This is a genomic window from Helicobacter mesocricetorum (genome assembly GCF_900198605.1).
Taxonomy (GTDB): domain Bacteria; phylum Campylobacterota; class Campylobacteria; order Campylobacterales; family Helicobacteraceae; genus Helicobacter_D; species Helicobacter_D mesocricetorum.
This window is the reverse complement of sequence record NZ_FZPJ01000009.1, coordinates 1-99,555: the sequence shown is the minus strand read 5'-3', so window position 1 is coordinate 99,555 and position 99,555 is coordinate 1. Positions and strand designations below refer to the sequence as shown.

Below are 99,555 nucleotides of genomic sequence, written 5' to 3'. Positions count from 1 at the left end.
TAGGTTTTATTATTCTTTAGTTAGTCTTTTTATTCTTTATTCTCTTTACTTCTTTTACTCCCTTAAGTTTAAAACCTTACAAGCAATTAGGACAGCTTTGTTTATTATCTATTAGAGTTATTATATAGCAATGATTAATTCTATATCAAAGCTTAAGTTTCCTACTCTTGTTTGTAAGGTTTTAAGGTTAAGGGGGTTGGTTGGTTGCATTAAGGATAAGAATCTCTAAAATAATACTATTAAGGAACACTCTTAGGAGCGATATTTTTCTATCTCTTTTACAATTTCATTTTCTACTTCTAAAAGCTCTTCATAACTCTTTTTATTCTTTTCTAGTAGCTCATCAAAATGAAATCCCAACATCACAATACGATAAAGTTTAGGTTTATATTTACGCCAATTATAAAGAGTGCTTACATCAACATCTAAATATCCTGCCATATCTCTTTTAGTTTTCTTAAGCACATTACTCCTTAAAAATCTAAAATGTGCTTATTCTACAAATTTTTAGTCGTATAAAAAACAATTTAATATTTCAATTATTTATATAATAAAAATAGAATATTTCAATATTTTAAAAGATATTTTTGATACAATTTAAGTAAATTTTATTTTTAGTGGAGACACAATAATGAAATATACAATACTTTATAGCGGTGCAATTTTAATCGCTATCACTTTCTCTCAAGGTTGCAGTTCTAAAGAGGAAAGATTACTACAGATGGAACAAAATAAAGAAGAAAGGCTATTAAAAATGAAACAAGAACACGAATTACGAATGGAAAAACTTCGAATGAAAAACAACCAATCTTCAGGAGAGAAAGTATTGGATGGTCTATTGGATACTATTCCCAATATTCTTAAATAAAATCTACAAACTTATCACCAAACCTTAATAAAAGATTGGTGATGTAATATTTGTAGATTCTATTTGAAATATTTAGTAGATTCCCAAATATCCTATATCTTTACTAAAATTTGTAAAATAACCAAATTAGTTTTTAATAAGCACTTACATACCCACTTTTTCCCCCACTTTTCTCTACAAGATAAATTTCGCTTAAAACCATACTTTTATCAATTGCCTTTACCATATCATAAATGGTTAATAATCCAATATTTACTCCCATTAATGCTTCCATTTCTACGCCTGTTTGCCCACTAGTTTTAGCACTCACCTCTACTATAAAGGTATTTTCATTACTATTCTCTTGAATATTGCATTTTACCGAAGTCAAATAAAGAGGATGACACATAGGAATAAGCTCACTAGTTCTCTTAACACCCATAATAGCAGCAATTATAGCAGTTTGTAAAACAGGACCTTTTTTCACTTTATTTTCAATCACTGCCTTAAATGCCTCTGCAGACATTGTGATTTTGCCTCTTGCTACCGCCTCTCTAAGTGTAATATCTTTATGAGAGACATCAACCATATTAGGATTGCCGTTTTTGTCCAAATGTGTTAATTGCATATTTTCCCCATTAGCCAATAAATTATACCTTGATATTATAACGCAACTCTTTATATATCGCTGCTTAGATACACAGCCCATAGAAAAATCTTAGCTAAATAAAAAATCTTTAAAATAGAGATTGCTATAATTTAAAAAGTTATTATTTTCTTAAAAAGTTCTTAAAATGAATCCTTATATTAGTAATTATCGCAATAGTCAAAAAATCCAAGAATCTTTTCACGCTATCAAGCTTTTAGGCAAAAAACTAAATAAGTCTATTAAAATTATGGAAGTTTGTGGTGGGCATACCCATACCATTATGAAATACGCCCTCCCCCAACTCCTCCCCAATAACATTGAATTTGTGCATGGTCCAGGCTGTCCAGTTTGCATTATGTCAAAAGGCAGGATTGATTGTGCTTATAAAATTGCCTCTTGCAAAGATGTGATTTTAGTAACTTTGGGAGATATGATAAAGGTTCCAGGTAGCTTTGGAAGCTTACAAGAAGCTAGAGCTAAAGGGCTTGATATTGTTTTTGTTTATTCTCCTTTAGAAGTGCTTAAAATTGCACAAAACAATCCTAATAAGAAAATCGTTTATTTTGCTATCGGTTTTGAAACTACCACACCAATGACAGCAGCATTATTACAAAGTGTAATAAAACAAGGATTGAAAAATGTTTTTTTTCATATCAATCATGTCTTAGTCCCTCCTCCACTAGAAACTATTTTGAGTGCTAAAGATTCCCAAATTGATGCACTTTTAGCTCCATCTCATGTAAGTGTTATTACGGGTTCAAAAATCTATGAACCTCTTGTGCAAAAATACCAAATACCCATCGTTGTATGTGGATTTGAACCCGTAGATGTCGGGGAAAGCCTCATTTCTATTTTAAACCAAATCATTACCAAAACCGCTAAAACAGAAACACAATACGCAAGAAGTGTAACTTATGAGGGAAATCTAAAAGCTCAAGAGCTTGTCTCGCAGTATTTTACCTTAGAAGATAATTTTCATTGGCGTGGGCTTGGGGAAATACCGCATTCCTCCTTGAAATTAAAAGAAGAATTCCGCTCTTATGATGCCAATATTATTTTTCAAGACTACTTAGGAGGTATCCCAAAGGATGAGCATAAAGGCTGTATTTGCGGGGAAATCTTAAAAGGTGTTAAAAAACCTTATGATTGTAAGCTTTTTGGAAAAGCCTGTAATCCTCAAAACCCTTTAGGAAGCTGTATGGTAAGTAGCGAGGGAGCCTGTGCGGCGTATTTTAAATATGAAGGTTTAAAGCTCTAAATCAGATATTTTAATAATCTTTTAGACTTTATCTAAAATAAATGTGCTAGAATTCGGAGTCTATTTTATTTTAAGGTAACATTTTGAAATTCTCTATGCTTTATAGCAAAATTCACCGCGCTTGTGTCAGTGATGCTAATTTAAATTATAATGGTTCAATCACTATTGATATTGAACTTATGAAAGCAGCAGAACTTTATGAGGGACAAAAGGTTGATATTGTAAATATCAACAATGGGGAGCGATTTGCTACTTATATCATTAAAGGAAAAAGTGGCGATGTTTGCCTTAATGGTGCAGCTGCTAGAAAAGTGCAAATCGGGGATAAGATTATCATAATGGCTTATGCGCAATTTTCTAAAAAAGAATTAAAAAAGTATCAACCCAAAGTTGTCCTTGTCGATGAAAAAAATAAAATTATCCAAATCAAAAAGGAGTTAAGATAATGTTTGACCCACAAGAATTAGCTAAAACATTAGGAAACTTACAAGAAAAACTCAATGACGCACAAGAAAAAAATAAAAATCTCACTTTTAACGCTAAAAGCGGTGGTGGATTGATTAATGTAACAGCTAATGGAGATGGGGAAATTATTGATATTACTATTGATGATTCTTTATTAGAAGATAAAGAATCTTTACAAATTCTCCTAATGAGTGCCATCAATGATGTTTTTCAAAGTGTGGAAACTAACCGAAAAAGTATGGCTATGGGTATGCTTGGAAATCTAGGGAATTTTCCTTTTAAGGGATTATAATGAAATCTTTAATTTATCCTCTTGCATCGCTTTGCCTTATGTGTTCGCAACTTTTTGCTTATGATTTTCAAGCCTGTCAAGATAAATCAAAACTCTCTTTAGAAAAAATCGGGAATGATTATGCTGTCGCAATCGAATCGCTTGATAATAAAAAGGCTAAGCTATTCCTCTACTCACCTAAAACCTCCCCCAAAGGCTATAATATTTTAAAACACGATCCTTTTGTAGGAATGTATCTTTTAGAATCTAAAAATAACCTCACACCTATTAGCTTACGCGATATTACTTCCAAAGAATTAGGAGAAGAAATTGCTAGTATCACTCCTCAAGCCAATGTAAGTGGAAAAATCCAAACACTTATGCAAAGTCCTATTGACTTTGCTACCCTCAACACTCCAACCTTTAGCAATAGCTTAATTAGCACAATTTGCGATCATATCTATGGCATAGGAATTGGGGAAAACAAATTTATAGAAAAAAAATATTTAGAAAGATTTTTAAAAAACGATTCTATTTATTATGGAGATATTGGGATACGAGTATTCCAAAACAACAATGACAGAGTAGAAGTGGATGTTATTGATCCCTTTTTTAAAGATAATCCTTTTAAATATGGGGATATTATTATGATGATAAATGGACAAGCTATTCCTAATGTTAGTGATTTTCATCGTGTAGTATTTGATTTAGAGCAAGATTCTATAATACCTGTAAGGATTGAACGCAATCAGGCTGTTATCAATGTAGAAGCCAAAGTTGATAAAAGACGCGGAGGATTACTTCTGCCAGAAGATTTTTTAGGACGCATTGGGATTGAAATTTCTGATAATTTCACAATTACCTCTATTGCACCAACTGCCTCTAATGGATTTGAGCAATTAAAGGTCGGAGATAAGATTTTAACCGTCAATAAAAAGAATGTCCCACAAGGCTATAATGCCATTATTAAGCTATTGGGAGAATTTCCCGACCAACAACAAAAATGGCTAGTTGTGCGCAATGACTTTTACTTCTTTGTAGAAGTCAATAAAAAAGATAATGATTCCACCAATGAAATTGAAGAAATTAGAGAATATTTTTAAGAGTTTTGAATCTTATATTCTAAAAAATCCTCCAAAAGTTCCTAGTTTTCACCCTTATTATGAAAAAGCTCTGTGGGAAATGCTCCAAAGTGGGGGTAAGAGATTTCGCCCTAAACTCCTTTTAAGCGTCGTATATACCTATTGCCCCAAACAGATTGAAAACGCCTTCGCCCCTGCTCTTGGCTTAGAAGTATTACACACTTATTCACTGATTCACGATGACTTACCTGCTATGGATAATGCAAGCTTAAGAAGAGGCACACCCACATTACATACCAAATATGACGAAGTTGGAGCTATTTTAGCAGGGGATGGATTAAACACTTATAGTTTTTATCTAATTGCAACCTCCAAACTCAAAGCAAAAGTTAAAATAAAACTCATTCAATCATTAAGTTATAATGGAGGTATTTTTGGGATGGTATTAGGACAGGCTTTAGATTGCTATTTTGAAAACCAAACACTCTCTTTAGAAAAGCTCAAAACCATACATCTTAATAAAACAGCAAAACTTATCGCAGCTGCTTTAGAAATGGGTGGTATTATCTCCCAATGTGATAAAAAAACTTTAAAAAACCTTTACAAGCTAGGCTTAAATCTAGGATTGTTTTTTCAAATACGGGATGATATTATTGATATTACCCAAAGCACCAAAGAAGCTGGAAAAACCACACAACAAGATTCCCATAAAAATAGCTATGTCAATCTATTGGGGTTAGAAAAATCTAAACAAGAAGCCCTAAAACTCCAAACGCAGATTCAAGAACAATTAAACTCCTTAACACCCAAAATAAAAGAAACTCTACAATTACTACTAAAAGACTATTTTAAGGTATAAAATGAAAAGAATCCTAATTACTAATGACGATGGTTTTGACTCTGTGGGTCTTCAGGCATTAAAAGAAGCTTTAAGCCCCTTAGGACAAATTACAATAGTTGCTCCAGCCACAGAAAAATCTGCTTGTGGGCATGGAATGACTCTTACTAAACCTTTACGTTTTATCAAAATTGATGATGACTTTTATAAACTTGATGATGGGGGTCCAACAGATTGTATCTATCTCGCACTTCACGCACTTTATGATGAAAATTATAAACCCGATTTGATTGTGAGTGGAATTAATCTTGGCTCTAATATGGGAGAAGATGTAAGTTATTCTGGGACAGCTAGTGGAGCTATGGAGGGCGTATTACACGATATTCCTTCCATTGCTATTTCACAAGTTTTACAAAATGAAAATATCTTTGACTTTGATTTTACTCTTGCTAAAGAGACTATTACCTCCCTTGCTAAAAAAATACTCCATCAAGGTTTTCCTCTGCAAACTAGAGAATTTCTTAATGTGAATATCCCCCCCATTCCAAAAGAACTCTGCAAGGGAATAAAAATCACAGAACTTGGGATTCGTATGTATGGCAATGATGCCCATTTACACCGCAATCCTCGTGGAGAAGAATATTATTGGCTAGGATTACACCCTCTATCGTGGAGAGAAAGAGAAAGCAAAAATTCAGACTTTAGTGCCATTAAAGAAGGTTTTGTCTCCATTACTCCTATCACACTTGACTTTACAGCTAGAAACCGCTTAGAAAGCCTACAAAATTGGATACAGCAATGATAGAAAAACGTTTTAGCAGGACATTATTGCTCTTTAAAGAAGAAGGATTTGCCAAACTCCAAAATGCAAAGATTCTAATTCTTGGCGTAGGCGGTGTTGGTAGCTTTGCACTAGATTGTTTATACCGCACAGGCATAGGGAATCTGTGTATTATAGATTATGATTACTTTGATGAAACAAACCAAAATAGGCAAATTGGTGCTTTTGAAGGTGTTGGAGAAAAAAAAGTCAAAGTTTTAAGCAAAAAATATCCGGGTATTGAAGCCATAGATACTCAAATCTCCTATGACTTTATCCAAAATTTTAATTTTAATGCCTTTGATATTGTTATTGATGCTATTGATGATATTCCCTCTAAAGTCCTCCTTGCCCTCAAAATTGCACCCCAAAAAAACTCTCACCCTATTTTGTTGTCCTCCACAGGAAGTGCGAAAAAGCTTGATCCATCTAAAATCCAATGCGCAAGTATCTGGAAAAGTTATGGAGATAAATTTGCTAGGAAATTCCGAGAAAATTTAAAAAAAGAGAAATTTCGTGGAGACTTTAAAGTTATCTTTAGCCCTGAAGAACCAAAATGCAAAGAATTAGGTAGCTTTAGTGGCGTAACAGCAAGCTTTGGTTTAAGACTAGCTAGTGAGAGTATTGCAATAATCTTAAAAAGGAAAATACAATGAGAATCTATACAAAGCCCTATGAAGAAGACGATAATGAAGAATTTGAAGAAGAATATGAGGATTATGATTCCAAATACGAAGATAATGATAAATTTCTTTATGATGAGGATGATTATGATAGCGGAGAGAGTGATTATGAAGGAGAAGATTAATCAATGCAGCCTATAAAAGTTGCACTTATACAGCAAGCATTTCAAGGAAGTAAAGCCGCAACTATGCAAAGAAGCGCAAAAATGATAAAGGAAGCAGCACAAAAAAGTGCGCAGCTTGTAGTGCTACAAGAATTACACACCACAGAATATTTTTGCCAAAGTGAAAATACAGATTTTTTTGATTATGCCCTAAGCTTCAAAGAAGATTGCGAATATTTTAGTCAAATTGCTAAAAACAACAAAATAGTTCTAGTTACCTCTCTCTTTGAAGCACGAGCAAGTGGTCTTTATCATAATACAGCCGTTGTTTTTGAAAAAAATGGAGAAATTGCGGGTAAATATCGCAAGATGCATATTCCTGATGATCCGGGCTTTTATGAGAAATTCTATTTTACACAAGGAGATTTGGGCTTCACACCCATAACAACAAGTCTAGGTAAGCTTGGAATCCTCATTTGTTGGGATCAATGGTATCCAGAAGCTGCAAGAATTATGGCTTTAAAAGGTGCTGAAATTTTAATCTATCCTACAGCCATTGGCTGGTTTGATGAAGATAATCAAGAAGAAAAGGAGAGGCAAAGGGAAGCTTGGATTGCCATACAAAGGGGACATTCTATCGCTAATGCACTTCCTGTTGTGGCAACCAATCGCGTGGGTTTTGAAAAAGATAAGAGTGGAGTTTTAAATGGGATTCGCTTTTGGGGTTCTAGCTTTGCCTTTGGAGCGCAAGGGGAGCTTTTGGCATTAGGAAGCACAACAGAAGAAGAGATTTTATATTTTCAATGGGATAAAAATCAAAGCGAAAAAATTCGTAGAATCTGGCCATTTTTGCGTGATAGGCGCATTGATTCTTATCAAAGCCTTTTGAAATGTTTTGATGATTAGCGACAAAGAAAAGTGGGATTATCGCCACGCCAATAATCCAGCCCCAACTAACCCGCTTGAACTTTTAGTGCAGAATATTATCTTTGCCAAAAAGGGTAAAGCCTTAGATATTGCCTGTGGAATGGGAAGAAATAGCCTTTTTATGCGTGATAATGGTTTTGTTGTTGATAGCGTTGATATTTCTCCCTTTGCAATCTCACATTTGCAAAACCTGCCTAATATCAACCCTATATGTGCTAACTTAGATACCTTCATAATCCCAAAAGAAAACTATGATTTAATTTGCAATAGCTTCTTTTTAGAGCGGAGATTATTTCCTTTTATCATAGAAGGATTAAAAAAGGGAGGAATTTTAATCTTTGAAACTTTTGTAAAAAACGATGATGAATCTTGCAATGCTCCTATTTCTAACCCTTCACATTTGTTACGAAAAAACGAACTTTTAAAAGCATTCTTGGATTTAGAAATACTTTTCTATGAAGAAAAACTTACCCAAGTATCTAATAATTACTCTCCCGCCTTTGCCATCACCGCAAGACTTGTAGCCCGTGCTTAAAAAATACTTTCATTTTTATTCCAAACAAAGAAGTAAAAAAATATTACATATTGCCATTCCCTCTGGCTTAAATTCCCTCTTAGATATTATCAATATCTCCATAGATCTTTTTTTAATTGGTGTTTTTGGAGCAAATGCTATTGTAGCTGTTGGAGTAAGCCTAAATTATATTATGCTTACCTTTGCCTTTACAACGATTGTTTTTGTGGGCAATAGCGCATTAGCTTCACGATTTTTAGGAGCTAATGATAAAGAGGCTGCTAATGAAGTCGTTGTAAGCCTGACTTTTGCTGCTTTTTGCCTCTCTATTCCTTTAACCACCATAGCTTTTTTATGTTTTAATCCTTTTTTTGAATGGATTAATATCTCCAAAGAAGCACAAGAAATTGCATACTCTTACCTATCCATAGCACTTTTTAGTATTCCGCCTTTATTGATAAAGCAAGTAAGCATTTCCGCTTTTTCAGCTGCAGGAGCAACCAATATTCCTTTTATCATCAAAGTTTTCATTACACTCCTTAATCCCCTTATTAAATATTCCTTTATCTTTGGATTTTTATTAATCCCAGCCCTTGGAGTAAAAGGTGCAGCAATAGCAACTTTAATCATTAATATTTTAGAAACTTTAGCCTTACTTTTTTGTCTCATATTTTATAAAAAAAGCCCATTATCCCTTAGAGGAAAAATCAATTTGGATTATATTAAAAGGGCTTTAATAATTGGAATCCCATCAGGTTGCGAAAGACTTTTTACACTTTTTGCCATTATTCTAATGACAAAATTTGTAGCTCTTTATGGAACTTATGATTTAGCAGGCTATCAGATTGCAACAAGAATAGAAGGATTTGCATTTATGCCAGGATTTGGCTTTATGATAGCCTCTATGGTGCTTATGGGACAAAGTCTTGGAGCTAAAAAACCTTTAGAAGCAAAATACAGCACTTTAAATGCTCTCTTCTTAGGAGGGATTTTTATGGGGACTATTGGGGTTATTATGAGTATTTTTGCACCTTTACTTTCAAGTTTTTTTACCAAAGACTTAAAGACCATTGAAGCAAGTGTCCGCTACCTCATACCTATAGGAATCTCACAAATAGCCTTTGCCTATATCTGTATTTTAGATGGAGCCTTACGAGGTGCTGGAATCACTAAAATTACCTTAATAGTTAATGGCTTAATGATTTGGGTAATCCGCGTGATACCTTGTTATTTTATGGCTAAACTTCAATATCCTATCATTTATATTTATATTTGTATTTGTTGTGAGACTTTTTTACGCGCTTTTATCTATTGGAAAATCTTCCAAAGTGGGATTTGGAAGCACCATAAAGTCTAATTTATCAATGCCCTAATTCTATTAATCAAGCCCTAAAATTAAAATCCCTCCTTAAAAAGTTTAGATTTTTATTCTTCAATAAATATCAATCCTATAACTATTAATAATGCCCTCAAGAATAATTAAAATCCAAGAAAATCTCTATTCTATAAGTTTATGTTACTTGAATTGTTAAGTTGCAGTTACCAAATAAGCTAATGAAGAATGTTTATATTTATGTGGCCGGGAGAGAGGGATTCGAACCCCCGGAGGTGTTACCCTCAACGGTTTTCAAGACCGCCGCTTTCGACCACTCAGCCATCTCCCGTAAAATTAATGAAGAATATAATATGGAGGCGACACCCAGATTCGAACTGGGGAATCAAGGCTTTGCAGGCCCATGCCTTACCGCTTGGCTATGTCGCCATTTAAGTGGTGCCCGGAGCCGGACTTGAACCGGCACGAACGCAATGTTCGAGGGATTTTAAGTCCCTTGTGTCTACCATTTCACCACCCGGGCGAAGTATTGTTTTAATATCTTTAAATGGAGCGGGAGACGGGGATCGAACCCGCGGCCCCAACCTTGGCAAGGTTATGCTCTACCACTGAGCTACTCCCGCAAAATTAAGCTAGGAATTATAACAATGCTTTTTTTAAAAATCAAGGGATTAATAATAATTTTGTAAAAAAATGATAGAATCCCCCTCACTTTATAAATGCCAAAAAGAGGAACAAAAACCCATAAAGGAGCAATATGCAAACTGACAAAATTATTCTTCTTGTATTTTATTTAATGCTTTCAACACTTAATAGCTATGCCACACAAAGCAAATCACAACAAGAAACTACCTATACAACTTATTTGCTCAATAAGCATAAACTCTTTGTTGCAAGATCTATGGAAGGTATCCTCTTTGCAGGCATACAAGGAGAAAATTCCCAAAATTGTTTGCTAGATGGAGAAATGCCCCTTAAAAATGGTAATTTAAAATGTGGAATCCATACCTTTAAAGTCCGCAATGGAAAACTAGAAGAAAAGCACCATTTACCCATTCAATCAAGCTTTACACTAAAGGCACAAGAAGTTACTTACGAATACCCCAATCATCAAAGCAATAAAATTTCAACGCTTTTTCAATGCTCAACAAATACTGAAATCCAAAATCTTTTAAAGCTAATGTATCAAAAAAATTTTTCTTGTGAAAATGGGCAAAAAATATTTTATGAAGAAGCAAAAATCTCTATGCAAAAATACATTAAAAATACCAACACTTACCATCAAGAAATTCAAAAATCTTTAAAACATTCCCCATTAGAAAATATTGTTGCAGATACACTTGTTTATTTTGATGATAAAATATTGGTTTTTGAGAGGAATAGTTATTTATACACTGGAGGATCACACGGAATGCCAACCAAACAAGGCATTATACTCTCAAGAAGCAAAGGATTAATCAATGTCTATAAAAATATAGATTTCAATAATCACGCATTAAAAACACTGCTTTGGGAAAAATACGAAGAATACCTCAAACAACTCCCTAAAGAAACTCCTCCACCTACAGAAACTTATGTAGATTTTGAAAACTTTAAAATTTCTGATGCGATATTATTGGATTATGATGGAATACTCTTCCTCTACCAACCTTATGAGATTATGCCTTATTCTTATGGTATTATAAGCTTAAAAATTCCTTTAATAGAACTACAAGAGTTTGAAGATTTTAAAAACTCTGCTTTTCGACATCTACTAACTACAAATATTAAAGGACAAAAATGAAATTACTAACCTTAACATTGAGCATTTTACTTCTTTTTATCGCTTGTGATGATACTAAAATTTCCAATATAAGCCCCACTGATAAAATCAAAGCTACCAATCCCGAAAAGCTTACCCTAGAAGATACGCAAAAAGGGAAGCTTACTATCCAACACATCATAAAAAATAGTGGCAATTTTAAAAATATTGACCCCAAAGAAGAAGAGATTCTAAAAAATTTAATCGTTACTTCAGAGACAAAAAATATTAAAATTTTATTCTTTTTCACAACTTGGTGTGAGCCTTGTGAGGGAATAATACCTCACCTAGAAAACCTACGGCAACAATTTAATGAAGCCATTACCATTTATGGAATCTCTGTTGATGATTTTGTAGAAAATTCTGATAACTTTAAACAAGTCTTAGAAGCGTTTGCACAACAAAATAATATTCAATTCCCTATGATTGTAGATTCCAATAGGTTTAAATTTCTTGAAATGCTTAATGGAATTGAAGGTGTGCCTCTATTAGCCCTCTATGACGAAAATGGCTCTTACATTATCCATTACCTAGGAGCAGCCCCTGAAGAAATGATCGAATTTGATATTTTACAAAGATTAGAAAAAAGGTAAAGGAATGTTTGGAATATTCAAAAAAACTTTAGAAAAAACCACACAAAATATCAAAGAACTCCTACCAAAAGCACAAAAAAAGCTACAAAAGGAAGAATTAGAAGAAATTCTCATTGCAGCAGATATTGATTATGATTTATTAGAAATGATACTCTCTCCTTTAGGAGAAGAAATCAGCAAAAATGAGCTTGAAGTAGCCCTGCTTAGACTTTTTAGGGGAGAGAGTTATTATGATAAAGTGCGGATTAAACCCATTGACGAAAAACCTTGCGTAGAGCTTATTATAGGTGTTAATGGAGCTGGTAAAACAACCACTATTGCTAAACTTGCTAATATCTATAAAAAACAAGGCAGGAGTGTAATTTTAGGTGCTGGAGATACCTTTAGGGCTGCAGCTATTGAACAATTAAGTCTATGGGCAAATAAACTCAATATCCCCATTATTGCCTCAAAAATTGGACACGACCCTTCTGCAGTTGCCTATGATACCATCACTTCAGCCATAGCTAGAAATATAGATAATGTGATTCTTGATACCGCAGGACGATTACACAACCAAACAAATCTACAAAATGAATTACAAAAAATACTCCGAATCTGCCATAAAGCCAAAGCTGATGCCCCCCATAGAAAAATACTCATCCTAGATGGCACACAAGGCACTTCAAGCCTACAACAAGCCAAAGTTTTTAGCCAAAGCTTAGGAGGCATTGATGGGGTTATTGTTACCAAGCTTGATGGAAGTAGCAAAGGAGGAGCAATCTTTAGCATTATCCACACTTTACGCACACCAATCCTTTATATCGGCACCGGCGAAAACCTTGAAGACATTATTGTCTTTGATGAAAATCAATATATTCAAACGATTTTGGATTCTATTTTTAGAGATTAATATGAAATTCAATATAAAAAATCCCCCCCCCCCCGCTATATTATGTAAATGCTGTGCAAATCAAGCGTTATTGTTTGATGTTTGCGATTTTAATAAAAGTCCAATAAAAATAAATTTGTGCGGAATTCCTATTTATTATTACCGCTGTTCCTTCTGCGGCTTTATCTTTACTTGTGCTTTTGATAAGTGGAGCAATAAGGAATTTTCACATTTTATTTATAACCAAGATTATATCTACTTTGACCCAGATTATCTTAAGATTCGCCCACAATCTAATGCATCTTTATTGCGGGATAGCTTGAAAATGAAACAGGATTTAGATGTTTTAGATTATGGTTGTGGCAATGGCAAAATGCTTGAAATTCTCTCTCAAGACGGATATAAAATAGATGGTTATGATGCTTTTAATGATAAATTCAAAATCAAAACTTCGAAAAAATACGATGTGATTGTTGCTTTTGAAGTAGTGGAGCATATTAGTGATGTTTTTGGGACATTCCAAGAAATTTTTGGGATGCTGAAAAAAGAAGGAGTATTTTTATTCTCTACTTTATTGCAACCGCAAAATATCTTAGATATAGGCACACATTGGTGGTATATTGCCCCAAGAAATGGGCATGTTTCTATTTTTACACAACAAAGTTTAAGGAATCTTTGTCAAAGGATACATTGTGATTATGAAGTTTTTTCATTTAACGAAAACTTGCATTTAATGTTTGACAAAAACCATCTGCCCCATTATTTTTTAGGCATTCAATGATTTTGTAAATTTTCTAATAATGCGTTATGATTCTACAAAAAGTAGGAAAATATGGCAAAGAAAAAAATACAAATCTTTGAATGTCAGCATTGTGGGTTACAAAGTCCAAAATGGCTAGGAAAATGTTCAAATTGTGGTTCTTGGGAGAGCTTTTTAGAACTCAAAGAGGAGCATATCCAAAGCCTACAAACATTCAATAATACTTCTAAAGCTATCCCTATTACACAAATACAAGATGAAACATTCACGCGTTTTAGCTCCAAAGAAAATGAACTTGATATTGTTCTTGGAGGTGGAATTGTTATAGGTGGAATGTATCTTGTAGGCGGAAGTCCCGGCGTTGGTAAATCCACTTTGTTATTAAAAATTTCTAGCAATTTAGCCAATGATGGGAAAAATGTCTTATATGTAAGCGGAGAGGAAAGCGCATCCCAAATTCGTATGCGCGCAGAGCGGTTAAACGCTATGAATCCTAATCTTTATTTACTCAATGAAATTAAGTTAGAATCTATACTTGCAACCCTCCAAAACAAAGAGAGGCATTATACTATGCTAGTTATTGATAGTATCCAAACCCTTTATAGTGAAAAAATTACTTCCTCTCCAGGTAGCGTCTCACAAGTGCGTGAAGTTACCTTTGAGCTTATGCGTTTAGCCAAAAACTATGGAATTTGCGTTTTTATTATAGGACATATCACCAAAGAAGGTTCTATTGCAGGTCCTAGAATCTTAGAACATATGGTTGATTGCGTATTGTATTTTGAAGGGGATTCTAATAGAGAGCTTAGAATCTTAAGGGGATTTAAAAATCGTTTTGGGAATACCAGTGAGGTTGGTATTTTTGAAATGAAAAGCAATGGTTTAGTAAGCGCTAAAGAAGCTTCAAAATTTTTCTTCTCCGAAAAAACTTCGAGTCCCGGCAGTGCCTTAAGCGTTGTCTTAGAGGGAAGCAGAGCCTTAGTTTTGGAAGTGCAAGCCTTAGTAAGTGATTGTGCGTATGGTGCGCCCAAACGTTCTTCTACAGGTTTTGAAACTAATCGTCTAAATATGATTTTAGCTCTCCTAGAACGGAAACTAGAAATTCCTCTTAATCGCTATGATGTTTTTATTAATATCACTGGTGGAATTAAGATTGTAGAAACCGCTGCTGATTTAGCCATTGTTGCTGCTATCCTTTCAAGCTTTCGTAATAGGGCACTCTCTTCACAAAGTGTTTTTATCGGTGAAGTAAGCCTAGTAGGAGATATAAGGGAAGTTCCAAATATCGAACAAAGACTAAAAGAATCCCTCTCTCTTGGGATAAATAAAGCTATCTTACCCAAAAAACCCACCCAACACCTCGATATTAAATGTTTTGAAGTGCAAGAAGTTACAAAAATCTTAGACTGGATGGAATAAGACTATTACTTACAAATCTTTGAAATAACCCAATTCTCATTCGATTTTATGCAAGTAGCAAATGCCACTGCTAAATACATTGATTATTCTATAACCTCCTTAAACCAATCACAAACAAGAAAGTTACAACCCCACAAAGACAAATTAAAATAATCCAATTTTCAAAAAGGTTTTTTAAGATAATATAAACATCCTAAAAACCCAATTATTCCTCCAGCATATCCTATAAATTCTAAAGAAATTTTCTCAACGATAACCCCTCCAATAAATGCACCCCCTCCAATACCAATATTATAAATACCAGAGAGCATAGACATTGCCACAGAGGTAGCACTAGGCACAAAAGCTATAAGCTTAGATTGCAAGGCTAAGTTAAAGATACTCAAAGCAAATCCCCAAATTATGCACAATATTATCATTAGCACATTATTAAAAGCACACAATTCTAATAAAAACAAGCTTAGTGTAATGCCAAAAATTCCACAATAAGTAAAACCCTTTGAATACTTATCATAATATTTTGAAAACAAGAAACTCGCTACAAACCCAACGCTTCCAAACAAAACTAACAGCCAAGTTATCTCATCTTTACTAAAATCTGCTATTTGCGCCCAAAAGGGTTCAATATAACTATAAACACTAAAATGTGCGGTAGGTAAAAGAATAGCCAAGATATAAATTGATAATAAATAAGGAGTCTTAAATAATTTAGGGAGAGTTCTAATAGAAACTCCACCAGAGCTTGGGACATTTGGAAATATCCTCCAAATAATAACCAAAACTACAAAAGCTACTATCCCAATACATAAAAAGGTAATTCTCCAACCCATATACAAACCAATCACCCTACCTAAGGGTAATCCCATAACAAAAGCAGTAACAGAACCAGCGACAACAAGACTTAAGGCTAAAGATTGCTTATTTTTTGGAGCCACACGAACTGCCATAGGTGTAGCAATAGACCAAAAAAGTGCGTGAGAACAAGCAACACCCATACGAGAAATAAACAAAAGAATATAACTTTCTGCTAAACTTGAAAGAATATGGCTTACTACAAATAAACTCATAGTGCCTAATAAAAGTTTTTTTAATTCCATTTTAGAAAAAAGTAGCATAAGTGGCAAAGACATCAAAGCAACCCCAAAAGCATAACCACTAATTAAAATCCCTATTTGGGATTGACTAACACCAAAATCCTTTGCAATAGCACTTAATAAACCAATAGGAATGAATTCTGAAGTATTAAAAATAAAAGCCGCAAAAGCAATAGCAATCACACCCAACCATACAAAATTTTGCCTCTCCATCTCTGTCCTTTAGAGCCTGCATTATATCTAAGAAAAATTCATAAAGTTTTTAATATAATAATAAAAATTTATCAAATCAAGGTTTGCTATGCAAAGTAAAAAATCTCGTGTTTTTTCTGGGATTCAGCCCACAGGCAATATTCATCTAGGTAATTATTTGGGAGCTATTAAGAATTGGGTAGATAGTCAAGATGATTATGAAAACATCTTTTGCGTTGTGAATTCACACGCTATTACAATCCCCCAAGACCCAAAAACTCTTAAAGAAAAAACTTTTGAGCTTAGCGCAATGCTTCTTGCTTGTGGGATAGAACCCAAAAAATCTACACTCTTTATCCAATCACAAGTGCAAGAACATACCTCTCTAGCTTGGCTTTTAACTTGCATCACTCCTATGGGGGATTTAAATCGTATGACACAATTTAAAGACAAAAGTCAAAAAAACCCCAAAAGTATTTTATCGGGACTCTTTAACTATCCTAATCTTATGAGTGCGGATATTTTACTTTACCAAAGTGATTTTGTCCCAGTAGGAGAAGATCAAAAACAACATATTGAATTAGCGCGTGATACAGCATTGCGATTTAATCGTGATTTTGGAGAAACTTTTGTGATACCTAAACCACTTATTATGCAAGAAGGAGCAAGGATTATGGGACTAGATGATCCTAGCAAAAAAATGAGTAAAAGTTCTGGTGATAAACCCAATCATTTAATCGCCCTCATTGATACCCCTGAAGAGATTATAAAAAAATTCAAAAAAGCAGCTACAGATTCAGACAACCTCATTACCTTTGATAAAAACCGCTTAGGGATTTATAACCTATTAACTATTTATCAATGCTTTACACAAAAATCACAAGAATCCATAGAGGAAGAATTTAGAGGGCAAGGGTATGGGAAGCTTAAAGATAAAATTGCTGAAGTTGTTATTGAAAGCTTAAGACCAATTAGGGAATCTTATTATCATCTCATCACCCAAAAAGATTATTTAGAAAAAATCTTAGAAGATGGTGCAAATACCGCAAAAGAAATTGCCCAAAAAACTTATCAAACCGCTAAAGAAAGAATGGGGTTAATCTAAGCTCATAGCTTTTGCTCTCCTTTGGATAAACCTCAAGCACTCTCCTAATACAATCACGCTAAAGCCCACCAATAAGATTTACTCCATAATTCTAAAGACAAAGGATTAACCCCAAAAGCCTCTCCCCCAAATTCAACGATAAGAATCTGTAGAATAAAAGTTAAAAGGAATACACTAAGCATTAAGGAATTATTCATAAAATTTACTAAAATGCTTTGATAGCTTAACTCTCTTGCATTAAAAGCACTAAAGAGTTGGAATACAACAAAAAGAGTAAAAAGTGCGCTAGATTTTTCTTCTTCATTAGCTCCTAAAAAGTTTGTAAAATATTGCATAAGGCAAACAAAACTAATAAATACTCCACTAACAATGATTAACACCAACATATCTTTTGTTAAAATATTAGCATTCCGTTTTATGGGTTTTTGCCGCATAAGGTTTTTAGAGATTGGCTCTAGAGCTAAAATAATGGCAGGAGGTCCATCCATAATCAAATTTACCCATAAAAGTTCTAAAGCCGTAAATGGGCTTGAAAACCCCATAATAACAACCCCTAAGACAATAATCACCGATGAGAGATTAACAATAAGCTGGAATTGTATAAACCTCTGAAAATTCTGATAAATCCCCCTACCCCACTCTATTGCTTTCACAATTGTAGTAAAGCTATCATCTAAAAGCACAATATCGCTTGCTTCTTTGGAAACTTCTGTCCCACTAATACCCATAGCAATCCCTACATCTGCATTCTTAAGGGCTGGAGCATCATTAATCCCATCGCCTGTAAGTGCTACAACATTCCCGACAGATTTAAGGATATTTACAATTTGCATTTTAATGCTTGGAGTAGAACGTGCAATAATTTTAATCTTTGGCAAACTCTGCAATAACTGCTCTTTTGTCATTAATTCTATATCCTTTGCTTCAAGTGCCATAGAATCTCCTTCTAATAATCCTAATGTTTTACCAACAGCTTTAGCGGTTTCAAGACTATCTCCTGTAAGCATCTTAACTTCAATTCCAGCCTTTTTACAATCACAAATAGCCTCAAAAACATCTAAACGCAAAGGATCTATAATTGCAACAAACCCACAAAACTCCATTTTGCTTTCTATGCTTTCCCTTGTATGATTATCATTCTTTATAGGAGATAAAACCCTATAAGCAAAAGCTATTACACGATAGGCTTGTTGTTGGTAATAAAGTATTTGTTTTTGTATTTTTTGTAAGTCTTGACATTGCATCAAATCACATTGTGTGAGAATTTTTTCTGGACTACCCTTACTAAATGCTATCTTATCATTCCCCACTTCAATAATTGTTGTCATATTTTTAGTCTCCGAAGAGAATGGATAAGTTTGTATTATCTTGGTTTTTGCACGCATTTGCTTATAATCCACCCCCAACTTATAACCATAAACCAAGAGAGCGCATTCTGTGGGATTGCCTATAAATTTATACTTTCCATCCTCTAAAGTAACCTCTGCGGTAGAGTTTAATACTGCATTGTTGAGTAAAAATATCATAGAATCTTTAAAATGACTATTAGGGATTTCATCAAGGGTTTTACCATCTTTAAAAATTCTATCCCTAATAAAACTCTGTTCCACACACATTTGATTTTGCGTAAGTGTTCCTGTTTTGTCCGAACAAATAATATTAACACAGCCAATACTCTCACAAGCTACCAGCTTTTTAACTAAAGCATTTTGTTTGGACATTTTAATAATATTGAGTGCCAAAGAAATTGCTACAATAGCTGGTAATCCCTCTGGAACACAAGCCACAATCAAGACAATGCTTGAAACAAAAATATCAGCAATCCTTTCAAACCCAACCCCTCCTTGTAAGAAAAAAAATCCTATTTGGATAAAAAATGCTAAAACTGCCGCTAAAACCCCAAAAATGGTGATTTTCTTACCCAAACTCTTAAGCTTTTCTTGCAAAGGTGTGTTAATGCTAGAGATAGTATTTAATGCTAAGGCTATTTTTCCAAACTCTGTTTGATTGCCAACAGCTATACACAATGCCTTTACATTCCCTTGCACAATAAAGCAACCCTTATAAAGCGTCCCCTCATTAAAAGATTCTTTCAATGCGGATTTAGTGGCAGATTTAGCGACTGGGAAGCTCTCCCCTGTAAGACTTGATTCATCACAAAATAAATCTTGACATCGCAAAATCCTGCAATCACTTGGAATTTTATCCCCACTTTCTAAAAAAATAATATCTCCTACAACAATATTCTCCTCTCCAATGAATTGCATTTTTCCATCGCGTATAACCCTCACCTTATTGTCTTTTGAGAATTTATTAAGGCTTTCAAAGGCTTTGTTGCTCCTATTTTCCATAGCTAAGGTAATAAATGCCGACAAAAAAATAGCGATAAAAATTCCTATAGTCTCTAAAAAATTTCCTTCTTGATGAAACAAGAATTCATAGATATTAACCGCTAATGCCAAAAATGCTGCAAAAAGCAATAGCACCATAATAGGTTCTTTGAAAATTTCAAGAAGCTGTTTGAATAATGGGGTTTTTTGAGATTTATCTAAAGAATTTTTACCAAATTTTCTTTCATTTTCTAAAACCTGTTGATGGGTTAATCCAAAACTTATATTAGTATCATATTTTTGTAAAAGAATAGAAAGGTAATCTCGTGATTGCATTAAGCTCCTTTACTATATATGAGCCAAATGCAAAGAGGGAATCATATATAGCGATTTCGTTATATATGAGTCTCATAATTTAAGGTAAAACCAGATAACTATTAATAGATACTAATACTACCAGTATGTTGGCTTACCACAAGAAAGTTTCTTGCTTACTACTCCCTCACAATGAGGCGGGATTATAACACAAACTACTTAAGTGCCTATTAAGAGTGTAAAGAATCTATATAAAACTTCACAGAATTCATACCCTCTTTTTTAGCCCATTCTAAGGCTTTAGAAACAAAAACCCAATGAATGTGATTAAAAAATTTATCTAAATATCCCGGACGTGCGTTTCTATAATCTACATAATAAGCGTGTTCCCAAACATCAACCACCAAAATAGGAATTAATCCTTGAGTTACAGGAGTTTGTGCATTACTTGTTTGAACAATTTCTAATTTCTTAGAATTTGGATTATAAACAACCCAACACCATCCAGAACCAAAAAGTGTTGTAGCAGATTGCAAAAATGCTTCTTTAAATTTATCAAAACTCCCAAAAGATTCATTAATAGCCACTTTTAATTCATCACTTTGTTGGGTTTGATTAGGAGAAATACAGTCCCAATAAAAATCGTGATTATAAATTTGTGCAGCATTATTAAAAATCCCACCTTGTGCCTTTGTTACAATATCAAAAAGCCCTGCGGATTCAAACTCTGTTCCCTTAACAAGATTATTCAAGTTATTAATATAAGTTTGATGATGCTTCCCATAATGGAATTCACAAGTTTCTTTACTAATAAAATTTTCAATTTCACCAAAAGGCAATGTGCGTAATTTAAACATATCTTTCCTTGTTTATATAGAATTTAAGGTATAAACCTTAAAACAAATTTTACAAAATAAAAAACAAAAAAAACTTTAAATGCCCTTTAGATAGAAATATCTAAATGTTTAATAATCCCATCTTCTCCCACTTCTATACTATCTTCTTCTTTTTCTTCATATTCTTTTTTAGCTTGTTTTTTTTCTTCGTCCTCTTCTCTTGCTTGACCTTTTGCATCTTCATCACTTTTTAGAGTTTCTTCGGTAGGACGAACTTCTTCAATCTCATTTTGCTTCTCTTCCATAATCTGAAGATTAACCATTGCCTGAAAATCTCCCTTTACTTGAGCATTAGCATATTGTGTAGAACCAACTTGTGCATTTTGATTAATATAAGTAACATTACCTATAGGATTTACAGCCATCTTTACTCCTTTATAAGGCTAAGCGTTTGCTCTTTTGCATACACTACCCTTGCGCCTTCTAGGATTTTTACAAATTTCCTTTTTGTATAATCAACTTCATAACTCCCGCCATAACTTTTAAGCAATCCCACTAAAATCTGTGCTGCTTTGTAAATTATTATATCAGGAATCTTGTTTCTTCCACAATGAATAATACAATGTGAGCTTGGAATATTCCTAATATGCAACCATAAATCTTCTGCCCTAGCTTCTTTTAAAAGCGCAATATTCTCTCTCTCATTTTTGCCAATAGATACCTTAAAGCCCTCGATAAAAAAGCTTTCAAAAGCTTTATCGTTTTTTTTCTTCTTGCTGTCTTTTTGAAAATTAGAATCCAAAATTTCTAAATCATTTATATTTGTTACATTTTGAACCATCTCTAAGAGATTTTGGTAAAAATCTATTTTTTCTTGCAAATGGTTTTCTTGAAGATAAATATTTTTTGCTTTTTTATGCAGTTTTTTGGAGTTTTCAAAAAATATTTGGGCAGCTTGAGAGAGTGAATGCGCCTTAGGTGGCAATACTATAAGTTTCCCTTCTAATACAATCTCTTTACCTTTAAAATCCAAAAGATGGTAAAGATTATGAATAATTGTTTTTCCAAGCCCTAATTCTTCTTTGGCTTTTTGCTCTAATAATTCTTGATTCTCTAAAGTTTGAAGAATCCCTTGAAGATGTAGAATTTTTTGCTGGATATGGTGGCTAACTTTCAAAATTTTTTGCCCTAAAACCTCTTGCTTTTTACAAAAAAAGAGATTTTTAAAATCCATCAATAAATCTTCTTCTACATTTTCTTCTCTCTTTGTAATAACTTTTTTAGATGGGGGTTGTGGCAATGGCAATAACTTCTTATTAATGCGAACTTCACGAAAAGATTGTGAGGGGGTAATATGACGCAAAGCATCTAAAACCACTTGTTCTTTGTTTAATAAAATAAGATTTGTATTCCTGCCTGTAAATTCTGCTTGTAAAATAACCTCTAAAGCCTTATAACTCTTCTTTGTCTCTAAAAAGAGCTGTAATATCCTATTCTCCCCATCAACTTGTGCCTTTATAATAAAAGCATTTGCGCAATACTTCTCTAAACTCTTATCAAAAGGTGCATTATAACTCTTAGGAGAGAGTAATAAATCCTCAGTAACAAAAATACTACTTTTCCCCCGACTTAAATCAAAATAAAAGGTATTCGCTCCAATTTGCAATTTAAAAAGATTGTCCCCTATGCGTTTAATGAGACGAAGTTTAAGCGGGGAATTATGATTTAAAAAGAAAGCAAATCTCTTTAATAGATTCAAATTCATTCTAAGTCTTTAAGGCATTGTGTTGCAAAATCTATGGCTTCTTTGGTAATGTTTTTTCCGCTTATCATTCTTGCAATTTCTTCAATCCTACCTACCTTGTCTAATTCTATAATTTTCGATGTTTCTGCTTGTTTTTGCACCAAAAAATGTTTAGTTGCCAAACTTGGCATATGGGGCTGATGAGAGATTGCAAAGATTTGAAAATTGCTAGAGAGCTTTTTTAATATCTCACCCACCCCTTGAGATTCTTCTCCACTTAAATTCGCATCAATTTCATCTAAAATAATAATGGCTTGATTTTTAATTTCTGTATTTTGGATAAGCAACAAAGCAAGCCTTAAACGATTAGCTTCCCCGGAGCTTAGGTTATTTAATGCAGTATTAGGCAAAAAAACCATTGAAAGAAAAATATCCCCCAAAGACTCTTGCAAGGAGTTTTGATAAAGAAGTTCTATTTTTACTTGGGGCATCTTTAGGGTTATCAAAATAGCATTTAAATCCTTTGTAAAATCCCCTAAATATTGCTTTCTAGAACATAAAAGCACTTCTGTATGTTTTAATAATGCTTCTTTGGCTACTCTTAGAGATGTTCTAGCCTCTTTTAAATTCTCCTCTATATTTTCATATTTTTTTAATTCTTCTTTTTTATTTTCTAAATATTCTAATGCTTCTTTAACTCCTCCATACCTATGCTTTAAAGAGCTTAATTCTTCCAAGCGGCTTAAGATTGTTTCAATATTGCTCTCTTGCAATTCTGTTAAATATTCATTTTCCCTCTCACAGATTAATTCAAGCTCATTAAAAGATTCTAAAATAGAGCTATTAGTTTCGCCAATAAGATCTAAGAAATTTGAAATTTTATGGCTATGACTTAAAATTTCTAAAACCTCCTGAAGGCTTTGTGCGATTTTTTCTTTTTTGGAAATTGCTTTTTTAAGCTCTAAAAGCTCTTCATATTCCCCCTCTTTAGGAGCTAGAGACTCTAACTTTTGAATCTCAAAGCGCACAAACTCTTTAAGCTCATAAACCTGCAAAGATTCCCGCTCTATTGTTTCTAAAATTTTTTTACTTTTTTGATATTCTATAAGACTTTGGTGATAGCTATCAAGCTTTTGTTGATGAATACCACTTTTAAGCTGACAATAACTATCCAAAACAAATATTAAATTTTCTTGATTTAAATCTTCACCTCTCTTTGTCGCTAAATGCTTTAAAAAAGGAGAAAATAACTCTTGAATCTTTTTTTTAGGAATTTTTTGAGCATTAAGAAAATAACTAACTTTTTCTTTTTTTACAATGCTTAAAACAACCTCTCCCTCATCAATAAAATCTTCAAATGCTTCAGGTATCCCCTCTAGCTCTAAGTAAGCTTCCAATTTACAAGCATTACACTCCCTTAACCCAAAAAGTGCCAAGATGGATTCCATTAACACCGATTTACCAGCTCCACTTGCACCGCTAAAAACATTAAAATAAGGGCTAGGTTCAAAAGACGCTTCTTTAAAGGTTGGGGAGTTAAAAATTGAAATTTTATGGATTAATAATTTTTGCATTATTCCCCCCAATGAAATTTTTGACGAAGAATTTTAAAATAATTCCAATGGGGATTATGGATAAGCTTTACCCCATTTTTTAAAGCCCTAATATGGAGGCATTGATGAGGCTTCAAAAGTTTATTTTCTTGTCCATCAATAACAACATTACATTCTTGATTACTTCCCACTTCTATATCCACTTCAAATTCTCCGGGTAAAACCAAAGGTCTTTGTGTCAAAGAGTGTGCGCAAATAGGAGTAAGCAATAAATTATAAGAGAAAGGATAAACCACCGCACCACCAGCACTAATATTATAAGCAGTAGAACCCGTAGGGGTAGCGATAATTAAACCATCTCCACAATAGGAATTAAAATATTCTTGATCAATAGAAGCCTTTAAATGTATCATAGAGCCATTATTAAGATGCCTTAAAATAATATCATTTAAGGCAAAAAAGCACTCTCCATCAATACTCCCCTCTAGCATCGTATGATTAGCAATACTATAATTTCCACTCTTTAAAAGAGGAAAAAATGTTTCTACTTCCTCTTTTTGCAAATCTGTTAAAAACCCTAAATTCCCCATATTAATACCCAAAATTGGCTTTTGATAGATAAAAGAGCGTCTAGCAACAGAAATTAAAGTGCCATCTCCTCCAATAGAAAGCAGGGCATCACTCCTACGACAAACATCTTCAAACTCCAAACCTTGCATTCCTATCATTTTTGCGCTAAGGGATTCTAAGATTATCTCAAACCCCAAAGAAGTAGCCAATTCCTGAAATTCAAAAAAATATTCTTTTAGAGAATGCGTAAAAGGGCGCAAGAAAACGCCAATAGTATGAATGGATTTCATTATTCCACAAAATAAGCTTTAATGCTATAACCCCTTTGATTAGGTCTTTGAATGCTAGGACCTTCAAAGGCTGTGGCATTAGGTATTTTTGCATAAATTTCCCTAATTGCCTCTCTTGCTCTAAAACTAGCTAAACCCTCTTGTTTTAATTCAGGGGATAATCCACGATAAGGATTAGTATCCACAATACCTTGCACTTCAAAAGCCACTACTTGCTTATCTTTTTCTAATTCTTGGGATACTTTTGTCGCGATAGAAAGTAAGCATCCTTGTGGAATCTTCCACTTGCCCACATCCATAGAAAAACACTCTGCAATAATTTGATTTTTAGGCTTAATAGCATAGCGAATATCCGTTAGAGTATTTCCTCTCTCAAAGGATACATTAATGCTGCCATTCATAGAGTTAGTAAGATTGATTAATTCTTGCTCTTTTTGCATAAGAGCAAATTGTAATCGTTTAATCTCTTCGTCTTTTGTGCCTTCAATAACTTTAACATAAAGCTGCTCCCCTCCTCCTTTTTCTTCTTTAAAGAAATTTTGTATTTTTACAATAGTCTCTTGTCCAAAGGGCTGATTTGACAAATAAAAACCAATAGCAAGTATTAAAGCAATAAGGAAGATTAAAATCCATAAAAACTTCCCAAAATTACTCTTTGGCTCTTCTTCAAACTTTACTTCCATTTCATTATCTGTCATCATACTCTCCTTAATAAGCTACTCTTCTAAAATTGCTCTTGATATTTTCATAGGCTTCCTTGATAATCCTAAACTTTTCTGCATAACCCTCGACAATTTTACCATCTTGTCCATAAACATTATCAGGATGATAAATCTTTGCTAATTCGATATAACGATTCTTGATAATCTCAAAAGTATCATTATAACTACAACCTAGAATTTTATAACTTTTTTTAAGTATTTTCTCCTCTTGTGTTAAATATTCTTCAAAACATTCAAAAGTATTATGAGATTTAAAAGTCTCATAATCAAAATCAAGCACGATATTATGGATAATTTTAACGGATAATATGGTAATAAGTTTCTCCCAAAAATAAGGACTGCTTGAATCTAAAAAAATCTCCTTTTTTGTATAGCTAATTAAAAAATCTTGAAAAAATGAAGTCAAATAACGTCTTGCTAAACGATTAGAGCGATTTAGTTTCAAACAAACTTGAGAATTACTCACATTGCTTTGAAGAATCTGTAAAGAAACAATAATATACTCTAACATCGCCCTATTTTCTACCATTTTAATGCGTATGGGTAGATAACTACTATCTAAGATAGTCTCAAACTTCTCACTTTGCTTCTTGCATTCATCTTGCATAGCAACATGATATGCCCAATTCAAAAAATAATTTTTCTTATAACGTTCTCCATCATCTAAGATTAAAACAGAGCTTGATAAACGATAAGCCTTTGAAAAATGCTTATAAGCAAAATCTACCGCCCGTTTTAAAAATTGTGATTCTTTTTCTATGCTAACTTGAATGTATGGCTCTAAGAGCTCTACTTTCATACCATTATCCTTTAATCCGTCTTTGCATTTTCAAAGCAACTTAAGTTCCATTTTGAAAACTCTGAAATTTTGCCTAAATTTTTTGAAATTGTATGTATTTCTTCTTTAATTTTAAATTTCTCGCTTTCAATATTGGCTATTTTGTCTTCAACAACCTCTTGAAGATTAGCATTAAATTGCGAATAAGTTTTTTTCAAAAGATTCATAGGACCAAAAAGCCTTGCTTGGAATTGTTCAAAACAAAAAGCCGAGTTTAAAACCTCACGAATATTTTCTAAGGTTGGGACAAAAAGTGCAAACTCCATAGGGTTTTCTTGAAATTTTTGCAAAGCATTTTTGATTTTCAAATCCAAAGTATTTAGCACTAAAAAAATGCAATTATTATAATTAACGCTCATAAAATGACTAAGAAAGAATAACTCACTTTGCAAATAAGAAGTTACTTTTAAATCATTGCTAAAAAAGTCTGCTAAAATTTTTTCGTAATGGTTTTGTGAAAACTCTTCCAAATCCTTTAAAGCTTGGTTATTTGGGGCATACTTATAAATTTCTTGTTTTTTTATCTCCTTATTTATCCATATTTGTATTTCTGCCTTAAGCGCATTAGAAAACTCTGTAATAAAGCCTAAAATCATTCCATAGAAATTTCGAATTTGCACACTTAGAGCTTTAAAATCCTTCACTAGCTGGGTGTCAATATTTTGCAAAGAAATTTGTAGTTGTTCTAGGGGTAATATAAAAGCTTCTTTGCTATGTTTATGTATCTTTTGAGTAAATATGCCTTTTTGTTTTATCTCATAAGAGAAATGTGTCTTTTCTAAACTGGTATAAATTTTTTGTGCCAAAGAATCAAGGAGTAAATCTAAACTCCTATAAATATCATTAAATTTCTTTTGCGCCTCTTCTTGATGTTTAGCACATTGTAAAGAAGTATTTTCATAATGATTGTTTAGAATTTTTTGCAACTTTCCATAACAAAGATAAATTTTATGATATTGCAAATGCAACCTTATATGCATTTCTTTAAGCTTCCTTAAAACACCATATTCCTTTGTAATATTGGCTTGTGGCTTAATAATTTCGTTAAAAAAATCAAAAATTAAAGGCATATTAGACTCCTCCATTAAGCTCTCATTTTCTTTTAAAGAAGAAATTTCTTTTTCAATACCTTCCTTTTTTTTCTTATAATAATCTTCAAAAAGATCCAAAGATTCTTGAGTTTTTGGGGAATTGGTAATATGATGACTAATTTTTAAAAAAAAGCTCTCTAAAATTTTCTTTTCAGTGTTCAATCTCGCCTTTAAAGCTTCTTTAGCCGACACAGGAATGATTTTAGCAAAAATCCCTTCAAAAGCATTTTGTGCATAAGCTACGCTTATTTGTATCTCTTCTTCATTTTTCAATCTGTCTTTTTGGTTAAGCACGCAAAGACTTTTTTGTGCATAATGCTTTATCGTCTCTTTTAACAAAAGTTTTTCACTATTTTTTCCTGCATTGTCAATTAAAGTTAGCCAAATAATCCCATCAACATTTTCTAATATCCTCTGCGTTACTAAAGTGTCTTCAGAATTTTGAGAGTTGAAACCCGGAGTATCTAAAAAATTCATACCCTTAAGGAATAAAAGAGGAGCATAAAGGCAAAAATAATCCACATCTTCAGAATTTTGCCTACCTAGAGATTGAAAGAATTCAACATCGTGCAAAAACCTCCTACCATCTTTATATAAAACCTCTAAGATATACTCATCTCCATAGCAGATTTTACAGACTTTAGAAGTAATAGGGGTAACACCTGTTGGCAAAATACTTTGTCCTAAAAGCGCATTTAAAAAAGTGCTTTTGCCACTTGAAAATTGTCCTATAACAGCAATTTGCAAAGGCTCTTTAGGCTGATTTTGCAATTGCTGGATAAACTCTAAAGAATAATCATTAGGATTTAAGTTTTCACAAATCTCAAAAATAAATTTTTGCAAAGGAGTCTTTTTGGCATTTGCCTCTAAAATCTCTTGGCATTGTTGCATATAAACTTCAAGCATAGCCTTTACTCCTTGTTGCATAGATTTGCAACGCCCTAAAAATCTCTAAAGATTCATCAAGAAGTTCCTCTAGGGTATTAAACTCTTTGTGCTTTAATGCCTTCTGTTCTTGGGTAAATTTATTTTCACTTAAAGATTTATTCAAAATTTCATCTTTTGTAGCTATATCTTTACTCATTGCATCAAAAACATCTTTTAAAGTATTATCAAACCTTAAAATAAGTTCGTCTTGAAGACTATAACTTTGCGTTAAAATATCTTCAATAAAGCTTTCAAATCCTACTTTAAATACTGAATGCAACATCTCTAAAAGCAAACTTGGTTGATTCTTATTATATTGGGGGAGTTGGGTGATAATAGGGTTTAAAATTTGCTTTTTTGTCTTTATTAACACACTTTCATTCCAATGAAACTTTATGAGTTGTTGTTCATCTTTTAAAATCTGCATTTTATTTTGAATCTGAAGAATTTTTTTAGCCAAATTTTGCTGGTATTGGCGCAAAATATCCACTAAAAAATCCTTTAATCCTTGGTTTAAAATATTCTCTAGTCTCTCATTGCTTGGAATCTTGTTTTTTTGATAATCATACATTATATCATCAAAGAGTCTTTGGATAAGGATATTTTGCGCTTCCTCTAATTTTTGCGTAAGGAATATTTTTAAGCTCTTTAAATATTCTTGCATTTGCCCTTTGGATTCTTGCAAATTTTGCTCTTTTAGCCTATAAGATTCTAAAGCCTTTCGTTTCTCCTCTTTTGCTTCTAAAAGAACTTTTTGCATTTTATCTTCTGTTGCAAATAGCAATTCTTTTTGCAACGACAAGTAGGTTTTATATTGTTTAACAATCTTTATAAATCCTTGCGTAAGCGCATAAATAATATCCTTAGATTGAAAACTATCTTGCCCTAAAAGAGTTTGATTAAGATAATCTTTAAAAGCTTGAAAATTAGAGGATTCTAAACTATACCCTAATTCACTAGCTTTCTTAGGATCTATTTGGGATAACAAAGCAGGATAGCTAGAGAGATAAATAAAGTCTAAACGTTCCATAAACAAATCAAATCCTTCTTTATCTATAACCTCTAAAAGCTGCTTTTTAACGCTCTCTTGAGTATATTCCAAAGCTGCATATAATTCTTTCTGCTCCAACAAATCAGCGTGCGTTAAAACAATCAAAAGTCTGGAGATATTGGTAGTTTCTAAAGTTTGCAAAATAAAATCCATATCCAATTGTGTAGCACTTTGTGAAGCATTCATAGCGTGAATTAGCAAATCACATTTTTTAATGTAATTCTTAGTAATCTCCTCCCTTTGGACAATAGGATCATCAAGACCAGGAGTATCCACAATTTCTACATTATTTTTTAAAATCTCTAAAGGCGTAAAGAGGGTAATAGTTTTTACTAAATTACATAATTTATCTTTATGGTTAGCGGAGGTAAAAACAGGCAATTCTTCTAAAGAAATCCGCATATTCTTAGAATCTTGTAATATATGTTCTTGTAGGCTTTGTGTAAATTTAGGGATAGCTTTTAACGCATTTAAAATCTCTAAATCAAAAGTTTGTTGGAGAAGTTCCCATTCTCTTTTATTCCAAAAAGTAACTTCTGCATAAGATGTTGCACCATATTTTAAAATCGTTAAACTTGCAGTCTCTGGGATCGTTGAACTCCCTAAAATCTCCTTACCCAATAAAGCATTTAAAAGCGTGCTTTTACCAGAGCTTAAAACTCCACTTACCCCGATAGAAAAATGTCTATTCTTTGCTCTTTGGAGTAAAACTTCAAATTCTTTTTCCATAGTGCTATCACTAGCTACTATCTTTTTAGCTTGATTTTGTAGAATCTCTAAGCTTTCATCAAAGAAATTTTGAAACTCCATAGAAGATTTTACTTTAGGCTCTTTAGCATTGCTTTTATTGTCTAAGATAGCTTGAAGAAAACCTTGCATTTTTAAAAAATGTTTATTTTCAATCAATCCTTTTTGGTTTAGAATATTAAATTTCGCCAAAATAGTTTCTACAAATTCTTTAGAAACACTTTCTTGCTGTAATTGCAAACACAACCCAAACTGCACTTGTAAAATCAATTTATAGCTTATAGTTTCTTTTAAGTATCGTTTATAAATTTGTAATAAAACAGGAACTTCCCAAAAAATAGCAAAATTCTTGGCATCCAAGCTTAAAAGAATGGCTACTCTATCGCTACTACTTTCAAGATTAGAATCAATAATATATAGATTCTTCAAAGGATATACTTCTTTGAAAAACTCCTCTAACTCCTCCATAACACCTCACTTCAAATAGTATTCCACTTAAAAACCAATTCTCCAACCAAGACCATAAATATAACAAAATATCCCTTAGTTCCACGCATTAGCAATAGATATATCTTTAATACAAATTACCAATCAATCTTCAAGCAACATTAATGATCACTTGTATTCATTTTGGATACTTTCTGTTATTTTAATGTTTTATATCTTATCCCTTCCTTTTTATGCTATAAGAATCTTAAGCCACCCACAACCATTAAAAAGAAGATTTTTTAGGAAAACTATATTTTATTGCTTCCTTAATGGCATTGATATAGCTTTTAGTATATGCCTTATTACAATAAGCAATATCAAAAGCAGTCCCGTGATCAACTGATGTGCGAATAAAGGGCAAATTCAATGTGAGATTAATACTATCTTTAAAATAAAGCATTTTAAGCGGAATTAATCCTTGATCGTGATACATAGCTACATAATAATTCCAATGCTTATCAATAAATGCGGTATCTGGCACTAAAGGACCTATGAATCTTTCTTCGCCTATTAGAGCATTCGCTTTTTTAATAGCTTGTCCAATAACCTCCTCTTCATCCCCCAATACACCAAAATCTCCGGCGTGAGGGTTTAACCCCAAAACCCCACAAGGTGGCTTATGGATAAAAGGAGCCAACTGCAATAAAAAATTCAACAAAGATTCAAAAGTTATTTTCCCTGAAACTTCTTTTAAAGGAATATGATCACTAAAAAGAGCCATATATAGCTTCTTACACCCCAAAACCATAATCACTTCTTGCTTGAAAATATCTCTAAGGGCTTCGGTATGTCCTGCATAGGGGATATTAGCTAACTGCCAAGCTTTTTTGTGAATAGGCAAGGTTGTAATAGCTTGCACTTTCTTTTCCCTTACTAATTCTAAAGCCTTTAAAAAACTTGCATAAGAATATTCTCCACTCTCCTTAGTAACACACGCAGGTTGAATATGGGGTATAGGAGAGCAAGGAGTGATACAGCAGAGTTTCTTAGGAATTTTTAGCTTTAAAACCTCTGCGGCTTGTCCTAAGAGTTTCTTATCGACACAATAAATAGGTTTGCAAATTTTTGAAATTTTCTTATGACTTTTTAATAAAATCTCTAAACCCACCCCATTAATATCTCCAACACTAATAGCAATTTTTATCAATAACAACTACCTTTTGTGTTTAAATAGTATAAAACTTTCGTGTTAGGAGATGGGATAAGAATCTTAAAATCTAACTGCTCATCAATATTTAAAGGATTTTTATAAACCTGCAAATGCCTATGGATTGGTTTAACCTCATATCTTAGGCTTTGCAGTTTTTTAACACCCTTAGGGATAAAATTCACTGAAATAACACAACCCCTAAATTTAATGATTCCTTTATTAACAAGACTTCCTTCTATAAAATAAGTATCATCATAGTGCATCTTGTGATTAAATTTAAGAGTAATTTCAGTCTTTCTAATAATATCCTCCATTAAGACTTGATAAATCAACGGAGATAAAAATAACAAAATCAAACCAGCCAAAAATACTACAAAAGCTACCACAGGATAAGAACGCAATGCAATAAACAACAATAATAAAAGCAAAAGCACCAAAAATCCACTGGTTAATAGCAAATAATCCGGTAGAGAAAAATAATCAAAAAAATCAATAAAAGAAGCAATAATGGCTTTGAGCGAAGCAATATCCATAAACTCATTGACTCCTTGATTGCTTCTCTTTTATTCCGCTTAAGCCAAAACGTCTTATAAGCTCTTGTCTAATTAAATCTGGATTCACATCACAATACGCAAGTCCTACTAACGAATGATAAAGCAAATCTGCCGCCTCATAAACAATGTCTTCTTTGTTTTTATCTTTTATAGAAAATCCAAACTCCGCTGCTTCTTCAAGGATTTTTTTTGCGATGGTATTTTCACCCTTTTGATAAAGAGAAGCGGTATAAGAAGTCTTAGAATCCGCATCTTTTCTTTCTAAAAGTATATGATAAAGCCTATCGACAACTCCATAAATAAGATGCGTATTCAGGGTTTCACAAACAGAAGAAGAACCCTTTAAAGGCTTAAAAAAGCAAGTTTTATTGCCCGTATGACAAGCCACACCTACTTGTTCCACTTCTAATAAAACACTATCTTTATCACAATCTAAAAAAATTTGATGAATCTTTTGTATATGTCCGCTTTGTTCGCCTTTCTTCCAAATTCTCTCTTTAGAGCGGGAGTAAAAATGCGCATAACCTGTGCTTAAACTAAGCTCTAATGCTTCTTTGTTCATAAAAGCCAACATTAAAACTTCTTTGCTTGCATAATCTTGTATAATCGCTGGAATTAAGCCATTGAGTTTATCCCAAGCAATTGTTTCTAAATCTTTCACTGCTACTGCCCTATGGAGGTTGCTCTTTGTGTATCTTTAGAATCCAGCCAAATATTAGGAGTAGCACCACCGGGAGTTAAGAAAATCTTTGCATCCTTATTAACTTGCAAGGCTTCATTGAATTTACCTTGCACTTCAATTTGTCGTAATTGCAAAAGAGAGCCATTTAAGCTTTGGCTAATAAGCCTATTTGCCCTTGCTTGTGCATCGGCTTCTATGATTGTAGCATCTGCAACCCCCTTAGCTAAAGCAGCCTTTTTCTCTGCCTCTTGTTTTGCTCTCTCCACTTCATATCTTGCCCTCTCTGCCTCTTGTCTTGCTACTTGCACGCGTTCAATTTGCTCTTTAATGGCAATAGGAAGGACTATTTCTGTTAATTGGATAGAGACTAACTCTACGGGACGATTCTTTAAGCCCTCAATGTTTTCTCTAAATTTTTGGTCAATAAGGGCAGCAATTTCATTACGTTTTGTGGGTAATTCTTCAGCTGGAAAACTCCCTACAACATTACGCACTATCTCACGGATAACAGGGGTAATGATTCTCTCTTCCCAATTCTGCCCCCAAGTTGCTATTGTTTGAGGCACACTTAGAGGATCTAAGCGATATTGGACTGCTAATTCCACTGAAACAGATAAGCCCCGTGAATCCAAAACATTAATAGCTTGATTTTTCAAACTTCCTTCATCTCTACCTCTAAAAATAGAAGCTTCGGCACTTATAAATTCAGCAATTCTAACTTTAGTATTAACAGGAATAATCCTCTGAATTCCCGGGATAAAAAAATGAATACCCGGTTGTAATGGGGTAGGACTAAACTCCCCTGTAGTAATTTTTACCCCTACTTCACCACTATTAATAATCGCAAAAGGTTTAAGTAAGAACAATAAAACAATCAAAATAATTAGCACATAAATTGCTGCCATTTTCTTACCACTTGGCATATTAAAAGATGGCATTTTGGAGTAGTTTTGAAAATTACGATTGCCTCCACCATTATTACCATTCCCTCCATTTTCTTGCTGGGATTTATAATTTTTATTTTTCTGTCTTAAATGCTCATTTAAATCAATTGGCATAAATAACCTCTCTTAATCAACATAAGTTAGCCAATGGCTATATTTTGAATTGCGTCCATAAACAATATCAAAAAAAGATTCTTGAAGGATTTTTGTTATTCTCCCTCTCCCACCATTTCCGATAATGCGACTATCTAATCGCGAAATGGGAGTAATCTCAGCAGCAGTTCCAGTAAAAAATGCCTCATCGGCAATATAAACCTCATCGCGTGTAATATTGCGCTCAATTACCTTAAATCCTAAATCTCTTGCAAGAGTAATAACAGAATTTTGGGTAATAGATTCCAAAGAAGAATCATGAGGAGGGGTAATAATTTCCCCATCTCTTATAATAAAAAAGCATTCCCCACTTCCTTCAGCCACCATTCCACAATCATCTAAAAGCAAAGCTTCCTCATAACCACATTCAATAGCTTCAAACTTTGCCATTTGAGAATTAAGATAATTCCCCACAGCTTTTGCTTTACCAAAATGAGATCTAGCAGAATTTCTTGTATAAGAAGAAGTTTTAATGGCAATACCATTTTGCAAACCTTCATCACCCAAATAAGCTCCCCATTCCCAAGCAGCAATAGCAACTTTAACAGGAGCTTGTTTGTGATAAACACCCATTACACCATAACCTAGATAAATCAAAGGTCTAATATAAGCATTACTTGTAAAATGATTATCCCTTAAAAGTTCAATTTGGGCTTTCTCTAGCACTTCTTGCGTAAAGGGGGTTTGGATTGCAACAATTTTTGCTGAATTTAAAAGTCTTTTAGTATGCTCTTTGAGACGAAAAATTGCCATTCCCTTATCAGTCTTATAAGCTCTAGTTCCTTCAAACACGCCATTGCCATAATGCAAAGTATGAGTTAAGATATGCACTTTTGCTTCAGACCAAGGAACAATCTCTCCATCCATCCAGATTGATTTTGCTTCCTTCATTAATGATTCTCCAGTTTAAGAAATACAAGAAAGTATAGCCAATACTGCCTTAAAACTTCATTTTTAAAGATTGCTTTTAAAAATAAAATCTTGTGGGGGTAAATCCTCAAATTCATACCCCAAAAGAGCAATTTTATACGCATGTAACATTATGCGTCTAAAAGGCTTCCCTCCATAAAAAGTATCCCCAAGAATAGGATGCTTAATGTGGGCTAAATGCACTCTTATTTGATGTGTCCTACCCGTTGTTATTCTAATGCTTATTTTTGTTTTCTTATTCTCAATTTCTAAAGGAGTAACTTTACTATAAGCCCTCAATCCACCTTTTGCAACTATCACTTTAGCAAACCTGCCCTTTTGCACAATCAAAGGAAGTTCAATCTCACATTCTTCTTCAATCACCCCCTCTACAATAGCAATATATTCTTTGAAAACCTGCTGTTGCTTAAAAGCTTCTTTTGCTTTAAAATAAAAACTCGAATCTCTTTTTATCAAAAGCAAAACTCCACTTGTCTCCCTATCAAGACGATGCAATAAACTCCACCCTGAATATCTTCTTACAATTTCTTCTGAAGTCAAAAATGCAGGCTTACAAAGCGCAAGGATATTCTCATCTTCAAAAAGTATCTTAGTGGGTAAAACCTTTTGAATTTGGAATTTTACTTGTGGATTAAGCAAAGAACGTGCAATCCCCAATCGCTTCCCTTGAATACTTACCAATCCTCTATCAATAAGCTCTTTGGCTTCATTATTAGAAATACCCTCTTGTAACGCTAACAGCTTATAGGCTTTTTGAGCGTTGGCTACAATTTTAGACGAAGTTTGCCTAATCTTCTTATGAGTTTTCATTAACACCTCGCAATGCTTGAATGATTTTAGCGATTTTTATTTTCTTAACAATACAAGAAGGATATAAACAATCTACTTGTAAAAGCACATCTCCTAATTGTGAAATATCGCATAAAACATAATTTTGGATACAATTAAATAAGGCTCTTTGGTGAAAAATATAAGGACCGCTAATAAGTTTTATTTTAAAAAAAGCTGGTTCTACAGGATTATGCCCTCCAATGCCTTTTAAAAAACTTCCCCCTAAAATAACTAATTCTGCTAAAGCATAAAGATTATTTAAAACACCCATTTTATCTATTAAAACAAAGGGAGAATGCAAAGACTTTTCTATTCCTACTTCTGAAGCTAAAACCAAATTGGGAAGATTATGAGATTTTAAAATAGCATCTAATGCTTGTTGAATGCCCTTAATCCTCTCTAAATGTCGAGGCACAAAAAGGATTCTAGGGCAACTTTTAAGGTTTTTAGGCAATACCTTTAAAAGAGCCTCTAAAATCAAAACTTCCTCTAATACAGAATCTTTTTGATGCGTACTTGCAATAACCCATATTTTTTGATTTGGGGCTGAATATTGTTGAGTAACTTGTGGCTTAATATAAAGCTTTAAATTACCATATACCTCAACATCTTTAGCACCCAATGCTTCAAAATTTCTCTTATCTTCTTTTTTTTGACAAAAAACTTTATCAATATAATAAAAAAATCGCTTATAAAAAAAAATTCCTTTTTGGTATTTTTTAAAAGAAGAAATTCTTGCATTAATTAAAAAAGTTTTTGCACCCTTTTTTTTAGCGCAAAAAACAGGCATAAACCAAAATTCTGCTTCAAAAAGCACAAGCATTTTAAGAGAAAGATTCCACATCCAAAAAGGGATAAAACTCTCAAAAGGCAAATAATGCACAATGCACTTAGAATAGCTCTCTTTTGCTAAGGCAAATCCTGTTTGTGTTGTAGTGGTTAATAAAATCTTTTCATTATCTTTTAGAGTTTTCTCTAAAGATTCTACAAGAGGTTGCAATGCCTTTATCTCTCCAAAAGAACAAGCGTGAATCCAATAAATATCTGCAGTTTCTTTCAAAAACTCTGGAATAAAAAAACGTCTCTTAAGGGAATGTTTATACTTGGGTTTAAAAGATAATAAAAAAAGAATAGGTAAAGCACAAAAATGTGCTAAAGACACTAAAATATAGTAACAGAAAATAAAAAGATACATTAAACACTAAGCATTTTCTTCTTGGTTATAAAGAATTCTCCCACAATGGGGACAAGTAATAATATCATCGGAGCGAATAACATCGGAATAAACTTTGTCATTAATACGCATAAAACAACCCCCACAAGCTTGTCTGGAAATAGGAACAACACTCGTATTTTTTGCCCATCTTCTAATCTTTTCATAAAAAGAAATAATTTTTTGATCCATTTTGATAACAAGTTTTTCTTTCTGGGAAAAAACCTCCTTTTGCTCTGCTTTTACCTTCTCTACCTCTCCTTGCACCTTAGATTCAATAGCTTGTTGCTCTGCCTTATTGCTTTCAATCTTTTCTTTTAAAACATTAATGGCATCTTTTTTGCTCTCTAAAAGTGTATTTAATCGAGCAATCTCCTCATTGGCAAAAGTTATTTGCTCTTTGGCTAATTCTTCTTCTAAATTTAACGCTTTATGTTCTTTTTCTGTTTTAATAAGCTTAAGTTTTTTTGCAATCTCTTCAAGCTTAGAAGAAAGTTCATGTAAATGATTTTCATTTTTTCCAATGGAGAGGGAAATATCTTTAGCAGCAGCTTGTAAAGCTTCAATTTCGCTATTAATTTGCTCTTCCTGCCCCAAAAGAATATCTAACTCTTTCTTAGCTTCTTGGATTCTTGGCTCAAAAGAATCAATTTCTTTATCAAGATTAGCAATCTTTATCAATTGACTTAAATGTTTATTCATAGCAACTCCAAAATTAAATTTAGACAAAATTAAAGGGATTTTTTGAATTGGTTATTATAGCTTCATAGCCCTTTTTTGTCAAAATTGGGAATAAAATCTCACCAAAATAGGACTCTAATTCATAATGTCCGCAATCTATTAAATGTATCCCTCTCTCTAAGGCTATCATTGCATCGTGATATTTAATATCCCCTGTAATAAAACAATCTATCCCCTTTAAAGAATGGATAAAACTAGCCCCACTTCCTGTTACTAAAGCAATTTTTTGGCAATTTTTATTACAAGATTGCGTAACCTTTAAATGCTTAATTTGCATTTTATCTTTAATACTTTGGCATAATGCCCAAAAATCGCCTTCCCATTCAAAAGACATAATAAATCCCTCTTGAAAATATTCTTTAATCCCCAATATATTCTCAACAATATATTTCCCAAAATGCGTCTTATCAAAGTTTGTATGCATAGCAAGAAGCTGTATATTTTTCTTGAGGGCTAATTTGATTAAAGAAGTAGGATAAGTATCATCGGTAAATTGTTTTAAAGGAGAAAAAATCAAAGGATGATGCGTAATGAGCAAAGAATCTTCTTCTAAAGATTCTAAAACTTCTCTATCAGCTTCTAAGGATAAATAAATCTTGTTAAACCCTTGTTGAACACCTCCAACAATTAAACCAGAATTATCCCAACTCTCCTGATAACTAAAAGGGGTAATACTCTCCAAAAACTCAAGAAGTTCTTGGGTTTTAAATTTGACTTTTTTTTGCATTTTCTAAATGTTCTACTCTTTCTTGTTCTTGCTCTTTATAAAGCATCGCACAAGCTTTAGCTAAATCTCTAATCTTTAAAATATAATTTTGACGCTCTGTAACAGAAATAGCCTTTCTAGCATCAAGAATATTAAATAAATGACTAGCAAACATCGCACAATCATAAGCAGGTAAAGGTAATTTAGCCTCTAAAGCCCTTTTGCCCTCTTCTTGCATTTTAGTAAAAAACTCAAAAAGCATTGTGGTATCTGCTACTTCAAAATGGTATTTTGAAAACTCATATTCTGCTTGTAAATGCACATCTGCATAAGTATAAGATTCATTCCAAGCTATCTCAAAAACATTTTTAACACCTTGCAGATACATAGCAAGTCGCTCACTTCCATAGGTAATCTCTACTGCTACGGGTTCGCAAGGTATCCCTCCTACTTGCTGAAAATAAGTAAATTGCGTAATTTCCATTCCATCAAGCCAAATCTCCCAACCTAATCCCCACGCTCCTAAAGTTGGAGATTCCCAATTATCTTCTACAAAACGAACATCATGGTTTTTTAAATCTAATCCCAAATACTCTAAGCTCCTTAAATAAAGCTCTTGAATGTTTGAAGGATTAGGCTTCATTAATACTTGAAATTGATAATAACTTCCCAAGCGATTAGGATTCTCTCCATATCTTCCATCCGTTGGTCTCCTAGAGGGTGCAACATAAGCCACATTCCAAGGCTTAGAATCTAAACTTCGCAATAAAGTTGCAGGGTGAAAAGTCCCTGCTCCTGCTGGAATATCATAGGGTTGCAAGATTAAGCAACCCTGTTCTTTCCAAAATTGTTGCAGCTTCAATAAAATATCTGAAAAATAGATCATTCTCCATTCCCTTCCAACCACTCTAAAATACTCTCTCTAACATTCTCTTTAGGCATACCTTGTGTATGCACTTCTTTTTTATCAAAAAGCCCTAAAATATTAGGAGATATTGCAAGGGAATATTTACTCGCAATTACCTCTAAAGATTGTTTACCCCCTAAACTCTCTATTCCTAAAGCCTTAGATAAAGTCTTAGCAAATTTTGTCCATTCTGCAGTAGAACAGAGTATGCAAATAGCTTCATTATCGCTTTTTATGATGGCTTCATAAGCTTTTATTCCACAGGCTGTATGGGGATCTATAATAAAACCCGCATTAACATATTCCCTAATTTTTTCCAAGCAATAAGAATCTTCGCAATAAGTTGCTTCAAAATAAGTCTGTAATATCTCTAATTCTTCTTGATTTAAGGCATATTTTTTATGCTTTTGTAAATCTTCCATAAGCTCTTTGGTTCTATCTTTCCCAAAGAGAAAGAAAAGAACGCGTTCTATATTAGAGCTTGTTAAAATATCCATAGCAGGGGAATAAGTTTTTTGCAAAATTCGGTGTGAAATATCATAAACTCCGCTCTTTATAAAATCTGTTAGAATATTATTAGCATTAGAAGCAATCCAAATTTTCTCTATTGGGAATCCCATATTTTTAGCATAAAAAGCCCCTAAGGCATTGCCAAAATTTCCACTTGGAATAATAATATGAGTTTTCTTTTTATGCAAAGCAAAGCTTTGTAAGCTAGCATAAATATGATAAAGAATCTGGAAGGCAATACGTCCAAAATTAACAGAGTTTGCAGCACTTAAGGCTAAGTTATTTTGAGTTAATCTTTGAAGAAACTGCCCATCCTTTAAAAGTTCTTTAAGGAGATTTTGCGCATCATCAAAGTCCCCTTTTATTTCTATTACTTTGATGTTTTTTGCCGCTATGGTTGTCATTTGAAGTCGTTGAATCTCGCTTGTGCCACCCTCTGGATAAAGACAAACTACTTTGATTTTGTCCTTATTAGCAAAACTCTCTAAAGTTGCGGGTCCCGTATCTCCACTTGTGGCGACTAGAATAAGATACTCCTTAGAAGAATCTTTCAAAAAAGCACTAAATATTTCCCCAAAGGGTTGTAATGCCATATCTTTAAAAGCCCTTGTTGGACCGCAATAAAGTTTTTGGATACTTAAATTCTTATTGATTTTATAAAGCGGGGCGGGTGTATTTTTATCATCAAACTTTTTATAAAGTGCTAAGGCATTGTGCAAAAGATTTTTATCTATATCTAAACCTAAACTTTCAAAGATTTTTTTCGCTAAATCCTCATAACTCATCCCTACAAAAGATTGCATCTCATTGTCTGAAAACTTTGGTAAATCCTCTAAAGTCCAAAGCCCTCCATAAGGAGCATTGGGATTTAATACAGAATCTTTAAAACTAACAGAATAATCACCTCCTCTAGTCCCAACAAAATTTCGTAACTGCACACAAATCCTTTTCAAAAAAGTCGTGTATTGTATCTTAGATTCCCATAAATTACCCTAAAAAAGCCATAGAGATTCTATAAGTTGGCTTCCCCAACCTTTTTGGGTGCTCTTTTTAAGTTCTCCTTGCGTATCATACATAATTTTTGCATCAGCGATAAATTGTGATTGAATAGTATTGTTTCTAGCAATGTCCGTAGGACGCACAACTCCACTTAAACGAATTATCTGTTTTTCCCCATTAATTAGCACTTCTCTGCTTCCTTCAATAAAATAATTCCCATTTTGCATAACCTTAATAATCCTTGCAGCAATAGTAGTGGTAAAGGTTTCTTGTCTATTTTGAGTGCCTGTTCCTGCAAAAGTTGAAGTATTATTTCCAAAATTTATCCCAAAGCCTGTGGCATTGTTAATGCTATTAACAAGGTTTCCTATGCTAGAACTTGAACCAGCATAGCTTAAACTAGGTCCGTTTAATGTTGCGCTAGAGGTTTCATTAAGGTTTTTATTAGCTGTTGAGCTTGCTTGAGCTGTTTGATTAATAATTACTGTTACTAAATCATTAAGTTGCATAGCTCTTCTATCAGAAAATAAAGCATTCTCTCCATTCCCAAAGATACTTCCGGGATTCCCAAAATTATCTTCTTCTTCGCGTGGAGGTAGCTCTTCAACATACACAGGAGGTTTAAAGGAAATTTGCGGTTCTGTTGTTGCACAACCACTCAAAATAACCATATAACCTACCCCAAAGAATAACAAACCTTGCATTATTGCCTTTTGAAATTGCATAACATATCCTTAATTTAAGTACTTAAAACAAGCCCTAATTTCAAAAATATCTTAAAGCAAAGCATATTCCACATTTTAATAAATCCTTAACAAAACAAGCATAAATAATAAAAACTATTTATCTAAATTTTAAAGATTTTATAGATACAATCTCGAAACTATTTAATCACTTAAAGTATGCAACAATGGAAATGAAAGATATTTCAAAACTCAACAAAGCCTTCAGAATAAATCGTATAGATATTCGAAACTTTGGTATTCTCACACTCTTTATTCTTTTTATCATCACAATGGTACTCTATTATAGTGATAATATTTCTAATCCTTTGCTTCTAGGTTTTACAGCTATTGTTGGAGGATATATGGCTTTAAATATCGGGGCTAATGATGTGGCAAATAATGTAGGACCTGCCGTAGGCTCAAAATCCCTCACAATGGCAGGTGCTATTATGATTGCCGGAATTTGTGAAATCTCTGGAGCATTAATTGCTGGTGGAGAAGTTGTAAATACCATAAGGACAAATATTATCTCACTTGAAAATATCGGGGATACAAAAGTTTTCATTACTCTAATGTTAGCCGCACTCATCTCTGGTGCTTTGTGGCTACATTTTGCGACAATGATTGGCGCCCCAGTTTCTACCACACATTCTATTGTAGGTGGGGTCTTAGGTGCTGGAATTGCTGCTAGTGGTTTTAGTGTCGTAAATTGGGGGGAATTAAGCAAAATTATTCTAAGTTGGGTAGTCTCTCCAATTGCAGGGGGAATTATTGCGGCTATTTTGTTATTTTTTATTAAAAGCACAATTACCTATAAACAAAATAAAAAAATAGCAGCTCAAAAAGTTGTTCCTTATTTAATCGCCTTTATGGCTTGGGCTTTCAGCCTTTATCTTATCAACAAAGGTCTTAAAAAAGCTATCACTCTTGATTCATTGACTACTCTCATTATAAGCCTTAGTTTAGCCATTATTACCTTTTTTGTCGTTAGCCCAATAATACGCAACACTTTAGAAAAAATGGAAAACAAAAAAGAAGAGATTAGCAAGCTCTTCACTATTCCTCTAATCTTTGCTGCGGCACTTTTAAGCTTTGCACACGGGGCTAATGATGTGGCAAATGCTATTGGACCTTTAGCGGCTATTAATGATACATTAAGGACAAACTTAGAAATACAAGGTAGCATAAAAACTCCTTTTTGGATTATGCTCTTAGGAGGGCTTGGAATCTCCATTGGTTTAGCACTTTTTGGACCCAAACTCATAAGAGCTGTCGGCAATGAAATAACAGATTTAGATCAAATGCGTGCCTTTTGTATCGCAATGAGTGCTGCTTTAACCGTGCTTATTGCATCAGAGATTGGAATGCCTGTTAGCTCCACACATATTGCCATTGGAGCGATTTTTGGAGTAGGATTTTTAAGAGAATATCTTAAGAAACGTTATAAAAAGATGGAATTAAAAATCTTAGCTTCTTATAAAGAGAAAGATATAGAGAAAATCAAAGAGTTTTTAGAAAAATTCAAACAATCCTCTGTTAAGAGAAAAGCCTCTATCCTAAAAAGTATTGACAAAAAGAGAGCAAAACAAAATACACAACTGCCAGAACTTAAGAAAAAAGAATTAAAACAGCTTAAAAAAGCTTATGAAGAAGAATTAGTAAAACGTTCAGCGATTAACAAAATCATCTCTGCTTGGCTTATTACCGTTCCTGTTTCTGCTATTATTGGAGGAATACTTTATTTTCTTCTTAACACTTTGGGATTGTAATTATGGAAAAACCCTTATATTTAATCGGTGATGTTCATGGATGCTTTGATACCCTTATAGCTCTTATTGAACAATTACCCCAAAAATGGGAATCACAGATTATTTTTACAGGGGATTTAATTGATAGAGGCGATAAATCTTGTGAAGTTATTGATTTAGTCATTCAACATAATTTCCAAGCAATACTAGGGAATCACGAAGAATTAATGCTAGAGTATTATCACGCCATCCCCTCAAAGGGATATGAGAAAAATTGGATTAATAATGGTGGCTATGAGACTATGGAGAGCTATCAAAGAAATGGAGGATTTAAAAAAATTCACGAACATTTAGAATGGATTTTAGAGCTTCCTAGATTCCTTGAAATACCCATTCTCGATGAAAAAGGACAAAAACTCTTTATCACACACGGATTTGGATTACCCTATTACAAAGATAGAGAGAAAAAGGCAGATATGATAACTTGGAGTCGTATGAAAATGCACGATTTAGAAAAAGAAAGCAACAAAAAATATGGGGTTTTTAATGTTTTTGGACACGATGTGCAAATCACACCGATGATTACTCATAATTTTGCTGCCATTGATACAGGCTGTGTCTATCACCAACGTTATACAACAGCTTCCCTTACAGCACTAGAGTGGCCTTCTAAAAAAGTTTTTCAGCAAAACTATTGTGGCTAATCCTCACGCCATACATTTAGCGGAGCAAAACTTTGGCTTGTTGGCATTAACTCTAAAGTATTGATATTTATATGCTTAGGCAAAGTAGTAACCCAATAAACAGCTTCCGCAATGTCTTCTGGTTTTAAGGCATTAGAATTTTTATAAAGTGATTCTACTTTTTGAACATCTCCTTTAAAGCGCACTAAAGAAAATTCACTATCACTTGAAAGCCCCGGTTGTATATCAGTTACCCTTACACAAGTCCCAGCTAAATCAGCCCGAAGATTAAGCGCAAATTGTCTCACAAAGGCTTTACTAGCACCATATACATTACCACCCGGATAGGGATATTTCCCCGCAATAGAACCCAAAGTAACAATATGCCCACTTCTCCTCTCTACCATTTGCGGCAAAACCAAATGCGTAACAGAAGTCAAAGCCTTAATATTCACCTCAATCATTTGCACCCAATCCGCAAAATCACATTTATCTGCACCCTCTAGCCCCAAAGCAAGTCCTGCATTATTGACTAATACATCAATATTTTGATAATCTTGGGGCAAAAAAGCAAGATGATGTTCCAAACCTTTCCTATCGCAAACATCACAAGGGATTATAAAGCATTCTTGTATTTCTTCTTGCAGAGATTCCAATCTTTCTTTGCGTCTTGCTAGGGCAATAATTTTATGTCCATCTTGGGCAAATCTTTTTGCAATCGCTCTTCCAAATCCAGCTGATGCCCCTGTTATAAAAACCACCATATCATTCCTTTATTTTACATTGTCGAATAACTTCAAAATGATCTTTGATTTCTTCTTCTTTTTGTATTTCTTCTAAAGGGATTTTTTCCATAGTCATTTTAGCATTCTCGCAATCTTTTAATTGATAATAACCCCAAGCTAGAGAATCAAGATAATAGACATTTTGTGGTTCTTTTTGGAGAGCCTTTGTAACATACTCCATTCCCTCTTTAATGTTTAGATTATGGTCTATCATTAAATATCCCAAATAATTCCAATACAAGGCATCATCAACATTTTGGGTAACGATTTTTAATTCTTTGACAACAGCATCTAGCATTTTTTGATCATTACGATTTTTAGCACTTTCATAAATCATCATAGCCTTAATAGCTAAAAAATTAACATTATGCGTTTGTTGGTAAATCCTCTCTAGCACTTCAATACTCTTTTTATAGTCCTTATTATGCCGATAGATTTCTAAGAGGAGTTCATCAACCAAATGAATCGAAGGATTTCTCTCTAAAAACTTTTGTGCCTGCGTTAGATCATTAAATTGAAAATATATCTCTAAAACATTCTTCGCGTAATTTTGCTCTCCTGTTGTCTTAAATAGTTTCTCATACACGATTGCTGCTTTTTTATAAGCCTTATCTTGCAAATAAATCATTGCAAGCCTTTCACCTATTAAAGGAGAGATTCCATAGTTTTTAATATGCCTTTCATAAATCTCTATGGCTTTTTGCTTATTTTTTAAAAACACGAAATAAATAGAAGCTATTTTATCTAAGATTACCTCATCTTTATCCAAGGCATAGGCTTCTTGCAAATACTTTATAGACTTTTGATACTGCTTTTGTAACAAATACACCGAGGAGATAATCTCTAAATTTTGCGCACTTCTATGGTTTTTTAATAAGGTTGTCGCTTCTTTTTGTGCACCCTTTAAATCCCCCTCCTTACTCAAAATACCGACTAAAGTTTGCCTTATATCCTCATCTTTTGGGTATTTTTGTAGATATTGTAAAGCCTGCTCTTTAGCCAAAGCATCTTCTTGCTCTAAGAGCAAAATCCCAATGACTTCTTTTAAATAGCTTTTATTTCCACTTAATTGGTAAGCTTGTAAAAAAGATTCTTCAGCATCTTTTAAATCTTGATTATCAAGAGCTTCATAGCCCTCAACAATCAAAATATCTTCTGGATTGTCTATCTCTTCAAACCCATCCAATGAAAAGCTACTTACACTTGGCACATTCATAGAACAACCAGCAAACAATAAAACAATACTTAATAACCCGATGCTTACGATTTTATTTTTTAACCACACCAATACATTCCTTTAATAGAACATTAAAATCTTCCCTATAATCTTCCCAAAAGGGAAACTTTATACATTGATTGGGACGTTTTTGATAAATCTTACATTGCTTAGTCTCTTCATCAAAAAATATACAAGCATATCCTATACCATTTTGCATTTTTTTCTCAATCAGGGAATACTTATAACCCACTTTTTTAATAAATTTCAAACAAAAAGATTCAAAATCCATCTGCATAAATTCTGCAATTTGCCTTATCTCATTAAGTGTTACAAAAATATATCCGCTCTCCCCTATACAACACTTTCCTCCGCATTCAAGACATTTTGTCTCATCAAAAGTAAAGTTAAATCCGCTAACTTCTAGCATTTAATACTCCAAGTATCAGCTTTTATATAAATTTCTTGAACCTCTTTTGTAAATCCTTGTTCATCGTGCGTAAAAAGTGGAGGCAAAACCTGCATTTCACTTTTAGAATCCTTCTTTGCGCGACATAATATTAAAGTAGCTTCTCTATTAATTTTAGGATAAACAAAACGGATTGTAAGAGGTCGGATATTATACTGCATTAAGGCATAAAATAATTTATAGCTTGATTTACAATCATAACAAAATATAAACTCTCCTTTAGGCTTTAAAAGAAAATGCACTTTTTTTACCATTAATTCAAAAGGTAAATTCTCCTCATACCTTGCCTCATAGATAGTTTGCTTAGAGCTTTTAATAACTCCACTATGATAAAAGGGAGGGTTGCTTATAATTCTATCAAATCGCAAATCCAAAAAATCGTGCGTTAAAAAATCTCCAAAAATTACATTTGCACAGACTTTATTAACCCTTAGGTTGTTTTTGCAAAATTCCATCATTACCGCATTCTTTTCAATAATATGCAACTTCACATCCCTATCTCTTGCACATAATAAGCTAAGTATTCCACTTCCAGCACCAACTTCTAAAACCTCTTGTTTAGCCTTTATAAATGGAAGCATAAAATCATATAAAAACAAGGTATCACTATTGTAGCAATAGCCATTTTTTGGCTGGTAAATCTGCAAATATTCCTCTCTATTCTCTATTTCATTGTGTTGTTTAAATTTTCCTACCATTATAACGCAATATCGGCACTAAATATTAACAAAAGAATAACTTCTCATTCATTAGAATCTAAACCTTAATTTAAGTTAATACTCCTATTTCTTAGAGCCTCCCTAAACAACCCATTAATGATTGATTGATAGAAATAATTCTATAATTTTCTAAATTTTTGCTACAATAGCGAAATAATTTACTTTCTAGGGTATCTGTAATGACTTTTAATACTGCATTAGATTCTATTTCTACCTATGAAGCAGGAAAACCTATTGAGCTTGTTGTTAGAGAGTTTGGAATCAAAGAAAATGAAATCATTAAACTTGCCTCTAATGAAAATCCTTTAGGTGCTAGCCCTAAAGTCCTCCAAAGTATCGTTAAAAATGTCAGTAATATTTATCTTTACCCTGATGATTCAATGTTTGCACTCAAAGAAAGTTTAAGTCAATATTTCAAGGTTCATACCAATGAAATCATTATTGGTGCAGGAAGTGATCAAATCATTGAATTTTGCATTCACGCAAAAGCCAATAAAAATAGCAAAATCTTAATGGCTAAAACAACCTTTGCGATGTATGAAATTTACTCAAAAGCCATCGGGGCTAGAGTTATTAAAACACAAGGAGAAATCCATAATTTAACAGAGTTTTTAGAATGCTATAATACCCACAATCCCTCCATTATCTTCCTTTGTGTCCCAAATAATCCTTTGGGAGATTGTTTAGATAAATCAGAGATTTATGAGTTTTTAAAGCAAATCAATGAAGATACGCTTGTTATTATTGATGGAGCTTATCAAGAATATGCTAAAGCCAAAGATAGCGCAAAGAGTATTGACCCACAAGAGCTTATAAATTCTTTTCCTAACACTATCTATTTAGGCACTTTTTCTAAAGCCTATGGGCTTGGAGGTATGCGTATAGGATATGGAATTGCTAAAGAATCCATTATAAAAGCACTCTCTAAACTTCGCCCTCCCTTTAATGTAACTACACTCTCGTTGTTAGCAGCACTAGAAGCCTTAAAAGACCAAGAACATATCCAAAAAAGCCTCCAAAACAATTTAGAGCAAATGCCTTATTTTGAATCCTTTGCCAAAGAGCAAGGTTTAGATTATATCCCATCTTATACCAATTTCATTACTTATTTTCTTAAAGAAATTGATTCAACACAAATTGCTAATTTCTTGCTACAAAGGGGAGTAATTATTAGAAATTTATCTTCTTATGGATTAAATGCTATTAGAATCACCATAGGGACAAAAGAACAAAACAAAAAATTCTTCACACTATTTCATCATTTTTTAAACCAAAAATAGGAAATTAAAGATTGGATTTAAAAGCATTATTCGACCAAATTAGAAGCCTCTATAAAAAGCTTAACCAGAAGCAAAAAATTGTTATTTTAGGAACTATTGTTGCTATTGTTGGTTTTATTTCTGCTTTAATTATTTGGAATTCTATGAACAATAAAGCAGGGATTTTATATCCCGGTTATGCTGTTTTATTTGAAGGGGTAAGTTCAGAAGATGGTGCCTTAATCATTCAACAGCTTCAACAAGATAATATCAGCTATAAGATTCCTAAAGATAATACGATTTTAATCCCCCAACAATTTGTTTATGAACAAAGAATGAAACTTGCTAGTAATGGGATTCCAAAAAGTAGCAAAGTAGGCTTTGAAATTTTTGACACAAAGGACTTTGGAGCGACAGATTTTGACCAAAGAATTAAATACTTACGCGCTATTGAAGGGGAATTAGCAAGGACTATTGAAAGTCTCTCTCCTATCCAAAAAGCAACTGTGCATTTAGCACAACCAGAAAAAACGGTTTTTGTTAGTCAGCAAACGCCCTCTACGGCTTCTGTTGTATTAGCATTCAAACCCGCACAAACCCTAACACCTAAACAAATCTCTGGAATTAAAAACATTGTTTCTTCTGCTGTGCCTAATCTACCTGTTGAGAATGTAGAAGTAGTGAATGAAAAAGGAGAACCCCTTAGTGAGCTAGATGAATTAGGTGGAGCTAGAGAGCTTGCAGCAGCACAGCTACGATACAAAACAAACTTTGAACAAACATTAGAAGAAAAAATCATCAACATCTTAGCCCCTATTACAGGTGGAGTTGAAGGAGTAGTTGCCAAAGTAACTGCAGAATTTGACTTTGCCCAAAAAGAAAGCACTCAAGAATATTATGACCCATCTAATGTTATAAGAAGTGAGCAAAATCTTGAAGAAAAAAGAGAAGGCTTTACCCCCAAAGAAATTGGAGGAGTGCCGGGAGTTGTAAGCAATATCGGACCTGTGCAAGGACTAGAAGATGAAAATTCTAAAGAAAAATATGAAAAATCCCAAACCACTACGAATTATGAAGTAAGTAAAACAATCTCTAACATTAAAGGCGAATTTGCAACTATTAGACGACTTTCAGCCGCAGTTGTTGTGGATGGCAAATACCAAAAAGAACTTGATGAACAAGGTGTAGAAAAGCTACAATATATTGCTTTAAATGAACAAGAAATGGAACAAATCTCTAATCTAGTGCGTCAAGCTATCGGATACAACCAACAAAGAGGCGATGAAGTTTCTGTAAGTAATTTTCAGCTCAATGGGCAAGTCTCTGGATTTAAAGCTAGAACCCCACTAGAACGTTTCTTACACACTGCCCAATCACTCTTAGAACCCTTTATGCCACTACTTAAATATGTAATTGTTGGTATTATTCTTTTCTTGTTTTACAAAAAGATTATTGTGCCCTTTAGCGAGAGAATGCTTGAAGCTAGAGTTGATGAAGAAGAAGAGCTTGACTCTTTACTTAAAGTTGATGAAGATGAAGAGCTTAGCGATGACAAACAAAATGAAATGCGAAAACGTATCGAAGATCAGCTTGGATTTGGAGGCTCTAATGAAGATCAAATTAAATATAATGTGCTTTTAGAAAAAATTAAAGAACTTGCCATAGAGAAGCCAACAGAATTAGCTAATCTTTTTCAAACTTTAGTGCATGATGAATTAGGGCTTGATGGTCCAGTAACTTCACAAAAAGGAGGAAAATCCTAATGTCTTCTATCACACTTAGCCCTAGACAGCAAGCACAATATGATGAACTTTCTATGTCAGAGAAAATTGCTATCTTACTCGTGCAATTAGGCGATGAAATTACAGGTGAAATTTTCTCCCATTTAGATTTAGATTCCATTACAGAAGTTTCTAAATACATTGCCCAAAATGCTGGTATTGATAAAGCTATTGCTGGAGCAATTTTAGAAGAGTTTTATGCAATCTTTCAATCCAATCAATACATTTCCACAGGTGGTTTTGAATACGCTAAAGAGTTGTTATATCGGACATTAGGACCAGATGCCGCTAAGAAGGTTTTAGATAAACTTGCAAAGTCTATGCAATCCTCACAAAATTTCTCCTATCTCTCAAGAGTGCGCCCTCAACAATTATCTGACTTTATTATTCACGAACACCCTCAAACTATCGCCCTCATTCTTGCTCATATGGATCCAAGCAATGCTGCTGAAACATTAAATTTTTTCTCTGATGATTTAAGAGCAGAAATCGCTATTCGTATGGCAAATTTAGGAGATATTTCGCCCAATGTGGTTAAAAGAGTATCCACAGTGCTAGAAAACAAACTAGAATCACTTACAAGCTATAAAGTCGAGGTAGGCGGAACTCGAGCAGTAGCTGAAGTGTTTAACCGCTTAGGACAAAAATCCGCTAAATCCACCATTGCTTATATCGAACAAATTGATGATCAATTAGCGGCAGCTATTAAAGAAATGATGTTTACTTTTGAAGACATTGAAAAGCTAGATGGCAACGCTATTAGAGAAATTTTAAAAGTTGCTGATAAAAAAGATTTAATTTTAGCCCTTAAAGCATCTCCAGAAGAATTAAAACAAAAGTTTATGGGGAATATGTCCCAAAGAGCAGGAGAGCAATTCTTAGAAGAAATGCAATACTTAGGTGCTGTTAAAGTTAAAGATGTAGAAGCTGCACAAAGACGCATTGTAGAGAGTGTTCAAGCACTTTCAGAACAAGGCGTAATTCAAATCGGAGAACAAGAGGATACCATTGAATAATCTTAATGAACACGAAAATATCATCACAGAAGAGCATAAATCAAGGCACGATATTAAAAAATATAGTTTTAGGAATATGGAAATAAAAAAAGCTCCTACAACTAAAGAAGAGCAAAATACCAATGATGCGCCACAAGAACAAACTTTGCCACCCATAGATCAAACCAATAACCAATCCACAGATGTGAATGCCAATATTCCCTCTTTGAAGCTTTTTGAAACGGAAGTTGTGGATAAAATCTTACAAAAAAGTGATGTTTTAGCGCAATCCCTCCAAAAACTTCAAGAACAATTTGACAAGCAAGAAAAGGAATTTGACCAAAGGGTTAATACCGCAAAATTAGAATCCAAAGAATTAGGCTATAAAGAAGGATATGAGGCAGCCAAAGCAGAGTTAGAAACCCAAATTAATAGCCAAAAAGAACTTTATAGTCTAAGCATTCAACGCATTGACGAAAATATCGCACAATCTAAAAATCATATTTTAAACTTAGAAAAAGAATTAAGTGCTATTGCCTTAGATATTGCCAAAGAAGTTATCACAACAGAAGTAACTAAAAATAGCTCAAAAATTGCTGCATCTTTAGCAAGAGCACTCCTTGAAAATGTCGCTAAAAATACAGAAGTTATTTTAAAAGTCTTTCCCGGAGATTTAGAGGATTTAAAAGAATCCCTTAAAGACCTAACCAATATTCAGCTACAAGCCGACCAAGCCATTGCAAAAGGTGGAGTAGTAATTCTAAGCAAAGAGGGAAATATTGATGGGGATATTCACTTACGTTTTGCAACACTAAAAAAATCAATCCTTAATAACAAAGAGTAATGATAATGCTAGAGAAAAGATTCTTAGAGGTTTTACAAAAAAATAAATACCAAGATGAGGATTATGCCACCCTTAATGATCTAGCAACACAAATTCGTAAAAGAATCTTAGAAGTAGTCTCCAAAAATGGTGGGCATTTAAGCCCCACCTTAGGAGCCGTAGAGTTAATTATTGGAATGCATTGCGTATTTGATAGCTCAAAAGATCCTTTTATCTTTGATGTTAGCCATCAAGCCTACGCCCATAAGCTCCTAACAGATCGTTGGGATAGCTTTGATAGCTTACGACAAACAGATGGGATTAGCGGTTTTACCAAACCTCAAGAGAGTCCATACGACTATTTCATCGCAGGACATAGCTCCACCTCTCTTTCTTTAGGAGTTGGAGTGGCAAAAGCCATTGCTTTAAACAAAGATTCAAAAATCCCGGTAGTGCTTATTGGGGATGGTGCGATGAGTGCTGGATTAGCCTATGAAGCACTTAATGAATTAGGGGATAGAAAATACCCCCTTGTTATTATCCTTAATGATAATGAAATGAGTATTGCTCAACCCATTGGTGCTATTAGCAAATACCTCTCTCAAATTATTGCTGGAAAATTTGTCCAAAATATCAAAAACAAGATAGGTGGCATTATCAACAAAATGCCAAATGCTAGTTACCTTGCCAAACGTTTTGAAGAATCTCTAAAACTCATAACACCCGGAATGTTATTTGAAGAATTAGGATTAGAATATATCGGACCCATTGATGGGCATAATTTAAAAGAAATTATCAACACCTTAAAAATTGCTAAAGATATGCAAAAGCCTATCGTTATTCACGCACAAACACTCAAAGGAAAGGGCTATTCGATAGCTGAGGGCTGTTTAGAGCAATGGCACGGCGTTAGTCCTTTTAATCTACAAAATGGACTTGCATTAAGTAATTCACAAAGCCTAAGCCCGACACAAGTTTTTGCTAACACACTCTTAGAACTTGCCAAAGAAGATTCAAAAATCGTAGGAATTACCGCTGCAATGCCAAGTGGAACAGGGCTTGATTTGTTAATAAAAAATTTTCCAGAGCGGTTTTGGGATGTAGCCATTGCGGAAGCTCACGCAACCACACAAGCAAGTACCTTAGCCAAAGAAGGGTTTAAACCCTTTGTAGCCATTTATTCCACCTTTTTACAACGCGCCTTTGACCAGCTCATCCACGATGTAGCCATTATGAAAACACCGGTAAAATTTGCGATAGATAGAGCAGGTATTGTTGGAGAAGATGGAGAAACCCATCAGGGTTCTTTTGATATCTCCTATCTTAACCTCATCCCTAATTTTACAATTTTTGCTCCAAGAGATAATGCGACCTTGAAAGAAGCACTTTACTTTGCTAAAGATTTTGATTTAGGACCTTGCGCATTCCGCTATCCTAGAAAGGGATTTAAATTAGAATCTGGAATTATTCCTCCAACACCCTTTAAGTTAGGAAAATTAGAAATCTTGCAAACAGGCTCTAGCGATGCTTTATTAATAGGTTATGGAAATGGAGTAGGAAAAGCCTTAAATTGCGCAAAAATACTCAAAGAAAAACACGTAAAAGATTATGCAGTAGTTGATTTGCGTTTTGTAAAACCCCTAGATGAAGATTCCTTGCTTAGTTTAGCTAAAACCTACAAACAATGGTTTATCTTCAGCGATAGTGCAAAAATTGGTGGAGTTGCCGATATTCTTAGTAGCTTTTTGCAAAGACATTATTTACAAGTCTTGGTAGTTTCTTTTGAATATGAAGATTCTTTTATCCCGCACGGAAAAGTGGAGGAAGTTGAATCTAAACTCCGCTTAGATGAAACAAGTATTGTCGCAAAAATCCTTCAAGAGAGACTAAAATGAAAAAATTATTCCTTATACTCATCTTTATATGTAATTGTTATGCTTTGGATTTAGAAAGTTTTGAAGAAGAATACCAACAACAACCCATTAACGACCCTTTAGAAAAATATAACCGCTTTATCAACCAAATGAATTGGGGCTTTTATGATTATATTTTCTCCCCCATACTCGAAGGCTATAATTGCATTATGCCACTTGGCTTTCGGATAGGGATTGAAAACTTTTTTGAAAATCTCCGCTCTCCTCTGCGATTTTTAGGACACATCTTAGTCTTGCAAACTCAAGATGCGGTGAATGAATTTGGCAGATTTAGCTTAAATAGCACTATGGGAATATTGGGTATTTTTGATATTGCTTCTACCAATAAACTTTATTCCAAAGATATTGATTTTGGCATTGTATTTGGTAAATGGGGAATGAATGAAGGTTTTTCTCTCGTATTACCCCTACTTGGTCAAAGCAATCTACGCGATACTTTGGGATTACCTTTAAATTCTCTTATTAGTCCTACTACCTATATTGATCCCTCATCCTATGCAGTTGGGGTTTATATAGGACAAAATATTAGTTATGCTGCCAAACACAAAGATGCTCTTGATAGCATAAGAAAAGATAGCCTTGATAATTATATTTTAATGCGTCAATCTTACCAAGCCTATCGGGACAAACTAATTAAGGAGTAACAAATGATGAGATTCTTTATAAGCCTCTGTTTGTTTTTAAATATAGTTTCTGCTTTGGAATTAAACACTATCCATTCAATTATGCAACAAAATATTCACAAATCCTTACATATTTTGCAGACTTCTAAAGAGAATACTGAAGTCATTGCACAAAAGATTTTTTCAATGTTTGATAATATTTTTGATTGGGAACTTATGGCAAAACTCGCCCTCTCTCAATCTTATAATTCTCTCTTGCCCGAAGACCAAAAGCTCTTCACCCAAGTCTTTGAAAATAATATCAAACAAAGCTTCACCGATAAATTGCGCCTTTATAAAAATCAAGCCCTTGAAATCTTAGAGGGAAAACTTGTGCAACCCAATCGCTACCATTTAACGACTTCTCTTATTATAGATGGAAAAATTAATTACATTATTTTTAAATTCTATCCCAATGAAAAACAAGATTGGAAAATCTATGATGTTGATGTCTTAGGTATTAGCATTATACAAACCTACCGCTCACAATTAGCAGATATTTTAAAACAATACGATTTTGCAACACTTATCCAAAAACTACAAAGCGAAATTACCCTTGATACCAAATAACTTTTGGCTAATTTTCTTTAAATCTATCACCAATGCACCAAAGACTATATTAGCCTTATGTGTAATGTTTTTTATCTTTTGTGTGTATTTTGCTTCTAAACTTCCTATTAATGCGGATTCTGATAGCCTGATTTTAGAGAATGACAAAGATTTTAAAACCTATCAAGCCATTGCTAAAAACTATGCAACACAAGATTTTTTAATGTTAGCTTTCAATCCAAAAAGCGGAGATATTTTCTCTGAAGATTCCTTGCAGACACTCCAGCAAATCACACAAGAGCTAAGCACCATAGCCGAAGTGGATTCCACACTTAATATTTTAAATGCCCCCCTATTAAAAAGTAGTCCTAAGCTAGATTTACAAGAAGCCTTAGAGATAAACCCTACCTTATTATCACCATTGGTTGATAAAAACTTAGCCAAGGAAGAATTTTTAAATCATCCCTTTTATAGCAAAAATATCCTCTCAAAAGACCTAAAAACCACAGGAATCATCGTTTATTTAAAAAAAGATGCGAAACTTGAAGAATTAGAAAACCTCAAAGAAGATGCTACAACACCCTCTAAAAATCTCCAAGCACTGATTAAAGAATACAAACAACAATCCCAAATACAAAACACACACACTATTAATGCCATTAAAGCACTCAAAAACAAATATGAGGGATTGTATATTGGTGGGATTCCGCTTATTGCTAATGATATGATAGCCTATGTTAAATCTGACCTTATCACTTATGGAAGCACCCTTACTATTATTTTAGCACTTATGTTGTGGATGTTTTTTAGACAATTACATTTTGTGTTTCTCACACTTGGTATTTGTTTTTTTACGCTTGTCGTAAGTAGCGGAATCTTTAGCTTTTTTGGTTATGAAATCACAGTTATTTCTTCTAATTACATTTCTTTGCTTTTAATCATCAATGTTTCTTTGATTGTCCATCTCATTGTAAGCTACCTAGAGTTTTACCAAAAATTCCCAAATGCTTCGGCAAAGAATCTCCTCTATGCAGTAATGCTTGCGAAAAAGTCTCCAAGTTTTTATGCTATCTTAACCACTATGATTGGCTTTTTAAGCCTAATATTTTCTAATATCTTGCCCATCATTCATTTGGGGATTATTATGAGCATTGGTGTAAGCTCTGCCTTAATTTTTACCTATATTCTCTTTGGTGCTATTCTTGCATTACTCCCCAAACCCAAAAGCATAAAAAGCCTCCCTAAATGGCACCAAAAACTTCTCCACTCCTGTGCCAACATCGGCTTAAAAGAGACAAAAATTATTTATCCTATTACTCTCTTAATTTTTCTCTTTAGCCTCTATGGAATTACACATTTAAAGGTTGAAAACAGCTTTGTAAATTATTTTAAAGACAAGAGCGAAATCAAGCAAGGCTTACTGCTTATTGATAACCAATTAGGTGGAACAATCCCCTTAGAGATACTAGTTACCTTCCCCCAAAAAGCCTTAAATAATACATTATTTTCAGATTTTGAAGAAGAATTTAATATCTTGCAAAACGAAGATTCTTATTGGTTTGATAGCCAAAAGCTACGAATTGCAAAGATTATCCACACGACTTTAGAAAAGGAAGAATTTGTAGGCTCTATTTTAAGCCTACATACACTCTCACAATTACTGCAATCACTAGGTTTAGAACCCAATGACTTTATGTTTGCATTCCTTTATAAAAACACTTCCCCCGCACTAAAGTCGCAATTATTCGCTCCGTATGCCAATATCGATAAAAACCAAATCCGCTTTGTTTTAAGAATCTTTGATTCTAACCCCCATTTGCAACGCAATGCTTTCCTCCTAAAAACCCAAGAAACACTTAATAATCTATTAAATGGCGAATCCCTAAAAATAGAAATTAATGGTGCAATGGTGCTTTATAATAATCTCCTCCAAACACTCATTAGCTCACAAATCAACACCCTAAGCCTTGTAATTTTAGCTATTTTTGGAGTCTTTATCTTTGTTTTTAAAAGCTTTAAACTCTCTATTATTGCGCTTTTAATCAATCTTATTCCCTTAGGAGTTATCTTTGGGATTTTAGGTGTTGTCAATATCCCCTTAGATTTAATGGCAGTTACTATCGCTGCTATTGCCTTAGGGATTGGGGTTGATGATGCGATTCATTATATCCATCGCTTCAAAGAAGAAATAAAAAGAAATCCACTAAAAACAGCCATTAGGAATTCTCACCAATATATTGGCAGTGCTATGTATTATACGACTTTTATTATTGTGGTAGGTTTTTGTGCGATGATGAGTAGTAATTTTATCCCCACTATTTATTTTGGTTTCTTAACCACTCTAGTAATGCTTTTAATGCTACTCTCTTCGCTTATCTTACTCCCTGCATTACTGAAGAGTTTTTATAAAGACAAGATACCCTCTAATTGCAAACAAAGCCTTTGATGATAGTTATTTTTATAGATACTAAAGCTACAAAGCACTTCTTGATTCTTAAAATCACTCAAATCTTTATTAAACATTACAGCCTCTTTAGAAATTCCATTATTCTCCAAGATTATTGAACTATGATAATCCCCAAATATTCGGACTTCCCTAACCCTTGCTTGTGCTAAAAACTTCGGCAATGTATTACCATAACCATAAGGCTCAAATGCCTCTAAGAGCAAAAATAACTCCTCATCAATCTCCCCAAAAGGTAAATTCCCTAAAACCTCTTTAACCCCCCCTCCCTCTAAAGCTTTTTCTTTAATCCCCTCTTCTTGTTTGTTTTGCATAAGAGCATTTTTAAAATGCTCTAAATTCTCTTCTTTTAAAGCCACTCCAGCCGCTCCGCTATGCCCCCCAAACCCTTCTAAAAACTGCTGATGAGATTCTAAAATCTCCATACAATTCACTCCCCTCATACTTCCTTTTAAGTTCCCCTCTTTGCTCAAAACAATAGCGGGTTTTAAAAACTCCTCATAAAGCATAGCCGCTACAATCCCAATCACCCCTTCACTCCAACTAGCATTATGAACCACAATAAAGGGTAGTGATAAATAATCCTTTTGGGCAAAAAACTGCGCTTTTGCCTCCAAATATATAGTATGTTGCAAGGCTTTCCTCTTAGCATTAAGTGCCAATAATTCCTCTAGCATTACTAAGGCTTTTTTAGAATCTTTTTGGATAAGGAACTGAAAAGATTGCATAGCACTTTGCATTCTTCCTGCTGCATTTAGCAAAGGAGCGATATAATAACCAAGCAATCTAGAATCTATCCTGTGCTTTTTAAAATGCTCCTTTAGCAACACAAAAGCCACCCTCTTACTCTCCTTTAAAACCCTTAAACCCCTTTTTAACAATACCCAATTTATCCCCCTAAGAGGCATTACATCACTAACAATTGCTAAAGCAAGTAAATCCAAAAACTCTGCCATAGAGATTTCTAACTTCATTGCTTCTTTAATACTTGCACATAAATACCAAGCCACACAAGCACCACAGATTTCTTTTTCTATAAACTCTGGTGAAAGTTTGGGATTGCAAATAAGAGCGTCAGGAAGTTCTTTTTGGGGAGTATGATGATCCGTAATGATAAGCTCAATACCCTTTTGCTTACAAAAGTTCGCTGCTTCTATGGCATTAATCCCATTATCCACCGTGATAATCATTTGCACATCTAAGTCTTGGATTAAGGCTTTAGAGATTCCATAACCATACACAAAGCGATTAGGAATAATAATCTCTAAAGGATAAGGAATTTTTTCAAAAAACTCTTTTAAAATCGCACAAGAAACCACCCCATCAACATCATAATCTCCGACAATAGCTATCTTTTTTTGTTCTAAAATCGCTACCTTTATCCTCTGTGCGATAAGTGTTAGATTGGCTAAAGTAGCGGGTCTTGGAATCTCTTTTAAAGTCGTGATATGATCTTTAAAGCGATTTTCTAAGAGGGCTTTAATGGAAGTTTTATCAAGAGTCTTATTTATGAGACTTTGCATAAAGTGCTTGTTTAATGAATTCTAAAATCGCTAAATTAGGGGCTTGAAGCCTAGAAGTAAATTCAGGATGAAATTGCACAGCCACAAACCAAGGATGCTCTTTTAACTCAATAGCTTCAATAAGCCCATTGCATTCTCCGCTAATTATCATTCCATTTTTTTCTAAAACCTCTTGATATTTAGGATTAGCCTCATAACGATGCCTATGACGCTCTTTAATAAGTTTTTGGTCTTTATAAGCTTTTCTAAGTTTGCTATTTTCTTTCAAATAGCATTCATATTCGCCAAGACGCATAGTCCCACCCATAGGGGAAGTGTGTGTTCGGATTTGATGCTCTCCACTTTGATTAATGAAGTTTTCTATGAGATAAATTACCGCTTCTTTAGTATGGGGATCAAACTCCATAGAATTTGCGTCTTTAATCCCTAAAACATTTCGACAAAATTCCAAAATCGCTAATTGCATACCCAAACAAATACCAAAAAACACAATCCCTTGTTCTCTTGCAAATCGGATAGCTTTCATTTTACCCTCAACGCCACGTTCTCCAAAACCACCCGGCACTAAAATACCATTGACATACTTAAGCTTTTGGAGCATTTCGTCATTTTTTTCTAGCTCTTCACTATCAATCCATTGGATATTTACCTGCGTATCAAGATTAGCCCCTGCGTGGATTAAGGCTTCAATAAGGGATTTATAAGATTCTTTTAAATTTAAATATTTCCCTACAAAGGCGATATTAACTTCTTTTTGTGGAGCCAAAATCTGTTTAACTAATAAATCCCACGCTTTCATATCAGGCTTTAATTCAGGCAATTTTAAAAACCTTGCAATAGGCACTAAAACCCCCTCTTTTAAAAAGTTAATCGGCATTTGGTAAATACTTTTAGCATCTTGTGCGCCTATCACACAATCATAATCCACATCACAGCTCATTGCGAGTTTATTTTTAAGCTCTGTTGGGATTTCCTTTTCACTCCTTGTAATAATAATTTGGGGTGTAATACCTATGCGCCTTAGCTCTTGCACACTATGTTGGGTAGGTTTTGTCTTTAGCTCTCCTGCAGCACGAATAAGCGGGATTAATGTTAGATGCACACTAATTACTCTCTCCATTCCATATTCGTGCTTCATCTCACGCATAGATTCCAAAAAAGGCAATCCCTCTATATCACCAACCGTTCCGCCTAATTCCACCACTAAAATATCTTTTCCCTCTCCTGCAAGTTTTATTCTATGTTTAATTTCATCCACAATATGAGGAATAACTTGAATAGTCTTACCCAAATACCCCCCCTTTCTTTCCCTATCAATCACAGAGAGATAAACTTGCCCTGTCGTAAAATTGTTTTTAAAAGAAAAATCCACATTCAAAAAACGTTCATAATGCCCTATATCTAAATCTGTCTCTGCTCCATCATAGGTAACAAACACTTCGCCGTGTTCTAACGGACTCATTGTCCCAGGATCTACATTGATATAAGGATCGATTTTTAAAATACCCACATTTAATCCAGAATGTTTTAACAAAGTAGCAATAGAAGAAGAAGTAATTCCTTTGCCCAAAGAACTCAACACACCACCGGTAACAAAGATATATTTTGTCATCATAAACCTTATTGGAGAATAAAAGCATAATTATAAGCTAAGGTATCTAAAACTATTGTAAAAAGATTCCTTCCCTTTAGCCTCTTAAGCCTTAAAACCCTACAAGCAATTAAAAGAACTTTTTATTATTTATCAAGTTATTACATAATAGGGATTAATTCTATACTAGGCTAGATTTCTATTCTTGTTTGCAAGGTTTTAAGGGTTAAAAATAAGTTTTAAGAATTTAAAGGCTTTAGAAAGATAAGGGGATTTAGGAATTTATTTAATCTTTTGTTTAGTCTTAGGGGGGTATCAACTCTATCTTTAACAAGGAGAAGTTATGCCAGCAAAATTATTTATATCAAGGAATGAAATGTTTTATTCTTAGTCCTTATCCCACTTCATCCTCAAAAGCACTTTAAATTCTTAACTACATACAAATACATTGTAATAATGTAATTTGGAGTAAAGCTTAAGTCTTATTTCAAAGAAACTTTAGCTTCACAATTCTAGCTCAAGTAAGGTAAATAGATTTTAAACAAATTGTTTTAGAATTAATGCTTGAGCAAAAGCACAGGTTTTTCATCAAAAGACTCTTGAAATATTTTTGCAAAATATTCTTAAGTTTTTTAAAAATTGTCCGATATACTCACATAACCAAACAAGGAAGTTGGTTGGCAAGGGCTTTAAGCCTTGCTTCTTATTTCTTTGTGGGTTTAAAATTTTGTCAAGGAAGACAACAAATAAAAAGGAGTTTAAAATGGCTTTTCAAGTTAATACAAATGTTAATGCGTTAAATGCACACGCTCAATCTAGTTTTACACAGACTTCACTTACAAGTTCATTACAAAAGTTAAGTTCAGGTCTTAGAATCAACTCTGCGAAAGATGATGCTTCTGGTATGGCAATCGCCGATAGTTTGCGTTCTCAAGCTAATACTTTAGGACAGGCTATTAGAAATACTAACGATGGTATGGGAATGATTCAAATCGCTGATAAAGCTATGGATGAGCAAATCAAAATCTTAGATACTATCAAAACTAAAGCAACTCAAGCGGCTCAAGATGGTCAAACTACAACTACAAGGACAGCAATTCAAGCTGATATTAACCGATTAATCGAATCTTTAGATAATATTGCTGCAACAACTTCTTATAATGGTTTGAACCTCTTAGCGGGTGGTTTTACTAATAAAGCATTCCAAGTAGGTGCGTATTCTAACCAAACTATCCAAGCAAGCATTGGTGGGACAAGCTCTGATAAAATCGGACACGCAAGGATAGAATCTCTAAAATTTAGCGCACTTAATAATGTTGCGATGAATTTTGTTAGTGCCAAAAATCAACAAGATGTAACCTTAGAAAATGTCGTTATTTCTACTTCTGCTGGGACAGGTTTAGGAGCTTTAGCCCAAGTAATTAACAAAAACTCTGATAACTTAGGCGGTATCCGTGCTCAAGCTACGGTTATTAAAACAGGAGGTCAGCAAATTGGTGCAGGAGATATTGTAAGCTTAACCATTAATGGTGTAAAAATCGGGGATGTTACCAATGTCCAACAAGCCGATAGAGATAATCGTCTTGTCCAAGCTATCAATGCTTATAAAGAAGAAACTGGTGTTCAAGCCTCTGTTAGCGAAGATGGACGATTAATACTTACTTCAACTGATGGTAGAGCTATCCAAGTATCAGGAGGTAATATGTCCGCAGGCGGTGCTTCTATCACCACAGGAACTAATGCCACTAGCACATTTGTTGGAACCCTTACACTTACAAGATTAGGTTCTAATGATATTAAATACAATGGCATTAGTGCAGTTGCAAGAACTTCTGCAACCGCTCAAGCAACAACAACTTTGAGAAATGTCAAAGGAACTTTTGATGCAAATGTTCGCTCTGCAACAGGTGCAAATGCAGCAAACTCTGCAACAGCTGGTCAAACTTTAGGAGCAGGGGTAACATCACTAAAAGGTGCAATGCTTGTTATGGATATCGCAGAATCTGCTATTAAACAACTTGACTCTATCCGTGCAGATTTAGGTTCTGTCCAACAACAAATGCAATCAACAGTGAATAACATTACTGTAACTCAAGTGAATGTAAGCTCTGCAGAATCAGCAATTAGACAAGTAGATTTCGCCGCTGAATCTTCTAATTACTCTAACTTGAACATCCTTGCTCAAGCAGGTAATTATGCTCTAAGCCAATCTAACTCTGTCCAACAAAACATCTTAAGACTACTCCAATAGTCTTAAGAACTTCAAATCCCCTTTGGGGATTTTTATAAAATCTTTTTAAACAACATAAATACTAAGACTCTTTAACTCAAGATTATCTATCTAGCTTTTATTCTGCTTTTTTAAATGTAAAAAATCTTAAAAAAATCATTTTATGGGGTAATTTTAGAATTTTTATAGATAGTTTTTGCTACCTTTATAAATATATTTTATTTAATGGAGGCAAACTATGAGTTTAAAGAAAAATATCGTCTTTTTTGAAGCAAGAGGAGGAAGTGATAAAGGAGCTGATGGACATAGAAAAGATACTATGCCTATGGTAAATGCACTAAAAGCTAAAGGCTGGAATGCAGAAGTTGTGTTTTTTACGGATGAGATTTTACGCAATGAGAGTGAGAGAAATAAGATTTATGAATATGTAAAAAATAGCGCAGATGGCTATGTCTCAAGAGTAAATCCGGGAAATTTAAAGGAAGAGAAACTTTATTTTGATGTTTTGCGTAAGCTTTGTGCTGATGGATTAGTTGGTATGCCCCACCCTGATGCGATGATTGGCTATGGTGCTAAAGATGCTTTAACCAAACTAGCCGATACTCCTTTAGTGCCTAGTGATACCTATGCGTATTATGATAAAGAGGAGGCAAAGAGGATTGGAGTTGCTTGGGCAGATAAGCACGATTTCAAAAAAACTTTCCCCCAAACACTTGCCAAAGGAGAAAGGGTGCTAAAACAAAATCGTGGCTCTACGGGTGAAGGGATCTGGCGTGTGCGATTAGAATCTAATGCGGATTATAATAAAGTTAGCTCTCTCCCCCTTGATACCAAAATTATCTGCACAGAGGCTAAAGATAATCACACCGAAGAAAGAAAACTAGGTGAATTTATGGATTTTTGTGAGCATTATCTCGTAGGGGATAATGGTATGCTTGTGGATATGACTTTCTTACCCCGCATTAAAGAAGGAGAGATTAGAATCTTAATGCTTTATAAAACTCCTGTTTATGTCGTGCATAAAAAACCTGCTGAAGGAGGAGATGCTTTTAGTGCAACACTCTTTAGTGGAGCTAAATACCGCTATGATGAACCCAAAGATTGGCAAAGTCTTATTGATTGGTTTTTAAACCAACTTCCAGAGATTCGCTCTAAACTTGGAAATTATGATTTACCTTTAATTTGGACAGCGGACTTTATCCTTGATACCGATGATAAGGGTAATGATAAATATGTCTTAGGAGAAATCAACTGCTCTTGCGTAGGATTTACAAGCCCTGAAGAGTTTATGGAAAAAATCGCTGTAATGGTAGGTGATAATATCATCAATATCGTAAGTGAGAAAAAAGCATAAATCTCTACCCCCTTTTTAAGGGGATATAATCTCTTACATTTCTTAACCACTAATCCCTTTTTAAACTTAAAAACCTTACAATTCCTCCCCTAAAGCAAAAGGTTAATTATGAAAACTTTGACAAAAATCTTTCTCTTTTATTATTTGGGATTTAAAAATATGAAATTAGGTCGTAGTTTATGGCTTGTGATTATTGTTAAACTTTTTATCATTTTTGGAATCTTAAAAGTCTTTATCTATGATAATAGTCTGCATAAACTCTATTCTACTCAAGAGGAAAAAATTCAATTTATCACCAATAATTTTAAAAGCTATTAAGGAAACATTATGGAACAAGAGGTATTGCAACATTCTTTAAATGTGGATTGGAGTCGCGCACAATTTGCCCTTACTGCTCTTTATCATTTCTTATTTGTGCCTTTAACACTAGGACTTTCTTTCATCCTAGCGATTATGGAGAGCATTTATATAAAAACACAAAGCGAACAATGGAAGAAAATCACGCAATTTTGGCTTTCAATCTTTGCTATCAACTTCGCTATTGGTGTGGCAACAGGCATTATTATGGAGTTTGAGTTTGGGACAAATTGGGCGAATTATTCTTGGTTTGTAGGGGATATATTTGGTGCGCCCTTAGCAATTGAGGGCATTATGGCATTTTTCTTAGAAGCAACCTTTTTTGCGGTAATGCTTTTTGGTTGGAATAAAGTCTCCCCTAAATTTCATCTTCTTTCTACTTGGCTTGTAGCCATTGGGAGTAACCTTAGCGCATTTTGGATTCTTGTAGCCAATGGCTGGATGCAATACCCCATTGGGACAACCTTCAATTTAGAACAAGCAAGGAATGAAATGACTAGCTTCTTAGAAGTGGCTTTAAGCCCTGTGGGGATTAGTAAATTCTTGCATACTGTTGCTAGTGGTTATGTAATCTCCTCGCTTGTAGTAGTTGGAATCTCTGCCTGGTTTCTCTTGAAAAAAAGACATCTTCTTGAGGCTAAAAAATCTCTTGTAGTTGGTGCTAGTTTTGGGCTTATTACCTCCATATTTTTATTTATTAGTGGAGATGAAAGTGCTTACCAAGTTACACAAAAACAGCCTATGAAGCTTGCTGCAATGGAGGGGATTTATAATGGTGAATATAGGGCAGGATTAGTAGCCTTTGGTATTTTAAACCCTAAAAAACAAATTGGTGATTTAGAATCCACCTTTTTATTTGACATTACTATCCCTTATGCCCTCTCACTTTTAGGGCATCGCTCTTCTGATGGCTTTATTGCTGGTATTAATGATTTAGTTTATGGCAATAAAGAGCGCAATCTTATGAGTATAGAAGAAAAAATAGCTAAAGGAAGAATTGCCTTAGATGCTTTTCACACCTATAAACAACAAAGAGAAGCCGGGGTTAGCATAGAGGATTTGCAATCTTATAGCCAAATCGTGCAAGAAAATATGCCCTACTTTGGCTATGGATTCCTAAAAGATCCTAAAGAAGCTGTGCCACCTATTATGCTAACTTTTTATACTTTTCATATAATGGTTGCCTTAGGGAGTTGGTTTTTTATCCTCTTCATTCTCGTTCTTTATTTAGCAATGGCAAATGATATTACTAAGTTTAATAAAATCTTGTGGCTTTGTGTTTGCACTATCCCTCTAGGCTATATCGCAGCAGAATGTGGTTGGATTGTGGCAGAAGTTGGGAGACAACCTTGGGCTATTCAAGATTTGATGCCTGTGGGAATTGCAGCGACACATTTAAGCAATGTGAATATACAAATTTCATTTTTTATTTTCTTGGTTTTATTTACCACATTGCTTATTGCAGAGATTGGAATTATTCTTAAACAAATCAAAAAAGGCTTTGGCGCACATTAAGGAGAGTAGATGTTTTTTGGGTTAGATTTAATGCAATTACAAATATATTGGTGGCTCATATTTAGCTTACTTGCTGGGCTTTTAAGCTTTATGTTTTTTGTTCAAGGTGGGCAAGGAATGCTCTTTGAGCTTGCAAAAAACGAAGAAGAAAAAGCCCTTATTATTAACTCCTTAGGGAGAAAATGGGAGCTTGGATTTACGACTTTAGTGCTTTTTGGTGGAGTGGCTTTTGCGGCTTTCCCTCTTTTTTATAGTGTCAGCTTTGGCGGGGCTTATTGGGTTTGGCTTTTAATCCTATTTTGCTTTATACTCCAAGCAGTTAGCTACGAATACCGCAAAAAGAATGGGAATCTCTTAGGCTCTAAAACCTATGAAATATTTTTATTCATCAATGGTATCTTAGGTGTTTTTCTCATTGGTGTTGCGCTAAGCACCTTTTTTAGCGGGGCAAATTTCCAACTTAATTCTCATCGTTTTGTGCTTTGGATTGGTTCTGCTAGGGGATTAGAAGCTTTACTTAATCCTTACAATCTCTTATTGGGTCTTGCATTAGTATTCTTAAGTAGAATCCTAGCTTGTGGATATTTTTTAAACCACATTAATGAAGCCTTCATTCAACAAAGGATTCCAAAAAAGTTTCTCTCCAATGCCCTTTTATTCTTGCTTTTTTTCTTAAGCTTCCTTTTTTGGATTTTTACCAAAGAAGGGTTTTTGATTAATCCAACCGCTACTATCTCCTTACAGAAATACCTTTATTTTACAAACTTTATCCAAACGCCTTTATTAATGGGAATCTTCGCGCTAGGTGTTTTACTTGTTTTAATAGGGATATTTTTAGGATACAAAGGACATAAAAAAACAATCTTTCCCTTAGGGCTTGGTAGCATATTGAGTGTTTTTGCCCTTATGGCAAGTTTGGGAGTTGGTAATAGTGCGTTTTATCCTAGCTTAGTTGATTTACAAAACTCCTTAACGATTTATAATGCAAGCTCTAGCTATTATACACTTAGTGTAATGGGATATGTAAGCCTACTCATTCCCTTTGTGCTAGGGTATATTATCTATGTATGGTATCTAATGGATAAGGCAAAGCTCACCAAAGAAGAATTACAAGAACAAGCGCATAGAGCTATTAAGGAGAAAAAATGACGACTTTTTTATTATTTTTGTGGCCCATAGTGATTTATGTAAGTTATCGGTTTGTGCTTTTAAATATCCAACATCTCCAAAAAGATGAAGATACAAAATAGCTTTGATTTACTTTGTTTTTTAAAACAAAAAGGTTATCTTAAAAATCCTTCTTGTGCATTATGGTGGCCCAATTCTGGAGAATTTGAAGTTTTAGTAGGGGCGATTTTAGTCCAAAATACTAAATGGGAACAAGCCTTTAAAATTCTGCAAAGACTTAAAACTCATCATCTCCTTAGTTTAGAATCACTTGCTAACACTCCCTTATACTCCCTGCAATCCCTTATGCAAGATTTAGGATTATTCCGACAAAAATCAAAATATATTGTGTTATTAAGTCAAAATATCTTAAAGGATTTTGGAGATTTTGCCACCTTTAAAGCAGAAGTTCCAAGAGAATGGCTATTATCCCAAAAGGGTATTGGCAATGAAACTTGCGATAGCATTCTTTGTTATGGGCTTTTAAGAGAAGAAATGGTGGTAGATGCCTATACCTTTAGATTACTTCAAAGCTTGGGCTATACTTTAGAGAGCTATGAAGAGATTAAACAATGGTTAATAGATGGGATAGTCGAAAATTATGACAAGGTTTGCCAACTCTACAAAGAAGAAATTTTACTCTCTAAACTTTACGCGAGATTCCACGGAAAAATAGTAGAATATTCTAAAGAAAATCCTATAAAAAGAGGCAAAAATGCAACCAAATTTTGAACCCCTAGAAGTATTTTTAGAAATTTGCAAAATCCCTCATCCTAGCAGAGATTGCAAAAACCTAAAAGAATGGATTAAACAAGAAGCTAGTCAGTTTGGAGTAAATATTTATGAAGATGAAATAGGGAATATTTTATGTTCTAAAGGGACTCCAAAGGTATGCTTACAAGGGCATTATGATATGGTTTATGTCGGAGAATCTAAAGATTTTTCTATCCAACCACAATTCTTTACAATCAACAATCAAGAATGGCTTAAGGCACAATCTTCTAGTCTTGGAGCGGATAATGGGGCGGCTTTAGCCTGTATGCTCTTAGCCCTTAAATATTTTAATAACCTAGAATGCCTCTTTACCATTGATGAGGAAATAGGAATGATTGGGGCAAAAAATATTACCCTAAAGCCACAATCCCCTTTTATGATTAATTGCGATAGCGAAGATATTAACGAAGTTGTTTTTAGCTGTGCTGGAGGATATGATTTAAAGGCTACAAAAACCTTTAAAAAGATTCCCATTCCACAAGACTTCAAATGCTATGCAATACATACACAAAATCTCCTAGGTGGGCATAGTGGGATTGAAATTCACAAAAATATCCCAAATGCCATCTTAGAACTTGCAAAGATTACAGAAGCCACAGAAGGGATTGTTTTAGCATTCTTTGGAGGAGAAAAGCGCAATTCCATCCCTGTTAATGCGACTTTAAAAATCGCTTGTCCTCCACACCACACAGCATTCATAGAAACTTTACCCAAAGAATCCTTTAGCATTCACAAACTACAATCCTCAAAATATGAAGGTTATGATTGCAAGGACTTGATAAAGGCTCTTTTAAAAGTAGGAAATGGGGTTTTAAAGTCTTCTAATAACATTCCTATCCTCTCAAGCAACATCGGGATTTTAGAACAACATCAAGACAATTTTACATTCTTTTTAATGGGTAGAGGGAATGAAGAATCCCTTATGCGGGAAAATATCCAAAAACAACAAAGTTTGCTAGAAAACTTAGAATTTGCGGTTAATCTCTTAGACTACTACTCTCCTTGGGAGAAAGAAGAGGGAGAATTACTCTTTAAAGTATGGAATATCTACCAAAAATACAACCCAGATTCTCATTTAAAGAGTATTCACGCAGGACTTGAATGTGGAATCTTAAAACAAAAATACCCGCATATCCATTTTATCTCTATAGGTCCTACGATATTACATCCACATTCTTTAAACGAAAAACTTGATATATCAAGTTTTAAAAACTTTTGGGATCTTTTAAAGAAAATATTAAAAGCATTGACCTAATATTGATAAGATTTTTGTTAAAATACAAAAAAATTTAGGACTTATCTTATGCGAATAAAAACTATATTTTCAATAAAACCTTTTAAGCAAATTTTACTCACTAGCATATTCCTTATGAACTCTTCTTATGCTGCTCCTTCTTTGGTAAATGGAATTGCTTTTTTTGTCAATGGTGATCCTATAACATTATTAGAACTTTATTCGACTATGCAAAGTGCTAGAATCAGCCAAGATGAAGCGATTGATTTGCTAATTAACAAGCAACTACACGAACAAGAAATTAAAAAACGCAATATCTTTGTGAGTGATTTAGATATTAGCAATGAAATTGAACGCATTGCGAGACAAAACAAAACTAGCATTGAAAATATCCGTTCTTATATGCGGGAGAATGGAAAGGATTGGAATGCTTATCAGCAAGAAATCAAAGACAATCTTATCAAAACAAAACTCTACCAAAGCATTACTCAAGATAGTTTGAAATTAACAGATGAAAAGGATTTGCAAGAATACTACAACACGCATCAAGAAGAATTTTCTATGCCTCAAAGTATTGAAGTGATGAAATTTTATAGTGAAGATTCACAACAACTAGAACAAGCTATGAGAGACCAGAGCCAGACCTACCCTGATGTCTTTATAGAAAATGAAATACTGCAAACTATAGATCTTAGCCCACAGGTTATAACAGACTTCACACAGACTAAAATCAATGCTTTTACACCAATTTATCCCATTGATGGACAATTTGTTAGTTTCTTAATCCTCAAAAAAAATAATCCAACGATTCTACCTTATGAACTCGTTAAAAATAAAATTTTGCAAAAAACAATGAATAGAAAAGAAGACTATATTATTTATGAGCATTTCGAAAAATTGCGCTCTAATGCCAAAATCAACATCATTCGCCTTGATTAAAGGAGACTTTTCTTAATGAAAAAAATATCTTTTATTTTATCTCTTAGTGTCTTTTTATGCTTTAGTGCTTGTGCTACTAAAAATACCCATTATGAGAATGGAAGTATCCAAAAACTACTAACCTCCAAAAAGCAATGGAAGATTGAGAACTATACAAGCAACCAATTAACAACTATTCTCTCCTATGAAAAAGATCAAGAATTTATTATTGGATTTAAAGAAAGGGAAGTGTTTGGCAAATTTGGATGTAATAACTTCTTTGGTTCTTACAGCATAGAAGGAAACGAAATAACAATCAACAATGCTGGAGTAACAAGAAAAATGTGTGAAAATGATATTATGCAAATAGAATCAGAAATGATAAATGGCTTTTTAAACAAGACCAATGAGATAACATTTAAGGGCAAAAAGATTAATTTCTCTAATGCTTCTTTTTCTTTGGAAATACAATAAATTTAAAGAGTTTTTTAACTAAACTATAATAGGCTTGTAAGAAAATTTCAAGGGTTATTTATGTGGCTAACGAAAACTTATAATGAGAAATTCCAACAAGAATACAAAATAGAGAGCAAACTCTTAGAAGCCAAAGGTAGCAAACATAATATTGAAATCTTTAATGCACAAGCCTTTGGAGGAATTGCTTTAATTGATAACACCATAATGTTTAAAAATTTTATCACTTTTCAAAGTGAATTTTTAGCACATACTGCAGCTTGCTCACACAAAGAACCCAAAAAAGTCTTAATAGCAGAAAGCTTTAACTTAGAAATTGCCTATGAGTTTTTACGTTATTTAGAAATAAAAGTTGATTTTTTACAATTTGATTTGAAAGTTCTACAATCCCTCATTAGCTTCCTCCCGCATTATCAAGAAGTGATTCATAATCCGCATTTTACTCACATCCCTCAATTAGAAGATGATTTTATCCAACAAAACCAAGAACGCAATCATCCTTATGATATTATCCTCTGCTTAGGGACTAAAAAGAGCTATGAGTCCTATTATAATCTGCTAAGTGAAGATGGGATTATGATTATAAAATGTCCCCATTTACTGCTAGATACTCAAGAAGCTATCAAAACTTTAGAAAGTTTGGATGATACCTTTAGAATCAAAATGCCTTTTTATACTCCTTTATTTTTTGATATGAATGATTGCTATATCTTTGCTTCTAAAAAATATCATCCCATAGCCGATATTATGCTCCAAAGAGCTGATATGCTAGAAGATTTAGAGTATTATCACGCAAATTTACATTTAAGTGCTTTTACTCTGCCTAAAGCCCTCAAAAAATCTTTACTAGGCATTGCTAAAAATTGAACTTTCAATATGCTATTGCTTTAACAGGAGGGATTGGTAGCGGGAAAAGCACTACGGCTTCACTACTAAAGCTCTATGGATATGCCATCATTGATGCCGATGTAATTGCGCATAAAGTTTTAGAGCAGAATACACAAGAAATACTAAAGATTTTTGGCAATATTATTTTAACAGACAGCAAAATTGATAGAAAAAAACTTGGCAATATCGTTTTTAAAAACAAAGATTCAAGAAAAAAGCTAGAAAATCTCCTACACCCAAAAATTAAAGAAAATATCTTAGAAGAATCCCATCTCTTAGACCAAAAAAAGTTTCCTTATTTTATAGATATTCCCCTATTCTTTGAAACAAGCCATTATGAAATAACAGAAACTCTATTAATCTTTACAGAACAACCCATACAAATAGAGCGAATTAAAAAACGAAACCAACTTAGTGATGAGGCTATATTAGAACGTATTAATACGCAAATGCCACTTCATCAAAAAAAGGCTCTTGCAAAATATGTAATTTATAATAATGGGGATTTAGAAAATCTCCAAAAAGAAATCGAAAGGTATTTGCAAAACTACTTACCAACTATTAAATTTTAGTAGAAAATTAAGCTTTTTTTGCTAGAATTAGCCTCTTTAAAGGGGTGTTAGCTCAGCTGGGAGAGCGCAACGCTGGCAGCGTTGAGGTCAGGAGTTCGATCCTCCTACACTCCACCATATGCGTCCGTAGCTCAGCTGGATAGAGCAACAGGTTGCGGTCCTGTAGGTCGGGGATTCGAATTCCTCCGGGCGTACCATAGTAGCGACAAAAGGCTTATATGCAAGGCTTTATACTACATACTCAAAGAGTTCGCGACGAAGATTTACTAATAAAAGTTCTAACCACAAATCACCTCTACACTCTCTATCGTTTTTATGGTTTAAGACACAGCGTTATCCATCTTGGCAATAAAATTGATTTCACTATCCAACAAGATATAAGAGAAATAGGCAAATTGAGAGAACCTATACACTTAAGCTTTGCTTGGGAGAGAGAATCCTCTATACGTTATTATTGGCAACAATATTTAAAATTACTTAATCAGCATTTAAAAGATATCATTATATTAGACTCTTTTTATTTTAATCATTTAGAAGAAGGCACGAAACGATTAGAAAAAGAAGATCCCAAACGGGCTATCCTCAGTCTTTACGCAAAGCTTTTAGCTTTTGAAGGACGCAACAATACATTACAATCCTGTCTCATCTGTCAAAAACCCCTTAAAGAAGAAATTATTCTTAGTCGCAGTATGGTTTGTGGTCATAAAACTTGTATGCAAGGGGAAACCTTTAAGCAACAATCTCTCTTGCATTGGTTTAACAATCAAGGAGAATTTTTAGAAGAGTTAGAAATAGAAAAACTTTGGAATCTGTTAATGCTTGGGCTATAATTTTTAAATACTTTTATCTTTATCTAAATCCTTGCAATCCTCTATGCCTCAAAGTCTGCAAATTGAATTTCTATACCCTTAAAATAAAATATTCAATCTCCATATATTCTTAAAAACTTCTCTACTCTTTTAACACTTAAAAATATTTTTACAAAATTTCAGATTATCTTTATAATGAAAAATCAGCAAATAAGACTGTATCTATCAAATTGGTATGAATAAATCTAACCCTTTATTTGTTTATACCTCTTTGATAGTTTCCACCTATTTTAATAGCAAAAACCCCGTTTATATCTAAGTTTTATAATTAGAAAAATTTTTGAGAAATTACCATATTATAAATTATTAACCCCTATTCTTTCTTTTCTCCCTAAACTCTCTTTTTAACCTACGCACTTTTTGGAAGAATGCAAGGTAAGCAAATATTTGCCCCCCCCCCGCACAGAATTAGCAGTGATGAGTGCTTCTCCTAACTTATAAGAAAGAGTTGTTTTTATTTTTAAAGATTCTTTATAATCAGAATAAGATTCTAAAGGAGGAAGTTTTAATTTAGGATTCTTTTTTATTTTTTCTTGGTATTGTTTTTGTTCTTTATAATGTTTATCTTTAATACAAGATAACACATAAGGCATTCTTATAGTTCCCCATAGACTTTTAGAGTTTAGAATCATTGCCTCTCCTAGTTTATAAGCTAGATGAGATTTAAGGCGGGAGGAGGCAGTGCCATAGTTTAAGTGAAATTGTAAAGTTTGGGTTTGAGTTTTTAATGTTTTAATACTTTGAAATATTCCATTATTACACTCTTGTATTTCTTTAAAAGTCAAATTTTTACCCCTTAAAAACTCATTAAGCGCCTTAGTCTCTTTTATATTATTGGGTAAATAAATTTTATTCCTATTATACTGCAGGGGTTCTTTTGGGTTGGCAAACATTGCATAGGGATAATTTTTGATTTTGTATCTTTTGTTTAAAATACTATAAATGCTTTGATCATGGCGATTTTCTTTAAACTCTGGAAGATTTGGGATCTTGGATGGGCTATCATCTACTAGATGAAAATGTGTTTTAAAGACCTCTAACCACTCTTTGATAATTTGGATAGTTTTTGGAGTTTTTTTCAAAAATACAATTCCTGCAGCACATTGACCACTATTTAAAAATTCCTCATTATCCAACAAATTAAAATGTTTAAGTAAATCTGCTTTATTCCACACCTTTTCAAGATGCCCCATAACCAAGCCTAACATTTCATTATTATCCAAATCTTTTAACATATCCAACAAAGAATCTCTATTTTTTGCTTCAAATTCACACCCAATATCGCAATAAATCAGCAAATCCCCCTCTTTGATTTGCTCTAATGCCATTAAAATAACTTTGGGTTTCCAACACCAATACCCAAAACCTCTTGTAGATAACCTCTCTCCTTTTGCATTAATAGTATAAATCCTCTCCTTAAAATCCTCCATAAACTCAAGAGGTAAGCTCGCCTCTGTATAGATGAAGATATTATCAAATACCCCTAAAGATTCTGCTTGTTGTTTAAACCTACAAATAGAAATTCCAAGCCTTGTATCTCCAAAGCTAACTAAATAAATCTTTTGCATTTTTCCTCCATTTAATAAATCTCCAAACCCAAAAACTTAGCACAATGCATATTTGCTTAATAAGATTCTACATTTTGGCAAATTTCTGAATGCACTAAAGCTAAAATACTTTTTGCAAAATCTTCCCCACTATTAAGGCATTTTGCTACGCGATAATCTGCAATCCCTATTATTTCAGCTTCTTTTTTATATTGGATAGAAAGCTCAAAATCTGTTTCAGAATTATCAATACTAAAGGCGATAGCACAAATAAGGAGTTTTTCATTTTTATAATTTTTAAGAATATCTTGTAAATTAGGCTCTAGCCATTTTATTGGACCTAGCTTAGATTGGTAAGCTATTTTAATACTCTTAAAATGCAACTTCATCGCTTCTAGCATAGGCTTTAGGGTTTCTACATTAGCGATAATCTCTTTTTGATAGGGATCGCCTTTGTCAATATTCCTTTGAGGTAGGGAATGTGCCGAAAATATCAGATGAAACTCTTTAGCATCATCACTTCCTAAGGCTTCTTTAATACGATTAATCACTGCTTGATTATACATTTCATCAAAATAATAATGTCTCACAAAATATAATTTTGGATAATAATCAAACTCTTTCAAAGCTTTTATAAAATCATCATAAGAGCTTTGCGTTGTGGTGTAGCTAAAATGAGGATACATACTAAAGAGTATGATTTCTTTGATATTCTTTGCCTTTAGCTCCTCAACAACACTTTTAGCAAAAGGTGGAGTGTAACGCATAGCATAGGTATAAAAGTAACTAGAATCTAATTTTTCTAAAGCTTGACAAAGAGCAAAGGTATGCTCTACAAGAGGGGATTTACCGCCAATCTCTTGGTAATTACTCTGTGCTTCCTGAAGTCTTTTATGAGTAATAAAATTTGCCAAAATACTGCGAAAAAAATTACTTTTAATAGACAAAATATAGGGATCATTAAACATATTTTGCAAAAATGTCTTGACTTCTAGGAGATTATTAGGACCACCCATATTTAGAAGAACGACTGCTTTTTTATACTGCATTAATTGCCTTTCTTAATATTAATCATTCCACAAAAATTATTGTCTTTATAAACTTCAAGGCGAAAAACCATTTTGTCCTTATCTAAGGAGTAATTTCCATCTATCCAATCCATTTTAATCTGCATATTATCCTCACTTATTACTCCCTTTTTTGCATAACCAATCACATTTACTCTCACTCCCTCTCTACCTTCTACCAAAAACTGCTCTTTAGCTTCTACTATTGTCCCAAACCTCACCGCTTCGAATGCTCGTTTGTCTAAAGAGATATTCATATCTTGAATATCACATTCCATAGAAAAATAATCGGGCTTTAATAAAGCAATTCTTTTATGTCCAATGAAGACTTCATAACCATTTTTTCCTTGATGAATCCTACCCAATGGATGCGTGAAGATAAAGCGATTTTCTTCCTTTTTTAAAGGCACGAAATTCAGAATACTCTGGATATTTTCAAGCTCTAAAGCCATATTATCGTTAATGCTTAATTTCCCATATTCTTTAACTTTTTTATCAACTTCCTTCAAATTCATTTCAAAACTTCGCTCATATTCAATTCCCATAATATCCATTAAAGCCTCAATAGAACTTAATTGGTAAAAAGTCTTTAAATCTAATTCTTTAATATTCTTACTTGTTTCAATAGCAATTGCGGGTTTTAAATTCGTAATAGCAAAAAAAGTTAAAGAATTTTGCTGCTCTTCATCATTAAAACGCGTTTGCGTATTACGAACTCCAAAAGTGTGAAAATCATAATGCAAACTTTGATTAAGTTTTGTTTCAATTTGCTGTGTAATATTGTCCAAATCGCCAAAAGGCACATCATCTAAAGTTTTTTGGTCAATAACATAAGTCTGCCCCCAAGCTTTAGGATTAAAAATAGAATTCTCCCATTCCTGCCGATAAAATCCGCGCCCATCGTGAAGATTAACAATAAAATCAACCTTAGAATCTTTAATAATCTCCTTAATTCTTGTAACATTATCAAAATCTGGATCTTTTTGGCTAATATGTGCAAATTTACGATTCATATCCTTATAAATCCCTCGTTTAAATGTCATTATGCTATCAGGGTTAAGATTAGGCACAATAAGGACATTACCCTTTTTAATCGTATAATATTGGGCTAAAATTGCTGGAGCAAAATATCCTCCGGGTTCATCCCCGTGAATCCCACCAATTACAAGTAAAGTATGACCTTCTTGCTCTCCATTTAAAGCATAAAATGCAAAAGGAGAGTTTTTTGCCAATAACATCACCCCTAAAGCTATTATCCATAAAAAAATTTTAGTTATTCTCATTATTCATCCTTTAAAATCCATTCTGCCATCTCTAAGACACGATTAGAATAACCCCACTCATTGTCATACCAAGCCATAATCTTTGCCATATTCCCCTCTAATACAAAGGTTAAATCACTAGCAACAATACTACTTAAAGGATTATTGATAAAATCTTGAGAAACGCCATATTTTTTATCAACACCTAAAATACCTTTTAAAAAAGAACAAGAAGATTCTTCAAAAAGACAATTAATAGCTTCTTTGGTGGCATCTTTTTTCAAATTAATATTTAGATCTATCATAGAAACATCAGGAATTGGAACTCTTACACTATGCCCGTGGAGTTTGCCTTTCATTTGTGGTAAAACCAAATGTAATGCCTTAGCAGCCCCTGTGGTTGTAGGTATCATATTAACAGCTGCCGCCCTAGATCGCCTTAGATCATTTTTCTTATGAGCGCAATCTATAAGGTTTTGATCATTAGTATAGCTATGGATAGTCGTTAAAATTCCTTTTTCTACACCAAACTCTCTATCAAGAAGCATTATTATAGGCGCTAAAGCATTAGTGGTGCAACTAGCATTAGAGATGATAGACTGCCCTTTATAAAGATGATGATTAACACCCAAAACAAAGGTAGGAGTGTCATCTTTAGCAGGGGCAGAAAAAATAACTTTTTTGGCTCCCTTTTGTAAATAACACTCCACAAAATGCCTCTCCAAAAACAACCCACTACATTCAATAACAACATCTGCGCCATTAATATTAATTTCAGATGGGGTATTCTTTGCACTAAAGGGAATCTTATAACCATTGAATTCAAAAACATTATCGCCTATTTTTTGTGTTTTTATGCTTTGGTTATGGATAGAATCGTGTTCTAAAAGATAGCTTAATACTTCAGAGTTTGCCAAATCATTAACGCCAACTATTTCAAATCTATCAGGCATATTAGATAAAACAACACGAGCAATACAACGTCCAATCCTACCAAATCCATTGATAAAGATTTTTATCTTCCTCATTTGATTTTTCCCTTAATAGTTTCTACAAAATCCAAATCTACGCCGATATTCTAACACAGAAAACCTTACATCTTGTATGCCTTGTGGAATTTTTGTAAAAAATAGGCTATAATACTAGCCTTATTAAACTCCATATTCTAAGGATGAATAATGTCTTTATATAATAGAAGATCCATTAAGAGCAACTATAATTCGCAATATGTGGAAAATAATCTTGCGCAAAATGATGTTGCTCTAATCAGCTTTGTTAAACAAACTTACCAGCTTTTTGCTGCTTCTCTTTTAGCTGCAACAGTTGGTGCTTATGTTGGGATTAGCAGTCTTGGTGGTGTTGTATCTCAATATTATATCGGTTTTGTTATTTTAGAATTTGCATTGCTTTTTGGACTATTTTTCACTAAGGCAAAACCCGGTATTAATCTTGCTATGCTCTTTGGCTTTACTTTTGTTACAGGCTTAACATTAACCCCTATTTTAAGCAGAATTTTGGGAATGCCAGGCGGTGCATCTATTGTCGCTCAAGCCTTTTTATTAACCACAGCAATTTTTGGTGTGATGAGTATTTTTGCGCTTCGCACCACCAAAGATTTAGCTAATATGGGGAAAATGCTCTTTATTGCACTTATTGTTGTTGTAATTGGTTCTTTAATCAACCTATTTTTAGGTAGTCCTATTTTACAAGTTATAATAGCAGGGGTTGGAGCAATCCTTTTTAGCTTATTTATTGCCTATGATACACAAAACATTCTAAGAGGTCTTTATGATAGCCCCGTAATGGCTGCAGTTAGTCTGTATTTAGATTTTTTAAATCTTTTTATTTCTTTATTGCAAATTCTTGGAATCTTCAACTCAAAAGAATAAGGTGTTGAATCTAGAAGATTCAACACTTCGTATTCTTGATGCCAATCTCAATCGCTTACGAGAAGGAATTCGTGTTATAGAAGATATACTTCGTTATGCTTTCAATAATAAAAATCTTGCTTTAAAACTCAAAAATTTGCGTCATCAATGTAAAGTCTCCTCACAAGTAAATCTCCTTCTCTTTAGGGATTCGCAAAATGATATTTTAAAGCTTACCACGCAAGAGGAAATGCAACGCACAGATTTACAAAATATTATGATTGCAAATTTCAAACGCACTCAAGAATCTTCACGAGTATTAGAGGAAATATTAAAACTCTATAACCCAGAAGAAAGTCAAAAATTCAAAAATATCCGCTATGACCTCTATACCCTAGAAAAAGAAATTTTAACGACAGCCATCCCTCAAGCTAAATAAAAATCATTCCTTGCTTTAACCCTAACATTTATTTTGATTCAGAATATTGAAAGCTAAAAACGACAAACAAATTTAACTATTACGATAATTTTTCATTCTTTATTATTTTTTCCCAAAAGCAGCCAAACTTCCACTTAAGGCTATTAAAAACATTCCAATAATTACAAGAAGATTGGGTATTTTATCCCCCAATAAAATACCAGCAAAAGTTGCCATAAAAATTGTCATATAAGACATAGCACCAATAATTGGGGGATTTCCCATACTATAAGCTTTGGTAAGATAAATTTGTGCATAAGTTGCAACAATACCTAAGCCTACAATAAGAATCCACTCCCAAAGACTAGGCATTACAAACCTTTCAAAAAGAGCAATAGGATACATCTCATAAGGCACTAATTGCGTTAAAAGCGGGAGTATAGAACCACTAAGCATTAAAGAGGCGATGATTACCCTTGTATCATAGTTTGCAGAGAGTTTAGCGATAGATAAATAAGCTAAAGCAGCCCCTAAACCACTATAAATACCAAGAGTAAATCCAGAAAAGCTCAAAGAAATGCTTGTGGGATTACTAATTAATAAAATCCCCAAAAAACCTACAAAAATCGCTATCCATACTTTCAAAGAAACCTTTTGATGTGCAAAAATCACTCCCAAAAGTGCCAAAAAAATCGGTGAAGTTGCAGAAAAGGTAAAGGCAGTCCCTAAGGGCATCACAGACATATTATAAAAATACGCCATCATTGCAGTGCCTCCAGCAAACCCGCGAAAAAATAATACAAAGGGCTTCCCACCTTGTTGTGTTTTAGGAGGATTAAGCCATAAGGCTACAACAATCCAAACAAAGCCAAAAAAATTCCTTGCAAACACCATTTCCATAGCGGGTAAATTAGGCGTTAAAACCTTTACAAACATTCCCGTAGCCGTAAATAAAAGCCCAGCAAAAAGTATAGACAAAATCGCTTGTTTCTCTTGCGTCATCGTTCATTTCTTTCTTTTTTAAAATAATAAGATTTTTATGCTTCAATCTACAAAAATTTGACAAAATTCCTCACTTCTTAGTAGAATCCCCTTTTTATAAAGGCTTATTAATGGATACAATTTGTGGCTCTATTGCTATCATAGGGCGTCCCAATGCAGGCAAAAGCTCTCTTTTTAATCGCTTATGCCAATCAAGAATTGCCATCACTTCCAAAACAGCAGGCACAACAAGGGACATTAAAAAAGCAAAAATCACCCTTGAAGAAAGGGATTTTTTACTCCTTGATACAGGAGGATTAGATAAAAAAAATGATTTTTTTGAATGTATCTCCTCTAATTCACTTAAAGCCGCAGAAGAATCCGATTTAATTTTATATCTCCTTGATGGCAAAGAACCCCCCAATGATGAGGACAAAAAGATTTTTTATCACTTGGAGAAAAAAAACCCGCATATTTTTTTAGTTATTAATAAAATCGATAACGAAAGGGAGGAGCAACAAGCGTGGAGTTTTACAGAATTTGGGAGTAAAAATTATTTTTTCATCTCTACTACACATAATCGAGGAATTTTGAGATTAGAAAACGCTATTTTAAAGCATTTCAAGCAACAACCAATTATGCAATTATTAAAAAATGATAATGAAGAATCCTTAGAGGACTTTTTAGAGCATTCCTCTACGCAAGAAAAAATCCATATAGGTATCATCGGGCGCGTAAATGTGGGTAAAAGCTCTCTTTTAAATGCTTTATTAAGGCAAGAACGTTCTTTAGTCTCTAATATTGCTGGGACGACTATGGATCCTGTCGATGAGATTAGCACTATTGGTGAAACCCAAGTATGCTTTGTCGATACGGCTGGAATCAGACGCAAAGGGCAGATTGGCAAGGGAGAGTTAGGAGATTTAGAAAAATTCGCCCTGCTTCGCACTAAGGAGATTCTAAGCAAAACAGATATTGCACTCTTAGTTTTAGACGCTTCTAAACCCTTTGTAGAGCTTGATGAAAAAATAGCGGGATTGATTGATAAATACAAACTAGCCACTATTGTAGTCTTTAACAAATGGGATATTGCCTATAAAGATTTTAAAGCTATTATGCAAGATTTCAAACTACGTTTTAGATTTTTAGAATACGCCCCAACCCTCACCATATCAGCCAAAAATGGGCGACATATCCAAAAACTAGAAGAAGAGATTTTAAAAGTTTATAAAAATTTTAGCTTTAGAATCCCTACATCTAAACTCAATGATATTCTCCAACAAGCAACCATAAAACACCCTATTCCTAGCGATAAAGGAAAAATTGTCAAAATCTATTATGCTACGCAATTTGACAACAAACCCCCACAAATCGCACTCATTATGAATAGACCCAAAAGCCTACATTTTAGCTACAAACGATATTTGGTAAATTTCTTACGCGAACATTTTGATTTTAGCGGGACTAAGATTATTTTCATCGCAAGAGGCAAAAACGACTTCCAAGAAAGCGACCAATAACCCTTACATCGCCATTGCAAGATAATCAAAAAACCCAACCTCTACCTCAAAGCTTCTAGCTAACTGCTTCTTAGTTAAAAGCCTATTATCCCCCAAGAGATATTCTTGATTTTTGTGCATAATAAGAACTTTATCCGCTAACATTTGGGCATTTTGCGGATAGTGCGTATTAATAATTATCCCCTTACCCCTATGCTTTAAAAGCTTTAAAATCTCTAAAATTTTATGCTGATTGTGAAAATCTAAATGAGATTCTGGCTCATCTAAAACTACCACCAAAGGATCATTTACTAAAGCTCTAGCAAAAATAACCATCTGCAATTCACCTCCACTTAAGGCATCGCAAGTTTTATCCTTTAAATGTATTATCCCAACTTCTTGTAATATTTTTTCCACCCTCAAACAATGCTCTTTTTTAGGGTTAAAATCTATCTTAGCATTGCAACCTAACAACACCATATCAAACACAGATAAACCGATATTAAAATTCTTGGCTTGAGGAATAAAGCCAATTTTTGAAAATAATTCCTTAGAATCCATACTTAAAATGGCTTTATCTTGCAAATAACTTCCCCCCTCTTTCCATTTCAAAAACCCCATACAACACTGAATCAAAGTTGTTTTTCCAACCCCATTACACCCAAGTATTGCCAATATCTCACCACCATTAACTTCAAAATCTATTTTTTCAAAAATCACTTTTTTATTACGATAAAAGGCTCCATTTTCTACACGAAACAAACTCATAATTTCATCACTCCTTTAAAACGATAAAGTATCACAATAAAAAACAAAGCCCCAATAACGGCACCTAAGATAGAGATAGGAATCTCTTCAGAGCTTAGGGATCTGCTTAAAGTATCAATAACCAACATAAAAATTGCACCAAGCACTAAACTAAGGGACATAACCGAACTCATATTACTACCCCCAATCATTCTTGCAATATGGGGAATGATTAAACCAACCCAGCCAATAATCCCACAAATACTCACCACACACGATACCATTAGCGTAGAGGCGAAGATTAAGCCTATTCTTAAACTTCTAATATTCAATCCTAAGCTTTTTGCTTCATTGTCATCAAGCATTAAAAGATTATGCTTCCAACGATACACAAAAATAATAATCCCGCCAAAAAGCATTCCCAAACAACAAAAGATTAACTGATGAAAATCACTGACATTTAAAGAGCCAAGCAACCAATAAGTCATTGCCGGTAAGGCATCTTGAGGGTCTGCAATATACTTTAAAAGCGAGATAAAACTCTGAAAAAGAGCAGAAATAATGATACCGCCTAAGATAATCATAATTCTATTATTAGAATCCCTCACAATAAGCAACACTAAAATTAGAGTCAAAATCCCAAAAGCAAAGGCAAAGAGGGTTAAAAAATAAATATTCAACCCCAAAAGGATTGCCAAAGCAGCTCCAAACCCAGCCCCACTTGCCACGCCTAAAATATCTGGAGAAGCTAGAGGATTCCTAAAAATGCTTTGAAAAGAAGCTCCACAAATCCCCAAAGATGCCCCCACAAAAATAGCTAAGATAATGCGTGGCAAACGCACTTCAAGGATAATATAACGCAACCTCTCATCAAGAGTCGTAGCCCAAGGAGAGAATAAAACTTCTAAAATCTGTCGATACTCTAAGGGATAGCGTCCAACACCTAGAACAAAAAAACTAAGCAATGCCAAAACGCATAAAAGCAATAGATATTTCATTAGTATTTATACGCAAACTTCATAAATGCGTTGATTCCGGGTTCTAAGAGGGGATTGGTTAAAGCCCTATTATAATTTATGTTTTCTTGGGTGGCAGGATTCCTTCCTTTGGTATTAAAGAGATTCTCCACACCAACAATCATCTCCATATCTTTAAAGTCTTTCTTAAAATACCCTAAATTCATCACTGCTTTAATATCACTCATCGTATAAGTTTTACTCTCCCTCTCTTGGGTATTATTAATTCTCTTTTTACCTAGATAAAGCCTTTGAATCCAGCTCAAACTCCCCCAGAGAAAATCATATCCTAAACTTAAACTTCCACTAAAAGGAGCAATATAAGCTAAAGGCTTATTAGCGGTTTTGTCTTGTCCATAAGTATAAGCTCCTACTAATTGGAGATTCCACTTCTCCAAAAAGCGATGCACACTTTCTAGCTCAATCCCTTGAACATAAGCTTTTCCTATATTTTGGTATTGTTGGGTAGTTGCATTAAGGCTTTGTAAGGCTATCATATCCGTATAATTCGTGCGATAAAAATTCAAAGAGCTATAATGGTTTTTATCGGCAAATTTAGCACCTATCTCATAGGTTTGTCCGGTTTCTGGCTTTAAATCCAAATTTGCAAGGGTTTGAATGGAAGCCCCATAGTCAGGAAACATTCCCGTAGTGCCTTGAGATTTGAAATCTTGAGAGATATTTGCGTTTAGGGAAAATTTATCATTGATAAAATAAGTAGCCCCTAGATTTCCTGTTAAAGCCCCTGTGGTCATCGTCGAATGAGAATCTAAAAATCTAGTCGTCTCAAGAGTAGTATCCATCCTCTCTGTTGTCGATTTCTTTTTACCTATTTTCATCTTATAATAATCATACCGCAAAGAACCAGAGAGAATCCAAGCCTCATTTAAGTAATAATCATCTTTGATATAAGGGGCAATGGAGACTTGATAAGTATCCCTTGAATTAAGTATCACTCTAGGATTGGGTCTTATCACCTCATCCCTTAGCTGTGTGGGAGAAATAGAACTCCAAACATCAATCCCATAGCTCAAAGAATGGGATTTGTAGGTTTTATCCAAGTTTAATCTCCCTCCCACATAGTTATTATTATAAACCTTTCTATGCCGATACTGCCCATTAGGAAGCTGATTATAAATATCTGTATCCCACCTCCTCCAGTAAGCATACCAATCCATCTTATCGGCAAAACCTGCTAACTCATAGGCTTCCACCCCCATTTTTAAGTAGATTTCTCTTAAGGGATCTTCAGACATTGTAAAGCCATAAGAACTCCCCGGACGACTAAATAACCCATTAGCTTCGTGGTTACTAACACTATAATATTTCCCCGATAAATAATAGCGAATGGCATTTTTGGTATAGCCTATATTAAAATCTGTGCCATAGGAATGATACTTAGATTCCTTAGCAATTCCTGCTGGGGTTCTAAAATCTGACGCCTTCCTCCCTGTTAAGCCCACCAAAACATCCCAGCCATCACCGCCGCCTAAGACTTCCGCTCTCCCTCCAAAGGCATTATTGACACTAGCTACCTCTACTCCTCGGATTTTTGCATCCATTTTAAAAGGAGCAGAAACATCCCCCATCCATCGCCTAGTCTTAAAGTTTATCACCCCATTCATCGCATTAGAGCCATACATAGAAGAAGCAGCCCCGCGAATAATCTCAATACTTTGAATCGCCAAAGGATCAATCATATCAAACTCTAGCTCTGTCCTACCATTCACTCTAACACCATCTATGGCGACAATAGATCGCCCATTACGCGTGTTTTGCCCCCTAATGCTTATATTCCCTCCTAATCCTGAAGTCCTTGCATAAGTTATGCCCGCAATCCTCTCTAAAATACTTTGAATCCCTCCACTTCCACTGCTAGATTCTAAAAGCTGTTTTTCTCCAATAAGACTCACATTTTTAGTAGGCATTTGTGATTGATACTCTAACAACTCCCAAGCAACCTCTTGGAAACTCTCCCCAGAAATACTAGCTTTATCCAAAATAACTTTATCATTAGCAACCAAAGCACTGATACCCAATAATAACACGATATATTTTTTCATTTTAACTCCTTAATAATGGATTCCTGTTTTGACATTAGGATTTAAAATTAAATCCAACTCTTTTTCCTCTAAGGCAATCTCATAAAACTCATAAAAATAGTCTTTAAAGATTTTTCTCATATCCAAATCCTTAAAAACCTCTGGATGGTTATGCTTGGCTAAAAACAACAATACAGGTCCTAACTCAAGACTTGGCGCAAAGGGACGATAAGTCGCTAGGGGGAGCTTATAAACCCTATTTTGCCTAACAGCCTCTAAACTCTTATATTCTTTCTTTTTCATAAACTCTTGAGGGGATAAGGGGGTAAAGTTAGAAATATAAATCACATCAGGATTAAGGTTATAAATCTCTTCTACGCCAATACTCTTTAAATCCCGATAACCCAAAGGATTCTCGCCTCCGCTAAAGCCAATAAGATAATCAGAAAAATATCCTGTTGAGATATTATCTTTTTCAAATCGGTGGATGATTAACACTTTAGGTTTTTTGAGATTCTTTGTTTTTTTCTCGATAAATTCCTCTATTTGGGTAATAGAATGCAAAAGCTTTTGATTTTTTTCATAAATAGAAAAATAGGGTTGCAACTCCACTAGCCAATGCTCTAAAGTCTTTTTAGAATTATGATTTTCTATATTGGTGCTAAGTTCTATGACTTTTACCCCAGCATTCTTTAACCCGCCACAAATTTTAAGATTTGCAAAGCCACAAATATAAATATCCACATCCATAGCCAACAACTCTTCTAAATTTTCATTATTGCCAATTCTTGCCTCTTTATACTGCGGAAAATACTTTTCATTAATAGAGTTTTGCATAACATTATAAGAGGTTTTTGGGATATAAACTAGCTTCGCATCACTCCAAAATGCTAATAATGAGGGAAGTGGCCAAAGCCCTATAACTGCCACTTTATGAGATTGTGTGGCAAGAGTAAAGCTTAAAAATACTCCACAAAGCAATACAATAATCTTTAACATCTTATTCCTTTTACTAAATAATCCCAGCCCTAAAATCAGGCTTTAAAATTAACTCTACTTGCTTTTGGGTAAGAGGGATTCCATAAAATTTCAAAAAATGCTTTTTAAAAGTATCCTCTAAGGATATATCTCCAAATAAAGATGGATAGGTTTTCTTTGCCATAAAAAGCAAGGTAGGCGCAATATCAAGACTTGGCGCATAAGGGCGATAAGTCGCTAAGGGGAGCTTATGCACTCTTTTTTCCTTCACTGCTTTTAATCTCTGCCATTCTTTGGACTGCAATAAATCTTTTTCTTGCGTATCTGTAAAATTAGTGATAAAAATCACATCCGGGTCGAGTTTATAAATCATCTCAAGATTCACAAGACCATCATTAGAGGATTTAAAAACATTTTCCCCTCCACTTTTTTCGATTAAATAATCCCTCCCTCCTAGAGTAATCTGATTATGATTTAGGGATTTTAAAATCATTACTTTTGCTTGAGAATCTTGTGCTTGAGAATCTTGAGTGCGATTTGCGATAAACTCCTCTACTTGCGTAATATCCTCTAAAATCTCCTTTTGCTTTAAAGCAATGTCAAAATACTTCCCCACACCCTCTAGCCACACTTGCAGGGCTTTTTTGAGATTATAATTCTCCACATTGACGGGGAAGCTTATCACCTCTTTATTTGCCTTTTGAAGCTGGGTATAGAGCTTCATATCTGCTATATGGCACATATACACATCCGCATCCAACCCCAACAGCTCCTCAATGTTTTCATTACTCCCATAAGGAATCTCCAAAAACTCCGGCTTTAGCTCCGCAACAACTGAATACTTTGCCGCATTGACAGAGGCTTTTGGCATATAAACAATTTTTGCATCTGTTAAGAAACTCAAAATCACCGGCATAGGCCACAATCCGCCAAAAACCGCTACTTTCACTTCAGCAAACAAAGGTAATGCCAAAAGTATAGAAAACGCTAGAATCTTTTTCATTTTGTCCCCAAAATATCCGATTCTATCCACTGCATATATTTATCCAAAAAGGGAATGGTAACAGGCATAAACCCCTGCCCTATGTGAAAATCAGGATCAAGGGAAGTTAAATAAAGATTCCCTTTAAAATGATGACTCTTGCAAATAATCGCCTCCCCAATTTCATTGACTAAGATTTTTTCATATTTTTCATTTTCTTTAAACACTCCGTGATAATGCCATTTGCACTCATCAACCCTTAAAAACTTCCAAATACTATCCTCCTCCCTTAAGGCACACATTGGCAAATCTGCCCCCTTATGCACCCACCACCAAAAATTCACTTCAGAGCTTTGATAATGCAAATGAGGCAAAAACTCCACTTCAGCCCCACCTAATAAAACAATATGCCCTCCATTATCGATATATTCCAAGAATTTGTTAGCATTTTGCATTAAAAACTTAGGGTTTAACCTAGAGCTTATCACTACGCAATCAAAACTACTTAAATCCTCTTTGTAGAGATCTGGCAAATAAATCTTATGATTAAAAATAGTATTGAATCTCCCCTCACAAGCTTGAAACAAATAGTGATGATAAAAACTCCCACCTACAATAATCGCCTTTTTCAAAACCTCTCCTTTACAATCTTTGCAAGATAGATTAAAAGATTTAGCCCAAGCCTTTTAGCTGTGCTTTGCTCAAAAAGCCCATAGCCAAACAAATCCGCCCCCGCAGTGCTAAGAATCATTCCATTTGTAGAATCTCTATCAATATACCCCACGCAACAATCAGCATTATCCTTTAAAAAAATCTCTGCATTTTTAGGGGGATTAAAATATCCGCGAGAAAAAAACCCACAAACCCCTCTCCTATAAGTAATATCATAATCTTTCACACCTCTAGTGATAGGATGTTTGCAAGTTAAAATCCTTCTACTTTTAAGAGGAATCTCACTAACGATATACAAAGAGTTTCCGGGTAGCCACTCTTTATAATTTTGCGTAAAACTAAGCAAAATCCCACCCTTATCTAAAAATTTCGCAATCACCTCTTTATGATGATAGAGCAAAACCTGATCGATTCCACTTGGAATAAGAATTATTTTAAACCCCTCCTTCAAAGAATCTCCCAAAAAAGCAGATTCTAATCCCTCATACGCATCCACATTAATAAAAACATTTTGATACATACTATCTTTTAGCCCAAAATCCATAGAAGAATCTTGCTGTGTATCCAAAACACAAATCCCCCCGTAATATTTGATAAAATCAATGCTAGAGCTGATATTGCTATAATCAATCATCTGTAACCAACTTAATACTAAAATTATATATAATAACTATTATTATAATTATATTTAAACAATTTTAAAAAAATCTGAAAGATATTCTAATGACAGCACAAAAACATATACTAATTATCAAAAAGATTAATATAAGGTGAATTTAATCTATGAAAAACATATTTTGTATTTGCTATAAACGCAAATCCTCATCCAAGATTTCTATCTCTTTTATTAAGATATACCTAATCCAGAAAATAAAATTTAATGAGAATCTTTAAAAACTACCATAAATAGATATTTTAGATAAACTTAAGTTTCATCAATATTCTTTAAATAATATACTATCTTAGTATTATTAAACTTCAAAATAAGAGAAGTGAAATAACTATCCACCCCCTACCCCCAAATCATTCCACCTGCTTAATCATTATGAGTAACATATAAATAGCTTTTCTTATAATACCTTAAGATATTAAGTTTTTTTTAAATTTTTTTTCTTAGAATGAACCCTATGTAAAGATAATTTGTATTCATCAAAAGAGGTCTATCTTGATTGAGCTTAAAAATGTAAATAAATTTTATGGTAAGCACCAAGTGTTAAAAAATATTAATTTAGCAGTCAATGAAGGTGAAAAACTCGTTATCATAGGTCCAAGTGGAAGCGGTAAAAGCACAACGATTCGTTGTATGAATGGCTTAGAAGAAGTAAGTTCGGGAAGCGTTATTGTTAATGGAATCGAGCTTACCCATAAAACAAAGCTTACTATTTGTCGTAAGTATTGCGCAATGGTTTTTCAGCATTTCAACCTTTATCCGCATATGAGCGTATTACGAAACCTCACTCTTGCTCCTATGAAAATCCAAAAAAAGAGCAAAAAAGAAGCAGAAGAGATTGCCTATAAATACCTTAAGGTAGTGGGACTACAAGAAAAGGCAAATGTATATCCAGCCACACTTAGTGGGGGGCAACAACAAAGAGTAGCAATCGCAAGAAGTCTTTGCACCCAAAAGAAAATCATCCTCTTTGATGAGCCAACTTCTGCACTAGACCCAGAAACAGTGCAAGAAGTATTAGATGTAATGAGAGAAATTTCTCACGAAAAAGGCACGACAATGGTTATAGTAACTCACGAAATGGGTTTTGCTAAAGAAGTCGCTGATAGGGTTATATTTATGGAAAATGGAGCAATTATAGAATCTGATACTCCTAAAAGCTTTTTTGAGAATCCCAAAAATGAGCGAACACAGCTCTTTTTAAGCAAGATTCTTACACATTAACTTAATTTATTCAAGGAGTTTATATGAAAAAGTTATATAAAAACATACTAGTAGGACTTAGCATAGGTTTTATCCCTCTACTCATTGCGTGTAGTAACAATAGCAATGAACAAACAAGCACACTTGATACTATCAAAAAGCGTGGAGAACTTGTAGTAGGCGTCAAAAAAGATGCACCAAACTTTGGCTTACTTAATCCAAAGACTAACGAAATTGAAGGCTTTGAAATTGATATGGCAAAAATGCTTGCCAAAGAAATTCTAGGGGATGAAAATAAAATAAAGCTAGAACCCGTAACTGCAAAAACACGAGGACCACTACTTGATAATGGCACATTAGATGCGGTAATTGCAACTTTTACTATCACAGAAGAAAGAAAGAAAACCTATAATTTCACCGATTCTTATTATAGTGATCCTATTGGCTTTTTAGTGTTAAGAGAAAATAATTTCACCAATTTTAAAAGCCTAGATGGCAAAACAATTGGCGTAGCACAGGCAGCAACCACCAAAAAAGCTGTTTTGGAAGCCGCAGAAGAAGCAAGTATTAAAGTTAAAGTGCAAGAACTACCAGATTATCCATCTTTAAAAGCCGCATTAGATTCTAAGCGGATTGACGCATTCTCTGTGGATAAATCCATCTTACGCGGATATTTAGATGATAATAATATTATTTTAGAAGATAGTCTCAACCCTCAAGAATACGGAATTGTAACGCGCAAAAGTGATACGCAATGGAGTAAATATGTCAATGACTTTGTTCGCAATAACAATGTTGCTATCAATGAACTTGCGAAAAAATGGAATTTAAAATAATACTTTAATCTTTGGAGATACAATGAGTGATTCACCTTTTGCATTATGGAGATGGGTTGATACTCTCTCCCATATTAATGTATTTTTTGAAGGCTTTGGCTATACACTTTTAATCTCTATCTTAGCATTAAGCATTGCAATTATTATGGGGGTATTTCACGCCCTGATGGCAACAGGTAAATTTGCAATATTACGATGGTGGGCTAGAGTGTATGTAGAATTCTTTCAAAATACACCCTTACTTATTAATTTATTCTTTTTGTATTATGTTCTGCCCAAAGTCCCCTATATTGGTATCACACTTGATGTTTTTACTATCGGTGTAGTTGGGATTGGTGTTTATACAGGAGCATATATGAGTGAGGTAATGCGAAGTGGAATCCAATCTATCCCAAAAGGACAATTTGAAGCTGCTACTTCGCAGGGTTTTAATTATATGCAAAAAATGTTTTATATTATTTTGCCACAGACTATCAAAATAATTCTACCTCCAGCGACTAATCAAGCAGTCAATCTCATCAAAAACACCTCTGTATTGGCTATTATAGCAGGTGCAGAAATTATGTATAATGCGGATTCTTATGCACAATCAAGCCTTAATTATGCACCTGCGTATGTAATTGCTGGAGCCTTTTATTTCATAACTTGTTATGCTTTAGCCATTTTTACGCGCTTCTATGAAGAAAAGATCAAAAAAGACATATTTAACAAGGTTGGCGGAAATGAATATCATTGATTTTTATGCGCTACTAGGCGGATTAAAACTCACCATCATTATGGCATTTTTTGCCGCAGGTGGAGCAATTATTTTTGGTTCTATCCTTGCAGTAATGAGAAACTATGGCACTTATGGTGCTGGTAAATTTTGGGGATATTTAGCTGGAATCTATATAGAGGTTTTTAGAAATACTCCTCTGTTATTATGGATGTATGCAGCCTGTTTTGTTCTACCTATTATGCTTGGGATACCTGCAAATTACGCAGTGCTTGGAACTATTGGCTTATTTCTTTATACTTCTTCTGTAATGGCAGAAATTATTCGCGGAGGACTAAATTCTATCCCCAAAGGACAATTCGAAGCTGCTGCCTCACAAGGCTTTAACTTCCCCTTTACATTATGGTATATAATCTTTCCACAATGCTACCGCAAAGTAACTCCCACCATCTTATCACAATGTGTTACGACTATCAAAGATACTTCTTTTCTTGCTGCATTAAATGTTGTAGAACTAACTAATGTTTCAAAAGATATTTTAGCGCGCTCTACAAGTTTTCAAGAAATCGTTACGGTATTTGCCACCGTAGCGGGATTATATTTTATCGTTTGCTTTATCCTCTCTTTAATCGTCCGAACTTATGCAAAGCACACAAACATTCAAGCACATTAATAAACAAAATTGACCTCCTTTATTACTTTAAGGGAGTTTTGGAGGCTCTAAATCTCTCTTTCTTGCCGCAACAATTATCAAAAGAATCGTCGCCACGACAAAATAGTATAAAAATACAGGAATTGGCAGAGGATCTCCAGCAGCATAAGAATGAAGTCCAGAGAGATAAAAATTCACGCCAAAATAAGTCATTAAAATAGAATAAAACGCCACAACGCTTAAAACTGCGAAAATATAAGGATTATCTCCTTTAGGTAAAAATCTTATATGCAAAACCACAGCATAGATAGCAATAGATATTAAAGCCCAAGTCTCCTTTGCATCCCATCCCCAATATCTCCCCCAAGATTCATTAGCCCATACTCCACCTAAAAAATTCCCAATAGCAAGCATTGCCAAACCTAAAATCATCGACATTTCATTAATGGTATGCAAAGTCAAAATTGTCTGATCAATTTGCAAATATTTCTTTGAACGAAACACAAAGAGCAATAAAGTAATAGCACCTAGCATAAAACAAAGTCCTAAAAATCCATAACTTGCGGTGATAATAGAGACATGAATATTTAGCCAATACGATTTCAAAACAGGGATTAAATTCCCAATTTGTGGATCCATAAGACCCAAATGAGCAACAAAAAGGGAGATTCCAGCTAGAAAACTTGCCGTGGCAAGGGCTAAGAAACTCCTAGAAAAAAACACTACTCCAGCAATTCCAGCTGCCCACGCAATATAAATCATAGATTCATAAGCATTACTCCAAGGTGCGTGTCCTCCTACATACCAGCGCACACCCAATCCAAATGTATGTAAAAGCACCAAAATCACAATCACCCAATAAATAACTTTAGTGGGCAAGATATTAATATTTTTATTTCGTAAAATCTGCACTAAGACAAGGACAAATAACAACACTCCCGCCAAAATATAAAAAAAAGTCAAATTATCAAAAATATTATAATGGTTTAAAAAAATCTCTAAAGTAATCTTAGAATGCGGAGGCAATAACCCCTCACCAAATTTTTGCTGAATCTTTTGCAATGCCACAAGGGCTAAACTAGCGTTTTCCCAATTATCTTCCACCAAACCTTGATGAAAACTTGCAAAATACGCTTGAAAAAGCTTACGCAACTGCTCTGTATCCTTTTGACTAAAATCAATCATTGCCTCCGTTGGTGCATACCAAGTCGTGCTTTCTTCTCTAAAATCAGGAATAACGCGCAAACTTTGAGCAGTATAAATTAAATAAGCCACATTAATGCGTTCATCAACACTTAACACATCCTTATCAAACTTATCACGCATAGAAGGCTTTTTTCTATTAGCTTCCTCTAAATAATTAACTAATTTATATTCACCATCAAGAAATACATCATCAAAAGCAATATATCTATCTTTAGAATCCACACCTATAATTTCTTTAAGTTTTGGGGTAGAAATAGCAATCATTTTGATTTTTTTAAACTCATTAGGATACATCATCATCCCTAAAAATAACTGCATATTATTAAGACCTAAAAACTCATCTTTCTTAGTCATTTTATGAATATATTCCATAGCCATTGTATCCACAGGTTTTATCCTACCACCAAAGTCTTGCACAAGAAGTCTTCCAAACTCTTTAGAATGTGGCAAAGATTTACTCTTAAGACTTTCTAGTAAATCTAAAATATTCTCATTACTAAGTAGCTCATTATCAAACCTTTGAGAATCCTCTTGAATATTCTGTGCATAAGCAGGATAACTCATAAAAAAGGCACTTATGAGGGTAAAGGCGATAGCTAGATTCTGCATCTTGAGATATTGACCCAGCTTATAAAATCTCCCATTTTTTGCAAAAAATGACCACAAAAGCCCTAAAGTTAGCATAGCATAACCAATATAAGTTGGGATTTTGCCGGGATCTCTATTTACAGATAATATTGTCCCTAATTCATCTTGATCATAAGAAGATTGAAAAAACCTAAAACCACCATAATCCAAAACATTATTCATAAAGATTCTATGCGATTCTTTAAGATTATTTTCCTCATCAATTAAAACAATTTCTGAAGCATAAGAAGAAGGACTCATAGATCCCGGATACCTATCAAGCTCAAAGTCTTTTAATTCTAGGGTAAAAGGAAGTGTGATAGCCCTACTACCCCACTCTAAACCAAATTTTGCATCACCTAAGCTAAAGAGGACAGGAGCTTGTCCCATTATATTTTTTTCTACATTAATAATTTCCCTAGCCCCCCCATAGCTAACTTCTACCTTTAAACCATCAATACCCATTTTATCTTCTGCAGGGAGATACTCTAGCAATCTTACACGCAATTCATTATTTAAAAAAAGCATTTTTTCATCGAATTTTTTTTGCACCAAAGAAGTAATAGTTGTAGGAAAAAATGCACGATACGCCTTATCATCTATCTTTGCTAAAATAGTCAAAAATTCCTCTTGGGATTGCAGGACATTGCTCCTATCTCCCTCTCTTATATGCATAACACCTTCAAAGCCATAATATCTAGTGATAGCTGCTCCTATAAAAATCACAACCAAAGAAGAATGAAAAAGCACACTTGCGTATTTTTTTCTCTGCCAAGCACGGGATCGTATTAAAACACCAATAAGATTTAGCACCAAAAGTAAATGCAATAAGTCAAACCATTGTGTATTATAAATCAAAGCCTTAGCAGCTGGAGTCCCATAATCATTTTCTATAAAAGTTGCTACACCACAGGCTGTGGCATACATAAGCAACAATGTAATCATAACCCAAAAATTACAAAAGCTTTTAATGATTCCATTAACAAAAATTCGCAGTTCCATTAATTCCTTTCTTTTTAAAATAAACAAATTCTATAACAAAAACTGCTAACCATTAGTTAATTAAATCTTCTTTTGTTCAAACAAATCGCGTAATCTCATTGCTATGGTTTTTTCATCCAACTTAGCAATATCTGGATTTTTTAAAAACTCTAAGGTAGTCATAAATCGCTCCTTTTGCATATATCCCGGATAGACTAGCAAAGTATCCCCATTAGCATTAAGAAAGACCAATGTAGGAGTTGAGCGAACACCATATATTTGCCCCAACTTAGCCGTCGATAATTCCTTATTTAGAAAATCAACATTATGTTTTTTAGAATAACTAAGATTAATATAATAAGGAGAAAAGCTCGTTTGCAGGGTTTCTTTAATTTGCAAATCTTGCTTAATAAGCGTTTTTAATCTCTCACAATACAAACAACCATTAGCACCAAAAACTAAAAAATAAGGCTTATCCTGTGTAGTAATATTTTGCGTCTCCAAAAATACATCCGCTACTTCCGCATAGGAATTTTTATCAATACTATTCATCTCCTCTAAATGCTTTTTTGGAGTATTTGTCCCTTCAGAGATAACACTAGAATCTGCCTTTTCACAGCCAAGCAACAAAGTAATGACTGCAAAACTCATTAGATTAGTAATCAATATACGCATTCTTAAACCTTTAATAAAATATTTTGGCATTTTATACTTTTATTCTTTTATTAAATTTACATAAGCCCTATTTTCCACAAATTAAGCCTTAGACTTCTTGTAATATTTATAGACTAAAGGCACAACAACAATCAAAACAGCCATAACCAATAAAACCTGTGCAATATAGCCCCGCCATAAAATTGAAAAATCTCCACCACTAATAGACAAGGCTCTCCTTAAATTCACTTCTAAAAGCTCCCCCAAGACAAAACCTAAGATTAAAGGTGCCATAGGAAAAGCAAGTTTTCTCAAAAAATAACCCGCTATACCAATAATAATGATTAAAAAAATATCAAAATTTGTGCTATTAATCGAATAAATCCCAATAACAGAAATCACGGCAATAATAGGTGCTAAAATCCAAGTAGGAACATTTAAGATTCTTACAAAAACCCCAATTAAAGGAATATTTAAAATGAGCAATAAAATATTTGCAATCAGCAAAGAAGCAATAATCCCCCAAACAATATCAGGCTGCTCATTAAACATACTAGGACCGGGATTAATATTATAAAGACTTAAAGCCCCTATCATTACTGCAGTCGTCCCAGAGCCGGGAAGCCCTAAAGTTAGCATAGGAATAAAAGAACCACAAGCTGAAGCATTATTCGCAGCCTCTGGTGCTGCAATACCCTTTAAATCCCCCTCTCCAAACTTTCCCTCTTTACCCGCTAACTTTTTTTCATTCATATAAGAAATCGCACTTGCTATGGTAGCACCAGCCCCGGGCAACACACCTACAAAAAATCCTGTAACCCCAGACCTTATAATCACCCAAAAACAATAAAAAAACTCCTTTAAGCTAATCAAAAGCCTTCCTGTTTTTTTGATAACAACCCCACCGGTATGAGTATTTTCTAAAATCAACAAAATCTCGCTAATAGAAAATAAACCAATAACAAGGATAATAAAAGGAATCCCATCAAATAAATGAGGATTCTCAAAGGTAAAGCGATAAACACCCGAATTCCCATCTATGCCTATTGTTGTCAAAAACAACCCAATAAGAGCAGCCATAAATGAACGAATAGGTTTTTGCGCCATCATAGAACCTAAAGTCGCCAAAGCAAACACTATCAAAGCAAAATATTCAGTAGGTCCAAAGCTTAAAGACCATTTAGCCAACAAAGGAGCAAATAAAACAATCCCAACAATAGCTATAAAAGAACCAATAAAAGAGCTTATAGCCGAAATACAAAGAGCCTTCCCAGCCTCTCCTGATTTGGCAAGCGGATACCCATCCAAAGTCGTCATAATAGCTGCCGCATCTCCGGGTATCCCAAGTAAAATCGAAGAAATCCTACCACCATATTCACACCCAAGATAAACAGTGGCTAACAAAATCAACGCTGAAGCAGGTTCAAGCCCTATGGAGTAAGCCAAAGGAAGCAAAATAGCGACACCATTAATAGGTCCCAACCCGGGCAACATCCCTACTATCGTCCCTATCAAACAACCAATCATCGCAATAATCAAATTCTCCAAGCTAAGGGCTACACTAAAGCCCTGTAAGAGATAATTCCATATATCCATTCTATCCTTTCACTTTTACAATCTTAACCCTACACCAAGATTAATGTTATGCAAATATCTCACCTTGTGGCAAAGTAATTTGCATAAGAGTATCAAAAAGACAAAATAATGCCAAACTACACAATACCGCAAAAACAAGAGCAGGAAAAACTCTAGCCCCAAAAATAAGAGCAACAAAAAATATAAAAATCGCACTTGCAAACAAAAATCCCAAATACTCAAAAGCCCAAGCATAGCAAAAGAAATTTAAGAGCAAAAAAGCTAAAGATTGCAATAGCTTGAGACTAGGCCATTGGATTTTTGTTTGTTCTGAAAAAAACAAAAGTAAAACATTACAAAGAGCTATTAAAGCAAGTGTTGCTAAGGGAAAAGGACGCGGTCCTAGAGGTTCATAGCTAAACTCACTTTTTATACCAAGCCCATAATGCATTAAAACAAGGCTTAAAAATATAAAAAGTAGAGCAAAAATGCGGATGCTTAACATATTAACTTATTTATTGAATAAGCTGGAATTCTTTAGCCAATTGACGCATTTGATAAGTTTGCTTTTTGACAAATTCTTCTAATTCCTTACCGCTTTTATTAAACTCAAATAAAGCCCTCTGCTCCCTTTGTTGCTGAAAAGATGGAGTCTCCCAAAGCCTTTCAAAAGCACTAAGCCACCACTCATAATCTTTTTGTGCAACCTTAGGAGCCATATAATATCCACGAATGGCTGGCCACACAACATCATATCCTAATTCCTTGGCAGTAGGAATCTGCGCTATTTTGTCATTAAGCTTCAAACGCTCTTCTGAAAAGATAGCTAAAATCCTTATACTCCCTGATTCTAATTGAGGCACTAGCTCACCAAGCCCTTGCACAGCAGCATCAATATGCCCACCAAGCAAAGAAATCATCGTATCGCCTCCACCTTCAAAAGCGACATAACGAGTATTTTTAATATTCACATTAGCAGACTTCGCAAGCAAGGCAGTAACCATCCAATCTTGTCCGCCAACACTCCCTGCAGCACCAAAACTAAGTGCTTGAGGATTAGCCCTTAAATCATCAAGGAGTTGCTTTAAGCTTTGGTATTTGGAATCCGCTTTAACATAAATCGCCGAATAATCTACTCCCGCTGTTGCAAGCCATTTCACATCATTTTCATTATATTTACCATGCTTTCCTGTGGCGATATTAAGCAATGTTCCACTCGAAAAAGCCACAATAATATTAGAATCTTTAGCTTTAGAATTAATCATCGCATTATAAGCGACAACGCCAACTCCCCCGGGCATATAAGTTACACGCATAGTCTTTTTCAAGATTCCGCTATCTGCTAGACTTATTTGTGCTAATTTACAAGTCAAATCAAACCCTCCTCCGGGTTTAGCAGGAGCTATACACTCCGGCTGTCTAGGTTCTGCGAACAAAACTCCAACAAAAGCCAAAAAAGATACAAAAACTTTAAATTTCATCAATTTCTCCTTAAAGTAATATGCTTAAAACTGATAATGAGTAATCCTAACGAACTTTGTATATAATTTGAATATAAAATTTAGAAGAAATTTTAATTCCTCTTTGATAGATAAAAAATATGTAACTTTTTATAATCTTAAACCACACT

At 33.9% G+C, this 99,555-nt stretch carries 95 protein-coding genes and 6 tRNA genes; 49 read left to right on the top strand and 52 right to left on the bottom strand.

Annotated elements, in window-relative coordinates:
• Nucleotides 1-252: 252 nt before the first annotated feature.
• Nucleotides 253-465: a transcriptional regulator gene (locus C6H18_RS02670; protein ID WP_199770106.1), complete on the bottom strand. Its 213-nt coding sequence runs from the start codon at nt 463-465 to the stop codon at nt 253-255.
• A 166-nt stretch (nt 466-631) separates the two neighbouring features.
• Here C6H18_RS02670 and C6H18_RS02665 point away from each other — a divergent pair, with 166 nt between their 5' ends.
• Nucleotides 632-868, top strand: a complete 237-nt coding sequence (locus C6H18_RS02665) for a hypothetical protein (RefSeq protein ID WP_104721561.1) — start codon at nt 632-634, stop codon at nt 866-868.
• Nucleotides 869-1,001: 133 nt separating this feature from the next.
• Here the strand turns inward: C6H18_RS02665 and moaC are convergent, their stop codons facing one another.
• Nucleotides 1,002-1,475, bottom strand: a complete 474-nt coding sequence (gene moaC, locus C6H18_RS02660) for a cyclic pyranopterin monophosphate synthase MoaC (protein WP_104721567.1) — start codon at nt 1,473-1,475, stop codon at nt 1,002-1,004.
• Between the two features lie 166 nt (nt 1,476-1,641).
• On the opposite strand from moaC, the gene hypD reads away from it, so the two are divergent.
• The 11 genes from hypD to C6H18_RS02610 all read left to right on the top strand — a co-directional run bounded on the left by hypD (nt 1,642) and on the right by C6H18_RS02610 (nt 9,815).
• Nucleotides 1,642-2,754: a hydrogenase formation protein HypD gene (hypD, locus tag C6H18_RS02655; RefSeq protein WP_104721560.1), complete on the top strand. Its 1,113-nt coding sequence runs from the start codon at nt 1,642-1,644 to the stop codon at nt 2,752-2,754.
• Nucleotides 2,755-2,837: 83 nt separating this feature from the next.
• Nucleotides 2,838-3,200 carry an aspartate 1-decarboxylase gene (gene panD, locus C6H18_RS02650; RefSeq protein ID WP_104721559.1) on the top strand — a complete coding sequence of 121 codons (363 nt, stop codon included), beginning with the start codon at nt 2,838-2,840 and terminating at the stop codon, nt 3,198-3,200.
• A complete protein-coding gene (locus C6H18_RS02645) occupies nt 3,200-3,511 on the top strand; it encodes a YbaB/EbfC family nucleoid-associated protein (RefSeq protein WP_104721558.1) in 312 nt (103 codons plus the stop codon). Before panD ends, C6H18_RS02645 begins: the two co-directional genes overlap by 1 nt.
• A complete protein-coding gene (locus tag C6H18_RS02640) occupies nt 3,511-4,593 on the top strand; it encodes a DUF7488 domain-containing protein (RefSeq protein WP_104721557.1) in 1,083 nt (360 codons plus the stop codon). The genes C6H18_RS02645 and C6H18_RS02640 overlap by 1 nt, the downstream gene beginning before the upstream one ends.
• On the top strand, nt 4,562-5,431 hold the full coding sequence (locus C6H18_RS02635) for a polyprenyl synthetase family protein (protein WP_104721556.1): 870 nt from the start codon (nt 4,562-4,564) through the stop codon (nt 5,429-5,431). The genes C6H18_RS02640 and C6H18_RS02635 overlap by 32 nt, the downstream gene beginning before the upstream one ends.
• A 1-nt stretch (nt 5,432) precedes the next feature.
• Nucleotides 5,433-6,212 carry a 5'/3'-nucleotidase SurE gene (gene surE / locus C6H18_RS02630; RefSeq protein ID WP_104721555.1) on the top strand — a complete coding sequence of 260 codons (780 nt, stop codon included), beginning with the start codon at nt 5,433-5,435 and terminating at the stop codon, nt 6,210-6,212.
• The gene (locus C6H18_RS02625) at nt 6,209-6,886 is read left to right on the top strand and encodes a ThiF family adenylyltransferase (RefSeq protein WP_104721554.1); all 678 of its coding nucleotides are present in this window, start codon (nt 6,209-6,211) and stop codon (nt 6,884-6,886) included. The genes surE and C6H18_RS02625 overlap by 4 nt, the downstream gene beginning before the upstream one ends.
• Nucleotides 6,883-7,038 carry a hypothetical protein gene (locus C6H18_RS09535; RefSeq protein ID WP_199770105.1) on the top strand — a complete coding sequence of 52 codons (156 nt, stop codon included), beginning with the start codon at nt 6,883-6,885 and terminating at the stop codon, nt 7,036-7,038. The genes C6H18_RS02625 and C6H18_RS09535 overlap by 4 nt, the downstream gene beginning before the upstream one ends.
• Nucleotides 7,039-7,041: 3 nt before the next feature.
• Complete coding sequence (locus tag C6H18_RS02620; RefSeq protein ID WP_104721553.1) at nt 7,042-7,923, top strand: carbon-nitrogen hydrolase; 882 nt, start codon at nt 7,042-7,044, stop codon at nt 7,921-7,923.
• Nucleotides 7,916-8,479 carry a class I SAM-dependent methyltransferase gene (locus C6H18_RS02615; protein ID WP_104721566.1) on the top strand — a complete coding sequence of 188 codons (564 nt, stop codon included), beginning with the start codon at nt 7,916-7,918 and terminating at the stop codon, nt 8,477-8,479. Before C6H18_RS02620 ends, C6H18_RS02615 begins: the two co-directional genes overlap by 8 nt.
• The gene (locus C6H18_RS02610) at nt 8,472-9,815 is read left to right on the top strand and encodes an MATE family efflux transporter (RefSeq protein ID WP_104721552.1); all 1,344 of its coding nucleotides are present in this window, start codon (nt 8,472-8,474) and stop codon (nt 9,813-9,815) included. Before C6H18_RS02615 ends, C6H18_RS02610 begins: the two co-directional genes overlap by 8 nt.
• 219 nt (nt 9,816-10,034) lie before the next feature.
• Here C6H18_RS02610 and C6H18_RS02605 read toward each other — a convergent pair.
• The 4 genes from C6H18_RS02605 to C6H18_RS02590 all read right to left on the bottom strand — a co-directional run bounded on the left by C6H18_RS02605 (nt 10,035) and on the right by C6H18_RS02590 (nt 10,414).
• Nucleotides 10,035-10,122, bottom strand: a tRNA-Ser gene (locus C6H18_RS02605).
• A gap of 23 nt (nt 10,123-10,145) precedes the next feature.
• Nucleotides 10,146-10,220, bottom strand: a tRNA-Cys gene (locus C6H18_RS02600).
• Nucleotides 10,221-10,227: 7 nt separating this feature from the next.
• Nucleotides 10,228-10,314 (bottom strand) — tRNA-Leu (locus C6H18_RS02595).
• A 25-nt stretch (nt 10,315-10,339) separates the two neighbouring features.
• Nucleotides 10,340-10,414, bottom strand: a tRNA-Gly gene (locus C6H18_RS02590).
• A 134-nt stretch (nt 10,415-10,548) separates the two neighbouring features.
• Between C6H18_RS02590 and C6H18_RS02585 the strand changes: the two genes are divergently transcribed.
• From C6H18_RS02585 to radA, 5 genes are read left to right on the top strand one after another with little or no spacing between them, the layout of a single operon-like run.
• Nucleotides 10,549-11,574 carry a DUF3298 and DUF4163 domain-containing protein gene (locus tag C6H18_RS02585; RefSeq protein WP_104721551.1) on the top strand — a complete coding sequence of 342 codons (1,026 nt, stop codon included), beginning with the start codon at nt 10,549-10,551 and terminating at the stop codon, nt 11,572-11,574.
• Nucleotides 11,571-12,185, top strand: coding sequence for a TlpA family protein disulfide reductase (locus C6H18_RS02580; protein ID WP_104721550.1), 615 nt, complete (start codon nt 11,571-11,573; stop codon nt 12,183-12,185). Before C6H18_RS02585 ends, C6H18_RS02580 begins: the two co-directional genes overlap by 4 nt.
• 4 nt (nt 12,186-12,189) lie before the next feature.
• A complete protein-coding gene (gene ftsY / locus C6H18_RS02575) occupies nt 12,190-13,077 on the top strand; it encodes a signal recognition particle-docking protein FtsY (protein WP_104721549.1) in 888 nt (295 codons plus the stop codon).
• A gap of 1 nt (nt 13,078) precedes the next feature.
• Nucleotides 13,079-13,837, top strand: coding sequence for a class I SAM-dependent methyltransferase (locus C6H18_RS02570; protein ID WP_158654852.1), 759 nt, complete (start codon nt 13,079-13,081; stop codon nt 13,835-13,837).
• A gap of 51 nt (nt 13,838-13,888) precedes the next feature.
• Nucleotides 13,889-15,235, top strand: a complete 1,347-nt coding sequence (gene radA, locus C6H18_RS02565; protein ID WP_104721547.1) for a DNA repair protein RadA — start codon at nt 13,889-13,891, stop codon at nt 15,233-15,235.
• 161 nt (nt 15,236-15,396) lie between these two features.
• On the opposite strand, the gene C6H18_RS02560 is transcribed toward radA, so the two are convergent.
• Nucleotides 15,397-16,542 carry a sugar transporter gene (locus tag C6H18_RS02560; protein WP_104721546.1) on the bottom strand — a complete coding sequence of 382 codons (1,146 nt, stop codon included), beginning with the start codon at nt 16,540-16,542 and terminating at the stop codon, nt 15,397-15,399.
• Nucleotides 16,543-16,630: 88 nt separating this feature from the next.
• Here C6H18_RS02560 and trpS point away from each other — a divergent pair, with 88 nt between their 5' ends.
• Entirely contained in the window at nt 16,631-17,626 is a 996-nt protein-coding gene (gene trpS / locus C6H18_RS02555; RefSeq protein ID WP_104721545.1) for a tryptophan--tRNA ligase, read from the top strand.
• Between the two features lie 53 nt (nt 17,627-17,679).
• On the opposite strand, the gene C6H18_RS02550 is transcribed toward trpS, so the two are convergent.
• The 22 genes from C6H18_RS02550 to flgH form a co-directional block, all read right to left on the bottom strand.
• Complete coding sequence (locus C6H18_RS02550) at nt 17,680-20,292, bottom strand: calcium-translocating P-type ATPase, PMCA-type (protein WP_233704039.1); 2,613 nt, start codon at nt 20,290-20,292, stop codon at nt 17,680-17,682.
• A gap of 209 nt (nt 20,293-20,501) precedes the next feature.
• Nucleotides 20,502-21,128, bottom strand: coding sequence for a superoxide dismutase (locus tag C6H18_RS02545; RefSeq protein ID WP_104721544.1), 627 nt, complete (start codon nt 21,126-21,128; stop codon nt 20,502-20,504).
• 86 nt (nt 21,129-21,214) lie between these two features.
• The gene (locus C6H18_RS02540; protein ID WP_104721543.1) at nt 21,215-21,532 is read right to left on the bottom strand and encodes a hypothetical protein; all 318 of its coding nucleotides are present in this window, start codon (nt 21,530-21,532) and stop codon (nt 21,215-21,217) included.
• A gap of 2 nt (nt 21,533-21,534) precedes the next feature.
• A complete protein-coding gene (locus C6H18_RS02535; protein WP_104721542.1) occupies nt 21,535-22,872 on the bottom strand; it encodes an NFACT family protein in 1,338 nt (445 codons plus the stop codon).
• Nucleotides 22,869-24,425 (bottom strand): DNA repair protein RecN, encoded by a 1,557-nt coding sequence (locus C6H18_RS02530; protein WP_104721541.1) that lies wholly within the window; start codon nt 24,423-24,425, stop codon nt 22,869-22,871. Before C6H18_RS02530 ends, C6H18_RS02535 begins: the two co-directional genes overlap by 4 nt.
• Nucleotides 24,425-25,264 (bottom strand): NAD(+)/NADH kinase, encoded by an 840-nt coding sequence (locus C6H18_RS02525; protein ID WP_104721540.1) that lies wholly within the window; start codon nt 25,262-25,264, stop codon nt 24,425-24,427. Before C6H18_RS02525 ends, C6H18_RS02530 begins: the two co-directional genes overlap by 1 nt.
• Nucleotides 25,264-25,962 (bottom strand): hypothetical protein, encoded by a 699-nt coding sequence (locus C6H18_RS02520; protein WP_233704038.1) that lies wholly within the window; start codon nt 25,960-25,962, stop codon nt 25,264-25,266. The genes C6H18_RS02525 and C6H18_RS02520 overlap by 1 nt, the downstream gene beginning before the upstream one ends.
• A 10-nt stretch (nt 25,963-25,972) precedes the next feature.
• Complete coding sequence (locus C6H18_RS02515; protein WP_104721538.1) at nt 25,973-26,785, bottom strand: J domain-containing protein; 813 nt, start codon at nt 26,783-26,785, stop codon at nt 25,973-25,975.
• Nucleotides 26,786-26,796: 11 nt separating this feature from the next.
• Nucleotides 26,797-28,821, bottom strand: a complete 2,025-nt coding sequence (locus C6H18_RS02510) for a dynamin family protein (RefSeq protein ID WP_104721537.1) — start codon at nt 28,819-28,821, stop codon at nt 26,797-26,799.
• Entirely contained in the window at nt 28,814-31,108 is a 2,295-nt protein-coding gene (locus C6H18_RS02505) for a dynamin family protein (RefSeq protein ID WP_104721536.1), read from the bottom strand. The genes C6H18_RS02510 and C6H18_RS02505 overlap by 8 nt, the downstream gene beginning before the upstream one ends.
• Nucleotides 31,109-31,352: 244 nt before the next feature.
• Nucleotides 31,353-32,273 carry a 4-hydroxythreonine-4-phosphate dehydrogenase gene (gene pdxA, locus C6H18_RS02500; RefSeq protein ID WP_407645594.1) on the bottom strand — a complete coding sequence of 307 codons (921 nt, stop codon included), beginning with the start codon at nt 32,271-32,273 and terminating at the stop codon, nt 31,353-31,355.
• Nucleotides 32,273-32,812: a DUF2393 family protein gene (locus tag C6H18_RS02495; protein ID WP_104721534.1), complete on the bottom strand. Its 540-nt coding sequence runs from the start codon at nt 32,810-32,812 to the stop codon at nt 32,273-32,275. The genes pdxA and C6H18_RS02495 overlap by 1 nt, the downstream gene beginning before the upstream one ends.
• A 4-nt stretch (nt 32,813-32,816) precedes the next feature.
• A complete protein-coding gene (gene hisIE / locus C6H18_RS02490; RefSeq protein WP_104721533.1) occupies nt 32,817-33,494 on the bottom strand; it encodes a bifunctional phosphoribosyl-AMP cyclohydrolase/phosphoribosyl-ATP diphosphatase HisIE in 678 nt (225 codons plus the stop codon).
• 2 nt (nt 33,495-33,496) lie between these two features.
• Nucleotides 33,497-34,573, bottom strand: coding sequence for a prohibitin family protein (locus C6H18_RS02485; protein WP_104721532.1), 1,077 nt, complete (start codon nt 34,571-34,573; stop codon nt 33,497-33,499).
• A gap of 12 nt (nt 34,574-34,585) precedes the next feature.
• The gene (locus C6H18_RS02480) at nt 34,586-35,503 is read right to left on the bottom strand and encodes a branched-chain amino acid transaminase (RefSeq protein WP_104721531.1); all 918 of its coding nucleotides are present in this window, start codon (nt 35,501-35,503) and stop codon (nt 34,586-34,588) included.
• A gap of 63 nt (nt 35,504-35,566) precedes the next feature.
• Complete coding sequence (locus C6H18_RS02475; RefSeq protein ID WP_104721530.1) at nt 35,567-36,352, bottom strand: RluA family pseudouridine synthase; 786 nt, start codon at nt 36,350-36,352, stop codon at nt 35,567-35,569.
• Nucleotides 36,339-37,568, bottom strand: a complete 1,230-nt coding sequence (waaA, locus tag C6H18_RS02470; protein ID WP_104721529.1) for a lipid IV(A) 3-deoxy-D-manno-octulosonic acid transferase — start codon at nt 37,566-37,568, stop codon at nt 36,339-36,341. The genes C6H18_RS02475 and waaA overlap by 14 nt, the downstream gene beginning before the upstream one ends.
• Nucleotides 37,569-37,574: 6 nt before the next feature.
• On the bottom strand, nt 37,575-38,288 hold the full coding sequence (locus C6H18_RS02465) for a zinc ribbon domain-containing protein (protein WP_104721528.1): 714 nt from the start codon (nt 38,286-38,288) through the stop codon (nt 37,575-37,577).
• A 19-nt stretch (nt 38,289-38,307) separates the two neighbouring features.
• Complete coding sequence (locus tag C6H18_RS02460; RefSeq protein ID WP_104721527.1) at nt 38,308-39,054, bottom strand: Nif3-like dinuclear metal center hexameric protein; 747 nt, start codon at nt 39,052-39,054, stop codon at nt 38,308-38,310.
• Nucleotides 39,032-39,919 carry a glycine--tRNA ligase subunit alpha gene (gene glyQ / locus C6H18_RS02455; protein WP_104721526.1) on the bottom strand — a complete coding sequence of 296 codons (888 nt, stop codon included), beginning with the start codon at nt 39,917-39,919 and terminating at the stop codon, nt 39,032-39,034. The genes C6H18_RS02460 and glyQ overlap by 23 nt, the downstream gene beginning before the upstream one ends.
• Complete coding sequence (gene thrC, locus C6H18_RS02450; protein WP_104721525.1) at nt 39,916-41,388, bottom strand: threonine synthase; 1,473 nt, start codon at nt 41,386-41,388, stop codon at nt 39,916-39,918. Before thrC ends, glyQ begins: the two co-directional genes overlap by 4 nt.
• 54 nt (nt 41,389-41,442) lie before the next feature.
• Complete coding sequence (gene flgH, locus C6H18_RS02445) at nt 41,443-42,153, bottom strand: flagellar basal body L-ring protein FlgH (protein WP_199770107.1); 711 nt, start codon at nt 42,151-42,153, stop codon at nt 41,443-41,445.
• 206 nt (nt 42,154-42,359) lie between these two features.
• On the opposite strand from flgH, the gene C6H18_RS02440 reads away from it, so the two are divergent.
• Nucleotides 42,360-43,943: an inorganic phosphate transporter gene (locus C6H18_RS02440; RefSeq protein ID WP_104721523.1), complete on the top strand. Its 1,584-nt coding sequence runs from the start codon at nt 42,360-42,362 to the stop codon at nt 43,941-43,943.
• A 2-nt stretch (nt 43,944-43,945) separates the two neighbouring features.
• Entirely contained in the window at nt 43,946-44,626 is a 681-nt protein-coding gene (locus C6H18_RS02435; protein WP_104721522.1) for a metallophosphoesterase family protein, read from the top strand.
• Here the strand turns inward: C6H18_RS02435 and C6H18_RS02430 are convergent.
• Genes C6H18_RS02430 through C6H18_RS02415 form a run of 4 tightly spaced genes read right to left on the bottom strand, consistent with a single transcriptional unit; the run spans nt 44,623 to nt 47,773 of the window.
• Complete coding sequence (locus tag C6H18_RS02430; RefSeq protein ID WP_104721521.1) at nt 44,623-45,369, bottom strand: SDR family NAD(P)-dependent oxidoreductase; 747 nt, start codon at nt 45,367-45,369, stop codon at nt 44,623-44,625. The two genes, C6H18_RS02435 and C6H18_RS02430, sit on opposite strands and share 4 nt — an antisense overlap.
• A gap of 1 nt (nt 45,370) precedes the next feature.
• The gene (locus C6H18_RS02425; protein ID WP_104721565.1) at nt 45,371-46,675 is read right to left on the bottom strand and encodes a tetratricopeptide repeat protein; all 1,305 of its coding nucleotides are present in this window, start codon (nt 46,673-46,675) and stop codon (nt 45,371-45,373) included.
• Complete coding sequence (locus C6H18_RS02420) at nt 46,659-47,036, bottom strand: YkgJ family cysteine cluster protein (protein ID WP_104721520.1); 378 nt, start codon at nt 47,034-47,036, stop codon at nt 46,659-46,661. Before C6H18_RS02420 ends, C6H18_RS02425 begins: the two co-directional genes overlap by 17 nt.
• Nucleotides 47,030-47,773: a tRNA1(Val) (adenine(37)-N6)-methyltransferase gene (locus C6H18_RS02415; protein ID WP_233704037.1), complete on the bottom strand. Its 744-nt coding sequence runs from the start codon at nt 47,771-47,773 to the stop codon at nt 47,030-47,032. Before C6H18_RS02415 ends, C6H18_RS02420 begins: the two co-directional genes overlap by 7 nt.
• Before the next feature lie 200 nt (nt 47,774-47,973).
• Between C6H18_RS02415 and hisC the strand changes: the two genes are divergently transcribed.
• From hisC to C6H18_RS02375, 8 genes are all read left to right on the top strand, one after another.
• Complete coding sequence (gene hisC / locus C6H18_RS02410) at nt 47,974-49,074, top strand: histidinol-phosphate transaminase (protein ID WP_104721519.1); 1,101 nt, start codon at nt 47,974-47,976, stop codon at nt 49,072-49,074.
• 11 nt (nt 49,075-49,085) lie between these two features.
• On the top strand, nt 49,086-50,816 hold the full coding sequence (fliF, locus tag C6H18_RS02405) for a flagellar basal-body MS-ring/collar protein FliF (protein ID WP_104721518.1): 1,731 nt from the start codon (nt 49,086-49,088) through the stop codon (nt 50,814-50,816).
• Nucleotides 50,816-51,850, top strand: coding sequence for a flagellar motor switch protein FliG (fliG, locus tag C6H18_RS02400; RefSeq protein WP_104721517.1), 1,035 nt, complete (start codon nt 50,816-50,818; stop codon nt 51,848-51,850). The genes fliF and fliG overlap by 1 nt, the downstream gene beginning before the upstream one ends.
• Nucleotides 51,843-52,673: a flagellar assembly protein FliH gene (fliH, locus tag C6H18_RS02395; protein WP_104721516.1), complete on the top strand. Its 831-nt coding sequence runs from the start codon at nt 51,843-51,845 to the stop codon at nt 52,671-52,673. Before fliG ends, fliH begins: the two co-directional genes overlap by 8 nt.
• A 5-nt stretch (nt 52,674-52,678) precedes the next feature.
• Nucleotides 52,679-54,547: a 1-deoxy-D-xylulose-5-phosphate synthase gene (dxs, locus tag C6H18_RS02390; RefSeq protein ID WP_407645590.1), complete on the top strand. Its 1,869-nt coding sequence runs from the start codon at nt 52,679-52,681 to the stop codon at nt 54,545-54,547.
• Nucleotides 54,544-55,230: an MlaA family lipoprotein gene (locus C6H18_RS02385; RefSeq protein ID WP_104721514.1), complete on the top strand. Its 687-nt coding sequence runs from the start codon at nt 54,544-54,546 to the stop codon at nt 55,228-55,230. The genes dxs and C6H18_RS02385 overlap by 4 nt, the downstream gene beginning before the upstream one ends.
• Nucleotides 55,231-55,233: 3 nt before the next feature.
• Nucleotides 55,234-55,818 carry a Tgt2/MlaC family protein gene (locus tag C6H18_RS02380; protein ID WP_104721513.1) on the top strand — a complete coding sequence of 195 codons (585 nt, stop codon included), beginning with the start codon at nt 55,234-55,236 and terminating at the stop codon, nt 55,816-55,818.
• A 64-nt stretch (nt 55,819-55,882) separates the two neighbouring features.
• A complete protein-coding gene (locus C6H18_RS02375; protein ID WP_104721563.1) occupies nt 55,883-58,243 on the top strand; it encodes an efflux RND transporter permease subunit in 2,361 nt (786 codons plus the stop codon).
• On the opposite strand, the gene recJ is transcribed toward C6H18_RS02375, so the two are convergent.
• Nucleotides 58,201-59,784 carry a single-stranded-DNA-specific exonuclease RecJ gene (gene recJ / locus C6H18_RS02370; protein ID WP_104721512.1) on the bottom strand — a complete coding sequence of 528 codons (1,584 nt, stop codon included), beginning with the start codon at nt 59,782-59,784 and terminating at the stop codon, nt 58,201-58,203. The genes C6H18_RS02375 and recJ overlap by 43 nt on opposite strands.
• Nucleotides 59,765-61,399 (bottom strand): CTP synthase, encoded by a 1,635-nt coding sequence (locus tag C6H18_RS02365; protein ID WP_104721511.1) that lies wholly within the window; start codon nt 61,397-61,399, stop codon nt 59,765-59,767. Before C6H18_RS02365 ends, recJ begins: the two co-directional genes overlap by 20 nt.
• A 739-nt stretch (nt 61,400-62,138) precedes the next feature.
• Between C6H18_RS02365 and C6H18_RS02355 the strand changes: the two genes are divergently transcribed.
• The 14 genes from C6H18_RS02355 (at nt 62,139) to recO (ending at nt 73,688) form a co-directional block, all read left to right on the top strand.
• Nucleotides 62,139-63,626, top strand: a complete 1,488-nt coding sequence (locus tag C6H18_RS02355; RefSeq protein ID WP_104721509.1) for a flagellin B — start codon at nt 62,139-62,141, stop codon at nt 63,624-63,626.
• A gap of 217 nt (nt 63,627-63,843) precedes the next feature.
• Complete coding sequence (locus C6H18_RS02350; protein WP_104721508.1) at nt 63,844-64,959, top strand: Cj0069 family protein; 1,116 nt, start codon at nt 63,844-63,846, stop codon at nt 64,957-64,959.
• A 108-nt stretch (nt 64,960-65,067) separates the two neighbouring features.
• Nucleotides 65,068-65,277, top strand: coding sequence for a DUF4492 domain-containing protein (locus C6H18_RS02345; protein ID WP_104721507.1), 210 nt, complete (start codon nt 65,068-65,070; stop codon nt 65,275-65,277).
• A gap of 9 nt (nt 65,278-65,286) precedes the next feature.
• Nucleotides 65,287-66,831, top strand: a complete 1,545-nt coding sequence (locus C6H18_RS02340) for a cytochrome ubiquinol oxidase subunit I (RefSeq protein WP_104721506.1) — start codon at nt 65,287-65,289, stop codon at nt 66,829-66,831.
• Between the two features lie 9 nt (nt 66,832-66,840).
• Nucleotides 66,841-67,980 (top strand): cytochrome d ubiquinol oxidase subunit II, encoded by a 1,140-nt coding sequence (gene cydB / locus C6H18_RS02335; RefSeq protein ID WP_104721505.1) that lies wholly within the window; start codon nt 66,841-66,843, stop codon nt 67,978-67,980.
• A gap of 84 nt (nt 67,981-68,064) precedes the next feature.
• Complete coding sequence (locus C6H18_RS02330) at nt 68,065-68,730, top strand: 3-methyladenine DNA glycosylase (protein ID WP_104721504.1); 666 nt, start codon at nt 68,065-68,067, stop codon at nt 68,728-68,730.
• Entirely contained in the window at nt 68,714-70,027 is a 1,314-nt protein-coding gene (locus C6H18_RS02325) for a M20/M25/M40 family metallo-hydrolase (RefSeq protein ID WP_104721503.1), read from the top strand. Before C6H18_RS02330 ends, C6H18_RS02325 begins: the two co-directional genes overlap by 17 nt.
• A gap of 114 nt (nt 70,028-70,141) precedes the next feature.
• Nucleotides 70,142-70,945: a peptidyl-prolyl cis-trans isomerase gene (locus C6H18_RS02320; RefSeq protein ID WP_233704036.1), complete on the top strand. Its 804-nt coding sequence runs from the start codon at nt 70,142-70,144 to the stop codon at nt 70,943-70,945.
• Nucleotides 70,946-70,960: 15 nt separating this feature from the next.
• Nucleotides 70,961-71,398, top strand: coding sequence for an META domain-containing protein (locus C6H18_RS02315; protein ID WP_104721501.1), 438 nt, complete (start codon nt 70,961-70,963; stop codon nt 71,396-71,398).
• A 60-nt stretch (nt 71,399-71,458) separates the two neighbouring features.
• Nucleotides 71,459-72,265 (top strand): spermine/spermidine synthase domain-containing protein, encoded by an 807-nt coding sequence (locus tag C6H18_RS02310; RefSeq protein ID WP_104721500.1) that lies wholly within the window; start codon nt 71,459-71,461, stop codon nt 72,263-72,265.
• Nucleotides 72,262-72,858, top strand: a complete 597-nt coding sequence (gene coaE / locus C6H18_RS02305) for a dephospho-CoA kinase (protein ID WP_104721499.1) — start codon at nt 72,262-72,264, stop codon at nt 72,856-72,858. Before C6H18_RS02310 ends, coaE begins: the two co-directional genes overlap by 4 nt.
• A 41-nt stretch (nt 72,859-72,899) precedes the next feature.
• A tRNA-Ala gene (locus C6H18_RS02300) sits at nt 72,900-72,975 on the top strand.
• A gap of 3 nt (nt 72,976-72,978) precedes the next feature.
• Nucleotides 72,979-73,055: transfer RNA gene (locus C6H18_RS02295), tRNA-Arg, on the top strand.
• 21 nt (nt 73,056-73,076) lie between these two features.
• Nucleotides 73,077-73,688: a recombination protein RecO gene (gene recO / locus C6H18_RS02290; RefSeq protein WP_104721498.1), complete on the top strand. Its 612-nt coding sequence runs from the start codon at nt 73,077-73,079 to the stop codon at nt 73,686-73,688.
• 383 nt (nt 73,689-74,071) lie between these two features.
• Here recO and C6H18_RS02285 read toward each other — a convergent pair whose 3' ends face one another.
• From C6H18_RS02285 to gap, 4 genes are read right to left on the bottom strand one after another with little or no spacing between them, the layout of a single operon-like run.
• On the bottom strand, nt 74,072-75,295 hold the full coding sequence (locus C6H18_RS02285) for a hypothetical protein (RefSeq protein ID WP_104721497.1): 1,224 nt from the start codon (nt 75,293-75,295) through the stop codon (nt 74,072-74,074).
• A gap of 56 nt (nt 75,296-75,351) precedes the next feature.
• Complete coding sequence (gene hemH / locus C6H18_RS02280; RefSeq protein WP_104721496.1) at nt 75,352-76,323, bottom strand: ferrochelatase; 972 nt, start codon at nt 76,321-76,323, stop codon at nt 75,352-75,354.
• Nucleotides 76,323-77,624: a M99 family carboxypeptidase catalytic domain-containing protein gene (locus tag C6H18_RS02275; RefSeq protein ID WP_104721495.1), complete on the bottom strand. Its 1,302-nt coding sequence runs from the start codon at nt 77,622-77,624 to the stop codon at nt 76,323-76,325. Before C6H18_RS02275 ends, hemH begins: the two co-directional genes overlap by 1 nt.
• Nucleotides 77,624-78,631: a type I glyceraldehyde-3-phosphate dehydrogenase gene (gene gap, locus C6H18_RS02270; RefSeq protein WP_104721494.1), complete on the bottom strand. Its 1,008-nt coding sequence runs from the start codon at nt 78,629-78,631 to the stop codon at nt 77,624-77,626. Before gap ends, C6H18_RS02275 begins: the two co-directional genes overlap by 1 nt.
• A gap of 150 nt (nt 78,632-78,781) precedes the next feature.
• Here gap and C6H18_RS02265 point away from each other — a divergent pair, with 150 nt between their 5' ends.
• Together C6H18_RS02265 and C6H18_RS02260 are read left to right on the top strand one after the other, a co-directional pair.
• Entirely contained in the window at nt 78,782-79,492 is a 711-nt protein-coding gene (locus C6H18_RS02265; protein ID WP_104721493.1) for a Bax inhibitor-1/YccA family protein, read from the top strand.
• 4 nt (nt 79,493-79,496) lie between these two features.
• On the top strand, nt 79,497-79,910 hold the full coding sequence (locus C6H18_RS02260; protein ID WP_407645593.1) for a thiamine-phosphate pyrophosphorylase: 414 nt from the start codon (nt 79,497-79,499) through the stop codon (nt 79,908-79,910).
• 102 nt (nt 79,911-80,012) lie between these two features.
• Here C6H18_RS02260 and C6H18_RS02255 read toward each other — a convergent pair whose 3' ends face one another.
• A complete protein-coding gene (locus C6H18_RS02255) occupies nt 80,013-80,891 on the bottom strand; it encodes a DMT family transporter (protein ID WP_104721491.1) in 879 nt (292 codons plus the stop codon).
• A 110-nt stretch (nt 80,892-81,001) separates the two neighbouring features.
• Between C6H18_RS02255 and der the strand changes: the two genes are divergently transcribed.
• Entirely contained in the window at nt 81,002-82,390 is a 1,389-nt protein-coding gene (gene der / locus C6H18_RS02250; RefSeq protein WP_104721490.1) for a ribosome biogenesis GTPase Der, read from the top strand.
• 3 nt (nt 82,391-82,393) lie between these two features.
• Here der and C6H18_RS02245 read toward each other — a convergent pair whose 3' ends face one another.
• Genes C6H18_RS02245 through C6H18_RS02215 form a run of 7 tightly spaced genes read right to left on the bottom strand, consistent with a single transcriptional unit; the run spans nt 82,394 to nt 89,440 of the window.
• Nucleotides 82,394-83,137, bottom strand: a complete 744-nt coding sequence (locus C6H18_RS02245) for an ABC transporter ATP-binding protein (RefSeq protein ID WP_052087288.1) — start codon at nt 83,135-83,137, stop codon at nt 82,394-82,396.
• A complete protein-coding gene (locus C6H18_RS02240; RefSeq protein WP_104721489.1) occupies nt 83,134-84,114 on the bottom strand; it encodes a FecCD family ABC transporter permease in 981 nt (326 codons plus the stop codon). Before C6H18_RS02240 ends, C6H18_RS02245 begins: the two co-directional genes overlap by 4 nt.
• On the bottom strand, nt 84,114-86,195 hold the full coding sequence (locus C6H18_RS02235) for a TonB-dependent receptor (RefSeq protein ID WP_104721488.1): 2,082 nt from the start codon (nt 86,193-86,195) through the stop codon (nt 84,114-84,116). The genes C6H18_RS02240 and C6H18_RS02235 overlap by 1 nt, the downstream gene beginning before the upstream one ends.
• Before the next feature lie 9 nt (nt 86,196-86,204).
• Entirely contained in the window at nt 86,205-87,173 is a 969-nt protein-coding gene (locus tag C6H18_RS02230; RefSeq protein ID WP_104721487.1) for an ABC transporter substrate-binding protein, read from the bottom strand.
• A 13-nt stretch (nt 87,174-87,186) separates the two neighbouring features.
• Nucleotides 87,187-88,155 (bottom strand): ABC transporter substrate-binding protein, encoded by a 969-nt coding sequence (locus tag C6H18_RS02225; RefSeq protein ID WP_104721486.1) that lies wholly within the window; start codon nt 88,153-88,155, stop codon nt 87,187-87,189.
• Nucleotides 88,152-88,766, bottom strand: a complete 615-nt coding sequence (locus tag C6H18_RS02220) for a hypothetical protein (protein WP_104721485.1) — start codon at nt 88,764-88,766, stop codon at nt 88,152-88,154. The genes C6H18_RS02225 and C6H18_RS02220 overlap by 4 nt, the downstream gene beginning before the upstream one ends.
• Nucleotides 88,763-89,440 (bottom strand): aspartate/tyrosine/aromatic aminotransferase, encoded by a 678-nt coding sequence (locus C6H18_RS02215; protein ID WP_104721484.1) that lies wholly within the window; start codon nt 89,438-89,440, stop codon nt 88,763-88,765. Before C6H18_RS02215 ends, C6H18_RS02220 begins: the two co-directional genes overlap by 4 nt.
• A gap of 531 nt (nt 89,441-89,971) precedes the next feature.
• On the opposite strand from C6H18_RS02215, the gene C6H18_RS02210 reads away from it, so the two are divergent.
• The 4 genes from C6H18_RS02210 to C6H18_RS02195 are packed head-to-tail and all read left to right on the top strand — an operon-like array spanning nt 89,972 to nt 92,903.
• Nucleotides 89,972-90,700 carry an amino acid ABC transporter ATP-binding protein gene (locus tag C6H18_RS02210; protein WP_104721483.1) on the top strand — a complete coding sequence of 243 codons (729 nt, stop codon included), beginning with the start codon at nt 89,972-89,974 and terminating at the stop codon, nt 90,698-90,700.
• Between the two features lie 23 nt (nt 90,701-90,723).
• Nucleotides 90,724-91,515, top strand: coding sequence for a transporter substrate-binding domain-containing protein (locus tag C6H18_RS02205; RefSeq protein WP_104721482.1), 792 nt, complete (start codon nt 90,724-90,726; stop codon nt 91,513-91,515).
• Between the two features lie 22 nt (nt 91,516-91,537).
• Nucleotides 91,538-92,251 (top strand): amino acid ABC transporter permease, encoded by a 714-nt coding sequence (locus C6H18_RS02200; RefSeq protein ID WP_104721481.1) that lies wholly within the window; start codon nt 91,538-91,540, stop codon nt 92,249-92,251.
• A complete protein-coding gene (locus C6H18_RS02195; protein WP_104721480.1) occupies nt 92,238-92,903 on the top strand; it encodes an amino acid ABC transporter permease in 666 nt (221 codons plus the stop codon). Before C6H18_RS02200 ends, C6H18_RS02195 begins: the two co-directional genes overlap by 14 nt.
• A gap of 27 nt (nt 92,904-92,930) precedes the next feature.
• Here the strand turns inward: C6H18_RS02195 and ccsA are convergent, their stop codons facing one another.
• The 5 genes from ccsA to C6H18_RS02170 all read right to left on the bottom strand — a co-directional run bounded on the left by ccsA (nt 92,931) and on the right by C6H18_RS02170 (nt 99,406).
• The gene (gene ccsA / locus C6H18_RS02190) at nt 92,931-95,717 is read right to left on the bottom strand and encodes a cytochrome c biogenesis protein CcsA (RefSeq protein WP_104721479.1); all 2,787 of its coding nucleotides are present in this window, start codon (nt 95,715-95,717) and stop codon (nt 92,931-92,933) included.
• A 60-nt stretch (nt 95,718-95,777) separates the two neighbouring features.
• Nucleotides 95,778-96,371 carry a SoxW family protein gene (locus tag C6H18_RS02185; RefSeq protein WP_199770104.1) on the bottom strand — a complete coding sequence of 198 codons (594 nt, stop codon included), beginning with the start codon at nt 96,369-96,371 and terminating at the stop codon, nt 95,778-95,780.
• Nucleotides 96,372-96,452: 81 nt separating this feature from the next.
• A complete protein-coding gene (locus C6H18_RS02180) occupies nt 96,453-97,946 on the bottom strand; it encodes a tripartite tricarboxylate transporter permease (RefSeq protein WP_104721478.1) in 1,494 nt (497 codons plus the stop codon).
• 46 nt (nt 97,947-97,992) lie between these two features.
• Nucleotides 97,993-98,430 (bottom strand): tripartite tricarboxylate transporter TctB family protein, encoded by a 438-nt coding sequence (locus tag C6H18_RS02175; protein ID WP_104721477.1) that lies wholly within the window; start codon nt 98,428-98,430, stop codon nt 97,993-97,995.
• Between the two features lie 10 nt (nt 98,431-98,440).
• Entirely contained in the window at nt 98,441-99,406 is a 966-nt protein-coding gene (locus C6H18_RS02170) for a tripartite tricarboxylate transporter substrate binding protein (RefSeq protein WP_104721476.1), read from the bottom strand.
• Between the last annotated feature and the right edge of the window lie 149 nt (nt 99,407-99,555).

What these genes read in the sequence shown, in the direction of transcription:
- C6H18_RS02665 (WP_104721561.1), top strand. Translation starts at nt 632, where the DNA reads ATGAAATATACAATACTTTATAGCGGTGCAATTTTAATCGCTATCACT.
- moaC (WP_104721567.1), bottom strand. Translation starts at nt 1,475, where the DNA reads ATGCAATTAACACATTTGGACAAAAACGGCAATCCTAATATGGTTGAT.
- hypD (WP_104721560.1), top strand. Translation starts at nt 1,642, where the DNA reads ATGAATCCTTATATTAGTAATTATCGCAATAGTCAAAAAATCCAAGAA.
- C6H18_RS02645 (WP_104721558.1), top strand. Translation starts at nt 3,200, where the DNA reads ATGTTTGACCCACAAGAATTAGCTAAAACATTAGGAAACTTACAAGAA.
- C6H18_RS02640 (WP_104721557.1), top strand. Translation starts at nt 3,511, where the DNA reads ATGAAATCTTTAATTTATCCTCTTGCATCGCTTTGCCTTATGTGTTCG.
- C6H18_RS02635 (WP_104721556.1), top strand. Translation starts at nt 4,562, where the DNA reads ATGAAATTGAAGAAATTAGAGAATATTTTTAAGAGTTTTGAATCTTAT.
- surE (WP_104721555.1), top strand. Translation starts at nt 5,433, where the DNA reads ATGAAAAGAATCCTAATTACTAATGACGATGGTTTTGACTCTGTGGGT.
- C6H18_RS02625 (WP_104721554.1), top strand. Translation starts at nt 6,209, where the DNA reads ATGATAGAAAAACGTTTTAGCAGGACATTATTGCTCTTTAAAGAAGAA.
- C6H18_RS09535 (WP_199770105.1), top strand. Translation starts at nt 6,883, where the DNA reads ATGAGAATCTATACAAAGCCCTATGAAGAAGACGATAATGAAGAATTT.
- C6H18_RS02620 (WP_104721553.1), top strand. Translation starts at nt 7,042, where the DNA reads ATGCAGCCTATAAAAGTTGCACTTATACAGCAAGCATTTCAAGGAAGT.
- C6H18_RS02615 (WP_104721566.1), top strand. Translation starts at nt 7,916, where the DNA reads ATGATTAGCGACAAAGAAAAGTGGGATTATCGCCACGCCAATAATCCA.
- C6H18_RS02585 (WP_104721551.1), top strand. Translation starts at nt 10,549, where the DNA reads ATGCAAACTGACAAAATTATTCTTCTTGTATTTTATTTAATGCTTTCA.
- C6H18_RS02580 (WP_104721550.1), top strand. Translation starts at nt 11,571, where the DNA reads ATGAAATTACTAACCTTAACATTGAGCATTTTACTTCTTTTTATCGCT.
- ftsY (WP_104721549.1), top strand. Translation starts at nt 12,190, where the DNA reads ATGTTTGGAATATTCAAAAAAACTTTAGAAAAAACCACACAAAATATC.
- C6H18_RS02570 (WP_158654852.1), top strand. Translation starts at nt 13,079, where the DNA reads ATGAAATTCAATATAAAAAATCCCCCCCCCCCCGCTATATTATGTAAA.
- radA (WP_104721547.1), top strand. Translation starts at nt 13,889, where the DNA reads ATGGCAAAGAAAAAAATACAAATCTTTGAATGTCAGCATTGTGGGTTA.
- C6H18_RS02560 (WP_104721546.1), bottom strand. Translation starts at nt 16,542, where the DNA reads ATGGAGAGGCAAAATTTTGTATGGTTGGGTGTGATTGCTATTGCTTTT.
- trpS (WP_104721545.1), top strand. Translation starts at nt 16,631, where the DNA reads ATGCAAAGTAAAAAATCTCGTGTTTTTTCTGGGATTCAGCCCACAGGC.
- C6H18_RS02550 (WP_233704039.1), bottom strand. Translation starts at nt 20,292, where the DNA reads ATGCAATCACGAGATTACCTTTCTATTCTTTTACAAAAATATGATACT.
- C6H18_RS02545 (WP_104721544.1), bottom strand. Translation starts at nt 21,128, where the DNA reads ATGTTTAAATTACGCACATTGCCTTTTGGTGAAATTGAAAATTTTATT.
- C6H18_RS02540 (WP_104721543.1), bottom strand. Translation starts at nt 21,532, where the DNA reads ATGGCTGTAAATCCTATAGGTAATGTTACTTATATTAATCAAAATGCA.
- C6H18_RS02535 (WP_104721542.1), bottom strand. Translation starts at nt 22,872, where the DNA reads ATGAATTTGAATCTATTAAAGAGATTTGCTTTCTTTTTAAATCATAAT.
- C6H18_RS02530 (WP_104721541.1), bottom strand. Translation starts at nt 24,425, where the DNA reads ATGCAAAAATTATTAATCCATAAAATTTCAATTTTTAACTCCCCAACC.
- C6H18_RS02525 (WP_104721540.1), bottom strand. Translation starts at nt 25,264, where the DNA reads ATGAAATCCATTCATACTATTGGCGTTTTCTTGCGCCCTTTTACGCAT.
- C6H18_RS02520 (WP_233704038.1), bottom strand. Translation starts at nt 25,962, where the DNA reads ATGACAGATAATGAAATGGAAGTAAAGTTTGAAGAAGAGCCAAAGAGT.
- C6H18_RS02515 (WP_104721538.1), bottom strand. Translation starts at nt 26,785, where the DNA reads ATGAAAGTAGAGCTCTTAGAGCCATACATTCAAGTTAGCATAGAAAAA.
- C6H18_RS02510 (WP_104721537.1), bottom strand. Translation starts at nt 28,821, where the DNA reads ATGCTTGAAGTTTATATGCAACAATGCCAAGAGATTTTAGAGGCAAAT.
- C6H18_RS02505 (WP_104721536.1), bottom strand. Translation starts at nt 31,108, where the DNA reads ATGGAGGAGTTAGAGGAGTTTTTCAAAGAAGTATATCCTTTGAAGAAT.
- C6H18_RS02495 (WP_104721534.1), bottom strand. Translation starts at nt 32,812, where the DNA reads ATGGATATTGCTTCGCTCAAAGCCATTATTGCTTCTTTTATTGATTTT.
- C6H18_RS02485 (WP_104721532.1), bottom strand. Translation starts at nt 34,573, where the DNA reads ATGCCAATTGATTTAAATGAGCATTTAAGACAGAAAAATAAAAATTAT.
- C6H18_RS02480 (WP_104721531.1), bottom strand. Translation starts at nt 35,503, where the DNA reads ATGAAGGAAGCAAAATCAATCTGGATGGATGGAGAGATTGTTCCTTGG.
- C6H18_RS02475 (WP_104721530.1), bottom strand. Translation starts at nt 36,352, where the DNA reads ATGAAAACTCATAAGAAGATTAGGCAAACTTCGTCTAAAATTGTAGCC.
- waaA (WP_104721529.1), bottom strand. Translation starts at nt 37,568, where the DNA reads ATGTATCTTTTTATTTTCTGTTACTATATTTTAGTGTCTTTAGCACAT.
- C6H18_RS02465 (WP_104721528.1), bottom strand. Translation starts at nt 38,288, where the DNA reads ATGAATAAACATTTAAGTCAATTGATAAAGATTGCTAATCTTGATAAA.
- C6H18_RS02460 (WP_104721527.1), bottom strand. Translation starts at nt 39,054, where the DNA reads ATGCAAAAAAAAGTCAAATTTAAAACCCAAGAACTTCTTGAGTTTTTG.
- glyQ (WP_104721526.1), bottom strand. Translation starts at nt 39,919, where the DNA reads ATGATCTATTTTTCAGATATTTTATTGAAGCTGCAACAATTTTGGAAA.
- flgH (WP_199770107.1), bottom strand. Translation starts at nt 42,153, where the DNA reads ATGCAAGGTTTGTTATTCTTTGGGGTAGGTTATATGGTTATTTTGAGT.
- C6H18_RS02440 (WP_104721523.1), top strand. Translation starts at nt 42,360, where the DNA reads ATGGAAATGAAAGATATTTCAAAACTCAACAAAGCCTTCAGAATAAAT.
- C6H18_RS02435 (WP_104721522.1), top strand. Translation starts at nt 43,946, where the DNA reads ATGGAAAAACCCTTATATTTAATCGGTGATGTTCATGGATGCTTTGAT.
- C6H18_RS02430 (WP_104721521.1), bottom strand. Translation starts at nt 45,369, where the DNA reads ATGGTGGTTTTTATAACAGGGGCATCAGCTGGATTTGGAAGAGCGATT.
- C6H18_RS02420 (WP_104721520.1), bottom strand. Translation starts at nt 47,036, where the DNA reads ATGCTAGAAGTTAGCGGATTTAACTTTACTTTTGATGAGACAAAATGT.
- C6H18_RS02415 (WP_233704037.1), bottom strand. Translation starts at nt 47,773, where the DNA reads ATGGTAGGAAAATTTAAACAACACAATGAAATAGAGAATAGAGAGGAA.
- hisC (WP_104721519.1), top strand. Translation starts at nt 47,974, where the DNA reads ATGACTTTTAATACTGCATTAGATTCTATTTCTACCTATGAAGCAGGA.
- fliG (WP_104721517.1), top strand. Translation starts at nt 50,816, where the DNA reads ATGTCTTCTATCACACTTAGCCCTAGACAGCAAGCACAATATGATGAA.
- dxs (WP_407645590.1), top strand. Translation starts at nt 52,679, where the DNA reads ATGCTAGAGAAAAGATTCTTAGAGGTTTTACAAAAAAATAAATACCAA.
- C6H18_RS02385 (WP_104721514.1), top strand. Translation starts at nt 54,544, where the DNA reads ATGAAAAAATTATTCCTTATACTCATCTTTATATGTAATTGTTATGCT.
- C6H18_RS02380 (WP_104721513.1), top strand. Translation starts at nt 55,234, where the DNA reads ATGATGAGATTCTTTATAAGCCTCTGTTTGTTTTTAAATATAGTTTCT.
- C6H18_RS02375 (WP_104721563.1), top strand. Translation starts at nt 55,883, where the DNA reads ATGTTTTTTATCTTTTGTGTGTATTTTGCTTCTAAACTTCCTATTAAT.
- recJ (WP_104721512.1), bottom strand. Translation starts at nt 59,784, where the DNA reads ATGCAAAGTCTCATAAATAAGACTCTTGATAAAACTTCCATTAAAGCC.
- C6H18_RS02365 (WP_104721511.1), bottom strand. Translation starts at nt 61,399, where the DNA reads ATGATGACAAAATATATCTTTGTTACCGGTGGTGTGTTGAGTTCTTTG.
- C6H18_RS02355 (WP_104721509.1), top strand. Translation starts at nt 62,139, where the DNA reads ATGGCTTTTCAAGTTAATACAAATGTTAATGCGTTAAATGCACACGCT.
- C6H18_RS02350 (WP_104721508.1), top strand. Translation starts at nt 63,844, where the DNA reads ATGAGTTTAAAGAAAAATATCGTCTTTTTTGAAGCAAGAGGAGGAAGT.
- C6H18_RS02345 (WP_104721507.1), top strand. Translation starts at nt 65,068, where the DNA reads ATGAAAACTTTGACAAAAATCTTTCTCTTTTATTATTTGGGATTTAAA.
- C6H18_RS02340 (WP_104721506.1), top strand. Translation starts at nt 65,287, where the DNA reads ATGGAACAAGAGGTATTGCAACATTCTTTAAATGTGGATTGGAGTCGC.
- cydB (WP_104721505.1), top strand. Translation starts at nt 66,841, where the DNA reads ATGTTTTTTGGGTTAGATTTAATGCAATTACAAATATATTGGTGGCTC.
- C6H18_RS02330 (WP_104721504.1), top strand. Translation starts at nt 68,065, where the DNA reads ATGAAGATACAAAATAGCTTTGATTTACTTTGTTTTTTAAAACAAAAA.
- C6H18_RS02325 (WP_104721503.1), top strand. Translation starts at nt 68,714, where the DNA reads ATGCAACCAAATTTTGAACCCCTAGAAGTATTTTTAGAAATTTGCAAA.
- C6H18_RS02320 (WP_233704036.1), top strand. Translation starts at nt 70,142, where the DNA reads ATGAACTCTTCTTATGCTGCTCCTTCTTTGGTAAATGGAATTGCTTTT.
- C6H18_RS02315 (WP_104721501.1), top strand. Translation starts at nt 70,961, where the DNA reads ATGAAAAAAATATCTTTTATTTTATCTCTTAGTGTCTTTTTATGCTTT.
- C6H18_RS02310 (WP_104721500.1), top strand. Translation starts at nt 71,459, where the DNA reads ATGTGGCTAACGAAAACTTATAATGAGAAATTCCAACAAGAATACAAA.
- recO (WP_104721498.1), top strand. Translation starts at nt 73,077, where the DNA reads ATGCAAGGCTTTATACTACATACTCAAAGAGTTCGCGACGAAGATTTA.
- C6H18_RS02285 (WP_104721497.1), bottom strand. Translation starts at nt 75,295, where the DNA reads ATGCAAAAGATTTATTTAGTTAGCTTTGGAGATACAAGGCTTGGAATT.
- hemH (WP_104721496.1), bottom strand. Translation starts at nt 76,323, where the DNA reads ATGCAGTATAAAAAAGCAGTCGTTCTTCTAAATATGGGTGGTCCTAAT.
- C6H18_RS02275 (WP_104721495.1), bottom strand. Translation starts at nt 77,624, where the DNA reads ATGAGAATAACTAAAATTTTTTTATGGATAATAGCTTTAGGGGTGATG.
- gap (WP_104721494.1), bottom strand. Translation starts at nt 78,631, where the DNA reads ATGAGGAAGATAAAAATCTTTATCAATGGATTTGGTAGGATTGGACGT.
- C6H18_RS02265 (WP_104721493.1), top strand. Translation starts at nt 78,782, where the DNA reads ATGTCTTTATATAATAGAAGATCCATTAAGAGCAACTATAATTCGCAA.
- C6H18_RS02255 (WP_104721491.1), bottom strand. Translation starts at nt 80,891, where the DNA reads ATGACGCAAGAGAAACAAGCGATTTTGTCTATACTTTTTGCTGGGCTT.
- der (WP_104721490.1), top strand. Translation starts at nt 81,002, where the DNA reads ATGGATACAATTTGTGGCTCTATTGCTATCATAGGGCGTCCCAATGCA.
- C6H18_RS02245 (WP_052087288.1), bottom strand. Translation starts at nt 83,137, where the DNA reads ATGAGTTTGTTTCGTGTAGAAAATGGAGCCTTTTATCGTAATAAAAAA.
- C6H18_RS02240 (WP_104721489.1), bottom strand. Translation starts at nt 84,114, where the DNA reads ATGAAATATCTATTGCTTTTATGCGTTTTGGCATTGCTTAGTTTTTTT.
- C6H18_RS02235 (WP_104721488.1), bottom strand. Translation starts at nt 86,195, where the DNA reads ATGAAAAAATATATCGTGTTATTATTGGGTATCAGTGCTTTGGTTGCT.
- C6H18_RS02230 (WP_104721487.1), bottom strand. Translation starts at nt 87,173, where the DNA reads ATGTTAAAGATTATTGTATTGCTTTGTGGAGTATTTTTAAGCTTTACT.
- C6H18_RS02225 (WP_104721486.1), bottom strand. Translation starts at nt 88,155, where the DNA reads ATGAAAAAGATTCTAGCGTTTTCTATACTTTTGGCATTACCTTTGTTT.
- C6H18_RS02215 (WP_104721484.1), bottom strand. Translation starts at nt 89,440, where the DNA reads ATGATTGATTATAGCAATATCAGCTCTAGCATTGATTTTATCAAATAT.
- C6H18_RS02205 (WP_104721482.1), top strand. Translation starts at nt 90,724, where the DNA reads ATGAAAAAGTTATATAAAAACATACTAGTAGGACTTAGCATAGGTTTT.
- C6H18_RS02200 (WP_104721481.1), top strand. Translation starts at nt 91,538, where the DNA reads ATGAGTGATTCACCTTTTGCATTATGGAGATGGGTTGATACTCTCTCC.
- C6H18_RS02195 (WP_104721480.1), top strand. Translation starts at nt 92,238, where the DNA reads ATGAATATCATTGATTTTTATGCGCTACTAGGCGGATTAAAACTCACC.
- ccsA (WP_104721479.1), bottom strand. Translation starts at nt 95,717, where the DNA reads ATGGAACTGCGAATTTTTGTTAATGGAATCATTAAAAGCTTTTGTAAT.
- C6H18_RS02185 (WP_199770104.1), bottom strand. Translation starts at nt 96,371, where the DNA reads ATGCGTATATTGATTACTAATCTAATGAGTTTTGCAGTCATTACTTTG.
- C6H18_RS02180 (WP_104721478.1), bottom strand. Translation starts at nt 97,946, where the DNA reads ATGGATATATGGAATTATCTCTTACAGGGCTTTAGTGTAGCCCTTAGC.
- C6H18_RS02175 (WP_104721477.1), bottom strand. Translation starts at nt 98,430, where the DNA reads ATGTTAAGCATCCGCATTTTTGCTCTACTTTTTATATTTTTAAGCCTT.
- C6H18_RS02170 (WP_104721476.1), bottom strand. Translation starts at nt 99,406, where the DNA reads ATGAAATTTAAAGTTTTTGTATCTTTTTTGGCTTTTGTTGGAGTTTTG.